Below are 93,583 nucleotides of genomic sequence, written 5' to 3' on the forward strand. Positions count from 1 at the left end.
AGGGAGCATGCACCACCAGCGGATGCACGCCCCGGGCAGACACCCGCGCGTTCCGGGACGCTGCCCAGTTACACCACTCCACGGGACGCGATCGGCATGAATGGCCGTAATCACGAGAAAGCGTCCCGGAATTGACGTGAGTAATTGTCAAATCCTGTGGGTGGCGTGATCAGCACAGGATGTCGTTGGTGTGTTCCCAGGCGTGCTCTGACAACAATGGCCGCCAGCGCGTGAACAGATCCAGCAGATATGGCCCGTATTCTTCGCGCATCTGCGGGCTGATCGCGGCGATGTCCAGCTCATTGGCTGCGGTCAACTCGGCGAAGTCCTGGCGTTGCTCGATGGTCGGCCGGGTTTGTTCGCCGGTGAACCGGTCGACGAACTTGCCGTCGGGCTCGGCCAGCGACCTATAGGAGGCCTTACGGTCGCAGGAGGCGTAGAGGTAGACGAGGTCCTCGGCCTCCTCGCCGATGGCGTTTGCCAGCACGGCGCGCTGGTCGAGGTCCAGCAAGGTGAGGGCGAATCCGTCGGTGCCGTAGAACGCGTGGCACAATCCGGCTGATACCAGTACTGGGCGGGCTCTCCAGGAGGTGAGCAGTGTACTGACCCGCTGAAGGTGAGCCAGCAGAGTGCCGCCGGGATGGTCGATAGCCTCTGCTCCGGCGGACTGAAGCAGTGTTAGTGCCTGCTTGGTGATGGAGTCACCCCACCTGCTGTCGTTGGCTGCCTGTTTGGACGCCTGTAGCGATGATACGCGCGAACCGTGGGAGGCTGATCTACGCGACCTCGCAGCGGCGGCCGTGCAGATCTACTTGCCGTGCTCCGTACGGTTCTGGTGAGCAGGATCTGTGTACGGGGCGACGCCGAGCCAGGCGGTGGCGTGTGTCGACACGATCCGCGCGAGTTCCGTGGGGGCATCACGGGCGACGAGGTGGCCGGAGTCCGGGACGGCGGTGACGGTGACGCGGCGGTTCGCCGTCCCGAGCCGGTCGACGTCGGCATCGCTGAGCGGGGATTGCCGTGCTGCGCGCACGACGTGGATGGGTATGTCCAACGCAGCGGCCGTCGCGAGCAGCTCGTGGCCGGAGGCCAGGATGTCCTCGGTGAGCTCGCGGTGCCGGTCGCGGAGTCCGCGACGGGCAAGCCAGGAGCGGGCCCGACAGGGGTCGAGGTTCGGAACGGCTTCCACGAGCACCAAGCCCGCTACGCGGCACGCGATGGAGGGTTCGGCCAGGGCAGCCAGGGCGGCATACCCGCCGAGCGAGGCACCCGTCACGACGATCGGCGCCGGCTCCCGATCGACCATCTCGATCACGTCAGCGGCGACCGTGCGAAGCGTGGTCGCCCGCCCGGAACTCTCCCCATGTCCGCGCAGATCGTAGGCGACGCTCCGCAAGCCGCTCTCGGTCAGCCGCTCCGCTACGGGAGCCCAGACGCCGCGGTGTTCCCCGCCGGCGTGGAGCAGCAGGACCGTCGGGCCAGCGCCGGTGACGGTGGCTTGCAGTGTGACATCGCCCAGCACAAGGGTGATGTCAGTGCTCGACATGTCCATACTCCTCAGCCTCCCTGATCCCGCGAACCTTTTGGGTGATCAGGCAACGGTGACCTGTTCGCGTTCGACGAGCACGCCTCGCTCGAACCGGGCTCCGGCTCGCACAAGCGCGACGAGGTGGGGCGCGTTGACCGCTCTCCAGCGGGATTGGGCGGACTCGACCAGCTTGAACACCATGGCCAGGGCCGCGGCGCGGGAGCCGGCGCCCTTGGTGACCTTCGTCCGCAGCCTCACGGTGGCGAAGGTCGACTCGATGGGATTCGTGGTGCGCAAGTGGATCCAGTGCTCGGCCGGGAAGTCGTAGAACGCCAGCAACTCCGCCTCATCGTCGGTGATCTTCTTGACGGCCTTGGGGAACTTCGCCCCGTACTGCCTTGCGAAGGACTGGACCGCCTGCTCGGCGTGTTCGCGGTCCTCGGCGTTGTAGATGTCGGCCAGGGCCCGCTTCGCCGCCGGCTGCGCGGACTTCGGCATGCTGTCCAGGACATTGGCCGTTTTGTGCACCCAACACCTCTGCGGACGGGTTTCGGGAAAGACCTCCGCCAGGGCTTTCCAAAAGCCCAGGGCTCCGTCGCCGACCGCGAGGACGGGGGCGCGCATGCCGCGGCGGGCGCAGTCGCGCAGCAGCGACGCCCAGGCTTCGGCCGACTCGCGGTAGCCGTCCGTCATGGCGATGAGCTCCTTGGTGCCGTCGGTGCGCACGCCCATCAGCACCAGCACCGAGGCTTTCGCCTCCTGCAGGCGGATCTTGAGATGGATGCCGTCCGCCCAGACGTAGACGTAGTCGGTGCCGGACAGGTCGCGGTCGCAAAACGCCTGGTGGTCGGCCTGCCACTGGGCGGTGAGCCGGGTGACGGTGGCCGGTGAGAGCCCGGCCGCGGAGCCGAGGAACTGCTCCAGCGCCGGCACGAAGTCCCCCGACGACAGGCCGTGCAGATACAGCAGCGGCAGCACCTCGGAGATCTTCGGGGACTTGCGGCACCACGGCGGCAGGATCGCCGAGGCAAACCGCTTCCGCTCACCGGACTCCGGATCGACCCGCTTGTCGTTCACCCGCGGTGCGGTGACCTCCACCGGCCCGGCGGCGGTGACGACGGTCCGCGGCCGGCGGCGGCCGTTGCGGACCACGAGCCGACGCCCGGCCCCGTCCCGCTGGTCGGCCAACTCGGCTATGTACTGGTCGACCTCCGCCGCCAGCGCGGCGGCCAGCATCCGCCGGGCACCCTCACGGACGATCTCGTCGATCAGGGAACCGGACTCCGTCGAACCATCCTCGGTGACTACGCTGAGCACAGGCGTACCTTCCCGACCCGCGCTGCAACGCGGGCCTACTCGTTGACCATTACGGGATCACTCGGGAAGGTACGCCCTTCGCGTCCAGCCTGAGGCCGATCCACAGGTCTTGAGCATTGCTCAATTGACGTCCTCATGGTCCTGTCCTGCCCCTCTTCCTGCCCTGCGGGTCAAGCCTTGCGGGTCAGCGCCACGCTCCCGACAGGTCCCGGGCGACTACCGCGGTCAGGACCCGTACGCCGTGTGTCGAACCCGGGTCGAGGTCGGTGAGTTCGCGTACGCGGCGCAGGCGGTAGTCAAGGGTACGGGGGTGGATGTTGAGGGCCGCCGCGGCGGGGCCGCGGTTCATGTCGTGGCGGTAGTAGGCGTCGAGGGTGACGAAGAGGTCCGGGCCCGTCTCCAGGAGCCGGGCCGTGGAGCGGAGCCAGCTGTCGACGAACGGCACCTCCGCCACGGCCAGTTCGACGAACACGTCGGCCAGGGTGTGCGGTCTCAGCCGGGCCGACGTCCGCAGCGGGGCCGCCCTGCTGATCCGCCGGGCCCGGTCGAGCGCCGAGGCCAGGCCGGTCACCGGCGAGGTGGCGGCACCGGCGGCACAGGGGCGGCCGAGGGCGTCGGCGAAGTCCTGCAGGAGGTCCGGGACGAGGGTGGCTACGGCGGGTTCGGGGGCGGAATCCGGCAGTGCGGCAGGGGCGGAGTCCGGGATCAGGGCGATCAGTTCGCCGCTCTCCGCTCCCGTGCCTGGGGCGTCGGCGGGCTCCCGTTCCGTGTGCCACGTCATCGGTACCTGGTGGGTCTTCAGCAGGGCCTCGATGTCGTTCTCCAGGTCGCGGTCGCCCGGTGGGCGGCCCGGGACCCGGACCACCAACACCGTGTAGGCGTCGGCCAGTTCCATGTCGGCGAGCTGGGCCAGCTCCGCCGCCGCGCCGTTCTCCGACAGCAACGCCCTTGCCAGCATGGCGACTTGTTCGGCGTACGGCATACGGCGGCGCAGCACCGACTCGTAGCCGCCGCGGTAGGCGTGGATGCCGCGCTCGCCCTGCGGGGCGAACCAGCGCACGAGGCGCATGAGTTCGTCGAGGTCACCCTCACGCAGGGTGTCCGTCGCCTCGTTGATCTCGCGCAGCATCAGCTCGGTGTGGATGCCCAGGACGAGTTGGCGCGAGTCCAGCGACATGCCCGCCTCGGCCCGTACCTCGCCCATCGACGCGATGAAAGCGAGGTCGTCGTCGGTCAGCATGCCGTTGTCCGGGGCCAGTTCGACCGTACGACGGCGTAACCAGAGCGCGTACTCCAGGGTCTCGTCCCTGGCCCGGCGGTTCGTGTCCAGGGACCCGAACTCCGGTATCTCGCGTGTGTATGTCTCTACCTCCCGACGGGCGTTGGTCGACGCCTGGCGGGCCAGTTCGGCGAAGAGGCTCCCCATGGTCGCGAGCATGTCACCCAGGGCGAGGGTGCCGACAGACGAAAACCGGACGCCCGTTTATCACTCCGGGTGAAACCGTGAAGGGTGTGCGGGCACGGTGTTTGTCACAGTGCGCAAAGTTCGTTTATCGGGGCGTACTTGTGGCTCTATTCCCTTGTGAGCGGGCTGTGGCCTCGGCTTAATAAGAGCCGTGCCCGCCGCCCGAGGGGGACCGATTCGGAAAAGGGACCACTCCGAATTCGCGGGGCGCGGGCCACCCACTGACCTGTGTTCAAACGGGAGGCCAACAATGCTGAAAGCCATGAAATCCGGGACCCGGAAGAGAATCGCGACCGCCGTCGCCGTCGTGACCGCGGCCACCGCGCTCATCGTGACCTCGCCGGGCTCCGGCTCCGCCGCCGTCACCGCCACCCCCAAGCTGCAGGCGTTCGGGATCACCGGTGACGGCCTGACCATGGCCAGCTTCTCCACCGACACCCCGGGGGTCCTCAACTGGGTCCGGGATGTCACCGGACTCAGCGGCGACACCAGGCTGGTCGGTATCGACCACCGGGTGCAGAACGGTCTCATGTACGGCCTCGGTGAGAAGGGCGGCATCTACACGATCACCACCCCGCCGCCCGGCACCAGCAACAACGTGGTCGTCACCAAGGTCTCCCAGCTCCAGGTCGCGCTCTACGGCACCACCTTCGACATCGACTTCAACCCGGCGGCCGACCGGCTGCGGGTGATCAGCAACAACGGCCAGAACCTGCGCCACAACCTGAACGACGGCACCACGGCCACCGACAGCAGCCTGAACATCCCGCCGGCGACCACGGCCGCCACCGGCGTGACCGGCGCCGCGTACACGAACAACGACCTGGTCGGCTCCACCGGCACCACGCTCACCAACGTGGACACCCTCAACGACCAGATCACCATCCAGTCGCCTCCGAACGCCGGCAGCCTCGTCCCGACCGGCCTGCTCGGCTTCGACGCGAACCTCGACGCCGGCTACGACATCTTCAGCACCCTCACCAACGGCAAGACGACCGCCAACACCGCCTTCGCCACCATCACGCCGTACAACGGCAGGGCGTCCCTCTACAGCATCGACATCCTCACCGGCGCACCGACGCTCATCGGTACGTTCCCGAACTCGGTCCAGATCACGGACTTCACCATCACGATCAGCGGCAGCTGACCCGCCGGGTCATCGCCTCACGTTCTCGCCGCGGCCCGCTACCTGGGCCGCGGCGAGTCCGTCTGCCTGCCCCGGCGCAGGGCGCGGGCGCACCAGCCGATGACCGTGGCGTTGACCAGGGCGCCGACGACGACGGAGAGGACGGCTTCCGTCCGCCGGACCGTGTCAAGGTGTCGTCGGACAACCAGCTCAGTTCGAGTCCTCACTGCAGCGGCCCGGTCGTTACCGTGGTGACGTTCGACGACGCAGGAGGCAAGGACAACCACTGGACCATGTGCCGCTGGTGACTCACCAACCATCCCGACGCGTTCGCCTTGCCAGGCAAGTGACCGGCTAACAGTTCGCCACTGAGCTTGCTGTGCAGGTAGGCGCTTGGCTCTTTAAGGCCGTTGATCTCCAATGGAAAAGTGCCGGCCGACCGCCGTGCCTCGGTCTTCACCCTCACCGCCGCCGGGCGCGAACAGTTCGCCACTTGGACATCCGCCCACGAACGTCCGGTGGACGCGGCGCTCACCGCCCTCGACCAGGATTCCCTCACCGCCATCGCGAACGCCCCAGAAGGTCCGCGGGCCGCCGCGGTTAGGCATGGCACGAAGGGCAAGGTCACCTATGCGGCCCGGGCATCGCCCAGCCGGTGACAGCACAGGCAGCCTGGTCTGTCCCGGACCTCGTCTCCCCGCCGTACGGCGTCGGCGGCCAAGCCCTGAAGCACCAGGAGAGCGTGGCGACGGAGCACCGAAACAGCATCGCCAGCCGACTCTCGTCGTCCCGCAGCGCCAGCACGACCGGGTGCGCCGCACGTAGCTGCGCGGGGACCGTGACACGCGGCGTCTCGTCCGGCGCCTGACCTCGCGAACAGACGCCCTCAAGGCGTTGGACTTTGCGGGAGCGAAAGATACGTGGCGGTTGGTCGCGAAGAGTTCCCGGGGCACATGGCGCGCGTCGGCCGTAAGAGTCGTGTCGTCGCCGCGTCCTTACTGCGGGTGCTCGAGAGAGGAGAACCCGAGTGCAACGGTGCCCACGGCGGACACTGAAACCCGCCCACTCAGAAGCCCCGCCGGGCCGCACCTGCGGGGCTTCTCGTCACAGACGCCCCTATAACGGAGGGACGCTCGATACCGTCCTGACCAGGTTAAATACCTATCGGGCAGCATATCGCCCGAGGCATCGGATGATCTCACGTCGGGTCTTGCCCTCCCGAGTGCGGCGTTCGTGGTACGCCTGGGTGCGGGGATCGACGCGCAGCCGGGTGAACACGATACGGTGCAGGGCGGCGTTGGCCTGGCAGTCGCCGCCACGGTTGAGTCGACGCGAGGCCCGACGACCGGAGGAGTACTCGACGGGGCTGACTCCGCACAGAGCGGCGAAGGACGCCTCGGTGTTCAGCCGCTCCTCGAACCCGCACCGCCTCGGGCTGAAGAACATCGCCGAGATCGGGCACAACGGCCGCGCCAACCACAACTACGACCTGACCGACTTCGACGCCGCGCTCAAGGCCGGCCATCTCCCCGCCCTGAGCTTCCTGAAGGCCGCCGAGTACCAGGACGGCCACGCCGCCTACTCCGACCCGACGGACGAGCAGCACTTCCTGGTCAAGGAGATCAACGCGTTGCAGCAGTCGCCGGAGTGGAAGTCGACCGCGGTCGTGGTCGCCTACGACGACTCCGACGGCTGGTACGACCACGTCACCTCGAAGGTGCTCAACGGCTCCAAGGACTCCACCGTCGGCTCCAACGGCAAGGCCCTGGACAGCCCCGCCTGCCAGGCCGGCCCGGCCGCCGCGGGTGGCTACGCGGACCGCTGCGGCCCCGGCACCCGGCAGCCGCTGCTGGTCATCTCCCCCTACAGCAAGGTGAACGCGGTCGACCACGCCGCGACCGAGCAGGCGTCGATCACGAAGTTCATCGAGAACAACTGGCACACCGGCCGCATCGGTGACGCCTCCTTCGACCAGCGGGCGGGCAGCCTGAGCGGCCTGTTCGACTTCAAGCACCCCAACAACAAGCAGGTGCTGCTGAACGCGGACGGCTCGGTCAAGTCCGTGAAGCCGATCCCGCACCGCTACGCAGCCACGGCGTCGCCGGTCTCCTCGCACGCCCCGTGCCCGGCGTACGTGCAGGACCTCAAGGCGCAGAACGTCGCCGCCGCGAGCTCCACCTCGCCGACCCTGCCGATCACCGTCGGCGCCGGTCTGCTGACCGCCGGCACGATGACCACCGTGTTCGCGCTGCGCCGCCGCAGGGCGCGTGCGGGGACGCCGACGGCGGCCGTGTAGGCGCCGGCCTCTCTCCGACGAGCCCCGACGGTCCCGGCCAGGTACACGCCGGGACCGTCTTCTGTTGCTCGCCCTACTCGTCGGCGATCCACTGCTCGAATGCCGCCAGGTGCCGCTCGGAGGCGGCGAGCAGGTTGGTGTACACCTGGTGCGCGTCCAGGGCGGTGAGTCCGGACAGCGCCTTGGTCAGCGCGGCGATGTCGTCGGTCTCGACCGTTTGCCCGGCCTTCAGGGCCCCGGACAGACTGTCCTCGCCCTGCTTCAGCAGCCGGTCGTAGGTGGCCTGGACGGCTGGGTCGGTGAACTCACCTGCCAGTGTGCCGGAGGTCGGGTCGGTGACGTCGTAGCGGTCCAGCAGGGTGCGCACGGCGGTCAGGTGCTGGGTCTCGGCCGCCGCGATCCGCTCGAAGACCCGCACGTCGTGGCGTTCGGCGAACGCCGTGTAGAGGTCGTGCGCGAGCTTCTCCTCCTCGGCCATGCTCGCCAGCGTGGCCCTCTGAGCGGCCGTCAGGGTGCCCTGCTCGGCCAGTGCGGCTCCGTTGCAGGTTCCGTCGTGCTGCCGGATGCCGTCCGTGGGGCCGTCGTGGTGGCGTCCCTGGTGATGAGCATTCGTCAGCACGCTCTGGGACGTGGTCTGCGCGGCCACCGGCGCGGCACCGCCCGGGTCCGCGGTCACCGGGCCGACGGCCAGCACTCCGCCGATGGCGAGCACGCCCGCGGTGACCGCCGTGGCGATCTTGATGTTGCGCTTCATGGCAAACCTCCTTCGGGTCCGCAGGAGTGTCCTTGCGTTCCTGCACCGTCACCGTCGCGCCGGACCTTGCAGTCGCCGTGCGCTGCGTGTGGAGACGGGATGGAGACGACCGCCGGGCGGGTTGGGGCTGTTCGGCCCCTCCCGGGGGCGGGCACGCGGCGCGTAGACGTGGGACATGACCGCCACCGTGCTCGTCGTCGAGGACGAGAAGGAGATCCGCGAGTTGCTCCGCCGCTACCTGGAGCGCGCCGGGTACGGGGTGCTGACGACCGCGTCGGGTGCCGAGGCCGTACGGCTGCTCGGTGAGCCGGGGATCGATCTGGCTCTGCTGGATCTCGGGCTGCCGGACGTGGACGGGGAGGAGGTGCTGCGCGAGGCTCGTGAGCGCGGGCGGGTGCCGGTGGTGGTGCTGACCGCGCGTACGACCGTCGAGGAGCGTATCCACGGGCTGCGGCTGGGGGCCGACGACTACGTGACCAAGCCGTTCAGCCCCACCGAGGTGGTGCTGCGGGTGGGTGCGGTGCTGCAGCGGGCACGGGGGACGGCGACGGGGGCGGCGCCGGTTCTGTCGTACGGCGAGGGGCGACTGCGGATCGACGAGGCCCGGCACGAGGTGGCGCTGGACGGGGTGCCGGTGGAGCTGACGCCCACCCAGTGGGGTCTGCTGACCACGCTCGCGTCGGTGCCGGGCCGGGTGTACTCGCGCTATGAGCTGGTCAACCGGGTCCGTGGCTACGAGTTCGCCGGATACGAGCGGACGATCGACTCGCATGTGAAGAACCTGCGGCACAAGCTCGGGGGCGTCGGCCCGGACGTCGTGGAGACGGTACTGGGCGTGGGCTATCGGCTTGGGTGGCCTCGTGACCCCTGAGCCGCGTTCGCCACGCGTCGGCGTGTGGCCGTCCGGCGGGCTCGGCCCACTCGGCAGGCGCCTGTTCGCCGCGTTCGCCGTGGTCGCGCTGGCGTCCGTGGCCCTGCTGACGGTCGCGGCGCTCATCGGCACCGACCGCGGGCTCAGCAGCGCCCACCAGGCGGAGCGGCAGCGTGCCGCCGACCGGGTGGCCGCGGCCGCCGCCGACGCCTACCGGGCGGCGGGCGGCTGGACGTCGGCCGACCTGTCCGCGGTCCGGTCGCTCGCTTCCGGTGCCGGGGCGGAGCTCACGGTACGGGACGCGGACGACAAGACGGTCTCCGGTGGCTCCGGGTCCGGCTCCGGGACTGTGGACGAGCACGGCATGCCCGGTTCGGGTCGCGGCCGTCACGGGCAGGGTTCCGGCTCGGGGCCCGGTGCGAGCGCGCCCGTGGTGGTCGACGGTGGCACGGTCGGCTCCGTGTCGCTGGTCTTCTCCGCCGGGTCCGGATCGGCGGGCCTGTCCGTCGCCTGGGGGTGGGTGGCCGCGGCCGCCGCCAGTGCGCTGGCTCTGGCGCTGGGCGTGAGCTGGTTCGTCACCCGGCGCCTGACGGCCCCGGTCGTCCGGGTCGCCGCGACCGCGCGTGCGCTGGCCGCGGGGGACCGCGCCGCGCGGGCCCGGATCGACGCGCCCGGTGAACTGGGCGACCTCGCCCGCGCCTTCGACGCCATGGCCGACGACGTGGGCCACGCGGAGCAGGCTCGCCACCGCCTCGCCGCGGACGTCGCCCATGAACTGCGCACACCCCTGGCCTCCCTGCAGGCGGGGCTGGAGGAACTGCGCGACGGCTACACCGAGCCGGCCCCGGACCGCCTCGCGTCCCTGCACGACCAGGCGCTGCGGCTGGGCCGCATCGTCGACGACCTCGGGGAGCTGGCCGAGGCGGAGTCGGCCCGGGTGTCCCTGCACCTGGCCGAGGTGGATCTGACCGCCCTGGCCGAGGCCGCCGTAGCCGAGCGGGAGCCCGAACTGCGCACCGCCGGACTGACCGTGCGCACCGTCCCGGGCCCCGTACCGCTGGTGGTCCGCGCGGACGCGGACCGGCTGCATCAGGCCCTGGGCAACCTGCTGAGCAACACCGCGCGCCACTGCCGTCCTGGCGACAGCGTCACTGTCACCACGTCGGCCACGCCCGCCGAAGCGCTGGTCGAGGTGGCCGACACCGGCCCCGGGATTCCCGCTGCCGAGCTGCCGCATGTCTTCGACCGCCTGTGGCGCGGCGCCCGCGCTCGCACCACGGGCGGCAGCGGTATCGGTCTGGCCGTCGTCAGGGAGCTGGCCACCGCCCACGGCGGCACGGTCGCGGCGGACTCCGGTCCAGGTGGCGGGACGCGGATGACGCTCCGGCTGCCCAGGCCCGCACCGCGGGGATCGCGACTCGGTCCGGGCTCCGGCACCGAGCCGCGAGTTGCCTCCCGGGCAAATACCCCCGGGGGTATTTGACGCTCACCTCTGGACCGCCGTACTCTCGCCAGAGAGATACCCCCGGGGGTAATTCAGGAGGCAACGAAGTGGCTCGTGAAGTGACACAGGAAGCGTTCGCGGCGGCCTGGGCCGACGGCGCACTCGTCGTCGACGTACGGAAGGCGGACGAGTACGCGGCCGGGCACGTCCCCGGCGCTCGGCTGATGCCGCTGCGCACCGTGCCCGCCCGGTGCGGCGAACTGCCCGCCGACCGGCCGGTGTACGTGATCTGCGCCAGCGGCAACCGCAGCCGGACCGCCGCCGACTCGATGACCTCCCGCGGCATCGACGCCTACTCCGTGGCGGGCGGCACCGGCGCCTGGGCCCGCGGCGGGCGTCCCGTCGCGGCCGGTTCCCACGAGCACGCCGCCTGACCCCCGTCCGACATACGCACATCGGCAGCCGGAAAGGAGCACCGCCTTGGCCGCCACCCCCTCCCCCACCGACGCCCCGATCTCCGGCCGCCACCGCGTCGCCGTCATCGGCGGCGGCAGCGCCGGCGTCAGCGTCGCCGCCCGCCTTCGCCGCGCCGGCGTCACCGACATCACCCTGATCGAACCGTCCGACACCCACTGGTACCAGCCGCTGTGGACCCTGGTCGGCGGCGGCCAGGCACCCCTGCGAAGCACCCGCCGCCCCGAAGCGTCCGTGATACCCGACGGGGTGCGCTGGATCCGCCGCCGCGCCCTGGCCGTCGACCCCGAGACCCGCACGGTGACCCTGTCCGGCGGCGCCGACCTCACCTACGAGCACCTGGTCATGGCCCCTGGCCTGCAACTCGACTGGGACGGGGTGCCGGGCCTGGCCGAGGCCGTCGGACACGACAGGGTGAGCAGCAACTACGCGCCCGAGTACGCCCCGCGCACCTGGGAGCTGATTCGCCAGATGCGCTCGGGCACGGCCGTCTTCACCCACCCGGCCACCCCGCTGAAGTGCGGCGGCGCCCCGCAGAAGATCGCCTACCTGGCCGCCGACCACTGGCGCAAGCGGAAGGTCCTGGACCGGATCCGCATCATCCTCGTCATCCCCGATCCGGCGATGTTCAAGGTGCCCGCCTGGTCACAGGTCTTGGAGAAGGTGGCCGCCCGGTACGGCATCGAGGTGCGGCTGCGCTCCGAGATGACCGCCGTCGACGGCGACGCCCGCGAGGTCACCGTCACCGACCACGCGAACGGCACCAAGGAGACCATCGGCTACGACCTCCTGCACGTCGTCCCGCCGCAGAGCGCGCCCGACTGGATCAAGGCCGGGCCGCTCGCCGACCCCGCCAGTCCGCAGGGCTTCGTCGCCGCCGACAAACACACCCTCCAGCACCCGTCGTATGAGAACGTCTTCGCGCTCGGCGACGTGGCGAACCTGCCCACATCGAAGACCGGTGCCGCAGTGCGCAAGCAGGCCCCGGTGGTCGCGGCGAATCTGCTCGACGTCATGAACGGCCGTTCCCCGTCGCACCGGTACGACGGCTACACGTCCTGCCCGCTGGTGACCGCCCGCGACCGGATGCTGCTCGCCGAGTTCGACTACGACCTCAAGCCCACGCCCACGTTCCCGCTGCTCGATCCCTTCAAGGAGCGGCGCACGATGTGGCTGTTCAAGCGGTACGGGCTGCCGCCGGTGTACTGGCACGGCATGCTCACCGGCCGCCTCTGACCGGTCGGCCCGGGCATCCCCCGACCCGGGCCGACCACCCCTCCCACCCTTCGACAAGGGCGGACCAGACCCACCTACATACCCCCGGGGGTAATACAACCCTTCCGACACGGAGGTCACCCAACATGTTCTTCGCCCAGTACTACCTCGACTGCCTCTCCCAGGCGTCCTACATGATCGCCGACGAGTCCACCGGCAGGGCCGTCGTCGTCGACCCGCGCCGCGACGTCTCCGAATACCTCACCGACGCCCAGGGCCACGGCTTCACCATCGAGGCCGTCGTCAACACCCACTTCCATGCCGACTTCCTCGCCGGCCACCTCGAACTCGCCGACCGCACCGGAGCCTGGATCGGCTACGGGCAGCGCGCCGAGGCCGAATACCCCATCCGCAAGCTCACCGACGGCGAGCGCATCAGCCTCGGCGACGTCCAGCTGCAGATCCTCGAGACCCCGGGCCACACCCCGGAGTCGATCAGCGTCCTGGTGTACGAGCACGCCGACGACGCCGTCCCCTACGGCGTCCTCACCGGCGACGCGCTGTTCATCGGCGACGTCGGCCGCCCCGACCTGCTCGCCTCCATCGGCGTAACCGCCGACGAACTCGGCAAGATGCTGTACAACACCGTCCAGCACAAGCTGATGGACCTCCCGGACGCGGTCCGCGTCTTCCCCGCCCACGGCGCCGGCTCCGCCTGCGGCAAGAACCTCTCCACCCAGCGCCAGTCCACCATCGGTGAACAGCGCGCCACCAACTACGCCTGCCGGCCCATGAGCGAGGAGAAGTTCGTGTCGCTGGTCACGGAGGGGCAGCCTTCCGCACCCGCGTACTTCGTCTACGACGCCATCCTCAACCGCAAGGAGCACGGCCTGTTCGACGCGGCCTCCGCACCCCGCCCGCTGTCGGTGGAGGAGTTCCTGGAGCGGCGCGCGGCGGGGGCGGTCGTGGTCGACGCCCGTTCCCCGCAGGACTTCGCGCCCGGGTATCTGCGCGGCTCGGTCAACGTGCCCGCCGACGGCCGCTTCGCCGAGCAGGCCGGCATGGTCGTCGCCCCCGAACAGGATGTCGTCGTCATCGCGCCCCAGGACCGGGAGGAAGAGGTCGTCACCCGCCTCGCCCGGATCGGCTTCGACAAGGTCGGCGGCTACCTGCGCGAACCCGAGGGCGCCTTCCCCGCCCTGGCCGACGAGATGGAACAGGCCAGCCGCCTGACCGCCGACGAACTGCGCCGACTCCTCGACGGCGACGCACCCCCGCTGGTGCTCGACGTGCGCAACACCGCCGAACGCGAAGAGGGCTTCATCGAAGGCTCGCTGCACATCCCGCTCGCCGAACTCGCCCGCCGCATCGACGAGATCCCCGCCGACCGCCCCCTGGTCGTGCACTGCGCGGGCGGCCACCGCTCCTCCATCGCCGCCAGCCTGCTGCGCCACAAGGGCCGCACCGACGTCTCCGACCTCCTCGGCGGCTACGGCGCCTGGCTCGCCCTGCCCGCATCCGCCGACGTCTGATCCACCGCACTCCACACTCCGCACTCCGGGCGGCGGTCACGGGAATCGGCCGCCGCCCGCCCCCCAACCGCTTCGAACACACCAAGGAACCGATCGATGACCATCCATGCCGACAAACCACGCCTCGATCCCGCCGCGTTGCGCGACCTCACCCAGCACGGAGAGGGCCCTCGCCTGCTGGACGTACGCACTACCGGCGAGTTCCGCACCGCCCACATCCCCGGCTCCTACAACGTCCCCCTCGACACGCTCCGCGAGCACCGCGCCGAACTGCGCCACCACCTCGACGAGGACGTCATCCTCATCTGCCGCTCCGGCGCCCGCGCCACCCAGGCCGAACAGGCCCTCGCCGAGGCCGGACTGCCCAACCTGCGCGTCCTCGACGGCGGCGTCATGGCCTGGGAGACCGCCGGCGGCCCGCTCACCCGCGGCCCCGAACGCTGGGACCTGGAGCGCCAGGTCCGCCTCGTCGCCGGAACCCTGGTTATGGTGACCGGCGTCGCGGGACTGTTCGTGCCCGGACTGCACCTGATCGGCACCGCCGTCGGTGCCGGGCTGGCCGTCGCCGCCCTCACCAACACCTGCGCGATGGGCATGCTGCTGTCGAAGCTGCCCTACAACCGCGGCCCGCGCACCGACCTCGACACGATCGTCGCCGCCCTGCGGGACGCGCCGTGATCGCCGTCGTCATCGCCGCGTCCCTGCTCATCGGCGTCAGCCTCGGCGTCCTGGGCGGAGGCGGATCCATCCTGACCGTGCCCATCCTGATCTACCTGGCCGGCATGGGGACCAAGGAGGCCATCGCCACCTCCCTGTTCGTCGTCGGCGTCACCAGCGCCGCCGGCGTCGTCTCCCACGCCCGCGCCGGACGCGTCCGCTGGCGCACCGGACTGCTGTTCGGCCTCGCCGGCATGACCGGCGCCTACGCGGGCGGACGACTGGCCGAGTTCATCCCCGGCACGGTCCTGCTCATCGCGTTCGCCCTCATGATGATCGCCACCGCCGCCGCCATGATCCGCGGCCGCCGCCAGGCGCCGAAGAAGGTCCACCACGAACTCCCCGTCCTCCACGTCCTGCTCGACGGCATCGTCGTGGGCCTGGTCACCGGACTGGTCGGCGCCGGCGGAGGCTTCCTCGTCGTCCCCGCGCTCGCCCTGCTCGGCGGACTGCCGATGACCGTCGCCGTCGGCACCTCACTGCTGGTCATCTCCATGAAGTCCTTCGCCGGCCTGGCCGGCTACCTCGCCGCCGTGCACATCGACTGGGGCCTCGCCGCCCTCGTCACGGCGAGTGCCGTCGTCGGCAGCCTCCTCGGCGGCCTGCTCGCCGGGCGCATCCCGCAGGACGCGCTGCGCAAGTCCTTCGGCTGGTTCGTCGCCGTCATGGGCGTCTTCGTCCTCGGCCGGCAGACCGCCACGGGTCTGCGCCACACCCTGCTCACCAGCCCCTGGACCTGGGCCTCCGTGGCCGCGGCGGCGGGAGTCGGGGTCAGCTGGTACATGCTGAGGCGCTCCGGACAAACGCCGGAGCAGACGAACGACGCCCCGGCCGTGCCGGGCGACGGAAGCCCGGACCGCCTCGCCACCCGCCCGTGAGGCGAGGAGGTGAAAGCCATGGGCGAGGAAACGGACTCGTGGGCCGAAGTGCTCGTTCGGCTGCGGCGGGCCAAGGGACAGCTGGCCGCGGTCATCGCCATGATCGAGGCGGACCGCGACCGCAAGGACGTCGTCACCCAGCTGGCCGCGGTCACCCACGCACTGGACCGGGCCGGCTTCAAGATCGTCGCGGACGGCATTCGCCAGTGCCTCACCGAACAGCAGCGAGGGCACGTCCCGCCGCTGAGCGAGGCCGAACTGGAGAAACTGTTCCTGACGCTCGCCTGACCCGGACCCCGTAATCCCATCTCAGGGGGTACAAGGTGATCTCCCGCGCCATCGTCACCGACCGGTCCGTCCAGCCGGGCAGCCACTGCCCCGACACCCGACCGGCCGGCCCGCGGACACCAGCAGCGGAGCAACGCGCCCGCGAGGACGTCCGGGCTCGGCTCATGCGCCGGTTCCCGGACATCCCGTCCGAGACACTGGCGACGGCGACGGCGGAGGCGTTCGCGCTCTTCGCCGACGCCCGCGTACAGCACTACGTACCGGTTCTGGCCTTCAAACGCGCCGCGGAGCAGTTGTCCCGCCGCGTCGTCACGCGGGGCGAGGCAGGCGGTGAGCCATGAGACCGACCCCGAAGTGCGTTCTCGACCGGTCCCGCCCCTGCAACGCCTGCATTGCCCCGGACCCCAGCACCTGCCCCTACCCGTATCTGCTCGCCGGGGACAATCCAGAGGACCAGGACGACGGCGACAGCACGGGCGAGGATTCAACCCACGCACAGGAATGAGGTGCACACGATGGACGCAGCGGGCTGGGACGAGCGGTACCGCGGCAGCGAACTGGTCTGGAAGGCCGAGCCCAACCGCTTCGTCGCCGAGGAACTGGCCGGTCTGGAGCCGTCCGGGCGAGCGGTCGACCTCGCCGCCGGGGAAGGACGCAACGCCGTCTGGCTCGCAGAGCGAGGCTGGGAGGTGGACGCCGTCGACTTCTCCGCCGTAGCGCTGGAGAAGGCCGAGCGGCTGGCCGCAAAACGGAGTGTGCGGCTGCGTACCGTCCACGCCGATCTCACTCTCTGGGCGCCCCCGGAGGCGACGTACGACCTGGCCCTGATCGCATATCTGCATCTGCCGTGGCCGGAGATGACCGAGGTACTGACCCGGACCGGCACCGCCGTGCGCGAGGGCGGGACACTGCTGCTCGTCGGCCATCACGCGGCGAACCCCGAGCATGGCCACGGCGGGCCGCAGGATCCGCGCGTGCTGTACACGCCTGAGCAGGTGGCCGACCTGTGGCGGTCATACGCCGGCATCCTGCGAGCCGAGACCGTCACCCGGCCGGTGACCGACGCCGAGGGCAACAGCCGCACGGCCCTCGACGCCCTCGTCCACGCCGTACGGAGATGACCCCGGCCGGTGCGGGTCAGGCCGACGTGCCGGGCTTCGTCGCCAGATACCAGTCGGTGAGCTTGACGCTGCCGTCGGCCAACCGGGCCTCCAGTTCCGCCTGGGTGCGCGGGGCGCCCAGGACGACATCCTCGCCCTGGTGCCAGTTGGCCGGGCAGGAGACGCCGTCGCGGTCGGAGGTCTGCAGGGCGTCGAGGAGTCGCAGGATCTCGGGGATCATGCGTCCGGCGTTCATCGGGTAGTAGAGCACCGCCCGGACGGTCTGCTCCGGGTCGATGACGAAGACGGCCCGTACGGCGGCGGTCCCCGAGGTGTTCGGGTGGAGCATGCCGTAGGCACGTGAGACGCGCATGTCCAGGTCGGCGATGATCGGGAACGGGATACGCACGCCCAGCCTCTCCTCGATCGCGCGGGTCCACGCGAGGTGGCTGTGGACGGAGTCCACGGAGTTGCCCAGCAGGGCGGCGTCGCGGGCGGCGAACTCGTCGGCGAGTTCGGTGAAGGCGACGAACTCGGTGGTGCAGACCGGGGTGAAGTCCGCAGGGTGACTGAAGAGCACCAGCCACCGGCCCGCGTAGTCGGACAACCGGACGGGCCCGTAGGTGGATTCGGCCTGGAAGTCCGGTGCCGGGTCGCCGATGAGCGGCAGGCCGGCGTGGGCAGGCGGGTTCGGCTGGGACTGGTCGGAGACGGTCATCGAAGGATCCCTCCCGGACGATCACGGATTCGGATACCCCCTACGGTATTCATGCGGCCGGGGCCCACAGAGGGCCGGAGGGCACCGCCTGCTCCCCCTTCGCCTCTTGCGCGGCACTCCGCCGGGTCACCCGTATCGCCAGGGAACGGCTGCCTGTGCGCGAAGGGAACAATGCGGCCTTGCGTGACGCTGTCACTAATACCCCTCCGGGTATTCAAATCGCGGTCGACATCCGCTGGGGACTGTTACCGGTTCAGCCGAGGAGCGTGAGGACGATGGCGACGGCAGGACGTGACCGGCCCCCGACGAGCGAGGACAACGGCTTCGTGACCACCTGTGGGCGCAGGATCGCCGTGCGGTGCCTGCGGCTGGCGCCCGCCGAGCAGCCCATCAGCCGGGTCGCCCTGGACGTGGGCCGAGACCAGGGCGGCGAGCCGGGCGTGTGGGCGGCACTCACCCCTGGCGAGGCACGTGACCTGGCCCGCCTGCTCCTCCTGCACGCCGGCCTGGCCGAGCACGGCACCGAGCCCGTCGGCCCGACGTGCAAGGACGCCCCCTCGCCTTGACTCAAGCGTGCGTTCGCGTCACTACGGCACGTGCAAGTACTCCCGGTGGCCCAGGAGTTCCAGACGCCTCCGGAGCGCCGGGTTGACGAGCGACTGACTGGCGGCACTCGGACGGGTCACGTCCGAGGAAGGATGTACCGAACTCGGCGTTCAACTGTTCCGCCAGGCACCACGGCAGGGTCCACGCCACGACGGCGACACCCGCTCGGCGGGCGGCGAACAGCACGGCGCTCGTGGCGCGTTGATGGTCCCGGTGCCCGGTGATGCCACCTGTGTCGAACATGAGCAGGTGCGCGGGGCGCTGCTCGCCGATGAGGCGGGTCACCTCCGCGGCGAGCCGGGGCACGGGACGCTGTCGAGAGCTCCGTCCGGGTAACCGCCCAGTTCCACGCGCTCGACGCCCAGTTCCCTTGCGGCGCAGGCGAGTTCACCCGACCGCACGATTCGCAGGTCGCCATGCCTGCTGTGCGGCGTGGACGACTCACCATGGGTGAAGCGGAGCACGGCCGTGGGCACACCGGAGCCGGACAGCAAGGTGAGCAGGCCGCCCAGGCCGAACGACTCGGCGTCGGGATGGGCGAGCACCGCCAGCACACGTCGTATCCCGTCCGGCAGGCCGCACCCGGCACCTGTGCTGCTCATCTCAGGTGTAGATGATCTGGCCGCCGGCCGCGTGCTCGTAGAACTCGCCGACCGTGATGACGCCCTGGACCTGGTCGACCAGGTCGTCCTTGTCGAGCTCGAACAGATCGACGGACGCCTTGCAGGCGTAGATGCCGGCGCCGGTGTCGGAGATCATCTCGATGAACTCGGGGATCGGCGGGATGTCGAGCCTGTCCATCTTGCGTTCCATGTAGCGGGTGACCAGGTCCGGGACGCCGGGCATGCCGCCCAGCAGGGTGGGCAGGTGCAGGCCCGGGTTGCCGACCGTGGCCAGCTTGATGTGCTCCCAGTGCTTCTTCGTGACCGCGTCCAGTCCGAAGAAGGTGAAGAACAGGTCGGCCTCGATGCCCTCGGCGCGGGCGCCGTTGGCCATGATCAGGGCCGGGTAGATCCCCTCCAGGGATCCCTTGGAGACGATGATCGAAACCTTCTCGATGGTGGCGGTGTCAGCCATGGCGGGCCCTCTCCTTCTCAGATGCAGCCGCGAGGCTTGGGGATGCCGGCGATCTTCGCGGCCGCCTTCGCCGGACCCTTGGGGAAGAGCTGGTAGAGCTCCTTGACGCTGACGCCGGAGGTCTTGCCGAGGACGCGCACGGTGGGGCCGGTGCCCTTCTCCGCGTACTGGGCGCGCATGAAGCGGATGACCGTCCAGTGCCGGTCGGTCAAAGTGTCGATGCCGAGTTCCTTGGCGATCTGTTCGGCCATGGGCTCGGTCCACCGTCCGGGGTCGGTGAAGAAGCCTTCCTCGTCGACCGGGACGGAGGTGCCGGCGTAGGTGGCGGTGGGCATGACGGTGCTCCTTTGGTTCAGGCGTTGACGTGGTGCTTGCCGTGCTCGGGCATCGCCGAGCCGATGCCGGGAAGCTCCCTGCCGGGCAGCAGGCTGTGCCAGTACAGCCACTCGAAGGCGAGCTTGCCGAGATGGGCGGCGTGCGACTCCTTCAGCAGCGGCAGCCCGACCGGACCCGGGAAGTGACCGGGCAGCGGCTCGGTGTCGTAGTTGAAGTCGATCAGCAGCGCCTTGTGGAAGCCGGTCTCGACGAAACAGTTGGCGTGCCCGTCGAAGGAGGCGTCCAGCGACCGCCCGGCCAGGAAGCGGCCGATGTTGTGCACCAGCACCTCACCCTCGAAGTGCGCCACCGAACCCGCCTTCGACGCCGGCAGACCCGCTGCGTCGCCGATCGCGAACACCTCCGGACGGCCCGGGTGTTGCAGCGTGTGCGGATCGACGGGCACGAAGCCGAGCTCGTCACCCAGGCCCTCGGAACGGCCCACGTACTGCGCGCCGCCGTGCAGCGGGACGACGACCGCCAGGTCGAACGGCACCTCCCGTTCGTCGTACGACACCAGTCGGCCGCCGGCCCCGTCGACCTCACCGAGCGTGAACTCGGTGACCAGCTCGATACCCTTCTCCTTCAGCAGCCCGCCCAGCGCCTTCGCCGCCACCGGCTTGGTGAACGCCCCGTCCAGCGGGGTGACATAGGTGAGCTGAACCTTGTCCCTGATGCCTCGCCGCTGGAAGTACCAGTCGGCGAGGAACGCGAACTCCAGGGGTGCGACCGGGCACTTGACGGGCAGGTCGGCCACGTCGATCACCACCCGGCCGCCGTCGAAGCGCTCCAGCGCGTCGTGCAGGCCGGCCGCGCCGGGCAGGTCGTAGAAGGTGAAGACCTTCTCGCCCCAGCCGGGACCGGTCAGCCCCTCGGTCTCCTCCGGCAGCAGCGTCGCTCCGGAGGCGACCACGAGGACGTCGTACGGCAGCCGGATGCCACCGGCGAGGTGCACCGCCCGCGCGTCCAGGTCGACCCCTTCGATCCGCGCCTGCTTGTAGTCGACGGCCGCGTCCAGTTGCCGTGGACGGGAACGGACGAGGTGATGCGGCTGGGCGAGCCCGAACGGCACGAACAGCAGGCCGGGCTGGTAGAGGTGGTCGTCGTCCTGGTCGACGACCGTGACCCGCAGATCCCGCTCGGCGTACGTGCGACACAGACGGTTGGCCGTCATGGTTCCGGCGGTTCCGCCTCCGAGAATCACGATGTGTTTGCCCATGGCCCCACTGTCGTGCGGGAGATGACAGCCGGGCAGGGGCCGCTGGTCCCCAGTCGTGTACCCGCCGGGGTATGACTTCGGCCGGGCCAACCGGCCCCAGGACCGATTTGCCCACCATGAACGCCCTGATAGAATACCCGGCAGGGTATATCGCCGCGCAACCAGGCACGAGGGCCGAGCGGTCCCCGGCGCACCCCGTCGGCCCTCACCCCGCCCCCGCACTCAGTGGTCGACTGGAATCCGGAGCAGCCGACACCAGCGAGAAGGGCGCCCGGCCATGACCGGTAGCACACCGCAACCCCTCAGCACGAACCACCCGCGCCCCCTGGACGTGCACCGTCTCGAGGTCATCCACGTCGACGGGGACGCCTACACGGTGGACGTCCGCGGGCACCGCCTCCACGTCGACCAGCCCGCCGAGGCGGGCGGCACGGACACCGCACCCACCCCCACCGAGCTCTTCGCGGCCTCACTCGCCACCTGCGTGGCCTTCTACGCGGGCCGCTACCTCCACCGGCACGGCCTGCCTCGCGCCGGCCTGCGCGTTCGCACGGAGTTCACCATGGCCACCGACCGCCCCGCGCGTGTCGCCTCCCTGCGCCTCGTGGTCGTTCCACCGCCGGCACTGTCCGAGCAACAGCGGGCGGCCCTGCTGGCCGTGGCCTCGCACTGCACCGTCCACAACACCCTCCACCAGCCGCCCGAGACCGACATCGAGCTGGAACCATGAGTACGGCCTTCCTGCCGGCCGTGTCGGCACTGCTGGACCGCATCCGCGGCGGCCTGATCGGCGACGACGAGGTCCTGGACGGACCGTACGGCCCGAAGCGGATCGTCTACGCCGACTACACCGCCTCCGGCCGCTCCCTCGACTTCGTCGAGGACTTCGTCCGCGAGCAGGTGCTGCCCCGCTACGGCAACACCCACACGGAGAGCTCCAGCACCGGCCTGCAGACGACCCGGCTGCGCGAGGACGCCCGACGGATCATCCGCGACGCGGTCGGCGGCACCGAGGACGACCTGGTGATCTTCTGCGGCTCCGGCGCCACCGCGGCAGTGAACAAGCTGGTCGGCATTCTGGAACTGCGCCGCCCGGACCGGCCGCCGTCGGCCGAGCGGCCTGTGGTGTTCGTGGGCCCCTACGAACACCACTCCAACGAGTTGCCGTGGCGGGAGTCCATCGCCGACGTCGTGGTGGTCGACGAGGACGCGGACGGCCACATCGACCTCGCACGGCTGGAGGCGGGGCTGCGGCGATACGCCGACCGCCCGCTGCTGATCGGCAGCTTCTCCGCGGCCTCCAACGTCACCGGCATCCTCACCGACACCGACCGCATCGCGCGTCTGCTGCACACGTACGGCGCGCTGTCCTTCTGGGACTACGCGGCGGCGGCACCGTACATCCCGATCCGAGTGGCTCAGAGCGCTCCGGGCGCCGGGGACCACAAGGACGCGCTGTTCCTGTCCCCGCACAAGTTCGTCGGCGGGCCGCAGACCCCGGGAGTGCTCGTCGTGCGGCGCGAGCTGGTGCGCAACCCGGTGCCCACCGCCCCCGGCGGCGGCACGGTCGCCTTCGTCGATCCCCTCGGCCACCGCTACCTCGACGATCCGGTGGCCCGCGAGGAGGGCGGCACCCCGGCGATCACCGAATCCATCCGGGCCGGGCTCGTCTTCGCTCTGAAGCAGGCGGTCGGCACCGACACCATTCAGGCAGCCGAGGAACGCCACTGGCGCCAGGCCCTCGCGGCCTGGGAGCGCAACCCCGGCCTCCAGGTCCTCGGCAACCACCACGCCCGCCGACTGTCCATCGTCTCCTTCCGCATCCGCCACGGCGAACGCGCCTACCTGCACCACAACTACGTCGTCGCCCTGCTCAACGACCTGTTCGGCATCCAGGCCCGTGGCGGCTGCTCCTGCGCGGGCCCCTACGGCCACCGCCTGCTCGCCATCGACGCCCCCACCTCCCACGCCCTGCTCGACGAAGTCGTGCACGGCTGCGACGGCATCAAACCCGGCTGGACCCGCGTCAACTTCAACTACTTCATCAGCGACACCGTCCGCGACTACCTCATCGACGCCGTCGAACTGATCGCCACGCACGGGCACCGACTGCTTCCCGACTACCGCTTCGACCCGCACACCGGACAGTGGCACCACCGAGACGGCCCCGTCGACCCTCCGCTGCGGCTGACCGACGTGCGCTTCGGCGTCGACGGGCGGATCACCGCCCCCGCACCCCGCCATCGCCGGCTGGGCGAGGAGGCACTGGCCGGTCAACTCTCCCGTGCCCGTGCGGTGCTGACGGCCGGTCCCGACAACCTGGACGACGGCCCCACCGGGCTGCCGGCCGACTTCGAGCGCATGCGCTGGTTCCCGCTGCCGCCCGTCTGCCTGGAACAAACCCGGGCCGACACCGGTTGAACCGAGCAGACGAAGATACCCCACCCGGTATCTTGAGAGGAGAGGGAATCCCATGCCGACCGTCGAACTGACCAAGGACAACTTCGAGGAGACCGTCACCGGCTCCGACATCGTGCTGATCGACTTCTGGGCCGCGTGGTGCGGACCGTGCCGGACGTTCGGCCCCGTCTACGAGAAGGCGGCCGAGCGCCACCCGGACATCGTCTTCGGCAAGGTCGACACCGAGGCACAGTCCGAACTCGCCGGCGCCTTCCAGATCTCCTCCATCCCCACCCTGATGGCCGTCCGTGACCGGACCGTGCTGTACGCCCAGCCGGGCGCGCTGCCGCCGCAGGCTCTGGATGAGCTCATCGGCAGGATCCGGGCCGTCGACATGGAGGACGTGCGACGGAAGGCCGCCGCGGGCTCGGCAGAAGCGAACTGAGGGCTCAGGGCACCCGCGGCGTCGGTGCGGGTGCCCCGGACCTCGAGGGGTTCAGCGGCTGCGGAGAGCCGTGAGCGCGGCGTTCAGGTCGGTCGCGCGCGGGCGGTTGTGCGGCAGCTTGCCGAGGACGGCCGCCATGCCGCAGGTGTTGGTGAGGGCGGAGAAGACCAGACCGCCCGCGATGCCGGCCGAGATCAGCAGGAGGGCCGGATGCACGAGCAGGCCCAGGACTGTGCCGAGGAGTGCCAGGGCGCCGGCCGCGAACCGGACCTGGCGTTCCATGCTCCAGCCGGCACGCGTGTCGCGGGCCGTCGGTGTGTGCAGGTCGTGCCCCTCGGCGGCCCAGGCGCCGGACGCGCACACGACCAGGACGTCCTGTTCAGGGCACCCGGCAGGTGACCGGTGGCGTACTCGGCGGGCGTGCGGACGTCGATGACGGTGAGCTCGGTCGACGGCGTCCCGAACCGGGACGTACAGTACCCCTAGGGGTATTTTTCGAGGAGTGATCGTGGAACTGGAGCTCGAGGGTGCGGACCTGAAGGCCGTGCTGAACCGCCTGCGCCGGGCGCAGGGTCAGATCTCCGGAGTGATCCGGATGATCGAGGAGGGACGCGACTGCGAGGACGTCGTCACGCAGCTCGCCGCCGCCTCGCGCGCGCTGGACCGGGCCGGTTTCGCGATCATCGCGACGGGCCTGCAGCAGTGCGTGACCGACATGGAGGCCGGGCGCGAGAACGGCGAGGACCCGGAGGCGATGCGCGCCCGGCTGGAGAAGCTGTTCCTGTCCCTGGCGTGATCATGCACGGTGGCCGCCTCAAGCGACCGCGTCGATCAGCATGAACGCGGCCACGACCAGCAGCACCAGGGCGAAGACCCGCTGAAGCGTGTGCCCGGAGACTTTCACGGCCAGTCGCTTGCCGTCCCAGGCCCCGAGAATCGCAGCCCCGATGAAGGGGCCGACGACGGCCCAGTCGAGCCTCTCGACCGTGCCGGCCCGGGTCGCCGGCGCGGCCAGTGAGTTGACGGTGATGACCAGCAGGCTGGTGCCCACCGCGTTCCGCATCCGCGTGCCCAGCACACCGACCAGCGCCGGTACGGCCAGGAAGCCGCCGCCGACGCCGAGGACACCGGTGACCGCGCCGAGGCCGGCACCGGCCGCCGCGGCCCGCCCCGGCCGCACCGTTCCGGCATCCTCCGCGGCCGGACGGGCGCGCAGCATGCGCAGGGCGGCCGCTCCCGCGACCGCGGCGAAGCCCGCCGTCAGTACGGCCTCCGGGATGCGGGCGGCGAGCGCGCCGCCGAGCATCGCAGGGCCGATCCCGGCCGCCGCGAACAGCAGTCCCGTACGCCACCGCACGTTGCCGTCGCGGGCGTGTGCGACCAGCGCGGTGAGCGACGTGAGCGTGGACGATGACCAGACTCGCGGTCGTCGCCCCGACCTGGCTGAAGCCGAGCAGGTAGATCAGCGCGGGGACCGCCAGGACGCTGCCGCCGCCCCCGAGCGCGCCGAGCGCCAGGCCGCGGCCGCGCGCATCCACCACCGGCAGCCCCGCTCCGGCCCGGTCACGCATCCCGCCGATCACGTCCACGGCCTGCGAGCCACGGGCGACGAGCAGTTCGGCGGCCTGCCGGGAACGGTTGCCGGAACGGCAGATCACGACCAGGGGCCGCGCCTGCGCGCGAGCGGGCAGCCCCGCCCCGGCGGCCAGAGCGGACAGCGGCAGGTGCACGGCTAGCGGTGCATGGCCCGCCTGCCACTCGTAGGGCTCGCGCACGTCCAGCAGCACGGCGTCACCACCGCCTTCGGTGTTGTCGTGCCCGGTGCGTACGGCCGCCCCCTGCACGCTCACGCGCCCGGGGCCGCTCCGGGCCCGTCGGAAGATGCTCATCTCGGTTTCCGGCTCCTGTTCGTCACGTCGTCGGGGAAGACCGGCGGGCCGCTGTGGCGTGCGGCGCCGTCAGGGGGTCCGGAGGGCGAGTCCCGCCTTCTCGGCCGCGTCCACCGCACGAACCCCGCTCGGGAGGATGGGTTGGACGACATCGACGACGTGGCGTCTTCCTCGGCCTGGACGTCGGCAAGAGCGCCCACCACGGGCATGGGCCGACTCCGGCCGGCAAGAAAGTCTTCGACAAGCAGCTGCCCAACAGCGAGCCCAAGCTGCGGGCCGTCTTCGACAAGGCCGCGAAGTTCGGCACCGTGCTGGTGATCGTGGACCAGCCCGCCTCCATCGGCGCCCTGCCCCTGACCGTCGCCCGGGACGCCGACTGCAAGGTCGCCTACCTGCCCGTACTCTCGATGCGGCGGATCGCCGACCTCTACCCGGGCGAGGCGAAGACCGACGCCAAGGATGCCGCGGTGATCGCCGACGCGGCCCGGACCATGCCGCACACCCTGCGCTCGCTCCAGCTGACCGACGAGATCACCGCCGAGCTGACCGTTCTGGTGGGCTTCGACCAGGACCTGGCGGCCGAGGCCACCCGCACCTCCAACCGGATACGCGGCCTGCTCACCCAGTTCCACCCCAGCCTGGAACGCGTCCTCGGCCCGCACCTGGACCACCCCGCGGTGACCTGGCTCCTGGAACGCCACGGATCCCCGGCCAGCTTGCGAAAGGCCGGCCGCCGCAGGCTCCTCGAGGTGATCCGCCCCAAGGCCCCGCGCAGGGCCATCCGGCTGATCGACGAGGTCTTCGACGCACTCGATGAGCAGACCGTGGTGGTCCCGGGAACCGGCACCCTCGACCTCGTGATCCCGTCCCTGGCCCGCTCGCTCGCGGCCGTCCACGAACAGCGCCGGGCCCTGGAAGCACAGATCGGGCAACTGCTGGAGGCTCACCCTCTTTCCGCGGTCCTGACCTCGATTCCGGGGGTCGCGGTCAGGACCGCCGCCACCTTGCTGGTCACTGTCGGCGACGGCACCAGCTTCCCCACCGCCGCCCACCTGGCCTCCTACGCCGGCCTCGCCCCGACCACAGGTCGTCGGGAACCTCGATCCACGGCGAACACGCGCCCAGAGGCGGCAACCGGCAACTCAAACGCGCGATGTTCCTGTCCGCGTTCGCCGCCCTGCACGATCCCGCCTCCCGCACCTACTACGACAAATGCCGGGCCAGAGGAAAGGCGCCGCGACGGCACCTTCTACGAACCCAGAACCCCACACCTCGCTTGACGAAAGACATAGAGGCACCCCCCTCAGAGCGACGGGGTCGAGCCCATCTCCACACTGAAGGCCACCGGGTCGCTGTCGAACCCGCGGACCATTTCGTGGAACTCCCAGACTCCGGAACCGTCCCTGGTGAACTCCACGACGGTGCCGGCGGTTGATCCGGCGATCTGCGCGAAGTCGTCCTTCAGTAAATCCGTGTACCCCTCGACGACGAGGACTCCGGCGTTCGACAGGTCACCGAAGGTCTTGGGCCCGCTGCTCTGGTGGATCGCCACCCCTACGACCACGCGGGCGAAGGAGGGGGCGAGGCGGTCGAGTTCCAAAGTCATCGCCTCGACGTAGCCGAAGCCCTGACCGGTCTGGCTGTGCCGGCTCATGTTGATGGTGCCGTCCGGCGAGCGGCTGTCGTAGTGGACGATGTAGACCGGCCGCCCGCACGGCGCTTCCGCCGAGTAGGTCGCCGCGATGATGTCGAGGTGATGAGGCGGCTGACCCAAGGGACTCGGGTCCCACTTCAGCCGTACCTCGACCTTCCCCAGCCCCTTGCTGCCGCTGCTCACCGTGCTGCTGCCTCTCCCGCTGCCGAGCCATCACGGGCTGTCCCCGCATGTCAAGTATGGTTCTTTGTCGCTCCGTTGATGCCTCCGGGCTGCAGGTCAGCTGCCGCCGTCACTTCAACACACGCAGTGGACGGGGAGGGATCGGCTGTTCGAGCGGCGCAGGGCCCACGCGGCTCGAACCAGGGGCCCGGTTTTTGCAGTCGGTCACCTGCCCGACCTGAGCCATGAGAACCCCGGCCCGGCTTCCGTCGCTGTCAAAGAAGCCGCGAGGCGGCGAACTCACCGAGTGCCAGTGGGCGTTCAACAAGGCCATCCACGTGGGACTTGAATACGCACCTGAGCCGGCCTGAGAAGCTGTCTGAGCCCCCCGGGTTCCGGTGCCCGCTCAAAACAGTTCTAGCTCCTCGCCGCTGGTGTCCGCGATGACGGGCCGGGACTGGGCGGGGAGGCCGTCCAGGCGGTCGGGGCCGGCCGCGGCGGCCACGGCGGGGGCCGTCTCGGCCAGCCAGAAGCGAAACCGCTCGGCGGCTTCGCGGTAGGGGACTCGCGCCAGGACACGGTGCTCACCGGAGGGGCAGCAGTCGACGGCGACCGTGAGCAGACAGGAACGGGGCGCGTTCTGACTGCCCGTCCAGGACCGGACGCCCACGGACGGTCCGTCCGAGCCTCTCATCTGCCACAACAGCCCCTATCAGCAGGGTGCCGACTGTAGCTGTTTGCCAGGTGGAAGACCTCCCGGGCCGCGTAGCGTTTGAGGGCAACGCACGATTTCGCGCCGGGTCTTGCCCTCCTGGATGCGGCGCTCGTAGTAGTCCTGGGTACGCGCGTCGACGGGCAGGCGGGTGAACACGATGCGGTGGAGCGCGGCGTTGGCCTGCCGGTCGCCGCCGCGGTCGAGGCGACGGTCGTTTCGCCGTCCCGAAGGCCCAACGTCCGACACCGTGTGATCGAGACACTTCAGTCAGACATGTCATAGGCAAGCGGCGCGATCAGGGGTCGCCAGCGGCAAGAGAGGCGAGCTGAGCGCCGACCTCGTCGGCTGCCTCACCGATAGCCTCGAGCTGCCTCGGTCACTATCTCGGGGCCTTCCAAGATCACAACGAGTCCCGCGCTCTCGGCGCCGACCCGGGTGCACCAGCTCACCCAGGGCGCCGACGGGCGGGACCGCCGGCTGCGGCCCCGCCCGTGCTTGGTGCTGTGTGAGATGACGTCAGCGCAGGCCGAAGGCCCGGGTGATGGTCTGCGAGACGTCGTTGCCGGCGCTGTCCCGGGCGGTGACCCGGAGGGTGGCGAAGCCGGCGGACTTGGGCGCGTGCAGGCCCGTCCGCCATCCGGCACCGTCGCGGGTCAGGTCGGCCCGCTGCCAGGTCTTGCCGTCGTCGTAGGAGACCTCGAGGGAGGGCTTCCCGATGGCGGCCGTTGTGCCGGGCAGGTGCGAGGGGGTCACCGTCAGTGTGGTGCGCCGGTCGGCCCGGCCGGCCCTGTCGGTGTCGACCCCGTAGTCGAGCTGGATCAGCGGCAGGGCGTCGGCCGCGTCGGCTCCGCCGGCGGCGGAGGTGAAGTTCCACTCGGTCAGGGTGTGCCGGGAGTACGGGTTGGCCCAGGACCCCCGGTCGTTGTCGAGCACCAGGCGGTAGGGCAGCCGCTCGGGGGCGAGCCCGGTGACCGCAAGCCACTCGTTGTTGCCCCAGTTGAGCTGCCGGTCTCCCTGGTAGAGCGACATCCAGTCCTTGACGGCGGAGTTGCCGTGCGCCTGGCCGACGTGGCCGCTGCCGGAGTCACCCCAGCTGGGCGCGGTGATGTACATCCCGTCGAGGTAGCGCACCGGCTGATAGCCCATCGGACCCATCCGGGGCCGTTGGATCGGTCCGAACCAGCGAACCTCGGCGGTCTTCCCGGCCGGGTAGTGCAGGACGCCGATCGAGTGTTGCATGGTCTCGGAAGCGATAATCGCGTCCTCGACCCATTCCGCGTCGGCGGTGACCCAGTCGGTGCGCTCCCCCTGGGCGGGGGCCGTCACCTGGTTGGAGACCGTCCAGCCGCGCCAGACGTCGGTACGGAACTCCATCGCCTTGCCCGGCCGGTAGTTGCGGAACGAGACGTTCACCCGGCCGAGGTCGCTCCGCTCCACACGCCAGGTCGGGTCCGCGGGGACCGCGCCGGACCAGTGGTGGACCACGTCGTAGAGGTAGTCGGTGGTGGGGTGCGAGGTGACCTTCAGCTTGTCATCGCCCCGCTGAAGCGCGGCAATCAGGTCGGCGCCCTGGTCGGCGTTGAGGGTCGCCACCGTCAGCGGAGCCGGGCTCTCGGGGCTCCAGGCCGTCTCGTCCCAGGGTTGCATGCGGCCGATACCGTCGTTGACGACCAGCAGCACCTGCGCGCCCGCTGCCGCGGCGGCTTCCGCCTGCGCTTGGATCCCGGCGGAGTTGCTGCCCCGCACCACCACGGCCTTGCCCCGCACACTGTGCCGGGCGAGCTCCCCGGCGGAACCGTCACCGGAGTAGACCGCGGTCAGGGTCCGGGTGCCGGCCGGCAGCGGCGTGGCCGCGCGCTTGACGAGCGGGTCGGCGAATTCCTCCGTCCGCGTGCCCACGGTCAGCGCAGGCTGCTCGAGGCGGAAGCGGGCGCCGACCTCGAACTCACCGTCGGTGACCTTCTTGCCGGTCGGCAGCGCCCAGAGGCTGTCGTACGAGGGGTCGGGCAGCATGGAGGTCTCGAAGGAGCCGTCGGCCCACGTCCGCCGTACGTCCAGCCGCGGCGCGACAGGAGTGCCCTGCTTCGGCACGCGCGCCAGGATCTGGCGGGCCTTCCGCCCGTCCAGGGTGACGGTGCGGTCCTGATCCAGCGTCACGTCGGTGAAGCCGAGCAGCGCCATACCCCGCGAGTGGGGCCCGTTGGCACCCTGTACGTCAGAGATGAGCCATCCGCTGTAGTCGCCGGCGGGCAGCCGCGTCGTGCCGGTGCCGGAGCCGTCGAGCTCGACCGCCGTCAGAGTGTGCTCCGAGATGACGACGGCGTGGCCCGAGAGCGGCCGGCCCAGCCGGTCCTTCGCGACGATGGTCAGGTTCTGCCGCTGCTCCTCCTTGGCGACGCCGATCAGGGTGCGGGCACGGACCACGCCGCTGTCGTCCGTACCGGTGATCACGCCGCTGATCGCCTGGCCTGCCGACAGCCGGTCCAGGTCCGCGGTCAGGGAGACCACCGCGGTGTCGTGCGCGGGAACGGTCACCCGGCTGTCGGAGAGGGTGAACAGCCCCGCCGGGGCGGTGGAGTCGATCGCCAGGTCCAGAGTGACCGGAGCGTCGCCGGTGTTGGTGTAGGTCACCTTCCGGACGTCGGTCCCACCGGGATTCTGGGGCCACGGGTGGAAGCCGGAGAAGGCGCTCGCTGTCGCGAAGACCGTGCTGTGCGCCGCCGCCAGGGCGTCGACCCGGCCGCTGCCTGCCTCGTAGGGGGTGTACGACGGCGTGGCCTTGGCGCTGCTGACCAGCGCCTCCTTCAGCTGCTGGCCGGTCCAGTCGGGGTGGGCGGCGGCCAGCAGCGCGGCGGCGCCCGCGACGTGCGGCGTCGCCATGGACGTGCCGCTCATCGTCGTGTAGTACCCGGAGCCCTCCCCGTACTGGGAGCGGGCCGCCAGGATGTCGACGCCCGGTGCGGTGATCTCGGGCTTCAGCCCGGCGTCTGTGCCGCGGGGGCCCGTGCTGGAGAAGCCGGCGAGGTGGTCCGAGGAGTCCACGGCACCGACGGTCAGCGCCAAGTCCGCGGCGCCGGGGCTGCCGATGGACTGCGGGCCTTCGTTGCCCGCCGCGATGACGAACAGCGCGCCGGTCTCGCGGCTGAGCTCGTCGACCGCCTGGCTCATCGGATCGGTGGCGTCGCCACCGCCGCCCAGGCTCATGCTGACGATCTTGGCCTGCCGGTCCCGCGCGGCCCACTCCATGCCCGCGATGATCCACGACTCCTGGCCGCTGCCACGGCCGTTGAGCACCTTGCCGATCTCCAGCCGAGCGCCGGGGGCGACACCCCGCTCCTTGCCGTCGGAGGCGCTGCCGGTCCCCGCGACCGTCGACGCAGTGTGGGTGCCGTGCCCGTGGAAGTCGGTGATCTCCGGCTCTTCCGGGATGAAGCTGGCGGTGGCGTCCACCTGCCCGGCAAGGTCAGGGTGTTCGGTGTCCACACCCGTGTCGAGCACCGCGACCTTCACGTCCTTGCCGGTGTCGCCCTCCGCCCAGACCTTCTCCGCGCCGATCTGGGCGGTCGAGTCGGCCAGGGCGGCCTTCACCTTGCCGTCGAGCCAGACCTTGGCGACACCGCCCGCGAAGGCGGGGTGCGCCGACCGGGCGGCCGCGCCGGATCCACCGGTGAGTGCGGACCAGAACGCCTCGGCCTGCGCGCGGTTCTGCGTGACAGCCGCGCCCTGGATGCTGTCCAGGCGGCGGACGACGGTCGAGCCGGCCATCTTCGGCTGGGTCCGGGACCGCGCGGCGGCGTCGGTGTAACGGACGATCAGCGGCAGCCGGGTGGTGTGCGCGTCGTCGTAACCGTCGGCGATCAGCTGGGTGACGTTGAACAGCTGCTTGTCCAGCTTCCCGGCGGTGACGTACGGCAGTACGGCGTCGGGATAGACGTAGTCGGCTCCGTCGACGACGGCGCGGTGGAAACCTGTGGTGGTTCCGTTGACGCCCTTGAAGGACCGGACGGCGGTGCCGTCGGCGGCGGTGCCGATCGTCACCTTGTCGCCGGTGATCAGGGTGACGGTGTGTGTGCCGGCGCCTCCGGGTGCCTGGTGGGCGGCGGTGGGCTGCACACGGCCGGCCGGGTCCGCGGATATCGCGGCGGTGGCCGGCATGACCCCGAGCGCCAGGGCGGCGACCACGATGAGCGCGATCGGCCCGGACCGGGGGACGAGAATCTTGGGCAAGACGACTCCTCAAGCGCTGCCAAGAGTGGACCCCGATACTCTTGCCGGGCTTCTCCTCGCTAAAGAGGCCGACGCCGTCGCTCTTGCGCCATGGCGCCTTTGCGCCACCGGGGAACTCCCCGACCGATGGCCCCTCCGTGTCATCGGCCCCGACCCTCGCGCAGGAGAACCCGTCCCCCTGGTACTCCAGTTGCGGTTCTCCAATTCCACTGATCACGGCGCCTGTCTCGAGCGTAGCGGCCTGACGGGTAGTCAGAATGGCCTCCGGTTCGCGACGCCTTCGATCGGGGAGTCGTTGCTGCCGAGGGCCGGCTTCCAGTACACGCCGGTGGCCTCCATGCCGACCACGGTGATCTGCTCGGCGAGCAGCCAGCCCCGCATCGCCAGCAGGCCCGAGGTCACCGGTACGGAACCGCCCGGGTGCCGCCTCCGGTGATGTGGTCCTCACCGCGGGAGATGAGCCTTTCGTAATCGCGCACGTTTCTGCGCGCTCTCGTGATCCACGAGAGCGCCCGCCCCCAGCCAACGACTGCACCTGCTCGATGAGCGCGTCCTCACTGCACGTGTCCAAAAACGCAGCAAGAGCCGCACGTCGCTGCATCCCGGCGGCGCTCAGGGGACGATGTGGGTTCTTGGCCGGCACCGAGACGGTGTTCGTTCCGATGTGCCGCAGGTATCACCCTGGAGAAGGACTCCGGCGGGTGCGCAGGTCCCTCGTGCGGCTCCGCCAGCAACTGCTCAAGCACGCCCGCGACCCAACGGTGCCGCGTCGAACCGTCATGCTCCCGCTCCATGTCGGCCGGGACCGTCCTGTTCCGCATCGACGATCACTCGGTCGACGATCCTCGAGTGACCATCAGTGCGGTTCGCGAACGCAGCCGGAGGCCCGATCTTGTGTCACCGTTCGCAGTGGATTTCTTCGCGTACCGCTCAGATCGGTCAACGGCGCACCCGATAGCGCAGGTGAAGCACCCGGTTGCCCTGAATCACCACGTCAGGATCCTCCAACAGGTGCTGCGCGTCGACCGACCCGAAGTAGCGCTTGCCGGACCCGAACACCACGGGTACGACGTCCATGCGCACCTCGTCGACCAGGCCTGCTGCAAGCACCTGGCCACCGACGTCGCCGGCGGCGACCTCGACCAGGCGGTCACCCGCAAGCTCCTGCGCCTTGGCCACGGCTGCCTCGACGCCGTCGACGAAGTGAAACGGCGCCTCGGGGTCCCAGCCCTCGGGCGCCGGCCGGTGCGTCACGACGACCACGTGGTCGATCCCGCTCGGAGGCTTCCCGTCCCAGCCGTCCGTCATGTCGAAGACGTGGCGGCCGGCGATCGTCGCCCCGATCTGGTCCCAGTACGGCCGGGTGTAGTCGTAGGACGTCTGCGACACCTTTAGCGCGCCGCTCTCGTCCAGCGGGACGTCACCGCTGGTCAACCAGTCGAACAGCGGTCCGGGCTGGTCGTTCTCGTCCGCGATGAAGCCGTCCACCGACACCGTGCTGTACATGACCACCTTGCCCACGGGGCTCTCCTCTGCTGTGGGGTGCCTCAAACTAACGTGTCGTGAGCTGTCGCTCCTGTGGGAAATCAATCGGCCGGCAGCGGCCAGCCGTCCAGCACGTGGCCGGGATGTTCGCGCAGGAACCGCCGCCGGACTTCCACGTACCGGGTCGGCGTGAGCTCGGTGAACGCGCCCAGGTCAGCGTTGCGTGCTGGACGAGGACGAGCTCGTTGGGACCTGACACCGGTCGGGGACGAGCTGGATCAGCTGTCGGGCCGGCGGAAACTCAAACGGGTGTACCTGTACCTGGTTGCACGAGTCTTGCCGACACCCGCGTCGAGCAGGGCCATGGGCCCACCGGAGTGGAGCGAACCGATGACGTTCGTCAGCGCCTGCGGCGTCTCCGTCGCGACCTCGGCCGCACCGCCGACAGCCAGGAGCACCTCGATACCGGCCGTACGATGCGCCGGTATCGGCTCCAGCAGTGTGCGGGCCAAGGCCGTCATGTCCATCGCCGCAGCGTCTCACGGCCTGCTGACGACCGCGTGACCAGCGCCTTGCTGTCCTCGGATCCGGGGGTCATCAGCCGAATCGGCCCGAGATGTAGTCCTCGGTGCGCTGGTCGGAGGGGGTGGAGAAGATCCGCTCGGTCTCGTCGTACTCGACGAGCCGGCCGTGGCGTTCGCCGTCGTCGTCGACGACCGCGGTGAAGAAGGCGGTGCGGTGCGAGACCCGGGCGGCCTGCTGCATGTTGTGGGTGACGACGACGATGGTGAACTCCTGGGCCAGGTGCTCCATGAGGTCCTCGATCTTCGCGGTGGCGATCGGGTCGAGGGCCGAGCAGGGTTCGTCCATGAGGATCACCTCGGGCTTGACCGCGATGGTGCGGGCGATGCACAGCCGCTGCTGCTGGCCGCCGGACAGGGCGAGCGCCGAGGTCTTGAGCTTGTCCTTGACCTCGTCCCACAGCGCGGCGTGGGTGAGCGTCTCCTCGACCAGGTCGTCGAGGTTTCCCTTGAAGGCGCCCACTCTGGGCCCGTACGCGATGTTGTCGTAGATCGACTTGGGGAACGGGTTGGGCTTCTGGAAGACCATGCCGATACGGCGGCGCACCTCGATCGGGTCGACGTCCCTGCCGTACAGGTTTTCGTTGTGGTAGCGGATCTTCCCGGTGACGCGGGCGGTGGGGATGAGGTCGTTCATCCGGTTGAAGCAGCGGATCATGGTGGACTTTCCGCAGCCGGAGGGGCCGATCATCGCGGTGATCTGGCGGTCGCCGATGGTCATGTTGACGTCGCGGAGCGCCTCGTGGTCGCCGTAGAACACCGACAGGCTGCCGACCTCGAAGACCGGGCTGGTCAACGGCGGCGCGTCGCGGAAGGAGACCTGCGGGGAGGTCGTGCCACTGGTGGCCTCGGCGGCGTCGGCGGCTTCAGCGGCTTCAGCGGCTTCGGGGATCTCCGAGGGCGGGATCTCGGCGGCCGTTCGCGAGGACTGGAAGACCCGTCGGCGAAGACGCTGAAGGCGTCGGGAGGGTTGCGAGGGTGGAGAGGGCTGTGCGGTCATGGCGCGGTCACCAGCGGTGGGAGTAGTGGTTGCGGAGCCAGATGGCCAGGGAGTTCATGGCCAGCAGGATCACCATGAGGATCACGATCGCGGCGGCGGCGAGTGAGACGAACTCGGCGCGGGACTGGCTGATCCAGTTGAAGATCTGGATCGGCAGCACGGTGAAGGCACTGTCCGGGCCGGTCGGGTTGAAGGTGATGAAGGTCAGCCCGCCGAGCAGCAGCAGCGGGGCTGCCTCGCCGATGGCCCGGGACAGGGCGAGGATCGAGCCGGTGGCCATGCCGGGCACGGCCGCGGGCAGGACCTGGCGCCAGATGGTCTGCCACTGGGTGGCGCCCAGCGCCAGCGACGCCTCGCGGATCGACGGCGGTACGGCCCGGATCGCCTCCCGCGAGGCGATGATCACCGTGGGCAGTACCAGGAGCGACAGCGTGAGCGAGGCGGTGAGCACGGTCTGTCCGAAGCCGAGGCCGCGGGAGATGATGCCGAGCCCGAGGATGCCGTAGACGATCGACGGGACCGCCGCCAGGTTCTGGATGTTGATCTCGATCGCGCGGTTCCACCAGCGCTTCGGATCGGCGTACTCCTCCAGGTGGATGGCGGTGAGGATGCCGACCGGCAGGCAGTACAGCGCGGTGAAGCCGATCACCCAGATGGTGCCCATGATCGCCGACTGGGCGCCGGCGTTGGACGGGTCGATGATGTCGGGGAAGTGGGTCACGATCCGGGTGTCCAGCCGGGGCCACGCCTTCACCACGATGTACACGAGCAGGCAGCCGAGGAAGACGACGGCGACGGAGAGCGAGGCCCACAGACCGAGCTGGAACAGCCGCTCCCGCCAGGGAGTGCCGTCACCCCGGAGCCGTCGCTCCTCCGGGACACCGGCCTGCGGTGCCTTGTCGGCCATGGGGGTGCCCATCACTCGTACACCTGCCGGTACCTGCGGACCAGGCGAATGCTGACCAGGTTCATCACCAGCGTCATGACGAAGAGCAGCGCGCCCACGGCGAAGATCGTCTGGTAGCCGATGGAGCCGGTCGGCAGGTCGCCGATGCCGGCGGCGGCGATGAACGCGGTCATCGTCTGCATGCCTTCGAGGGGGTTGAAGGACAGGTTGGGGCGGCCGCCGGCGGCGATCGCGACGATCAGCGTCTCGCCGATCGCGCGGGAGACGCCGAGCACGATGGCGGCGACGATGCCGGAGAGCGCGGCCGGGAAGACCACCCGGGTGGAGACCTGCATACGGGACGATCCGAGGGCATAGGCGCCGTCACGCAGGTCGTTGGGTACGGCGTTCATGGCGTCCTCGGAGAGCGAGGCGATGGTCGGGACGATCATGATGCCCATGACGAAGCCCGCCGAGAGCGCGTTGAACACCTCCGGACCTTCGCCGCCGGGCCAGATGTCCTGCAGCAGCGGGGTGACGGCCTGCAGCGCGAAGAAGCCGTACACGACGGTGGGGATGCCGGCGAGGACCTCCAGGATCGGCTTGAAGAACGCACGGACCCCGGGCCTGGCGTACTCGCTCAGGTACACCGCCGCGCCCAGCCCCAGCGGTACGGCGACCAGCAGCGCGATCAGGGTGACCATCAGCGTGCCGGTGACCAGGGGCAGGACGCCGAAGTGCGGCGGCTTGAACAGCGGCGACCAGTCGGTGCCGGTGATGAAGTCGCCGAAGCTCACCTTGCCGAAGAACTCGGCGGCGGGCGGGATGAGCGCGATGACGATGCCGACGGTGGTCAGCACGGAGACCAGCGACGCGGCGACCAGCACCACCCTGACGGCCTTCTCCCCGTAGCGCGGCTGGGACCGCCCGAGGAAGCCGGGGCTTCCCCGGGCGGCCGTGGGCCCGCTACGCCTGGAGATCATGACTGGTGCTGCTCCTTCAGTTTGTTCCAGTCCTCGTTCAGCGCGCTCTCCTGCTGACTGTTCAGGGGCACGAACTGGGCCTTCTCGGCGATGTCGGCGTTGTTCTCGACGTAGAAGTCGACGAACGCCTCGACCTGTGCCTTGTCCAGCGAGGACCCCTTCGGGTAGATGAACAGCGGCCTCGACAGCGGCTTGTAGCTGCCGTTCTGCACGGTCTTGGTGGTCGGCTCTACGCAGCCGTCACCGCCGTTGATCTTCACGACCTTCAGCTTGTCCTTGTTCTCCTCGTAGTACGACAGGCCGAAGTAGCCCATGCCGCCCTTGGAGCCGGACACGCCCTGCACGGTGACGTTGTCGTCCTCACTCGGCGAGTAGTCCGTACGGGAGGCGCCCTCCTCACCGTTGATCGTCTCGGTGAAGTAGTCGAAGGTGCCCGAGTCGGTGCCCGGGCCGAAGAGCTCCAGCTCCTGGTCCGGGAACCTGGAATCGACCTGGTTCCAGTTGTCGACCTTGGAGCCGGGTTCCCAGATCTTCTTCAACTGTGCGACGGTCAGGCACTGCGCCCAGTCGTTGTCCTTGTTCACGACGACCGACAGCCCGTCGTTGGCGATCTGGAGCTGCGCGTACGAGATGTCGTTCTTCTGGCAGGCCGCCTTCTCGTCGTCCTCGATCGGACGCGAGGCATCGTTGATGTCGGTCTCGCCCGCGCAGAACTTCTCGAATCCACCGCCCGTACCGGAGGTGCCCACCGTCACCTTGACTCCGGGGTTCTCCCCCTGGAACAGCTGGGCCGCCGCCGTGGTGAGCGGGGCCACCGTGCTGGAGCCGTCCACCCGGACGGTGCCGGACAGGTCTCCCTCCACACCGCCCTCGCCGGAGTCGGAGCCGCTGGCGGAACCAGCGCACGCGCTCGCGGTCAGCAGCACGGCAGCCGCCAAGGCCGCAGGGGCCGCCGGTCTACGCAACGAAGCGTGAATACGCATATGACTCTCGATCCTCGCGTTGGACATCTCTCCGTTCAATATGATCTACGCGGACAAATTCCTCCACTCGGGCACATGCATAGAAAATCAGCGCAGCCAGGTCCCCGTACCGCGCCCTCGGCATCGCTCACGCCGCCGAGGATCCGGTAGACGATCGACAACAGCAGGGGGGCCGCAACTCCGCGAACTCCTCCACCCGGGTCACGCCGGCTCCTCCGGCCCAGCTTGCCCGCGCTCAACGAATGGCTATGACCCCATCTCACGCGTCATCACGTATGTGTTCCCGATGCCGGGATCGCCGTAGAAGAAGAACAGCTTCAACTCGTCGTGCTGATCGCGATCCACATAGAAGGACCACGCGTATGTCGATGGGGGTTCAGGAGCCGAGGTCTCAGTGGCCGTCGCGGGGGAACGGCTCTCCACTCGGGTCCGGGCTGTCAGCGCGAGTCGGACGACCTGTCCACCGTCGTCGTCAGTCAGTTGCCAGGTTCCCGTGCCGGAGAGGCGCCAGCCGTCCTCGAAGTCGAAGTCCCGCCCGTCGAGCTTTTCGACAAGAGCCGTTCCGTCTTTGCGGAGCACCACACGGGTCCCCTCGACGTTTTCCCAGCCCATGTCAGACTCGTTGAACGTGTTCAACTCTGCGACAGGAGAGGTGGCGCGTACCACCCCCGGCTCGTGCATCCAGCGCGGGTCGGCCCGTCCCCGTACCGCAGCGCGTCGGAAGTTCGAAGAACGCATCAGCTCGCGCGGTCGGACGGTGGTCGACTGCGCGGAGTCGACGCCGCACCCGGCCGTGCCCGGCTCCGGCGGCCATCCGCGGGCGGGGAGCCGTGCGTCGGCCGATGGGGAGGCGGCCTCCGTGGTCGTGCTCTTCGGACGGGGCAGAGGGGCGTCAGTCCGTCGGGGTCGTCATGTGGTCCGTCAGGCAGGCGAGGTAGAGGGCAAGCGTGGTGTGGTGGTCGCGCAGGGGGCGGCCGGTGAGCTGTTCGATCTTGTTCATGCGGTAGACGACCGTGTTGCGGTGGATGTGCAGGGCATCCGCGGTGCGGACCAGGTTGAAGCCGCTCTCGCACCAGGCGGTGATCGTGTCGCGCAAGGTCGGCCAGTCCGGCTGGGCACGCAGCTGGGCTGTGGTGGAGTCGAGGAGACGGGTGCGGGCAGGCTGGCCGACCGCCGCGAGGAGCTGGTGGACCCGTAGTTCACCGATGGGGTGGACGAGCGGGCCGTCAGGGCGGCGCGCGCCGAGGCGGAGCGCCTCGCAGGCGTCCTGGTAGGAGCCGTGCAGACCGCCGACGGTCGTGGCCGGCTCGCCGATGCCCGCGCGGGCGGCGAGACCGTCCTGGGCAGCGAGGGCGTCGATGATCCTGCGGCAGTCGAGGGTGACGGAGTCCACGGGGCGGCGGGGGGTGAGCCGGTGCAGGACGCCGATCCGGCCGGGGGCGGTGGCGGCGACGATGTCCTGCGGGTCGGCGAACACCTCGCGGACCGTGCGCAGGATTTCGGAGCGGACCAGTGCGATGTCCCGGCGCGGGGCGCGGGGCGGCGCGGTCACCTCGAAGGCCACCGCGATCCGGAGCAGGCGCAGGTCGAAGCCGAGGTCCGCGGCTCGGAAGACGAGGCTGTCGGCCTCGATGACCTGGGGGTCGTAGGAGGCGAGGTCGGCCAGGAGCTTCTCGGCGGCCCGTTCGGCGAGCAGTCGGGAGCGGAGCATGACCGATTCCCTCAGGAGGATCTCGGTCTGGCGTTTGACGAGCAGTCCGAAGCGTCGCACCTGCGCGGGGGTGCCGGTGATGCCGACGGTCCCGACCGCCTGACCGCCCGCGACCAGCGGCAGGGTGACGCCGGGCCGCACTCCGCGGAGCAGCTGGGCCTGGGAGGCGTTGTGTGTGGCGGCTTCCTTGGTGCGCATGACCTCGACGGACGCCTCGTGGAAGCTGCCGACGCGGCTGCGGTCGCCGCTGCCGATGACCACGCCGTCGGCGTCGGTGATGAGCACGTTGTAACCGATGACGGCGGAGGTGTCCCCGGCGATCTCCTGGGCGAGCGAGGGGCTCAGCACGGTCGGTCCTCCCGTCGGGGGAGCGTGACTGGGTTGGACGGACCGTACAGGGTGGCGCGCGATTTCGGCCAGACATTCATACGAAGTGAACAGTGACGCGGGGCGGGGTGATCCCTAACGTATGGGCCCAATCCCACCCCGCCCTGCGACGGAAGGGCTCAGCCCATGTTCCGTGTTCGCTCACTCTGCGTCGCCCTGGCTGCGACGGTCCTGATGTCCCTGACGGCTGCCTGTGGTTCCGGTGACGACGACGCTCCCACGAATGTGTCCGCGAAGACCGCCGCGCTGGGCACGCTCACGCCCGGTGTCCTGAAGGTGGCCGTCCAGCCGTACGCGCCGTACACCTCACTCCAGGGCGGCAAGATCGTCGGTCTGGACGGAGACATCCTCACGTATATCGCCAAGAAGCTGGGCCTGGAGATCAAGCCGCAGGTCACGGACTTCGCCGGCATGCTTGCGGGTGTGCAGTCGCACCGTGTCGACATCACCGTCGGCGGTGTCGCCTGGTCCGCCGACCGGCAGAAGCAGGGGCTGTTCACCGACCCGCCGTACTACTCGCCGCCCGCGATGGCCGTCCGCGACGGCAAGACGTACAGGACGGTCGGCGACCTCGGTGGCCTGAACCTGGGCACGGTCGAGGGCTATGTGTGGGTCAAGTCGATCCAGGCGGTGCCCAAGGCGAAGCTGCACGCCTACCCGGACGCCAACGGCGTGTTCGACGACCTCGGCGCGGGCCGTATCGACGTCGGTTTCCTCGACCCGCTGATCATCATCGCGGCGCAGAAGCAGCGCCCCGATCTGAAGATCACCACCGAGTACCTGACCCCGCCGACCGCGAGCGAGGTCAGGCAGCAGCCCGCCTTCGCGTACTTCCAGCCCTACCAGACCGGCTTCTACCTGCCCAAGAAGGCCACCAAGCTGGAGCAGGCGATCTCCAAGGAGATCGACGCCATGTATCGCAGCGGTGAGATGACCAAGCTCGTGAAGAAGTACGGCGGCGACCCCGAGCAGTTCCTGAAGCCGGCCGCGGACGTCGCCACCGCGCGACGTGGAGTGGACCGGCCGGGCAGCTGGAACCCGCCGGCCATCGGACAGTGAGGGTCTGACATGTCCGGTCTTCTCCAAGTGCCCTGGTCCGACTACCGCGGCGATCTCGTCGACGCGCTCGGCCGTACGGTGTCGTACACCGCGGTCAGTTTCGTCGGCGCGGTGCTCCTCGGCCTGGCCGTGGCGCTGCTGAGGCTGAGCAGGGCCTGGCCCCTGCGGGCAGTGGCCGCGGTCTACACCGAGGTGTTCAAGAACGTCCCGCTGCTGGCCATCATCTTCCTGACCTACTTCGGCCTGGCCTCCGCCGGCATCCGGCTGGACGTGTTCAGCGCGGGGTGTCTGTCGCTGATCGTGTTCTACGCGGCCTACCTGTCCGAGATCTTCCGTGCCGCGATCAGCGGGGTGCACGGCGGACAGACGGAGGCCGGGGAGGCGCTGGGCATCGGCAGGGCGGGCATCTTCGTCCACGTCGTCCTGCCGCAAGCAGTTCGCCAGGCACTGCCCGGCACCAACACCATGCTGGTCGACCTGCTGAAGTCGACGTCCCTGCTGGTGACCGTGTCGGCTGCGGAGCTGATGTCGGAGGGGCGGCTGATCACCTCGGCGACGTTCCGGGCGCTGGAGGTGTACCTGGTCGTCTCCGCCCTCTACTTCGTGCTGTGCTACCCGCTCTCCCAGCTTCTGCTGCTGCTGGAGCGCAAGGTGCGGGCCGGTGTCCCGCTGTCCCCGTGGCGGCGGCGCCGGGTGCGGGCGGCACGCGCGTTGCTCGCGGCCGACCTGGGCGCCCCTGCCCCACGAAAGGAGGCGGCCGTATGACCGAGCCCGTCACCACCGAGAAGGCCGTCGGACGCGCCGCCGCCGAGGCGGTCGTACGGATCGAAGGGCTGAGCAAGTCCTTCGACGGCAGGCTCGTCCTCGACGACGTGCACCTGGAGGTCGGCCGTGGCCGGATCGTCAGCGTCATCGGGCAGAGCGGCGGCGGCAAGACGACCCTGATGCGCTGCGTCAACCTGCTCGAGAAGCCCGATGGCGGCACGGTCGAGGTGGCCGGCGAGGTGGTCCACAGTCGGGGCCGGACCGTCTGCCGCGATCTGCCGCGGCTGCGGCGCACGGTCGGCATGGTCTTCCAGAAGTTCAACCTCTTCCCCCATCTGACGGCCGTGGAGAACGTCGTCCTCGCGCAGCGCAAGGCGGGCGTACCGGAGCAGGAGGCGCTGGAGCGGGCCGTGACGCTGCTGCGCCGGGTCGGTGTGGCCCATCGGGGCCTGGCGCAGCCCGAGCAGCTCTCCGGCGGTGAGCAGCAGCGGGTCGCCATCGCCCGCGCGCTGGCGCTGAAGCCGGAGGTTCTGCTGTTCGACGAACCGACCTCCTCCCTGGACCCGGAGTCCACCCGCGAAGTGCTGGGCGTGATGCGGGAGTTGGCCGCGGAGGGCATGACGATGCTGCTGGTCACGCATGAACTGCCGTTCGCCCGCGAGGTGTCCGACCGTGTCGTCTTCGTCGACGGCGGCCGGATCGTGGAGGAGGGTGCGCCCCGGGACGTTCTGGACCACCCGTCCCACGCCCGGACCCGGGCGTTCCTCGCCGCGTACGGGACCGGGTCATGAGCGGGCCGGTCGGTGACGGGCCCGTCGTGGTGGTCGGCGGCGGTGTGGTCGGACTGTGCACGGCGTACTATCTGGCGGCGGCCGGGCTGTCGGTCGAGGTGGTGGAACGCCGGGACCTGGGCTCCGGCGTGTCGCGGGGCAACGCGGGCTGGGTCTGTCTCAGTCACTCCACACCCGTCCCGGCGCCGGGTATGGTGCGCTACGCGCTGCGCTCGCTGGGCCGTCCCGACTCGCCACTGTATCTGCGGCCCTTGCCGGACCCCGCGTTCGTACGGTGGTTGTGGCGGTTCTGGCGCAGCAGTACGCCGGCCGCGTTCCGGCGCGGGTACGCGGCGATCGCCGAGCTGAACCGTGACACCTTCCACCTCTTCGACGGGTTGCGCGAGGCGGGCGTGGAGACGACTCTGACCCGACCCGGCATGGTGCACGCCTTCCTGTCGGCGGCCCAGGCCCGCCGTCACCTCGCCGTCCAGCGGGAAATGGCGGACGGCCGCTACCAACTTCCGGACGACGTGACCACGGGCGACGAGGCCCGGCTGCTGGACGACGCACTGTCGCCCGAGGTACGGGCGGCGTATCTCGTCGAAGGCGAGGGCGTGGTCGATCCGGAGGCGTTCGCCCGCGGGCTCGGCGAGGCGCTGGCCGCCTCCGGGGTGAAGGTCCACGAGCACGCGGAGGTCACCGGGTTCCGCACGGCCGCAGGACGGGTGACGGCGCTGCGCACCAGCCAGGGCGAGATCCCCTGCAAAGCCGTCGTCATCGCCGCCGGTATGCGTTCCCCCGCCCTGCTCGGCCTCCTCGGGCAGCCGCTGCCCCTCCAGGCGGGCAAGGGCTACAGTTTCTCGGTCGACCTCGACCCCGCGCCCCGGCACACGCTGTACTTCGGTGAGCGCCGGGCCGTGGCCTCCCCCATCGGCGCCACCACGCGCATCGGCGGCACGATGGAGCTGAGCGGCAACAACAACCGGCTCGACTGGCGCCGGATCGTCGCAGTCGCCCTCGCCAGCCGGCACTACCTGGGCAACTGGTTCGACGACCCCGACGACCTGGTTGCCCTGATCCGCGACCCGTGGGTGGGCGGGCGCCCCTTCCTGCCCGACGGGCTCCCGGTGGTCGACCGCGTCCCCGGCCACGACAACGCTTACGCGGCGACCGGCCACGGCATGCTCGGCATTACCCTCGGCCCGGTCACCGGCCACAAGCTGGCCGAGTACGTCCGCACCGGGCAGCGACCGGAAGTACTGCGTCCGTTCCGGTTCGACCGGTTGGCTTCAGCAACTCGGCCTCCCGGAGCCCTACGACGACTCGACCACTGACGGGGATTCCTGACCGCCTCGCTCGAGGCGGTCCATGGGCCAGTGGCCTGCGCCGCGCTCGCCGGTTCGTGTGCGCGCACAACGCCGGTTCTCGCAGATCCCCACCGCCTTTCTCAGGACCCGGCCGGTGAGCGGGCTCATACGCAGCAGTGCCTCCAGTGGCAGGAGGAGCGGTTCCTCCAGCGAAGGCACGCGGCCGGGCGCCGTGCCCGGGTGACCGCAGTGCCGGACATCTGCCTGACTCCGGAATCCCCTGTTTGCATGGGCCTCGTACGCCTCTGGGCATGACGCACGGCCATCCCTCGGGCAACCGGTCACAGTGAAGTCGGCCTGCGACCGTGTGAAGTTGGCGACCGCGAGGAGAGCTGTCATGCCGATGCTGCTGATCAAAGGCACGTACAAGATTGTCGGAGCAAGTCCCGACGGGGACTCCGTCCGCTTCTACCCCGACAATCCCGACGAGTGGGACCTGCTGCGCGGGCGACGGGTACGGCGCAACCGCAGCGGCGGCGCTCAGCTCCGGCTCGACGGCATCGATACCCTGGAGACCCACTACCGCCCGCCCCGCGGCCCCGAACTGCACCAGCCCGGCCCGCCCCGATCGCCGGCCAGGCCGCAGACGAACTGCTGTCCTGGCTGGGCTTCAAGGACGTCCAGCACAACAGCAACGGCATCGTCACCGACGCAAGCCCCGCCTCCCGGCCCGGCTACATCCTCACCCGCAGCGCGGACGTCCACGGCCGCTGTGTCGCCCTCGCCGGCCGCGGCAGTGACGCTCCCAGCCGCAGCGGCACATTCCTCACCGTCACCCCGCAGCATCTGCGCGCCACGGCCAATGACCACCAGCTCGCCGAGGGCCTGGCCTATCCCACCTTCTACCGCAAGCTGTTCGTCGACCTGCGCCAGGAGCTGACCTCGGCCGCGCAGCAGGCCCGCCAGGCCGACAAGGGACTGTGGCCCAAGGACCACACCACAAGCGGAGCGAAGATCGAGGGGACGTCCACCCTCACCAACACCGCCGTGCTGCTGCCCAAGCGCCACCTGCTCCGTGACGTCGCCCTGCTCGACGGCCTTTGGCTCCACGTCACCCAAGGATTTCCCGGAAGCCCTGGCGCCACGAGGGGTAGCGCAGCTCCCAGCCGAGTTCCCGCTTGGCCTTGGCGTTGGAGAAGCCGCGGCCCTCGGTCATCAGGGTCACCGCGAATTCCCCGGCCAGCAACTTCGCCAGCCACTTGGGGACCCGCCTCGGGCGCTTCGCCCCCGCGCACGCAGCCAGATACGGCAGCCACTCGCGGACCTGAGCGGGCTCGTCGTCGACGATGTTGAACACGCCCGTCGCCTGCTGCTCCACGGCCAGGACGGTGGCACTCGCCGCGTCGTCGAGGTGCACCCACGAGTTGTAGCCGGTGCCGTCCCCGACGAGCGGGAACTTCCGCTTGCGCACGAACGCGACCACGTCGTCACTGGCGCCGGGCCCGTAGAACCCGCCGTAGCGCAGGACCGTGCCGCCGGCCTTGCCCACCACGTCCTCGATGTGCATGACGCCCACCGAGATTCTGCGCGCCATCGTCGCAGTGCCCGGGTCGATCGGGTCCTCCTCGGTCAGCAGCCCGGTGCCGGGCCGGTAGCTCTGCGCGAAACCCTGCACGACGACGTGGGATACGCCGGTCGCCTCGGCGGCGGCCAGCAGATGGTCCGTGCCCTCGACGCGCAGCCGGTTGGTGGTGGCGAAGAACCGGTCGGGGTGCCGCATGTCGGGCTTGCCGGAGATCGCGGTCATCTCATGCACGATCGCCTCCGGCCGGGTCCGGGCCACCGCCTCACCGACCGACTTCGCATCCAGGCCGTCCATCACGACGCCCTTCGCGCCGAGCTGCTGCAGCAGGCCCAGCTTGGCCGCGCTCGTCGTCGTAGCCGTCACCTGATGCCCCCTGGCCACGAGCTGCGGCACCAGCCGCCGCCCCATGGCCCCGCTCCCGCCGGCCACGAACACCCGCATGACCATCACCTTCCCCATCCCAGGGTCTCCTGGGACCTGAGACGAGACAACCCGACCGTCTGTGGCATGGGGCGCGAGCTCCACTGCCCAGCCGGTGTGGAGCAAGGAGCACTGCCACTAGGCTTCGCTCATGAAGGCAGCGGCGCACAGCCGGTACGGGCCGCCGGACGTGGTCCGCATCGCCGAGGTGGACAAGCCCTCGATCGGGGACCATGACGTTCTCGTCAAGGTGCACGCGGCGACGGTCAACCGGACGGACTGTGCCTACCGGGCCGCCAGGCCGTTCTTCATGCGCATCCTGACCGGCCTTGCCCGACCGCGGCGTACCGTGCTCGGCACCGAGTACGCGGGAGTGGTGGAAGCGGTCGGCGGCGGCGTCACCTCCTTCACGGTCGGCGACCGGGTGTTCGGGTACAACGAGGGCTCGTTCGGCACGCATGCCGAGTACCTGTCGGTTCCGCAGGGCGGCGCCATCGCAACCATGCCGCGGGACGCGACCTTCGAGGAGGCCGCTCCCGGTACCGAGGGCTCGCACTACGCGCTGGCGTTCATCAGGACAGCGGGCGTCCAAGCCGGCCAGGACGTCCTCGTCCACGGCGCGACCGGCGCCATCGGCTCGGCGGCGGTACAGCTGCTGAAGCACCGCGGGGCCACCGTGACCGCAGTGTGCGACACGGCGCACCTGGAGCTGGTCAAGGGCCTGGGCGCGGACCGGGTCGTCGACTACACGGCGCAGGACTTCACCAGGGACGAGCAGAGCTACGACGCGGTGTTCGACGCGGTCGGCAAGAGCACGTTCGGCCGCTGCAGACGACTGTTGAAACCCGGCGGCGTGTATCTGTCCTCGGAGCTGGGCCCCGGGTGGCAGAACCTGCTCCTGCCGCTCGTCACGCCCCTGTTCCGCGGCAGGAAGGTGAAGTTCCCTTTCCCGCGGCAGGATCAGGAGATGGTGCGGTACTTCCGGGACCTGATCGAGGCGGGCGAGTTCAGGCCGGTCATCGACCGACGGTACCCGTTGGAGCAGATCGTCGACGCCTACCGGTATGTCGAGACCGGACGGAAGATCGGCAACGTCGTCATCAGCGTCGTACCGCCGAACTGACCGCAGATCGAACGGTCACCACCTCACCTGCCACCGCTCACCCGCTGGTTCCCCGCCGGCCCCGCGTCCATACCGGCTGAATCCGGCGCCCGCGTAAGGATCCCGTCAGGATTCGCCCGTACGGCGTCAGGACCCCGTAAGCGACACTCACCCGGCCCCGCACAGCCGCCTAGCGTCAGCGACATGACTCGGACGGACCCACGGGCCCCGGCCGGCGACCGCCACTGGCGCGGCAGCGCCCGGCTGGCTGCGACCTGCACCCTGGTGTTCTGCACCCTTTCCCTGCTCGTGGACTGGGACGCGGGCAGCCTGACGCTCCCGCGGGCCCTGCTGTGGCTGACCCTGTCCGCCACCCTCTTCGCCGTCCTGCTGCCGCACCGGGTGAGCGCGGGCCCCGGCTGGCTGGCGGTACACACCACCTGGCGCAGGCAGATCGTGCGCACGGACGCGCTGGTGGCCGTACGGCAGTACGGCGATGTCTCCTCCCATCTGATCCTGCGCGACGCCCACGGCGGGCGCCTGGAACTCGACCCCCGCGTCCTCGCCGCCAACCCCCTGATCTGGCACGAACTCGACACCGGCGTCCACCGCTCCATCGAACGCGGCACGCTCCGCCACGGCGCGGACGTCCTGGCACAGCTCGGCCAACGGATCGACGACGAGACCGCCCGAGCGGTCCTGAGGGCATCCGGGCTCTCCTGATCGCGTTGACCGGGGCGCTCTAGATGACACAAATAACTGTCATCTCAGTCGAAGGTGATACCTTTGAAAGCGTGCCGCCGAACGACGCCCAACTGCTCTTCGCCGACCACGTCGGGCGCTTCTACGCCCGTCAGTACGGCTTCCCACCCATGGCCGGACGCCTGCTCGGCCACCTCCTCGTCTGCGATCCGCCCCAGCAGACGATCGACGAGCTGGGCGAAGCCCTGCTGGCGAGCCGCAGCGCCATCACCGGCGCGGTCAAACTGCTCGAGACCTACGGGATGGCCCGGCGCACTCGCACCGCGGGTGAGCGCATGGACCGAGTGAGCCTGAACCCGGACAGCCGGCAGCCGCAGAACTTCGACGCCTCCCTCCACCACGAACATGCCGCGCTGTTCCGGGAGGGGTTGGACCTCCTCGCCGACGCCCCGCCGGAGCGCCGCGCCCCGCTGGAGGAGATGGTCGCGCTGGCCGAGTTCCTCGCCGAGCGCCTGCCCCGGCTGGTCGGCGAGTGGGAGACACACCGCGACGAACTGCGCGCCTCGGGACACCTGGCCGGTCCCCGCGAATAGCCCCGCATACCCGCATGGAGAGGTCCCCCACGATGACCGACCACGACCCGACCGCCCAGTCCGCCCTGTCCGCTGCACGGGGCCGCGCGGAGAAGGGCACCCCCGGCGCGGTCGACGAGCTGATCGAGCTCGCCGCGGAACTTGGCGACCTGAAAGAGCTGCGGCGCTTGGCCGACGAGGGAAACGCCGACGCGACCGACGAACTCATCCAACTAGCCGCGGAGCAAGGCGACCTCGCACAACTCCGCCGCCTTTCGGACGGCGGCAACGCCACGGCCACTGACCAGCTGATCGAACTCGCCACCGAACAGGACGACCTGGACGAGCTACGGCGCCTCGCCGACCGGGGTAACGCCACCGCAGCCGAGCAGCTCGCAGAACTGACCGCCGAGTGACCCGCGCCTCCCTACAGTGATCCGGCACGCCGGAGCCTGCGGCGCGGCGCGACACGGCTGCGGTCCCTCTCCGTGGCTACGGGTGCAGCTTCTCGCCCTTCGCCAGCATCGCCACGTACTTCTCGATCCGGCGCGCCCGGGTCTCGGGCTTCTTGGCGTCCTGGATCCGGTACAGGATCGCGTAGCGGTTCTGCCGGTCCAGTGTCTCGAAGAACTCCGCCGCGGCCGGGTCGGCGGTCAGGGCCGCCGCGAGGTCGTCCGGCACCGTGGCGGTCTTCGCGCCGTCGTAGGCCGCCGCCCAGCGGCCGTCCGCCTTGGCACGGTCGACCTCGGCCTGCCCCTGGGGATGCATCCGGCCCTGCTCGATCAGGGCGGCCGCCTTGTCCCGGTTGACCTTGGACCACTTGCTGCGCGGCTTGCGCGGGGTGAACCGCTGGAGCCACCACTGGTCGTCGAACTTGGCCTTCTGGCCGTCGATCCAGCCGTAGCAGAGTGCCGCGTCGAGCGCCTGGGCGTAGTCCAGCGCGACGATTCCGGGGCCTTTCTTGCGAAGCTTGAGCCAGATGCCGGACGAGACGGCGTGGTTCTCGCCGAGCCATGCCTGGAATGCCTCGGCTGATTCGAATGCGACGATCTCCAAGTCCTGAGTCACCCCAGCAGCGAACCACACCCGGCCGATTGCCGTGACGCATTCGGGCACGGCCCCGGAAGGGGGCACGGTCGCGGGCTTCGGGCACCCGGCTGCCGTGCCCCGTATCCCGGGACGGAACCGCCGGTCCTACCCGCCTTCGCAGCGATGGGCCGCGACGGCGCGGTCCAGGGTGGTGTGGTCGGCCCAGCTGCCGTGGAAGCCGAAAGGCACCCGGCTGGGGAGCTTGATCCGGGCCAGCGGGGTGCGGCGCAGGTCGGCGGCGTCGTGGATCAGCAGTTCGCTGAGGTTGGTGGTGCGGTTCCACCACAGCGTGAGCAGGTAGCCGTCGTCCTCGGCTCGGGCGTTCTCGCGGGCGACGAAGACCGGTTCGCCGGGGCTGGTCAGGCCGTCCGGTCCCTCTACGACGACGGTGCGGTCCAGGACGTAGTCGTGGCGGGCCAGGCCGTCCGACATGGTGTCCTCGGCCAGGCCGCGCGTGGTCACGAAGTAGCCGTAGCGGTTCGGTCGGCCCGTGTACGCGTCGTTGATCTTCGGGAACTCCCCGAAGACGCCGCTGATCATCTCCTCCGTGGCCCGTCCGGTCGCCAGGTCGACGCGCCAGCGGTAGGGCTGGGCCGGGGGGAACCACTCGTGGGAGGTCAGCGGTGTGGAGAGGCGGTCGACGGGGCTGCCGAGGCGGGAGATGCGGTGCCCGTCGATGATCAGTTCGCCGTTGTGCTCGTAGGCGTTGAAGAAGTGGGTGTTGGCCCAGTGGCCGCCGAGCTCGTGCCAGGTGACCTCGTGGGTGTGGCGGTTCATGAGGACGATCTGGACGCCGTGTTCGAGGGAGTTCTCGTCCCAGACCACGCCGGGCCTGCTCTGTGCCACCAGGTCGAGGCGGAACTGGGCGGGTGTGACGAAGAAGATGGCGTATGTGTCGCTGACGGCGAAGTCGTGCATGAGGACCGGCACGCCGATGTCGAAGGAGTGCGAGTCGATGATCTCGGCCGTCTTGACGTCGGCGCGGTACCAGGTGATGGTCGCTCCGGTGGCGGCGAAGAACAGCATGTCGCCGGTGTCCGGGTCGGTCTTGTAGTGGCCGGTGCACAGGACGTCGATGCCGCCGTGGAAGTCGTACGTGCCGAGGGTGCGCAGGGTCTCGGGGTCCAGCGCGTGCGGCAGTCCGCCCTCGAAGTAGACGATGAGGTGGTCGTCGAAGATGCCGGCGTTGATGTTGGCCACGTTCTTGGCGGGCGGGGCGCCCTCGGGCAGCCGGCCCGGGGTGCCGCCGTTGACGAAGCCGCTGTAGATCGCTTCCCCGGCCTCCACCTCTACCTTCATCGAGTCGGTCTCGACCCAGCGGGTGCGGTAGGCGGCCCGGCCCTCGCGCAGGTAGATGCCGCACACCATGCCGTCGCCCTCCCACCAGTGGTAGCGGTCGGTGTTGCGGGGCTGGAAGCGGGGGTTGGAGGAGACGCGGAACAGCGCGCCCGCGAGGTCGGACGGTATCTCTCCGTCGACCTCCAGGTCGTAGGCCTCGTTCTCCTCCGTCCAGGGGGCGAAGGGGCCGCCCAGGAACTTGTTGTCGGTGGGCCAGTCGGGACTGGCGCCGACGGGGGCGGGGCTCTGTCCGGTCCCACGGGGGACGACGGTCATGGGGTTCGGGGGCATGGGGTTCGGGGGCATGGGACTCTCCAGCCGGGTCTGTGTGGCGGGCGGTCAGAAGGGGTAGTGCGGGAGTTCGCCGCGTACGGTGACCCACTGCTGTTCGGTGAACGCTTCGAGGTTGGCGGCGCTGCCGCCGTGGCGGGAGCCGGTGCCGGAGTCGCCGACCCCGCCGAACGGGATGAGCGGCTCGTCGTTGACGGTCTGGTCGTTGATGTGGACGAGGCCGCTGGGCACGCGCTCCGCCAGGGCCAGGCCCTTCATGACATCCCGGGTCAGGACGCCCAGGGACAGCCCGTACTCGGTGCCGGCGGCGAGCCCGGCGGCCTCGTCCAGGTCCTGGAAGGAGACGACGGGTGCGACCGGCCCGAAGATCTCCTCGGCGTAGGCGGGCGCGGTGAGCGGTACGTCGGCGAGCACGGTGGGCCGGTAGAACAGGCCCTCGTAACCGCCGCCCGCGGCCAGCCGGGCACCGGCCGCGACCGTCTCCGTGACGATGCGGTGCACGTTGTCGCGCTGTCCGCCGTCGATGAGCGGTCCGACGGCGACGTCCTCGGTGGCCGGGTCGCCGACCGGGAGCGCGTCGGCGTGCTGGGCGAGCAGGGCCGCGTAGTCCTCGGCGATCGAGGCGTGGACCAGATGGCGGCTGCTGGCCATGCAGATCTGGCCCGCGTGGACGAAGGAGCCCCAGGCGCCCACCGAGACGGCCTTCTCCAGGTCGACGTCGTCCATCACCACCAGTGCGGAGTTCCCGCCCAGCTCCAGGTGGACCCGCTTGAGATGCCGGGCGGCGGCCACGCCGATGGCGCGGCCGGCCCGGGTGGAGCCGGTGAACGCGATGACGGGGACCCGCGGATGCTCGACGACGGCGGCTCCGACGTCCGCGCCGCCGGGCAGGACTTGCAGCAGACCGGGCGGCAGGCCCGCCTCCTCGAAGACGCGGGCGAAGACGACACCGCCGCTGATCGCGGTGCGGGGGTCCGGCTTGAGGACGACCGCGTTGCCGAGGGCGAGCGCCGGGGCTACGGCCCGCATGGCCAGGATGATCGGCACGTTGAACGGGGCGATCACGCCCACCACCCCGACGGGGACGCGGCGGGAGAAGGACAGCCGCTGCTGCCCGGAACGCAGCAGCTCACCATACGGCGCCCCGGCGAGGGCGGCGGCCTCGTGGCACTCCTCCGCACCGCCGCTGCCGACCTGCAGGGCGGCGAACGGCCGGATCGCGCCGGACTCCCGCATCAGCCAGGTCTCGATCTCCCGCTGGTGCTCCTCGAACAGGCGCGCGGCGCGGCGCAGTACGGCGGCGCGGTCGGCGTACGGCCGCGCGGCCCACTCCCGCTGGGCCCGTACCGCCCGCTCCACCGCCTTGTCCACGTCGACCGGTGTGGCCGAGCCGACACGGCCCAGCGTCTTGCCGGTGGCGGGCTCGATGGCGTCGTACACCTCGCCGGAGCCTGTGATCCACTCACCCGAGCCGGAGAAGATGCGGCCTTCCCAGGTACTGCTGTCCAAAAACGTCATGGTTGTCCCGATCCGGTAATGCGTAGTGACGCGAAGGTTATGTGTGATGTCGCGAAAGTGGTGCTGTGGCGTGTTTCAGGTAACAACCGCGATCTCATCCCGTGGAAGCCTTGGCGAGAGCCCTGTCCTGGCCCTGGTCACGAGGCGTCCGCTCCAGGCCGAGCAAGGAGTGCGGCGCCACGCAGCCCGGCTGTCCGCGAGGTGATGCCGCGGTACAGATGGATCACGGGAGATGTCCTTGGGGGAAGTCGGGGTGGGTGGCCTGAAGGCGGGTCAGTGACTGGGCAGCGCCTTGGCCTTCGGGGCGGCGGTGTCCATGTCCTGGTGGACCACGGAGGTGTCGGCCGCTTCCTCGCCGCCCAGGGCGGCAGGTACGTCCGCCGCACCGCGGTGCTGCAGGGCGAGTACGGCGATGAGCGCGGCCAGCAGGCTGGCGCCGGCGCAGAGGTACAGGCCGAGATCGAGGCCCGCTTCGAGGGTTTCGCGGGCCAGTGGGATCAGGGTGTTCGACAGCTCGCCGAGGTCGGCGTTGGCGACCGCGATCGCGCCGCCCTCGGCGTTGACGGCGCTGGCGACACCCATGGCCTCGGCGGGAAGCTTGGCGGCGCCGAGCTTCGCGGCGAGGGCGCTGCTCGCGGTGCCGAGGGCGACGGCGCTGACGATCGCGGGGCCCAGAGCCTGCCCGGTCTCGCGGACGAGGCTGGTGACCGCGCTCGCCATGCCGACGTGCCGTATGTCGACGGTGCCGACCGCGACGGCCGTCAGCGCGGAGAACATCGTGATGAAGCCGACCCCCAGCAGCAGGATCGGTCCGGCCATCGACGCCAGATCCGTGGCGTCACCCGGCAGCAGCGCCATCCAGATCTCGCCCGCCGCGAGTGACAGCAGGCCGCCGACGAGCAGGGCGCGGGGGTGCACACGCTCCAGCAGCCTCGGCAGGACGGGCGTGAGAAGCAGCGGGATCGCCTGGATGAGGGCGAAGGGCAGGGCGGCCTGGAGCGGTGAGAGGTGGTAGACCGCCTCCAGCTTGATGCTCAGCGCATAGGCGGTGCCGATGAAGCCGAACATGGCGAGCAGTCCGACGACGGCGGCCGCGGCGAAGGAGGGAATCCGGAAGAGCTCCAGCCGCAGCATCGGCGCCCGCGACGTGCGCTCCGCGACGAGGAAGCCCACGAACGCGGCGACGGCGATCGCGAAGGCGAGCACGATGTGCGCTGCGGTGTAGCCGTCGTTGGCGCCCTCGATGACGGCGTAGAGCAGCGCCAGCAGGGACACGGCGACGGTGATCTGGCCCGGCCAGTCGAGTCCGCGCCCGGCCGGCTCCCGGGAGTCGGTGATCCGGCGGGCGCTGACGGCCGCGGTGACCAGGCCGAGCACCGCGAGCGGTACGTAGGCCCAGTGCCAGTCGGTGTGCTCGGCGGTGAATCCGCTGATCAGCGGGGCGATCATGGCGCCGAACGCGAGGCTGACGGCCCAGTACGACAGGGCACGCGCGCGGGCGGCGGGCTCCGGGGTACCGGCGACGATCACCGCCAGCGACGAGGGGAAGATCGCCGCGGCGCCGAGTCCGGCGACCGCCTGTCCGGCGATGAGCTGGGTCAGCGAGCCCGAGGTCGCGACGACCAGGCAGCCGGTCGTGATCAGCAGTCCGCCGAGGACGAGCAGGCGCTTGCGTCCGAAGAGGTCGCCGAGGACGCCGAAGTTCAGCTCCAGGATGGCCGTCGGCAGGATGAACGCCGCCGGGATCCAGGCGAGCGCGGCGGCCGACGCCCCGAAGTCCCGCTGGATCTCTCCGATGATCGGGGACGCGAGAGGAATGCCGATCTGGGCCACACAGATGGCCAGGCAGGCGGCGATCAGGGTGGCGCGGCCCAGCGACGGTGGGCCCTCCGCAGCGGCCGGGGCAGCGGCTCTCCCGGCATCGGAACGGGTCATGGGGTGCCTCCAGTAGCGGCTTGAGCGGTCCCGGGCAGGCTCACCAGAAGCCAAGACCGGAGTCCCGCATACTCGGACGCTTGTAGCGTGAGACAGGACGCTGCACCCCAAGTCCTTGCATCGTCAAGAGGTGCGACCGGTGGAATTTACGCCGTTGACGTCGACATGCCCGGCGATTAGTGTCCCGCTAACCGAAACAAGCATCCTGAATTAGGGGACACCCGTTATGGCGATCACTGGACTCGGTCACACCGGCTTCTGGGTGGACGACCTGGAGACGATGCGCGACTTCTACTCCCGCGTCCTGGGGCTGACCGTCACCGACGAGGACGAGGAGCGGGGCATCGTGTTCTTCTCCTCGCGCCCCGAGGAGGAGCACCACGAGTTCGTCCTGCAGCGGGGCCGCACCGCCCCTCCGGGGGCCAAGCTCACGCACCAGGTGTCGTGGCGCGTGGACTCCCTGGAGTCGATCATCGACTTCCATCACCGGTTCCGCGCCGAAGGCATCGAGGTCCAGCAGGAAGTCACCCACGGCAACGCGATCGGGATCTACTTCTTCGACCCCGAGGGCAACCGCAACGAGGTCTACCTGCGGATCGAGCGCGACGTGCGCCAGCCGTTCCGCAAGACCATCGACCTCGACCAGGACCCGGCGGACGTGCTCGCCGAGGCAGAGCGGCTGCTGACCGAGGGCGGCCCCGCCTACCAGCCGGTCCAGTAACCAGCGGCCCTAACGACGGAAGGCCCTCCATGACGCACCCCCTTCCGGCGGCACGGCCCGACGTGCTCATCGTCGGCGCCGGCCCGACCGGGCTGACGGCCGCCCATCTGCTCGGGTCGCGGGGCGTACGGGTGCTGCTGGTGGAACGCAACGCCACCACCAGCAACGACGCCAAGGCGATCAGCCTCGACGACGAGTCGCTGCGCACGCTCCAGTCGGCCGACGGCCTCGACGAGGCGGTCTACCCGATCCTCGTACCCGGCACCGGCACGAAGTACTTCGGCATCGGCGGCCGGACGCTCCTGCACGCCCGAGGCACCGGCGACCAGCGCTTGGGACATCCGTTCAAGAACCCCTTCGCCCAGCCCGACCTGGAGCGCGTGCTGCGCGAGCAGCTGCGCCGCCTCCCCAGCGTCGACGTCCGCTTCGACACCCGGCTGACATCCCTCGTCACCCAGCACCCCGACCGGGTGCGCGTCTCGCTGCGAACAGGTGGGGAGGACGGGCCGGTCGAGGAACTGGACGTCCGTTACGTCCTCGGCTGCGACGGCGGCCGCAGCACCGTACGCGACCTGCTGTCCATCCCCATGCAAGGGCGCAGCTTCCCCGACGTGTGGCTGGTCGTCGACACCCTCCAGGACCCGCACGACCAGCGTTACGGCATGCACCACGGCGACCCCGAGCGGCCCGTCGTCATCGTCCCCGGGCGGGACGGACGCTGCCGCTACGAGTTCCGTCTGAAGCCGGGCGAGTGCGAAGCGGGCACTCCTCCCCCGATCGCGCTGGTGCGCCAGCTCCTGGAGCCCTACCGGGAGATCACCGCCGAGCAGGTCGAGCGCGCGGTCGCCTACAGCTTCCACGCGCTGCTCGCCGACCGGCTGCGCGACGGCCGCTGCTTCCTGCTCGGCGACGCCGCGCACATGATGCCGCCGTTCGCCGGCCAGGGCCTCAACTCCGGTGTCCGGGACGCGGCCAACCTGTGCTGGAAGATCGAGGAGGTCCTCGCAGGCCGGGCCGGCGACGCGCTCCTCGACACATACGACACCGAGCGGCGCCCGCACGCCCGTGCCGTGATCGACCTCTCCGTACGGCTCGGCCGGATCGTCATGACCACCAGCCGCCCCCGCGCCCTGCTGCGCGACCTACTGGTGCGCACGGCCATGCACACCCCGCCGGGACGCCGCTACCTCACCGAGATGCGCTACCGCCCCGACACCCGAGTACGGACGGGAGCCATCGTCCCGCTCGACGGCCCGGGCCGTGAACTCGTCGGCACGCCGCTGCCGCAGCCGCGGGTCCTGCACGGGCCGCACCATCGCCTCACCCGGCTCGACGACGTCCTCGGACAGGGCTGGAGCCTGCTCGGGATCGGCGCGAGCGACGCCGACTGGGCGACCGTCACGAGGGCCGGCCTCCCGGACGCCACCGCTGTGGACGTCTTCCTGGACGACCGCGCACCGCGTGACCATGCCGGACGGACGGGGATCGCCGACGCCGACGGCCGACTCGACGCCCTCTTCACCGAACTGACCGGATGCTTCGTGCTCGTACGCCCCGACCGTCTGGTGGCCGCCGTGTTCACCCCCGACCGGGCCGGGCTCGCCGGCGCGGAGCTACGGCGCTTCGCCGCCCGCCCCCTCACGGCCACCGTCCCTCCCACCCCGGATCCCGCCCCCGAAATCCGGCACGACCCCACAGGAGTACCCCGATGAGGCTCAGCACCGTCCGTGTCGCCGACCACCAGACCGCGGCCGCCCGGCAGGAAGTCGGGGAACTCGTCCTGCTGCCCTACTCCGACATCGGCGCCCTGCTCGCCACCGGTGACGACTGGCAGGACCGGGCGGCCTCCACCGGCGGCGAGCGCCTGCCCCTGGCCGGGGCATCCTTCGCCCCCCTCGTCCCCCACCCGAACAAGATCATCTGCCTGGGTCTCAACTACACCACCCACATCAAGGAGATGGGCCGCCCCACCCCTGCCCATCCCACCCTGTTCGCCAAGTACGACGGTTCCCTGATCGGCGCGCACGACGACATCCACATGCCTCCGGTCAGCGACGACCTCGACTGGGAGGCCGAACTGGGCGTCGTCATCGGCCGCCCGGGCCGCCATGTGCCGCGTCGCAAGGCCCTTGAGTACGTCGCCGGCTACACGGTCGCCAACGACGTGACCGTACGCGACTGGCAGCACCGCACCCGCGAGTTCCTCTCCGGCAAGACCTTCGAAGCCACCACCCCCATCGGCCCTGTGCTCGTCACCCCCGACGAACTCCCGCCAGGCGCCTCTGGGTTGACCATCGAGTGCAGCGTCGACGGCCACACCGTGCAGAAGTCCAACACCGCCGACCTGCTCTTCGACGTCGCCGACGTCATCGCCTACGTCAGCACGATCATCACGCTGCTGCCCGGCGACCTGATCCTCACCGGCACCCCGGGAGGCGTGGGCGCCGGCCGCGATCCGAAGGTGTTCCTACGCCCCGGGCAGGAACTCGTCACCGCTGTGGAGAGCATCGGGGAACTGCGCAACACCGTCGTCAAGGACCGGCTGTAAACCGGGCCGCCGAACGAGCAGGGGCCGGGCGGCCGGGCTCGGGCGCCACCGGACCGCGCCCGGCCGCTACAGTGTCTCGCATGTCAGGAAAAGCATCTCCCAGCTACCGCGACCGCAACTCCACGGCCGACCGGGCTCTGGACATCCTGACCATGTTCGACGACACCCAGCTCGTCGTCTCCGGAACAGCCGTGGCCGAGCGGCTCGGCGTGGCGCGCTCCACCGCCTACCGCTATCTGCAGAGCCTCGTGGCCGGGCGCTTCCTCGAAGAAGCCCCGGGCGGCGGCTTCCGGCTCGGCCTGCGGGTACTGGAGATCGCCCGGCTGGCCCGCCGCAGCTACGGCCTGTCCGAAGTCGCACTGCCGTCGATGGAGGCCCTCGCCGGGGACGTGCGCGAGACGGTCCTGCTGACCCGGCGTGTCGGGGACCTGGTGGTGTGCGTGGACCGCGCGGAGAGCACCCGCGCGGTCCGCATCTCCTACGAGCGCGGCAGCGCCCTGCCGATCAACGCCGGCGCCTCCGCCCTCGTCCTACTCGCCTGGAGCCCGGACGACGAGGCCCGCAGTCTGCTTCAGGCCGCCGAGCTGCGCCGCTTCACCCCGGCCACCCTCACCGACGTCGACGCCCTGATGGAACGCCTCGGCCGGATCCGCCGCCTCGGCTACTCCGTCACCCGCGGCGAACTGGACCCCGACGTGGTCGGCATCGCCGCGCCGATCCGGGACGGGAACAAGCAGGTGGTCGCCGCCGTGAGCGTCACCGCCCTCGCCTCCCGGATCTACCCGGAGGCCGAGACGGAGATCGCCCAGAAAGTCATCGCCACCGCACACGAGATCAGCGACCGAATGGCCGTCGTCGCGGGGTGACCGGTGGTCGGTCACCTGCCCCAACCGGCGTGAGCGAAGCAGTCGCACCGCCGAAATGGCAGGACGCCCGGCTGCGACGGAGCCCCACACCAGCGCCGCCGACCGCACGGGCATCACCGCAGCGGCGCTGTGGAGACGGACCGGTGCCGCCACAGCGCGCTGCCACCCCTGACCGGGCGCGTCCGCTGTGGATGGTCAGTCCGTGGAGTCGGCGGTGTCGTTCGCCGCGGCGGGAAAAAGGCGTTGGACAGCCGCGACGACGGCGGCACGCCGGGCTGCCGGAGAGGGGTCGCGGACCTGGTCGGCGGTCGCGTCCACCAGATCGAGCTGGCCGGCCCAGGCCATGGCGATCTGGTTGAGGAAGACAAGGATGTCGATGGGCTCCCAGGAGGGATCCAGGTGCCCGGTTTCCTGGGCCTTGCGGAGCTGCTCGACCTTGCGGCGGACGGTTTCCCGCGTGGCGCTGTCGGTGTCGTCGCCCGCGAACTCCAGCCGGCCCCAGCTCATGAGCCGGTAGCGGTCGGGGTGGCTCACGAAGTAGTCGTGCACCCGCCCGGCGTATTCGGGCAGATCGGTGGGGTCCAGGCGGGTCGCCTCGGCCACCGCGGCGATCTCCTGGTCGGCGATGAACCGATAGAGCTCCTCCTTGCTGCGGAAGTACGCGTAGAGGCGTTCCGAGCTGGTCTTCGCGGCCTTGGCGATGCGCGTGATCCGCGCGCCTGCGATCCCGTACCGGGCGAACTCGGCCCGTGCCGCGGTGACGATGCGGTCGCGGGTGGAGTCCGCGCTGGTCGAAGAGGTCATGTCTTAAGGCTACCTAACCAAAATCTTCTGTTTGGCAAATGCTACCCGCAGGGCGTACGGTCAAAGCAAAGATTTTGGTTTGACTTGAGGAGCACCTCATGCAGCACCGGACACTCGGCAGCCAGGGCCTGACCGTCTCGGCGATCGGCTACGGCTCGATGGGCCTGACCATGGCCTACGGCCCCGGCGACGAGCAGGAGGGCATCGCCGCCGTCCGGCGCGCCCACGACCTGGGCGTCACCTTCTTCGACACCGCCGAGCTCTACAACTGGGGCACCGGCTCCAACGAGGCCCTGGTCGGCGACGCGGTCAGGGACTTCCGCGACGACGTGGTCCTGGCCACCAAGTTCGGCTTCGAGCAGACCGAGCAGGGCCTGGGCCTCAACAGCCGCCCCGACAACATCCGCAAGGTCGCCGACAACAGCCTGCGCAACCTCGGCACCGACCGCCTCGACGTCCTCTACCAGCACCGTGTCGACCCGGACGTGCCGATCGAGGAGGTCGCGGGCACCGTCAAGGAGCTGATCGAGGCGGGCAAGGTCAAGTACTTCGGCCTGAGCGAGGCGGGCCCGGAGACCATCCGCCGCGCCCACGCCGTACAGCCGGTCTCCGTCCTCCAGACCGAGTACAGCCTCTTCGAGCGGGACGTGGAACAGCTCTTCCCGGTCCTCGACGAACTCGGCATCGGCTTCGTCGCCTACTCCCCGCTGGGCCGCGGCTTCATCACCGGCACCGCCAAGCCGGCCGCCGAGTACGACGCCACGGACATGCGCCACTTCGACCCGCGCTGGGAACCGGGCAACTTCGAGAAGAACGTCGAGGCCGTGGGCAGGCTCGGTGACCTGGCCGCCGCCAAGGGCGCCACGGTGGCCCAGCTGGCCCTGGCCTGGCTGCTCACCCGCGGCGAGCACATCGTGCCCATCCCCGGCACCCGCAGCGTCAAGCGCATCGAGGAGAACACCGGCGCCGCCGACGTCACCCTCACCGAGGCCGATCTCGCCACCATCGCCGAGATCCTGCCCCACGGCGGCTTCGGTGCCCGCTACGCCGAGGGCCACGTGCCCACCTGGATCTGACCCCATCCCCGGGCCGGAACCGCCCTTCGGCTCCGTCGGGGCCCTCCCTCCGACGGCCCCGACGGAGCCCCACGCACCTACCGTCCGGAGCCAACCGGCGAGTCCGCCGCCGCACACCCCCGAACAGGACATCGATCATGAAGCAGACCATCGTCATCACCGGCGCCAGCGACGGCATCGGCGCCTCCGCGGCCCGGCAACTGGCCGCCAGGGGCGAGGAAGTCGTCCTCGTGGGCCGGTCCCAGGCCAAGACCGCGGCCGTCGCACAGGACCTGGGAGCCCGCCACTACGTGGCGGACTTCGCCGACCTCGCGCAGGTTCGCGACCTCGCGGGCAAGCTCAACGCGGCCTACCCGCGTATCGACGTGCTCGCCAACAACGCCGGCGGCATCATGGGCGACCGCGAGCTGACCGTCGACGGCTTCGAGAAGACCTTCCAGGTCAACCACCTGGCCCCGTTCCTGCTCACCAGCCTGCTGATGCCCGCCCTGACCGCCGGCAACGCCAAGGTCGTCCAGACCGCCAGCGCCGCGGCGAAGCAATGGGGCCACATCGACATGGACGACCTGCAGAACGAGAAGGACTACGCCCCGAACAAGGCGTACGGCAACGGGAAACTGGCCAACATCCTGTTCACCCGGGAGCTGCACCGCCGCTACCACGCGCAGGGAATCGCGGCGGTGGCCTTCCACCCCGGTGTCGTGGCCACGAACTTCGCCAGCGACACGACCCACTTCATGCGATACGTCTACCACACGCCCGTGATCAAGAACCTGTTCACGATCAGCCCGGACAAGAGCGCCAAGGAACTGGTCTGGCTCGCCGAGGGCACCCCCGGGACCACCTGGCAGCCCGGCGAGTACTACGAGAAGCGCAAGCCGGCGCCCTCCACCGAACAGGCCCGCGACCGCGAACTGGCCCGCCTGCTGTGGGACCGCAGCGCCGACCTGCTGTCGCTCACCACGCACTGACGTACCACGCGTCATCAGGGGGGCGGTCCGGGCCGGAACCCGGAGCTGCGACGCCGTAGAAAGCGGGCCGACTCGGATCGGCCCGCACTACGGAGGGGAGATCCCGCCGCACGGCGACTGACTGCCGAGGGCACCCAGGCCGACCCGGGCCCCCGTATCGTCCATGCCGGTGAGGGCGTCCGTGACCGGCTCGGTCACGTGGGCCCGGTGCTCGTACGAGCGTGCGACGACGTCGTCCTGCGGTCCCCGTCCGGCGCCGGGTCGGCCGGTCCGGGCAGCCCGTTGAGACCGGCTTCTGGGACCGGGCCTCCCAGGGCCGACTCGGTGCTCTCGCCGAGGAAGCCGCCCGACTGGTGCTGCCACAGCTTGGCGTAGGCACCGTTCGCCGCGAGCAGTTCGCAGTGGGAGCCCTGCTCGACGACGTTTCCCCGGTCGAGGACGACGAGACGGTCCATGCCGGCGACGGTGCTCAGACGGTGGGCGACGACGAGGGCCGTACGTCCGTCCATCAACCGCCACAGGGCGTCCTGGACGAGGAGTTCGCTCTCCGAGTCCAGGGCGCTGGTCGCCTCGTCGAGCAGCAGGATCGGGGCGTCGCGCAGGATGGCCCTGGCGAGGGCCACGCGCTGGCGCTGGCCGCCCGAGAGTTTCACTCCCCGCTCCCCCACCAGAGTGCCGAAGCCGTCGGGGAGTTGGTCGGCGAACTCCGTGACGTGCGCGGCCGCGGCCGCGGCGTGGATCTCCTCGTCGGTGGCACCGGGCCGGGCGAAGGCGATGTTGTCCCGCAGGCTGCGGTGGAACATGGCGGGTTCCTGCGGGACGTAGGCGATCAGTGAGCGCAGGTCGGCCTGGCGCAGCCGGCTGATGTCCTGACCACCGATCAGGACGCGTCCGTCGTCGATGTCCGACATCCGCAGCAGGAGCCGGGTAAGGGTGGTCTTGCCGCCGCCGGACCTGCCGACCAGACCGACCCGTGCGCCTGCGGGCACGTCCAGGTCTAGTCCCCGGAAAATCGGTTTCGCGCCCGTGTGGGCGAAGCTCACCGTCTCGAAGCGGATGCCGGTGTCCCGCGGTGCGAGGGGTTCGGGCTCCGCCGGGTCGAGCACGGTGGGCGGATCCAGCAGCAGCTCGGTGAACTGCGCGGCCTCGGTCATCGAGCTTTCCAGCCGCCGGTAGATCTGGTTGAACTCGAACATGATCTGGGTCGCGTTGGAGTAGTAGGTGAAGGCGACGACGACCTCCTCCACTCCCTGGCCCGAGCCACCGAAGGCGATGGCGACCACCAGGCCCAGCACGTTGGTCAGCACGGACATGGGGGCGATCAGGGTGTCGACGCGCAGATTGCCGTAGTCCCACGACCTCAGCGTCAGGCGTCGGGAGTCCGCGACACGGCTGCGGTGTTCGTCGGCCTCCCGCCGCTCCGCCGCGAACGCCCGGATGGTCTCCATGTTCATGAGGCTGTCGGCGACGTGGCCGGAGACCCGGGCGATCGCCGCCTCACGGTCGTTGACGAGCCGCTGCCGGCGACGGACCAGAGGTGTCGCGGCCACCACGGTCAGCACGATCATCACGAGGAGGCCGGCGACGAGCATCGGTTCGTAGCTCCACAGCACCACGGCACCGAACACCAGGGGGACGAGACTGCCCACGATCCGGTACGTCACCGTGTCGACGAAGTCCTCGAAGCGCTTGCCGTAGCTCAGCACCCGTTTGGTCAGGGAGCCGGCGAAGTTGTCGTGGAAGAACGCCGCGTCCTTGGCGAGGAGTTCGTCCATGCCGCTCACGTACAGGTGCTCCATGCCGAGCGCGTCCACGCGGTTCAGGCAGTGCTGCCCGACCCGCCACACGGCCTCGGCGAGCAGCAGCGTCACGCCGAAGCCCAGCACGTACGGCAGCGCCGAGCCGAGGGTGAGACCGCCGCCGTCGGCGGCCCGTCCCGCCAGTTTGGCGATCAGCAGGGGGGCGATGTAGCGGGTGCCGATGTTGCCCAGGGCCGGCAGCAGCAGCGCGGGCAGGGCAAGCCGTCGCAGTCGCAGCATTTCCCGGCCGTAGCGGCGCAGTGCCAGAACGACCGCGCTCCTGCCCGGCATCGGCCCTCGCATGTCTGTTGTCCCCATCACACTCCCTTTGGTTCGGAAGTCGGAAGTGTCCCGTCCGGGGAGACCCTCGGTCCAGGCATTTACCGCGGACCGGAGAGAACCGGAGAGAACCGGACATCGTTGCGTTCGGCGTACGGCGTTGCGTTCGGCGTTCGGCGGGATCGGGGCCGGGCCCTACGCCCGCAGGCGGGCCAGTACTTGTTCGGCCCGCGCGGTGCGGTTCTGGGCCCGGTACAGCGTCAGGGACTGCTGCCAGGCGTCGCGGGCGAGAGCGGGGCGGCCCATGGCATGGTGGGTCTCGGCCAGGTTCGCGAGGGTGTCCGCCTCGTTCGAGGAGTCCGCGTGCTCGCGGAAGAGGGCCAGGGCCTGCTGGTAGTGCTCCAGGGCCTGCGCGTGCCGGCCGGTGTGGTGGGCGATGTAACCGAGGCTGTCGAGGGTGGAGGCGGCGTCGGCGGGACGGCCGTGTTCGCGGTAGAGACGCAGCGCCTGCTCGCAGTGGCTGCGTGCCTGCGGATGGCGGCCGAGCTGGGCGTGCATCCAGCCGACGGCGTTGAGCTGGTTGGCCTGCCACAAGGGGTTGTCCAGCTGCTGGTAGAGGGCGAGGGCGCGTTGTGCGTACTCCAGCGCGCGCTCGTCGTCGCCGTGCTGCTCCCAGACCCGGCCGAGGGTACGGCAGATGTGTGCCTGGCCTGCGGTGTCGTTGGTGCGTTCGGCCAGGGTGAAGGCGAGGGCGAGCTGGTCCAGGGCCTCGCCGTGGTCGCCTGTCAGCGAGCAGGCGTGGCCGTAGCGCCAGTGGGCCAGGGCTCTGGGGGCGGGGAGGTCTCCGCCGCGTTCGGCCGCGGTCAGGGCGATCCGCCAGACGGTGAGGTACTCCGTCAGGTGGTGGCCGCCCTGGTGGTACGAGATGAGGGACCAGGCCAGTTGCCACACCTGGGTGTGGCGGCCGGTGGCCGAGGCGAGGGACTGGACGGCGAGGAGGCACGCGTGTTCCTCGTCGAACCACCGGAGCGCGGGCATGGTGTCCGCCGGGCTCAGCGGGCCGCATCCGGGCGCCGGTGGCTCCAGCCGGAACGCGAACGGTGTGTTCGGGCCGTCCAGGAGCCGGTTGGCCGCGTAGGCGGTGTGCACATGGAAGTCGACGAGCCGGGTCAGGGCGGCCTCTTGGTCCTGGCCGGGCTGCCGGCGGGCGAGTTCGGCGGCGTACAGACGGACCAGGTCGTGCATCCGGTAGCGGCCCGGTCGGTGCTGTCGCACCAGGTGGGCGGACTCCAGCTCCATCAGCAGAGCCCGGGTTCGGGCCGGGGCGAGCCCGGCGAGGCTCGCCGCCGCGGCCAGGCCGATGTCCGGGCCGGGGGCCAGGCCGAGGAGGACGAACAGGGTGCCGGCCGGCGGGGTGAGCGCGCGGTGGGAGGCGGCGAAGGCCGCGCGGAGGCCGGCGGTGAGATCGCCGATGTCCAGCGCGTCGAGGCGGTCGGCGGCCTGGTTCAGTTCCGCGGCCAGGACAGCGAGCGGGAAGTCCGGGTGGGTGGCGGCGCGGGCGGCCACGATCCCCAGGGCCAGCGGCAGCCCCGCGCAGTGGTCCACCAGTGCGGCCGCCGCCTCGGGTTCGGCCGCGACCCGGGGTGCGCCGAGATGGCCGACCAGCAGTTCGCGCGCCTCGTCCCGGCCCAGAACGTCAAGGGGCAGCGACCGGGCGCCGTGCGTCGCCACAAGGCCGGTCAGACGGTTGCGGCTGGTGATCAGAACGGTGCACGAGGGGGTGCCCGGCAGCAGGGGGCGGACCTGGTCGGCGTCGCGGGCGTTGTCCAGGAGGATCAGCATGCGCCTGCCGGCGACCAGACTCCGGTACCGCGCGGTCTGTGCGTCCGGGTCCGTCGGGATGCCGGCCGGGTCGGCGTGCAGCGCGTCGAGGAAGGCGCGCACCGCGAGGGCGGTGGGCATCGGCGGCTCGGCCGGGTCGAACCCGCGCAGGTTCACGTACAACTGGCCGTCCGGAAACCGGTCCGCGTTCTCATGCGCCCAGCGCACGGCCAGCCAGGTCTTGCCGATGCCTCCGATACCGCCGATCGCCGAGATCACCACGGTCCCGCCCGAGCCGCCGGCGGTACCCACGGAGGCGTCGAGGGCATCCGTGAGCTGGTCCAGTTCCTTGCCGCGGCCGGTGAACACCCCTGGTGGCGCGGGAAGTTGGCGGGGCACGGGCAGCCGGGAGACGACCGCCGGCGAGGCGGGCGGCGCAGCCAGTGAGGGGTCGGCCGTGAGGATCCGCTGGTGCAGCTCCCGCAAAGGCGCCCCGGGATCGACGCCGAGCTCCTCGGCCAGCCGTTCCCGGGTGCGCCGGTAGTGTCCGAGGGCGTCGGCCGCCCGCCCGGATCGGTACAGGGCGAGTATCAGCTGACCGGCCAGCCGCTCGTCCATCGGGCACGCCTCGGCCCTCGCGGTCAGCTCGGCCAGCAGCTCGCCGTGGCGGCCATGGCGCAGCGCGAGGTCGTTGCGGTCCAGCTCGACCGCGAGCCGTTCGCGGGCGAGGGTTTCGCGCAGCGCTCCGAACCAGGGGGTGTCCAGGGTGGCGAACGGCTCGGCCCTCCACAGGCCGAGGGCCTCCTCCAACAGGGCCGCGGCGCGCTCGCCGTCCTCCGCGGTCCTGGCCCGCGCCACCAGGTGCCTGAACCGGTGCAGGTCCACCGCCGAGGCGTCGACGGTGAGCTGGTAGCCGCCCGGCTCCTCCCCGATCCGCGCCCCCGCGCCGTGGACCCGGCCGAGGGCCTGTCGCAGGCGGGACACGTAACTGTAGAGAGTGGGACGGAACCGCTGCGGGGGCCGGTCCGCCCAGACGCGGTCGGCCAGTTGGTCCACCGAGACGGTGCGGTTGGCGTCGACCAGGAGCGCCGCCAGCACGGACCGCTGTCTCATGTGCCCGATGTCGAGCGGCCGGTCGTCCACCCGGACCTCGATGTCACCGAGCACCGTGAACCGCACCGTCACAGCACCGACCCCCTGTTCCCACGGGCGGTCCCCAGCCCTTCGCCGAGGCGCACCGGACGGCGCCCGGCATGTCCCGCCCACCACCCTGACCTGGCCGTTCAAGGTCTGTCCAAGGTTTGGCCACGATCGGCCGGAAATGGTGGGCCGTGCGGCGTCCGTACGGGGGGGGCGGACGCCGCCTCGACGACCGTTCCGGTCAGGGGCGGGTGGTCGCGTGCGGGAGCCGTGGGTCAGGGCTCGGCGGTGCCGCCCAGGCCCGTGAGGGCTCCCACCGGGTCCGGGTCGGGGGTGCCGCGGGGCCACCAGTCGTCGTGGCCGGGCTCGGACTCGTACGGGTACCACAGGCCGTCGCGGCCGAAGCGGAGCTGGACATGGCCTCCGGGGTGGGTGAGGTGGTTGCGCCAGGGGCGGAAGGCGGGGAGGTCGGCGGCGAGGAGGAGCGGGCGGGCCCTGTCGAAGCGGCCCGCCGGCGGATCCCAGGGCTCCTCCAGGACGGTGAGGCCGTCCGGCCCGCCCTGCCGCCAGGCGGCGACCGCACGCGCCAGCTCGGAGGGGGTGCGGCCGGCGGCGGCCGCGAGCGCGGCGTACAGGGCGCGGGTGGCGGCGGTGAGCCCGGAGCCGGGGCGGGCGGCGGCGAGCCGTACGGCGTCCTGCCACAGGGTCAGTTCGCCGATCTCGTCGTGGCCGGTGACGAGCAGGGCGTGGGCGCGGGCGGCGGCGTCGGTGGCGAGCTGGTCCAGGGCGAAGGAGTCGGGGCCGTTCGGCGCGGAGGGGTAGGCCGGGGGCTGCTCGGGGTGCGGCAGGACGGGCAAGGGGGCGGGCAGCGGCGGAAGTTGACGCATCGGGCGTGGGGTGACGGCCTCCGAGGCGCGGACGCCCGGCAGGGGGGCGGGTTCCTGGTCCTGGGCGGCTCGGGCCGCGCGCGTGGCGTTACGGCGGGACAGCGCGTCCAGCAGCTCGCGTTCGCCCCGGCCGCGCAGCAGGAGCAGCACGAACGGATCGGCGTCCAGCAGCCGCGCGGTCTGGTAGCAGAGGGCTGCGGCGTGTTTGCAGGGGTGCGCCCGGTCGGGGCAGCTGCAGTGCGGGTCGAGGTCACCGGGACCGGGAAGCAGCGGCACGCCGCAGTCGGCGAGGGACTCCGGCATCTCCTTGTCGAGCAGCGCCGCGATGTGCGCGGGGCTGTCCACCGCGGCGTCCAGGAACCGCTCCCAGTCCTCCTCGCCGAGCGTCCGCAGCCGGACCTGCACACGGTAGGGGCGGGGACGGCTGCCCTGCACGTACGCGAGGACGAGTCCCGGGGTGACGGTGATGGCGTCCACGTTCCCCTGCTGGGCGTATCCCCGGCCGCGCGCCAGCCGCTTGACGTCCAGCGCCCCTTCCTCCAGCGCGGCCACCCAGGCATGTCCCCACCAGGTCTCGGCGAAGCGGGCTTCCTCGCCCTCGCCGGGCACGGGGAGCGGCGCGAAGGCCGGGAAGGTGCGCCGGTGGTCGCCGTCACGGGAGGGGGCTGCCATGGAGCGGGGGGAGTGCGGTGCGGGGGCGGTGGAGGCGGGGTGCCGGTGGTCGGTGGGGGCGGGGTGCCGGTGGGCGGTGGGGGCGGGCGGGGTGGGAGTCGCCGGGGGCGGCTCGTGCGTGGGGGCGGGCGTGGGAGGCGTGGCGGGAGCCGGGCGGGACTCGTCGGCGGAGAGCGGGGGCAGGTCGTCGTCCGACGGCATCCGGAAGGCGTCGGCGAGCGACTCCCGTACGAGGCGTGCGCGTTCGCGGGCCTTACGGTCACCGGTGCCGATGCCCGTCGTACGGCTCCGGCCTCGCGCAATCGAGTCGGCGGCGGAGACCCGGGCGGCGTCAGGGACGACAGGGCCGGCGGCACCCGCACCTCCGGGCGCCGGGTGAGCACGGCCGGCGTGCCGCTCCCCCGCCTCCGCGTCCGCCTCCGCCGCGTCCCGCCGCGCCTGGGCACGGGCCGCCCGCAACGCCTCCCGGGCGATGTCCCCGGGGCGAGCGCCCGGCCGTGGGGACTTGCCTGCGGAGGTGTCCGCGACGGGAGTGCGGGACTGCGATGCGGCGAGGGCAGGGGTGTCGGCCCGTGACGGTTCGGATGGGCGCGTGGCAGGGGTCGGCGTGCCGGGAACGGCGGGGCCGGACACGGCTGCGGGGGAGGCTGACGCTCCCTCACCGGTGGCGGGTGTGCCGGGCCCCACGGTGGCCGGTGTGCCGGGCCCCACGGTGTCGGGCCCGGACGGGCGGGACGCGGAAGCACTGGCGCTCCGCGCGTGCCGCAGTGCCGCGCGAGCGGCGTCGCCGGGGCTGAGGGCGAGAGGACCCGGCTCGGTCCCAGCGGCAGCGCCGGTCCCCGGTACGGCGTCGTCCCGCGCCCCTGACCCGCGGTCACCTCGTCCGGCCACGGCACGCCCCGCCTGCTCCACGTCCCCGGCAGCGCCCATCGGCGCTTCCCCCCGGCTCCCCCGCTCCCGCGCCGCCCGCAGGGCACGACGGGCGGCGTCGGCAGGCCGCTCCCCGGCCCCTTCCGCCGCAGGCACCCCGGCCTCTCGCTCCCGTTCCTCGCTCATCACGCCTCCCTCCGCAGTCGCACCAGGTCGGTCAGTTCGCGGTCGGTGAGTTCGGTGAGGGCGGACTCGCCGGAGCCCAGGACGGCGTCGGCGAGGGCCCGCTTGGAGACGAGCATCTCGGCGATGCGGTCCTCGACCGTGCCCTCGGTGATGAGGCGGTGGACCTGGACGGGCTGGGTCTGGCCGATGCGGTAGGCGCGGTCGGTGGCCTGTTCCTCGACCGCCGGGTTCCACCAGCGGTCGAAGTGGACGACGTGGCCCGCGCGGGTGAGGTTCAGGCCGGTGCCGGCGGCCTTGAGGGAGAGGACGAGGACCGGGGTGGCGCCGCTCTGGAAGCGGTCCACCATGTGCTCGCGCTCCGGGACCGGTGTGCCTCCGTGCAACAACTCCACCGGGATCGCCCGGTCGGCGAGGTGGGCGGTGATCAGGCGGGCCATGCCGACGTACTGCGTGAAGACGAGGACCGAGCCGTCCTCGGCGAGGACGGTGTCCAGCAGTTCGTCGAGGAGGGCGAGTTTGCCGGAGCGGGCGGCCAGCCGGTCGCCGACGGAGGTGGTCTCCTCCTTGAGGTAGAGCGCGGGGTGGTCGCAGATCTGTTTCAGCGCGCCCAGCAGCTTCAGCACCAGGCCCCGGCGCGCGATCCCCTGCGCCGTCTCGATGGCGAGCAGCGACTCGCGCACCACCGCCTCGTAGAGGGCGGCCTGTTCGCGGGTGAGCGGCACCGGGTGGTCGGTCTCGGTCTTGGGCGGCAGTTCGGGGACGATCCCGGGGTCGGACTTCTTGCGGCGCAGGAGGAAGGGGCGGACCAGCCGGGCGAGGCGCTCCACCGCGTCCCCGTTCTCGCCGTACTCGCCGTTCTCCACGGCGCGCGCGTGCCGGGCGCGGAAGGACTTCAGGGGGCCGAGGAGGCCGGGGGTCGTCCAGTCCAGCAGGGCCCACAGTTCGGAGAGGTTGTTCTCGACGGGCGTGCCGGTCAGGGCCACGCGCGCGGGGGACGGGATGGTGCGCAGCGCCTTCGCCGTCGCCGAGTAGGGGTTCTTCACGTGCTGTGCCTCGTCCGCGACGACCATGCCCCACGGCTGGCCGGCCAGGGTCGTCGCGGTGGAGCGCATGGTGCCGTACGTGGTGAGGACGAAGCCGCCGGTGAGGTCGGCCAGGCTGCGGCCCTGGCCGTGGAAGCGGCGGACGGGGACGCCGGGTGCGAAGCGGGTGATCTCGCGCTGCCAGTTGCCCAGCAGGGAGGCCGGGCAGACCACGAGGGTGGGTTCGGTGCGGGCGCGCCGCAGGTGGAGGGCGATGACGGTGATCGTCTTGCCGAGGCCCATGTCGTCGGCGAGGCAGCCGCCGAGGCCGAGGGAGGTCATGAGGTCCAGCCAGGCCAGGCCGCGGAGTTGGTAGTCGCGCAGGGTCGCGTGCAGGCCGGGGGGCGGGGCCGCCGGGCGTACACCGGCCGTCAGGCGGTCGCGCAGGGCGGCGAGCGCGCCCACGGGCACCGCCTCCACGGTCTCGCCGTCGACCTCGGCCGTGCCCGTGAGGGCGGCGGACAGGGCGTCCACCGGGTCCAGCAGGCCCAGTTCGCGTTTGCGGGCCTTGCGGACGAGGGCCGGGTCGACCAGGACCCACTGGTCGCGCAGCCGCACCATGGGACGGTGGGCCTCGGCCAACACGTCCATCTCGGCCTCGCTGAGCGGGTCGCCGCCGAGCGCCAGCTGCCAGCGGAACTGCAGCAGTTCCTCGCTGTCGAAGAAGCCGGTGCCGTCGGTCGCCGAGCCCGGCGCGGGCCGTACGACCGCGGTCGCGCTGAGGTCCTGTGCCAGGTCCCGGGGCCAGTGGACGGCCACCCCGGCCGCCGCGAGCCGGGTCGCCGCCACGCCGAGCAGGTCGCTCAACTCGTCCTCGGACAGGGCCAGTACGTCCGGTGCGTCCTGCTCCGCGAGCCGGGCCAGCGGCGGCCACACACGCGCCGCGCGCCGCACCGCGAGGGCGGCGTCCACGCGCGCGCGTGGCCCGAAGGCCGCGTCCGCATCGCCCGCCCACAGGGCCGCCGCGTCGGCGACCAGGGTGGGATCGGCGAGACTGTGCACCTGGACGATCGCCGCTCCCGCGCCGCGCGCCCGCCCGCCGTCGTCGGACGCGTCGAACATGTCGTACGCGGACAGGTCGAGGCGGAGCGAGATCCGCACGCCCGCGTCCATGCCGGCGGCGACCTCCGCCGCCCAGTCGTGGGCGCCGGGCAGCCGCTGGGGCCGGCGGTCGGCGTAGGGCTTCCCGGCGGCGTACGGCGCGGCCGGGGTGCGGGGCAGGCTGTCCGCTACGGCGTCCAGGAAGGCGCGCATCAGGGCCTCCGGCTGCGGCAGCCGGAGCGGTCCGGTGCCGGGCAGGGGGACGGCGTGCCCCTCGTGGGGCAGGGCGGCGGCGACCGCGCGCAGGTGCGCGATGTCCTCCGGGTCGAGAGGGCCGGCCCGCCAGGCGTCATGGCCGGAGGGCGTCAGACCGGGCAGCAGGCGACCACGGGCGGTGAGCCTGAGCGCGTGCAGCGCGGCCGCGCCCCAGCAGGCGGTGGCGGGGTGGGCGGCGGGGTCGCGGCGGGCGCGCACGAGCAGCGGGAGCGCCCGGTCCAGGGGCAGCGTCAGGGCGGGCGTCTGCCTGCGGCGGACGGAGGTGCCGTACGGGCGGACGACGGTCAGCTCCGTCCGCTCGATGCCGTCCCCGTCGCCCGGGTCGTCACCGACGGCCGTGGGGTCCCAGAAGGCCATCCGGCCCTCGCGCGGGAGCGGGGCGGGCAGGAAGACCGCGGCGAGACGCACCGACACACCCGCCTGTTCCGCCGGAGACCTGTCGCCCGTACGCACTGTCCACCTCCCGCCCGCATGTCGGATCACTCGTCTTCGACTCTACGGGCGGGGTCTGACAATCGGCCCCGGCCCTAGGGAACCGTGCGGGAGACGACGTACACGAACGGGTAGGTGGGGTTGCCGTAGTTCACGACGACGTCCAGCGTGGGCGTCGGGTTCTTCTTCTCGCGGACGATGCCGTAGAACTCGCCCTTGCGGGCCCCGGGCCCCTCGAACCGCCAGCCCGTGATGCCCTGGTCGCGGGCGCTGATGGTGATGTCGCCCCGTCTCAGGTCGGCCCGGTCGACGCCGATCTGCGCGAGGAACTGGTCGAGGCCGGCGTGCGTGGTCTGGAACTGCACGTAGAGACGGCTGGTCTTCCAGTTGTTCGTCTCGTAGTAGGCGACCTGGTTGGACGGGTGCGGGACCGGCACCTGGTAGAGGCGGCGCTGGACCTTCGAGGGCCAGCCCGTGGTCAGGCCGGTCGCCGAGTACTTCGCCTCCTTGTCCTTGCCGCTGTCGCGGCTCTGGTTGGCGGAGATCACCAGATAGCCGGCCGGGACGCCGATGAGCAGCACGATGATCAGCAGGGTGAGCGCCCTGCGCCGGATCACATGGCGGCGGTCCTCCGGTGGCCGGGGTGGCTCGTCGGGGGGCGCCGCCTGGCGGGGCAGCGAGGCGGTCATGCGGTGTCCCTGGTGGTGCGGGTGGTGCGGGCGGTGCGGGCCCCACGGCTGGTGCCGACCGTATCTGTGCCGACCGTATCGGTGCAGGTCGTACCGGTACGAGTCGTACGAGTCGTGGGGGTCGTGCGGGGTGATGCCGGGATCATGCCGTGTCCCGGGTGCGGCGGGCCGCGTCCGTGAACCGTTCGAAGCGCTCGTAGCGCTCGACGCGGCGCCGCTTGGCGCGCCGGAAGCGGCGGGCGACCAGACGGGCGAGGTCGGCGGCGCCGACCATACCGGCCTCGGGGCCGAGCTGGGCGCGGACGATCCGGGCCTCCGGGCGGTAGCCGCGTCCGGTGAGCTGGCGCTTGAACGCGTCGCGCGCGGGGGCGATCAGCAGGTCGTCGGCGGCCGACACACCGCCGCCGATCACGAAGCAGGAGGGGTCGAGCGCCGCGGCCAGGTTGGCGATGCCGACGCCGAGCCACTGGCCGATGTCCTGGAGCAGCTCGATGCACATCGCGTCGCCCTCGCGGGCCAGCTCGGTGATCATCGGGCCGGTGATGTCACCGATCTGCCCCTTGACGTGCTCGATGATCCCGTACGCCACCGGGGAGTCCGCCGCGGCCAGCTCCTTGGCCTCCCTGACCAGGGCGTTCCCGGAGCTGTACTGCTCCCAGCAGCCGCGGTTGCCGCACGGGCAGCGGTGGCCGCCGGGCACGACCTGCATATGCCCGAACTCGCCCGCGACGCCGTACTTGCCCCGCTTGACCTGGCCGTCCTCCAGGATCGCGCCGCCGATGCCGGTGCCCAGCGTGATCATGACCAGGTGGTCCTCGCCGCGGCCCGCGCCGAAGCGCCACTCCGCCCAGGCGGCGGTGTTGGCGTCGTTGTCCACGAGGACGGGGACCGAGAGACGCCCGGAGAGGCGGTCGCGCAGCGGCTCGTTGCGCCAGGACAGGTGGGGGGCGAACAGGACGCGGTTGCGGTCCGCGTCGACCCAGCCGGCGGCGCCGATGCCGACGGCGTGCACGTCGTGGCGGTCGGACAGGTCCAGGACCAGCTCGACGATCGTGTCCTCGACGACCCTGGGGCTCTTCGACTTGTCCGGGGTCTCCGTGCGGACCTTCTCCAGGATGTTGCCGTCGGCGTCGACGACGCCCGCCATCACCTTGGTGCCGCCGATGTCGATGCCGACCGTGGGCACACGGGGTGCGGTGAGGTGCGAGCGGCGCTCTCTGGTGCCCACTGTCCGCAGTGCGGGGGCACGCCTGGAGCCGATGGGGGCGCTGAAGTTGCCGTAGGTGCTCATCGTCGCCGATTCTGCCTCACCCTCCGGGGGAGTGCCGAGCGGGGCGGAAACGGGGCGGTTTCGGACCGATGCCGTCTGCGGGACGATTCGTGGCCGGTCGCGCAGTTCCCCGCGCCCCTTGGTTGGCCTCGTTGCCCGGCATTGTCAGGACAATCGGACCACAGCCCCCCTCTCGTGCTGCCCTCAGGGCCGTACGAGCAGCTGGAACTCGAAGGAATAGCGGGTCGGGCGGTAGATGTGGTCGCCGAACTCGACCGCGCGGCCGGTGTCGTCGAAGGTCGTGCGCTGCATGGTGAGGAGGGGGGCACCGGGCTCCTCGGCGAGGCGTTCCGCCTCGGCGGGGGTGGCGGCGCGGGCGCCGATGGACTGGCGGGCGCTGTGGAGGGTGATCCCGGCGGCCCGCATCAGGCGGTACAGGCCGGTGGCCTCCAGCTGGCCGGTGTCCAGGTCGAGCAGGCCGCCCGGGAGGTGGTTGCAGAGGTACGCCATCGGCTCCCCGTGCGCGAGCCGCAGCCGTTCCACCCGGTGCACCTCGCTGCCCTCGGCGACCGCGAGCGCGGCGGCGACCTCGGCGGAGGCGGGGACGACCGTGTTGACCAGGACGGTCGTCGCGGGGCGCTGACCTGCCGCCTCCAGGTCGTCGTAGAGGCTGCTGAGCTCCAGCGGGCGCTTGACCTGGCTGTGCACGACCTGGGTGCCGACGCCCCGGCGGCGCACCAGCAGGCCCTTGTCGACGAGCGACTGGATGGCCTGGCGCACGGTCGGGCGGGACAGGCCGAGCCGGGCGGCGAGTTCGATCTCGTTGCCCAGCAGGCTGCCGGGCGTGAGCGATCCGTGCTCGATCGCGGCCTCCAACTGCTGGGACAGCTGGAAGTACAACGGCACCGGAGAGCTCCGGTCCACTCGGAGTTCGAGCTGCACGGTCGGATCCACTTCTGGTTTCGGCACCCGCCGAGCGTAGCTCCGAGCGCTGTTGACGGGAAGTTGCGCAGTCCGGTTGTCCGGACATACGGATTGACATCGTGCGGCCTGCGACGCCACTTTGTTTCCATGCGCATCGGGGTCATCGGGACGGGCCGCATCGGCACGATTCATGCGAACACACTCAGCCGTCACCGCGAGGTCGGATCCCTGATCCTGACGGACGCGGACCCCGCGCGGGCGCAGGAGCTCGCGCTGCGGCTGGGCGAGACCGCCGCCCCCGGGGTGGACGAGATCTTCCGCTGGGGCGTGGACGCGGTCGTGATCACCACGGCCACCTCGGCGCACGCCGAACTGATCGGTCGGGCAGCGCGCTCGGGGCTTCCGGTGTTCTGCGAGAAGCCCATCGCCCTGGACCTGGCGGGGACCTTAGGGGCGATCGCCGAGGTCGAGGCCGCGGGAACGGTCCTGCAGATGGGGTTCCAGCGCCGCTTCGACGCGGGCTACACGGGGGCGAGGGAGGCCGTACGGTCCGGTCGGCTCGGGCGGCTGCACACCGTGCGGGCGCTGACCTCCGACCAGTCGCCGCCGCCCGCCGAGTGGCTGCCGGTGTCCGGCGGGATCTACCGGGACGCCCTGATCCACGACTTCGACTGTCTGCGCTGGGTGACCGGGCGCGAGGTGCGCGAGGTGTACGCCGCCGGGTCCGACGCCGGTCCCGCGATGTTCCGGGCCGCCGGGGACCTCGACACGGCGGCGGCGGTCCTCACCCTCGACGACGGCACCCTCGCCACCGCCACCGCGACCCGGCTGAACGGCGCCGGCTACGACGTGCGGATGGAGCTGGCCGGGGAGCTCGACCAGATCGTGGTCGGTCTGGACGACCGTACGCCGATCGCCTCCACCGAACCCACCGGTCCCCCGGCCGCGGACAAGCCCTGGGGCGGCTTCCTGGAGCGCTTCGGGCCCGCGTACGAGGCGGAGCTCATCGCCTTCGTGGAAGTCCTCCACGGCGGGCGCGCCAACCCCTGCGACGGCCGGGAGGCTCTGCAGGCCTTCCGGATCGCGGAGGCCTGCGACGTCTCACGCCGGGAGCGGAGGCCGGTGTCGCTGGCGGAGATCCCGGGATCGTGAAACGGACCTGCGACTGCCCACCGGAGCGTACGCCTGCCGCCGGGCGGGCATGCCTCGCCCCGCGGCCGAGGTGCGTGGGGGGTCCGCGGGGCGAGGAAGGTGCGCGTACTGCGGAAGCGGCTGCGCCGTTCCTGGGGCCGGTCCGTGGGGGGACTCAGCAGTCGTAGTCGATCAGGTCGAACGACGCGTAGTGGTCGGCCGTGTAGTAGTCCTCCTCGTACTCCTCACCGGTGACGATGCGGCGCGCGCCGCGGGTGGAGGAGCCCGGGGTCTTCACGGTGTACTCGTGGTAGTAGCCGGTGGGCTGGCTCGGCAGGATGCCTTCCCTGTTCTGGAAGACACCGCCGTCCTGCGAGTACGGGAAGGGGCCACCCTGCTCGATCAGTTCGAGCGTGTCGTACGCCTGGGACGGCAGGTCGCTGTAGCAGATGCTGCCGACCGCGGCGGCCGCGGGAGTGGCGGTGACGGTGCCGCCCACCAGGAGGGCGGACAGCACGGCGGCCGCGGCACCGATGCGGGTGATTCGTGGGGGGAATCTCATGCCTTCATGATGACGCGCGTAGACCATGGCATGTCAATGACAACTCCGGAGAATTTCCCGCCAAGTCCCATGAGTTTTCCGGGAATTAACTTCGCGCCGGCTCCTCTAGGAGGTCTGGTCCGGGAGCTCGTAGGAGCCGTAGCGCGGGCGGCCCTCGAAGTCGTACGTCTGGATGGAGACGCCGGCGGCGGTGACGCGGCCGGCGGTGTGGCGGAACGCCGTCGGGACGGCGCCGTCGGCGAAGAAGCGGCGGCCGGTGCCGAGGACCACCGGGAAGCTCAGCAGATGGAGCGTGTCGACGAGGTCCCGGGCCAGCAGGGACTGGACGAGGGCGCCGCTGCCGTGCACCTGGAGCTCGCCGTCGGTGGTCTCCTTCAGGGCCGTGACCTCCTGGGCGAGGTCGCCGCCGAGGACCGTGGTGCCGGCCCACTGCGGGTCGGTGAGGGTCGAGGAGGGCACGTACTTCGGCAGCGCGTTCAGCTTGCCGGCCACCGGGTCGGCGGGGTCGGTCACCTTCGGCCAGTACGAGGCGAAGATGTCGTACGTCCGGCGGCCGAGCAGGAACGCTCCGACATGGCCGAAGACCTCGTTGACGAAAGCGCCGAAGTCGTCGTCGCCGTACGGAAAGCTCCAGCCGCCGTGCTCGAAGCCGTCCCGGGTGTCCTCCTGGGGCCCGCCCGGGGCCTGGTAGACGCCGTCGAGGGTGACGAAGATGGTGGAGACGAGCTTGCCCATCGCGGGTGCCTGCTTTCTTGCGCGGGGTCCCTTGTCATCACCTCAGACCCCGCCCGCGCCCGCAACTCATCGGTGCGCCCGCCTCGGCCCACGTGACGGTCAGCCGAGCGCCCCTCGGACCCGGTGCAGGTAGCTGAAGTCGTGGTCCTCGCGGGCGCGCGCCAGCGGGCGGATCTCGCGGGTGGCCACGTTCAGCGCATAGCCGCCGACCGCCCCCAGGACCCAGCTGAGTCCGGGTTGCGCCACGCTCGCGGCGGCGGCCGCAAGGGCCACGGTCACCGTCACCGACCGCTCCACCCAGGCCATACGGCTGCTCTTCGCAGCCTTGTGGTAGTCCTCGACGGACTGCTCGACCTCGCGGCGCAGCTGGGCCAGGACGTCGGCGGGGTGCTCGTAGTCGCGGCGGAGGTCTCCGAGGAGACGGTGCAGGGCACGCATCAGGCGCTCGCGTTCGTCGGAGTGGCGCTCGCGGAAGGCGAGGACCTCCGCGACGGTGGTCCCGGGCGCCGGTACCGGCAGCAGGCTGCTCAGGTCCGCCTGGAACGCCGCCAGCGGCCTCTGCGTGGGGGCGGCGCGCAGAGAGGCCTCGTAGGCCTCGGGACGGTCCGTGTACGGGATGTAGGGGACGTCTCCCCGAGCGGCCAGCTCGCGCGCGAGGACGCCGACGACCAGGTGCCGCACCTCCCGGGGCACGGCGAGGCTCCAGTACCCGCTGCGGTCGCGCTCGGCCAGGCCGAGCCTCAGCAGTTCCTCCTCCAGCCACCAACTCAGTTTCGAGCTGTAGAGGAAAGCCTCGGGCGGCGACGGCAGCCTGGGCCGGTTCGGGCCCGACGCCAGTGCGAGCAGTTCCTCGCGCAGCACCTCGGACGCCTGGGTGCCGTCGAACGCGGCACCCCAGTCCGGGTCGGCCAGCAGGTCCATGGAGCCGCGGCCGAAGCGGAGTGGTGTGTAGAGCGAGCGGTCCCTGAGATCCCTCAGCTCCGGGGGGACGGCGACCTCGTAGACCTCGGGATCCGTCGGCACGACCGAGCCGATCCCGTCCCAGTACAGCAGTGCCTGATGGAGGACCTCGGCGGGCGGCCTCACCAACGGGTAGTAGAGCAGTACCGCCATCCCGTCTCCCCCTGAACTCCGCTTCCCCACCGCTGAGTTCAGGGTAGCGGAGGTCAGCCGCCCAGCTCCTGGTGCCGTGCCGCGAGACCGGTCGCCCCCGCGTCGGTCAGGGAGCCGTGCAGGCGGAGGCGGGTGATGCCGCCGTCGGGGTGGATGTCCACGCGCGCGTGGGTGGCGACGGCCGGGGCCGAAAGGACGAAGCGGTGGTTGGTGTCGGGCTGAAGGCGGGTGCGCGGGACGATCTCCGTCCACTCGCCGTCCTCGCCGTCCCGTACGGAGACCGAGGCCCAGCCTGCGCTGTTGCCCTTGAGGTACGCCGTGTCGATCTCCAGGGCGCGGATCTCGGACTGGGCGACCAGGCGGTAGCGGATCCAGTCGTTGCCCTGGTCGCGGCGGCGGCGGGTCTCCCAGGCGTCGTCCATCCGGCGGGAGCGGCCGGGGCGGATCGTGTTCGACGGGGGTGAGTAGAAGCGGTCGGAGGCGTCCTCGGCCCGGCCGCCGTTCTCCAGGGCGACGACGTCGAAGGTGCCGAGCGTCGCCAGCCAGGCGGGGTCGGGTACGACCTCGCCGTACACGCGGAGACGGGCTATACCGCCGTCGGGGTGCTGGTTGACGCGCAGGTGGGTGAAGCGCTGTTCGACGGAGACGGAGAAGCCGTTCGCCGCGTGGCCGCCGACCGGGGTGCGCGGGACCAGCGTCGTCCACTTGACGTCGTCGCCGAGGAGTTCCTCGGGGGACGGGGTGCCGGGGACGGACGTGCCCTCGACCGAGACCGCCTGCGGGTAGTTGCCGCGGAAGTGGGCGGTGTCGACGACGATCCCGCGGATCACCCCGGGGGCGCCGAGGCGGACCAGGGCCCAGTCGTGGTCGTCGGCCGTGGGCCAGGGATGGCCGGCGGAGGCGCCTCGGCGGCGGCGGGTCTCCCAGCCGTCCATGATCTTGCCCTTGTGGCCGAAGTGCTCGGGATGGAACTCGGCGCGATGGGGCAGCAGCAGGTTCTCACGCTCGGCGAAGAACTCGTCGTTGGCGGCGATGACTGCGGCGCCGAGCTGCCGGTCGGCGAGGTCGGCGAGGTGGGTGAAGGGGAAGTCGGCGGTGCGGTAGTCGGCGTACGGGTCGCCGCCGCCGTAGGGGTTCGCGTCGCCGGTGAACGTCGGTATCGCTGCCACGGGATGTGCCTTTCGGGAGTCGGCCGGTGCGGGTGCGTTCAGAGCCTGTGGGTGCGGGTGAGCAGCGCGCCCCTCGGTGCGGTGAACTCGCCGTCCACGACGATGCGTTCGCCGCGCAGCCAGGTGGACCTCACGACGCCGTACAGGGTCCGGCCGGCGTACGCGGTGACGCGGTTGCGGTGCTGGAGGGCGGCCGGGTCGACGGTGAAGGTCGCGTCGGGGGCGAGGACGGCGAAGTCGGCGTCGCGGCCCGCCTCGATGGCGCCCTTGCGGGCCTCCAGGCCCACGAGCCGCGCGGTGTTCGCCGACATCCAGCGGACGACGTCCTCCAGGCCGTGGCCGCGCCGACGGGCTTCGGTCCACACCGCCGGGAGGCTCAGCTGGAGTCCGGAGATGCCGCCCCAGGCCGTCGCGAAGTCGGCGGTCTTCAGGTCGGCCGTCGACGGGGAGTGGTCCGTGACCACGCAGTCGATGGTGCCCTCGGCGAGTGCCCGCCAGAGCAGGTCCTGGTTGGCGGCCTCGCGGATGGGCGGGCAGCACTTGAACTCGCTGGCGCCGTCCGGGACCTCCTCGGCGGTGAGGGTGAGGTAGTGGGGGCAGGTCTCGGCCGTGATGCGGACACCCTCCGCCTTGGCGGCCGCGATCAGTGGCAGCGCGTCGCTGGAGGACAGGTGCAGGACGTGCACGCGCGCGTGGAGGCGTTTCGCCCGGTCGATCAGCGCGGCGACGGCACTGTCCTCGGCGGCGCGGGGGCGGCTGGCGAGGAAGTCGGCGTAGCGGGGGCCGCTCTGCTGCGGGGCGGTGTCGAGGTGGTGCGGGTCCTCGGCGTGGACGATGAGCAGGGCGCCGAAGCCGGCGATCTCGGTCAGGGAGCGGGTCAGACCGTCCTGGTCGAGGTGGGGGAACTCGTCCACGCCGGACGGGGACAGGAACGCCTTGAAGCCGAAGACCCCGGCGTCGTGCAACGGGCGCAGGTCCTTGACGTTGCCGGGCAGGGCGCCGCCCCAGAAGCCGACGTCGATGTGCGCCTTGTCGGCGGCGACCTCCCGCTTGGTGCGCAGGTGTTCGACGGTCGTGGTGGGCGGGAGGGAGTTCAGGGGCATGTCGACGAGGGTGGTGATGCCGCCGGCCGCCGCCGCGCGCGTGGCGGTCCAGAAGCCCTCCCAGTGGGTGCGGCCCGGGTCGTTCACGTGCACATGGGTGTCGACCAGGCCGGGCAGCAGGACGTCGTCGCCGAGGTCCTCCAGGACGGCCCCCGAGGGGAGGGGTGCGTCGTACGGCAGTACGGCGGTGATCGTCCCGCCGGAGACCGCGACCGAGGCGGCGCGCATCCCTTCGGGAGTGATGACGCGCGTCGAGCGCAGCACCAGTTCAGCGTCGGACACCCTGACCCCTCTCTGCCGCCGTTTACTTCCGCGTAACGGAATTCAACGTTCTGTTGAAGGAGTCTTCCCTCCCGCCTCGCGAGCCGTCAAGGGCGCCCTGTCGGCGCCCCTCCGACCCTCCTCTCCAGGGTGCCCCCACCGCCGCCATTCTGGATGTTTCCATGAAGTGGAAATAGAATTTCAGCACGCAGAACGTAGCCACACACCACCAGGGAGTCAACCGACCGCCGGGTAGGCTTCAGCTCCTCCCGCCTGTGTCGAAAGGAACGCGCCGTGCCGACGTCGAGCGCCAGCACCTCCGACTCCGCCCGGTCCGCCGGCGGAGGGGTCCAGTCCCTCGAGCGCGCCTTCGACCTGCTGGAGCGGATGGCGGACGCGGGCGGCGAGGTCGGACTGAGCGAGCTGTCCGCGAGCAGCGGGCTGCCGCTGCCCACCATCCACCGACTGATGCGCACCCTGGTCGTCTGCGGGTACGTCCGCCAGCAGCCCAACCGCCGGTACGCGCTCGGCCCGCGGCTGATCCGGCTCGGCGAGTCGGCGTCCCGGCTGCTCGGCACCTGGGCGCGGCCGTATCTGGCCCGCCTGGTCGAGGAGACCGGTGAGACGGCGAACATGGCGCTGCTCGACGGGGACGAGATCGTGTACGTGGCGCAGGTGCCGTCGAAGCACTCGATGCGGATGTTCACCGAGGTGGGGCGACGGGTGCTGCCGCACTCCACGGGGGTGGGCAAGGCGCTGCTCGCGGGGTTCTCGGACGCCGAGGTGCGCGCCCTCCTCGCCCGTACGGGCATGCCGGCCGCCACCGAGAAGACGATCACCACCGCGGAGGGCTTCCTCGCGGCGCTGGCGGACGTGCGGCGCAGCGGCTACGCGGTCGACGACAACGAGCAGGAGATCGGCGTGCGCTGCCTCGCGGTGTCCGTCCCCGACTCCCCCACCGCGGCGGCCATCTCCATCTCCGGCCCGGCGGGCCGCGTCACGGAGTCGGCGACGGAACGGATCGTGCCGGTCCTGCAGCAGGTGGCGGGTGAACTGTCACAGGCGCTGGCCAGCACCGGTGCTACCGCGCCGTAGGTCCTAGCCTGGGAGCAGGGGACCGCGGTCGAGCGAGGTGGTCGCCATGCTGCAGGAGAACAAGCACTGGTCCTCGGGGAACTGGCAGGTCAAGGAGGGCAGGGCGGACGAGTTCGTCGAGCTCTGGCGGGAGTTCCTCACCTGGACCAAGGAGGCCAACGACGGGTTCCTCGGAGCCCGGCTGATCCGGGACCTCAGGAGCCCGGACCACTTCGTCTCCTTCGCCGCCTGGCGGGATCTCGACTCGATGCGCGCCTGGCAGGGCTCGCCCGACTTCGGCGAACGCTTCAAGGCCGTGCACGCCCTGTGCGACGACATGCAGAGCGGCGGCTACGAACTGGTCTGCGACATCTGAGGCCCCGCCGGCATCTGAGGTCCCGCCGGCATCTGAGGTCCATCGACATCCGAGGAAGCCCCCGGTCCCCGGCCCCCGGGGCCCCCGGGGTCTCCGGCCCCCTCAGCGGCGCGGTGGCTCGCCGAACAGGTCCACCGCCTCGCGTACCTGGGTGAGGCCGCGGGTCAGGGCGCTGACCGAGCCGATGGCTCCGGCGATCAGCAGCAGGGAGCGGCGCAGGTGCGGTATCTCGGGGGCGCCGTCGGCGGCCATGGCGTCCAGGGCGGCGAGTTCCTCCTCCGCGATGTCCCGGTCCGGGAACTCCGCGGGGTGTGCGGCGAGTTCCCGGCGCAGCCGGGACACGGCGGAGCGCAGCTCCACCACCCGCGGGTCCTTGTCGCTGCCGGTCACAGGCCTCTGCTCCACGCTGCGCAACACAGTCCTCCCCCTCGCACCCCGCCTCGCGCGTGCATGTTCCCGCGCCGGGTGCCGGTCGGGCCCCGGACGGTGCGGGCGCCCAGTAAACGCCACCTCGGGCCATGGGCGCCAGTCCACTGCGTCACCGAGTTGCTGCGCAGCGTGATCCGCGCGTTGTCACCGGTGTGCGGTATGCAGGAGCCATGACGTACGACGTGGACGAGGTCGCCGGACTGCTGCTCGCGGCCGGTGGCGGGCGGCGGCTCGGCGGGCGCCCGAAGGCGCTGCTGACGCACCGGGGACGGCCGCTGGTGGAGCATGCGGTGGGGGTGCTGCGGGCAGCCGGGTGCGCGCGCGTGCACGTGGTCCTGGGGGCCGCGGCCGAGGCCGTACGGCAGCGGGCGCGGCTCGACGGGTGCGTGGTGGTGGAGAACCCGGAGTGGGAGGAGGGCATGGGCTCCTCGCTGCGGGCCGGGCTGGGCTCGCTCGCCGGGACGGGGGCGCGGGCGGCGCTGGTGTCGCTGGTCGACCAGCCGGGCATCGGACCGGAGGCGACGGCCCGGGTGCTCGCCGCGTACGAGGGGGAGAAGTCGCTGGCCGCGGCGGCCTACGACGGGGTGCGCGGCCATCCCGTCCTGTTCGGCGCGGCTCACTGGGCGGGCGTGGCGGAGGGCGCGCGAGGCGACCAGGGGGCGCGCGCGTATCTGAAGGCGCACGCAACCGAGGTCGTCCTCGTCGAGTGCGGGGACGCGGCCCGGCCGTACGACATCGACACCCCGGAGGATCTGGCCCTGCTCACGCCCGGTCCGGATGCACCCTGAGATCAACAAACCATTGAACTTCCACGATGAGGAAACTAGAATCCATTTTCACCAGGGCACCCGGTGCCACGCTCGCTGAAGGAAGTGACCGTTCATGTCCGCACCAGCGCCGTCCCGGCTGGCCATCGTCGACGCCGAGCCCCTGCAGCGCCAGGAGGAGGTACTCACCGAGGCCGCGCTCGCCTTCGTCGCCGAGCTGCACCGGCGGTTCACCCCGCGCCGCGACGAGCTCCTCGCCCGCCGCGCGGAGCGCCGCGCCGAGATCGCCCGCACCTCCACGCTCGGCTTCCTGCCGGAGACGGCCTCGATCCGCGCCGACGACTCCTGGCGGGTGGCCCCCTGCCCCGCCGCTCTGGAGGACCGCCGGGTCGAGATCACCGGCCCCACGGACCGCAAGATGACCGTCAACGCCCTCAACTCGGGGGCGCGGATCTGGCTCGCGGACTTCGAGGACGCCTCGGCCCCCACCTGGGAGAACGTGATCCTGGGCCAGGTCAACATGGCCGACGCCTACACCCGGAGCATCGACTTCACGGACGCGTCGAGCGGCAAGTCGTACGCCCTGCGACCCAACGAGGAGCTCGCGACGGTCGTCATGCGCCCGCGCGGCTGGCACCTCGACGAGCGGCACCTGGTCGACGGGGACGGCACCCCGGTCCCCGGCGCTCTCGTCGACTTCGGCCTGTACTTCTTCCACAACGCGCGGCGGCTGCTCGACCTCGGCAAGGGCCCGTACTTCTACCTCCCGAAGACGGAGTCGCACCTGGAAGCCCGTCTGTGGAACGACGTGTTCGTCTTCGCGCAGGACCACGTCGGCATCCCGCAGGGCACGATCCGCGCCACCGTCCTCATCGAGACGATCACGGCCGCGTACGAGATGGAGGAGATCCTCTACGAACTCCGCGACCATGCCTCGGGGTTGAACGCGGGCCGCTGGGACTATCTGTTCTCCATCGTGAAGAACTTCCGGGACGGCGGGCCGAAGTTCGTCCTCCCGGACCGCAACGCCGTGACGATGACGGCCCCGTTCATGCGCGCGTACACCGAACTCCTCGTGCGCACCTGCCACAAGCGCGGCGCGCACGCCATCGGCGGCATGGCCGCCTTCATCCCGTCCCGCCGGGACCCGGAGGTCAACAAGGTGGCCTTCGAGAAGGTCCGCGCCGACAAGGACCGGGAGGCGGACGACGGCTTCGACGGCTCCTGGGTCGCCCACCCCGACCTGGTCCCGATCGCCATGGAGTCCTTCGACAGGGTCCTGGGCGACCGGCCGAACCAGAAGGACCGCCTCCGCGAGGACGTCCATGTCGAGGCCGCCGAGCTGATCGCGGTCGACTCGCTGGAGGCGCGGCCCAGCTACCCGGGTCTGGTCAACGCCGTGCAGGTGGGCATCCGCTACATCGAGGCCTGGCTGCGCGGCCTGGGCGCGGTCGCCATCTTCAACCTCATGGAGGACGCGGCCACCGCCGAGATCTCCCGCTCGCAGGTCTGGCAGTGGATCAACGCGGGCGTGGAGTTCGAGAACGGCGAGAAGGCGACCCCGGACCTGGCCCGGAAGGTCGCCGCCGAGGAACTCGGCAACCTCCGCGCCGAGCTGAGCGAGGAGGCCTTCGCCGCCGGTCACTGGCAGCAGGCCCACGACCTGTTCCTGGAGGTCGCCCTCGACGAGGACTACGTCGACTTCCTCACCCTGCCCGCGTACCGGCAGCTGCGGGGCTGAGGCCCGGCGGGCAGCCGGGTCAGGCAGGCCCGTCCGAGTGGCCCAGGGACCTCCCCGGGGCCACTCGGTCGCGTACGAGCCGCTTGACCGCCGTCGGCTCCGGGAAGCCCTGCTCACGGCGGTCCCACACCACCTCGTCGTTCACCCGCACGACGAACACCCCGCCCTTGCCCGGCCTCAGTGTCAGCTCCGTCAGCTCGGTCTCGAAGGTCGTGAGCAGTTCCTGCGCCAGCCAGGCGGCACGCGGCAGCCAACGGCACTGGGTGCAGTACTCGATCTCGACGCGCTGCTGTTCATTCATCCGGTCATTCATCCGGTCATTCATCCGGTCGCCCATCCGGTCATTCATCCGGTCGTTCCTCCGAGGTGCACCGACCCGTCCTGTTCCACCGCCGGCTTGCCGTGCAGGTCGGGTACCCACTTGAGCCAGTCCGGACGGCCCTGCTGTGTACGTGCCGCCCGGAGCGCCTCCTCGGCGGCGAGTTCCTCCCGCGTGGGGAACTCGGTGGGGAGCCAGTCCGCGGAGGCGCGCACGCGCGCGTGGAGGTAGTCGACGTACGCCGTCCTGATGTCGTCCGGCGTCGCGAAGCCCTCCTCGCCGTACAGCCAGGAGTCCGGTACCTCGGCCACGATGTCCCGCAGCAGCTCCCGGGTCACCTTCGGCGCGAGTTCCGCGTCGGCGGCGCGCACGTCGGGGCCGTAGTGGCCGAGGGCGTGATGGCGGAAGTCGTAGGCCTTGGCGGGGTCGGAGGCGTCCCAGCGGTGGTGGAAGACGAGGGCGGCGCCGTGGTCGATCAGCCACAGGCGCGGCGGCACGGTGCCGAGGGTGGGCCAGATCATCAGGTTGGAGCTGTGGACCGTACGGTCGACGTTCACCGTGAGGGCGTCCAGCCAGACGATCTTCCCGGCCTCCAGCGGATCCACCCGGAATGCCTTCGCCACCTCCGGTGTGAAGTCCTTCGCGCCCGGCAGATAGTCCATCCCGAGGTTGAGGCCCGCGCTCGCGCCGTACAGGTCGCGCACCTCCTGGTGGGGCTCGTCGGCGGCGATCGCCGGGTCGAAGTGCACCAGGACCAGCTCGGGGAAGCGCAGCCCGAGCGCCCGCGCCAGCTCGCCCACGATCACCTCGGCGACCAGCGCCTTGCGGCCCTGCGCGGAGCCGGTGAACTTCACGACGTACGTACCGAGGTTGTCGGCCTCGACGAGCCCCGGCAGCGAGCCGCCCTCACGCAACGCCGTGACATAGCGGGTCGCGGTGACCTCGGTCAGACCCGAGCGCACTCACCCTCTCCTTTCAGCCGAACTGACGGACAGCCAGAACTGACGGATCCTCATGAACAACCCTCGTCGCACAGAAATCACAACGGAACCGCACATGGAATGACGCCCTCTGGACACTCACGCCGACACGTCTCACCATGGATGAGTACATACGTCCGCCGCAACGTGACCGCACCGCGTCCTCAGCGGTGGGGGAGGTGCTGAGGGTTCAGCCATGGCTCAGGGCCGGTTTCACACCATCCTCACACCCGGGCGGCTACGACCGCGCACCGCTGACACCGATAGGTGGGCCGGCCGTGCCGCGCGTCGACGATCGCCGCGATCCCTCCGCCGCCCTTTCCCGGAGAACTGTGTTCTGAAGATGTCCTGAGATGTCCTGAAGATTTCTTCCCACGGGGGTGAAGTATCTTGAACCAGTCATCTACCAGTCTACTTGACCCAACGGACAGCAGAAAGGCAATCGATCGGGCTGGGGCGCACGGTGCATCGCGGGGAGCGAGGACCGAGAGAGTTCTCATTTCCTCCCTCATACCCGGTGATTCTCCGCGCTCGGAAGGGCAGGACCAGGGGCACATAGCCCGGCTTGCCGAGATCGACGAGCCACTGCCACCGATTCTTGTCGAACGCCGCAGCATGAGGGTGATAGACGGAATTCATCGCCTTCTCGCCATGGTGTTGAAAGGGCAGGAGACGATCGAGGTCGAGTTCTTCGACGGCAGTGCGGAGGACGCGTTCCTCCGCGGGGTCACGGCCAATGTGACGCATGGACTCCCGCTGTCGCACGCCGACCGGAAATCAGCGGCCGCCCGGATCGTCGCATCGCACCCGCACATGTCCGACCGAGCCATCGCGCGGGCGTCGGGCCTGGGAGCCAAGACCGTCGCAACCATCCGGCGCAGCTCGAGTGACGCGCTGACGTGCGTGAACGCGCGGGTCGGCAGCGACGGCAAGGTGCGCCCGCTCAACAGCGCGGAGGGCCGCCTCAAGGCCGCCGAAGTGCTGGCCGAACGCCCGGAAGCCTCGTTACGAGAGGTGGCGCGGATCGCCGGAATCTCCCCGGCGACAGTGAGCGACGTACGCAGGCGCATCGCGGTCGGCGAACTGCCGGTGACCGTACGGACCGGCGCGGCCGACCCCCATGAGGACGCGGCCGTACCCGCCCAGGATCTCGGCGTCAGAAACAGCCGGAGTCCGAAGCGGCTCGAGCAGGTGGATCCCACCCCGGTCATCAAGAAACTCCTGCGGGATCCCTCGCTGCGGCACAACGAAGAGGGACGGAACCTGCTGCGGCTGCTCCAGCAGAACGCGATCGCCATGTCGTCCGAACTGACCGTCGCCGTACCGCCCCATTGCAGAGAACTCGTGGTGAAGCTGGCGCGGCAATACGCCGAAACCTGGTACGAGTTCGCGCGGGAGCTGGAGGTCCTGACCAAGGCGCTGGACGTGTCGGCGGATGATCAGGCAGGCGGCGAGGACGACTCACCCTTCGGCGGGCAGCGGTAGAGCCGGTCGCCTTCGACCCCACCGGCGGAGCTTCAGCGTCCCCACCCTCACCAGCCATGGTCACAGACGGTGACACCCACGGGCAGAGCCTCGGTTGACTCCTCTGACGGATAACCGCTATTCATGAGCTAGCCGTTAGGGGGTCGCATGCAAGACGTGGTGCTGGCGATGCTCGCGAAGGAGCCATCGCATGGCTACCACCTGCGCACATGGCTGCGGCGGGCGCTTGGTCCGCTCGGGGAGTCGATGAACGCGGGCCAGATCTATGTGACGTTGGCCCGACTCGAACGAGCGGGACTGGTCGTCCGCGAACGAACGGATGGGCCGCAGGACCGGAAGGTGTACGCGCTGACGCCGGCCGGGCAGCAGCGGGTGGCCACCTGGCTGACCGAGGTGAACTGGCCGAAGCAGGACCTGGCCGAGCTCCACCTCAAGCTCGCGGCGGTGAGAGCGGCGCGGCTCGCCGATCCGGCGGAGCTGGTGGCCGCGCACCGACGCGAGTTGCTGGGACGTCTGCAGCAGGCGCAGCGCGCGCTGATGGCCGAGCCGGACGGCTCGGTCGCCGGCCTGCTTCTGGAGGGTGTCGCTCTGCGGTTGCAGGCGGACCTGCGCTGGTTGCGGGCCTGCGAGCAATTTTGGTCGAAGGCCGAGAACAAAGCTGAGGATGAATGAACCAGTTCGACGCGGTGCTGCAGGCCCGCGACCTGTTAAGGACACATGGCCGCGGGGAGAGCGTGGTTCACGCGGTGGACGGCGTCGACCTGGATGTGCGAGCCGGACAGATGCTGGCCGTCATGGGGCCGAGCGGCTGCGGGAAGTCCACCCTGCTGCACCTGTTGGGCGGCCTGGAGCGGCCCACCGACGGAGAGGTGTGGCTGGCCGGCCGACGCATCGACACCCTCAGTGAACGGGCCCTGGCCCAACTGCGACGCCGGTCGGTGGGCTTCGTCTTCCAGGCGTTCCACCTGGTCGAGGAACTGTCGGCGGCGGAGAACGTGGAACTGCCGGTACTGCTGGCCGGACGCTCTCTGCGCACGGCCCGGCGTCGCGCGGACCAGTTGCTGGAAGAGGTCGGGCTGGCCGACCGTGCCCGGCATCTGCCCTGGCAGCTGTCGGGCGGACAGCGCCAGCGGGTGGCCATCGCCCGCGCCCTGGCCAACGAGCCGCTGGTGCTGCTGGCCGACGAGCCGACCGGGAACCTGGACACCGCGGCCACCCTCGACGTGCTGCGCCTTTTCGAGGACCTGCGTGGCGCGGGGCAGACCCTCGTGATCGTCACGCACGACGAGCGGGTCGCGGCCACGGCGGACCGGCTCGTGTCGATGCGCGACGGCAGACTTGTCGAAGACACCTCGATGGCGGCCCCCAGGAAGCCGGTGGACGGCATCTACGGGTGGGAGAACTGACCGTCATGGGCCGCATCCTCCTTGTGTTCCGCCTCGTCTGGTCCGACATACGCCGCCATCCCGGCCAGGCCGCGATGCTCCTCCTCTCCCTCACGGTCGCCACCGGCATGCTGGCCCTGGGCGCGTCGCTGGGCGGGGCGACCGAGACGCTCTACCGCCACACGCGCGCCATGACGGCCGGGCCGGACGTGGTGGCGATCTCCCCCGACACCTCCGCCGACACGACCGAGACCCAGGCCCAGTTGACGAGCGACCCCGCGGTCGCCGCCCACAGCGGTCCGTACCTCCAGTACTACACAGAGCTCAAGGCGAAGGGTGCCGCCTCGAACGTGGTGGTGACGGCCGCCGACGCGAAACCGGGCCCGGTGGACCGCCCTCTGGTGACCTCAGGCACCTGGGTACGGTCCGGAGGGGTCGTGGTCGAACGCGGCTTCGCCGGCGCGCTGGGCGTCGATGTCGGCGACCACGTCACCGTCGCCGGCCGCTCGCTGCCGGTCATCGGGACGGCCGTGAGCGCTGCCAGCACCGTCTATCCGTTCGCGCAGATGGCCGGTCCCGGCGGCGGGCCGAGTGACTACAGCGGTCTGGTCTGGATGAGCGAACAGGACACCGAGGCGCTGGCCGCCAAGGATCTTCCGGTGTCCTCCCTCCTCTACCTGAAACTGCGCGACCCGGACGCGACCCAGGCGTTCGTGGCCTCGCACCGCGGCCCATCGGTCTATGCGAGCTTCCAGACCTGGCAGTTCATGATCACCGGGGACGCCTCGATCATCGAGGGCAGCCAGCCGATCCTCGTCATCGGCAGCTGGCTGCTGAGCTTCCTCGCCATCGCCGGCGTGGCCACCCTCGCCGCGGGACGCGCCGCCAAGCAGACCCGCCGCGTGGGACTGCTCAAGGCCGTCGGCGCCACGCCCGGCCTCATCGCCGCCGTCCTGCTCACCGAATACGTGACCCTGGCACTGGTCGCCGACGCACTCGGCCTGCTGGCCGCGCGGTTCACCCAACCCGCCATCGTCAACCCCACCGCCAGCCTGCTGACCACCACCGCCGGACCGAGCGGCGGCGTCATCGCCCTCACCACCGTCGTCGCCCTGGCCGTGGCCATCCTCACCACCCTCGGCCCAACCCTGCGCGCCATGCGCACCGAAACCGTCGCCGCGCTGGCCGACACCGTACGCCAACCCGACCACCGGGCCCGTCTGACACGGCTGTCCGCGATGCTGCCGGTCCCGGTCCTGCTCGGGCTGCGCCTGGTCGCCCGTCGGCCCGGCCGCGCGTTCCTGCAGGCGTGCAGCATCACAGCCACCGGCATCGTGATCACGGCACTGCTGGTCATCTTCGCCCAGCGCCAGGTGAGTTACGGGATCGACTCGCCCCAGCTGGGCAGTCTGAAGGACGCTCAGAGCCAGCACACGATAGTCGCCGTCGCCGCCGCGCTGGTCGTCCTCGCCGCCGTGAACACGCTCACGAGCACATGGACCACGGCACTGGAGGCCCGGCACACCTTGGCCGTCGCACGCACGCTCGGCGCCACCCCCGGGCAGGTCACGGCCGGGCTGTCCGCCGCGCAACTCCTGCCCACCGTGCCCGGCGCCGTCGTCGGCGTCCCCATGGGCCTCGCGTTCTGCTGGTTCTTCAGCAACGCGGGAACGGTCTACCCCTCGGTGTGGTGGCTGTTCGCCGCCGCACTGGCGACGGTACTGGTCACCGCCGCGCTCACCGCCCTGCCCGCCCGCCTGGCGGCCCGCCGATCCGTCGCACAGACCCTCAGCGCCGAGACGACGTGAGCGTCCGTCGGGTCCGTCCGGTCCTGGCACCGGACGGACCCGTTCAGAGCGCTGTCCGGCGGATGGTGGCCAGCCAGGCGTGAGCCTTCCTGCCGAACTGGGGGGCGACCGCGAAAGTCGCCGGGGCGATGTCGACCATCTCCCACCCCTCGTCGAACGCCTGGCGCAGCTCGGCCTGCGCTATCCGCCGAGGGCCGAGTGCGCCGGGCTGGCGGTCGCTGAAGCACATCAGATGGCACGTGCCGCCCGGCTCCGTCACCGACGTGAGGCTGCTGACGTACTGCCGGCGCTCCTCGTCGTCGAGGACATGGAACATCCCCACGTCGACCACCGTGTCGAAGGTCGTTCCGAGGAGGGCGAGATCGAGCACGTCACCGGTTTCGAGGCGGACCTTCAGTCCACGCTCGTCGGCTTTTCGGCGGGCCCTGCCGATGGCGGTCGCCGAGCAGTCGATTCCCGTGGCGTCGGCGCCGTGGAGGGCCGCCAGCAGTGTGTGTTCCCCGGTACCGCAGCCCGCGTCGAGCACGCGTCCGGAGAGCAGACCGCTCTCGGCGAGGCGGACGATCGCCTCCTGCGGGCGCCCTGTCTCCCAGGGCGCCTGTTCCGTCGCCCGGTATATGGAGTCCCAGTCCGCCGACCGTGTCGCCATGTGCCATGACCTCCCTCACCAGCGGCCCGGTTCCTCTGAACCAGCGGCGTTCTCCGGACCGAGCCAGTCCGAGACGCAGGCCCAGACCTGCGCCAGCACTTCTGGACGAGCCATCTCCGTGTGCTTGCAGGAGATGTAGAACTCCGCCACCTCACCGGAGACATGGGGCTTCCAGGCAGCCGCACTCGAAGCGTCTCCCGACTTGTCCTCGGTAGCGGTCACGAGCAGCATGTCTCCGTCGAAGACGCCGATCTCGTGCTCCGTACTCAACGTCGCGGCATTGCGGAGCATGCGCAGGGCGCCGGGCCTGCGCCCGATTTCCTCCCCATCGAACTCCGCCTCAGCCGGCACAGGTTCCTGTGCCTCCTCCCGTGTCTCTTCCTGTGCCTCCTCCCGTGCCCCGTCACCGGGTTCCGGGTCTCGCTTCTTGAAGGGCACCGCGTCCATGGAGATCAGCGCGCCGACCTCGTGGCCTGCCGCCCGCAACTGTACGGCGATCTCGTGGGCGACAATTCCGCCGAGCGACCATCCCAGCAGGTGGTAGGGGCCGGATTCCTGGACCGACCGCATCTGCCTGATGTAGTCGGCCGCCATTTCCTCCACAGAGCGCGCCAATTCGCCCGTGTCGTTCACGCCGCGGGCCTGGAGCCCGTAAAGCGGATACTCCTCCGGCACATAGTGGGTCAGCGGTATGTAGCACCAACTGAGCCCGCCGGCGGGGTGAACACAGAAGAACGGGGGCTTGCTTCCCGAAGGCCGGATCGGGAAGAGGACGTCGAATTCGTTGCCCTCGTACGGCAGATCCAGCCGGGTGACGAGCCCGGCGGGGGTCGGGGCCTCGAACACCGCGCGTACCGAGAGGTCGAACCCGTGGAGGCGCAGTCGCTGCGTCAGCGACACCGCCAGGAGTGAGTGCCCACCCAGGTCGAAGAAGCTGTCGTCGGCGTTGACATGGTCGATACCGAGGACGTCGGCGAAAACCTCGCACAGGACCTCTTCGGCCGCTGTCTCCGGCGCACGTCCGCTGTCGACGTTCCCGTACTCCGGGGCCGGGAGGGCGGCCCGGTCCACCTTGCGGTTCACGGTCAGCGGCAGTTCGTCCAGGACGACCACCGCCGCCGGCACCATGTACTCCGGCAACCGCTCAGCCGCCAACGCCCGCAGCACCACGGGCAGAT

86 protein-coding genes and 6 pseudogenes are annotated in these 93,583 nt (G+C 70.8%); 43 read left to right on the top strand and 49 right to left on the bottom strand.

Annotation, left to right across the window (positions count from 1 at the left end; genetic code table 11):
* Positions 1-169: 169 nt before the first annotated feature.
* From ACLZN2_RS46875 to ACLZN2_RS46890, 4 genes are all read right to left on the bottom strand, one after another.
* Positions 170-808, bottom strand: coding sequence for a DUF6817 domain-containing protein (locus ACLZN2_RS46875; protein WP_416986254.1), 639 nt, complete (start codon positions 806-808; stop codon positions 170-172).
* Entirely contained in the window at positions 809-1,546 is a 738-nt protein-coding gene (locus tag ACLZN2_RS46880) for an alpha/beta fold hydrolase (RefSeq protein ID WP_416986172.1), read from the bottom strand.
* Positions 1,547-1,591: 45 nt separating this feature from the next.
* On the bottom strand, positions 1,592-2,845 hold the full coding sequence (locus tag ACLZN2_RS46885) for an IS256 family transposase (protein ID WP_416986173.1): 1,254 nt from the start codon (positions 2,843-2,845) through the stop codon (positions 1,592-1,594).
* Positions 2,846-3,029: 184 nt separating this feature from the next.
* Positions 3,030-4,271, bottom strand: a complete 1,242-nt coding sequence (locus tag ACLZN2_RS46890) for a PucR family transcriptional regulator (protein ID WP_416986174.1) — start codon at positions 4,269-4,271, stop codon at positions 3,030-3,032.
* A 301-nt stretch (positions 4,272-4,572) separates the two neighbouring features.
* Between ACLZN2_RS46890 and ACLZN2_RS46895 the strand changes: the two genes are divergently transcribed.
* Both ACLZN2_RS46895 and ACLZN2_RS46900 read left to right on the top strand, forming a co-directional pair.
* The gene (locus tag ACLZN2_RS46895; protein ID WP_416986175.1) at positions 4,573-5,457 is read left to right on the top strand and encodes a DUF4394 domain-containing protein; all 885 of its coding nucleotides are present in this window, start codon (positions 4,573-4,575) and stop codon (positions 5,455-5,457) included.
* Positions 5,458-5,864: 407 nt separating this feature from the next.
* A complete protein-coding gene (locus ACLZN2_RS46900; RefSeq protein WP_416986176.1) occupies positions 5,865-6,095 on the top strand; it encodes a hypothetical protein in 231 nt (76 codons plus the stop codon).
* 502 nt (positions 6,096-6,597) lie between these two features.
* On the opposite strand, the pseudogene ACLZN2_RS46905 reads toward ACLZN2_RS46900, so the two are convergent.
* A pseudogene (locus ACLZN2_RS46905) lies at positions 6,598-6,849 on the bottom strand (transposase); the annotation flags it as partial.
* Between ACLZN2_RS46905 and ACLZN2_RS46910 the strand changes: the two are divergent.
* Positions 6,839-7,732, top strand: a pseudogene (locus tag ACLZN2_RS46910) (alkaline phosphatase family protein); the annotation flags it as partial. The pseudogenes ACLZN2_RS46905 and ACLZN2_RS46910 overlap by 11 nt on opposite strands.
* Before the next feature lie 73 nt (positions 7,733-7,805).
* Here ACLZN2_RS46910 and ACLZN2_RS46915 read toward each other — a convergent pair.
* Positions 7,806-8,486: a DUF2202 domain-containing protein gene (locus ACLZN2_RS46915; RefSeq protein ID WP_416986177.1), complete on the bottom strand. Its 681-nt coding sequence runs from the start codon at positions 8,484-8,486 to the stop codon at positions 7,806-7,808.
* 175 nt (positions 8,487-8,661) lie between these two features.
* Between ACLZN2_RS46915 and ACLZN2_RS46920 the strand changes: the two genes are divergently transcribed.
* The 11 genes from ACLZN2_RS46920 to ACLZN2_RS46970 all read left to right on the top strand — a co-directional run bounded on the left by ACLZN2_RS46920 (position 8,662) and on the right by ACLZN2_RS46970 (position 17,026).
* The gene (locus ACLZN2_RS46920) at positions 8,662-9,357 is read left to right on the top strand and encodes a response regulator transcription factor (RefSeq protein WP_416986178.1); all 696 of its coding nucleotides are present in this window, start codon (positions 8,662-8,664) and stop codon (positions 9,355-9,357) included.
* Entirely contained in the window at positions 9,347-10,840 is a 1,494-nt protein-coding gene (locus ACLZN2_RS46925; protein WP_416986179.1) for a sensor histidine kinase, read from the top strand. Before ACLZN2_RS46920 ends, ACLZN2_RS46925 begins: the two co-directional genes overlap by 11 nt.
* Before the next feature lie 68 nt (positions 10,841-10,908).
* Positions 10,909-11,235, top strand: a complete 327-nt coding sequence (locus ACLZN2_RS46930; RefSeq protein WP_416986180.1) for a rhodanese-like domain-containing protein — start codon at positions 10,909-10,911, stop codon at positions 11,233-11,235.
* 46 nt (positions 11,236-11,281) lie between these two features.
* Positions 11,282-12,511 carry an FAD-dependent oxidoreductase gene (locus ACLZN2_RS46935; protein ID WP_416986181.1) on the top strand — a complete coding sequence of 410 codons (1,230 nt, stop codon included), beginning with the start codon at positions 11,282-11,284 and terminating at the stop codon, positions 12,509-12,511.
* Positions 12,512-12,636: 125 nt separating this feature from the next.
* Positions 12,637-14,022, top strand: coding sequence for a rhodanese-like domain-containing protein (locus ACLZN2_RS46940; RefSeq protein WP_416986182.1), 1,386 nt, complete (start codon positions 12,637-12,639; stop codon positions 14,020-14,022).
* Positions 14,023-14,118: 96 nt separating this feature from the next.
* The gene (locus ACLZN2_RS46945) at positions 14,119-14,700 is read left to right on the top strand and encodes a rhodanese-like domain-containing protein (protein ID WP_416986183.1); all 582 of its coding nucleotides are present in this window, start codon (positions 14,119-14,121) and stop codon (positions 14,698-14,700) included.
* Entirely contained in the window at positions 14,697-15,617 is a 921-nt protein-coding gene (locus ACLZN2_RS46950; protein ID WP_416986184.1) for a sulfite exporter TauE/SafE family protein, read from the top strand. The genes ACLZN2_RS46945 and ACLZN2_RS46950 overlap by 4 nt, the downstream gene beginning before the upstream one ends.
* A gap of 18 nt (positions 15,618-15,635) precedes the next feature.
* The gene (locus ACLZN2_RS46955) at positions 15,636-15,905 is read left to right on the top strand and encodes a metal-sensitive transcriptional regulator (RefSeq protein ID WP_416986185.1); all 270 of its coding nucleotides are present in this window, start codon (positions 15,636-15,638) and stop codon (positions 15,903-15,905) included.
* 35 nt (positions 15,906-15,940) lie between these two features.
* Positions 15,941-16,246 (top strand): three-helix bundle dimerization domain-containing protein, encoded by a 306-nt coding sequence (locus ACLZN2_RS46960; RefSeq protein ID WP_416986186.1) that lies wholly within the window; start codon positions 15,941-15,943, stop codon positions 16,244-16,246.
* Positions 16,243-16,410, top strand: a complete 168-nt coding sequence (locus ACLZN2_RS46965) for a hypothetical protein (protein ID WP_416986187.1) — start codon at positions 16,243-16,245, stop codon at positions 16,408-16,410. The genes ACLZN2_RS46960 and ACLZN2_RS46965 overlap by 4 nt, the downstream gene beginning before the upstream one ends.
* A 10-nt stretch (positions 16,411-16,420) precedes the next feature.
* Positions 16,421-17,026, top strand: a complete 606-nt coding sequence (locus tag ACLZN2_RS46970; protein ID WP_416986188.1) for a class I SAM-dependent methyltransferase — start codon at positions 16,421-16,423, stop codon at positions 17,024-17,026.
* Positions 17,027-17,042: 16 nt separating this feature from the next.
* On the opposite strand, the gene ACLZN2_RS46975 is transcribed toward ACLZN2_RS46970, so the two are convergent.
* On the bottom strand, positions 17,043-17,723 hold the full coding sequence (locus ACLZN2_RS46975) for a peroxiredoxin (RefSeq protein WP_416986189.1): 681 nt from the start codon (positions 17,721-17,723) through the stop codon (positions 17,043-17,045).
* Between the two features lie 275 nt (positions 17,724-17,998).
* Between ACLZN2_RS46975 and ACLZN2_RS46980 the strand changes: the two genes are divergently transcribed.
* The gene (locus ACLZN2_RS46980) at positions 17,999-18,289 is read left to right on the top strand and encodes a hypothetical protein (RefSeq protein ID WP_416986190.1); all 291 of its coding nucleotides are present in this window, start codon (positions 17,999-18,001) and stop codon (positions 18,287-18,289) included.
* A gap of 321 nt (positions 18,290-18,610) precedes the next feature.
* Here ACLZN2_RS46980 and ACLZN2_RS46985 read toward each other — a convergent pair whose 3' ends face one another.
* Genes ACLZN2_RS46985 through ACLZN2_RS47000 form a run of 4 tightly spaced genes read right to left on the bottom strand, consistent with a single transcriptional unit; the run spans position 18,611 to position 21,000 of the window.
* Entirely contained in the window at positions 18,611-18,931 is a 321-nt protein-coding gene (locus tag ACLZN2_RS46985) for a PIG-L deacetylase family protein (protein WP_416986191.1), read from the bottom strand.
* 1 nt (position 18,932) lies between these two features.
* Positions 18,933-19,406, bottom strand: coding sequence for a DsrE/DsrF/DrsH-like family protein (locus tag ACLZN2_RS46990; protein WP_416986192.1), 474 nt, complete (start codon positions 19,404-19,406; stop codon positions 18,933-18,935).
* Between the two features lie 17 nt (positions 19,407-19,423).
* Positions 19,424-19,741, bottom strand: coding sequence for a TusE/DsrC/DsvC family sulfur relay protein (locus ACLZN2_RS46995; RefSeq protein WP_416986193.1), 318 nt, complete (start codon positions 19,739-19,741; stop codon positions 19,424-19,426).
* A gap of 17 nt (positions 19,742-19,758) precedes the next feature.
* Positions 19,759-21,000 (bottom strand): NAD(P)/FAD-dependent oxidoreductase, encoded by a 1,242-nt coding sequence (locus tag ACLZN2_RS47000; RefSeq protein WP_416986194.1) that lies wholly within the window; start codon positions 20,998-21,000, stop codon positions 19,759-19,761.
* Between the two features lie 277 nt (positions 21,001-21,277).
* Here ACLZN2_RS47000 and ACLZN2_RS47005 point away from each other — a divergent pair, with 277 nt between their 5' ends.
* From ACLZN2_RS47005 to ACLZN2_RS47015, 3 genes are read left to right on the top strand one after another with little or no spacing between them, the layout of a single operon-like run.
* On the top strand, positions 21,278-21,730 hold the full coding sequence (locus ACLZN2_RS47005) for an OsmC family protein (RefSeq protein ID WP_416986195.1): 453 nt from the start codon (positions 21,278-21,280) through the stop codon (positions 21,728-21,730).
* Positions 21,727-23,421, top strand: a complete 1,695-nt coding sequence (locus ACLZN2_RS47010; RefSeq protein ID WP_416986196.1) for an aminotransferase class V-fold PLP-dependent enzyme — start codon at positions 21,727-21,729, stop codon at positions 23,419-23,421. Before ACLZN2_RS47005 ends, ACLZN2_RS47010 begins: the two co-directional genes overlap by 4 nt.
* A gap of 52 nt (positions 23,422-23,473) precedes the next feature.
* On the top strand, positions 23,474-23,845 hold the full coding sequence (locus ACLZN2_RS47015; RefSeq protein WP_416986197.1) for a thioredoxin family protein: 372 nt from the start codon (positions 23,474-23,476) through the stop codon (positions 23,843-23,845).
* 51 nt (positions 23,846-23,896) lie between these two features.
* Here ACLZN2_RS47015 and ACLZN2_RS47020 read toward each other — a convergent pair.
* A pseudogene (locus ACLZN2_RS47020) lies at positions 23,897-24,291 on the bottom strand (rhodanese-like domain-containing protein); the annotation flags it as partial.
* 62 nt (positions 24,292-24,353) lie between these two features.
* On the opposite strand from ACLZN2_RS47020, the gene ACLZN2_RS47025 reads away from it, so the two are divergent.
* Positions 24,354-24,641, top strand: coding sequence for a metal-sensitive transcriptional regulator (locus tag ACLZN2_RS47025; RefSeq protein ID WP_416986198.1), 288 nt, complete (start codon positions 24,354-24,356; stop codon positions 24,639-24,641).
* Between the two features lie 18 nt (positions 24,642-24,659).
* Here ACLZN2_RS47025 and ACLZN2_RS47030 read toward each other — a convergent pair.
* Both ACLZN2_RS47030 and ACLZN2_RS47035 read right to left on the bottom strand, forming a co-directional pair.
* Positions 24,660-25,386, bottom strand: a pseudogene (locus tag ACLZN2_RS47030) (sulfite exporter TauE/SafE family protein).
* Positions 25,369-25,734: pseudogene (locus ACLZN2_RS47035) on the bottom strand (rhodanese-like domain-containing protein); the annotation flags it as partial. The pseudogenes ACLZN2_RS47035 and ACLZN2_RS47030, both read right to left, overlap by 18 nt.
* A gap of 176 nt (positions 25,735-25,910) precedes the next feature.
* Here ACLZN2_RS47035 and ACLZN2_RS47040 point away from each other — a divergent pair.
* Positions 25,911-27,014: pseudogene (locus tag ACLZN2_RS47040) on the top strand (IS110 family transposase).
* A gap of 23 nt (positions 27,015-27,037) precedes the next feature.
* Here ACLZN2_RS47040 and ACLZN2_RS47045 read toward each other — a convergent pair.
* From ACLZN2_RS47045 to ACLZN2_RS47100, 12 genes are all read right to left on the bottom strand, one after another.
* Complete coding sequence (locus ACLZN2_RS47045) at positions 27,038-27,571, bottom strand: TerD family protein (protein WP_416986199.1); 534 nt, start codon at positions 27,569-27,571, stop codon at positions 27,038-27,040.
* Positions 27,572-27,956: 385 nt separating this feature from the next.
* Positions 27,957-28,244 (bottom strand): hypothetical protein, encoded by a 288-nt coding sequence (locus tag ACLZN2_RS47050; protein ID WP_416986200.1) that lies wholly within the window; start codon positions 28,242-28,244, stop codon positions 27,957-27,959.
* 537 nt (positions 28,245-28,781) lie between these two features.
* On the bottom strand, positions 28,782-32,492 hold the full coding sequence (locus tag ACLZN2_RS47055; RefSeq protein WP_416986201.1) for a S8 family serine peptidase: 3,711 nt from the start codon (positions 32,490-32,492) through the stop codon (positions 28,782-28,784).
* Between the two features lie 252 nt (positions 32,493-32,744).
* A complete protein-coding gene (locus ACLZN2_RS47060; protein WP_416986202.1) occupies positions 32,745-32,894 on the bottom strand; it encodes a hypothetical protein in 150 nt (49 codons plus the stop codon).
* A gap of 537 nt (positions 32,895-33,431) precedes the next feature.
* Entirely contained in the window at positions 33,432-34,013 is a 582-nt protein-coding gene (locus ACLZN2_RS47065) for a dihydrofolate reductase family protein (RefSeq protein WP_416986203.1), read from the bottom strand.
* 242 nt (positions 34,014-34,255) lie between these two features.
* Positions 34,256-34,504: a hypothetical protein gene (locus ACLZN2_RS47070; protein ID WP_416986204.1), complete on the bottom strand. Its 249-nt coding sequence runs from the start codon at positions 34,502-34,504 to the stop codon at positions 34,256-34,258.
* A gap of 70 nt (positions 34,505-34,574) precedes the next feature.
* Positions 34,575-35,558, bottom strand: a complete 984-nt coding sequence (gene pstB, locus ACLZN2_RS47075) for a phosphate ABC transporter ATP-binding protein PstB (RefSeq protein ID WP_416986205.1) — start codon at positions 35,556-35,558, stop codon at positions 34,575-34,577.
* Between the two features lie 7 nt (positions 35,559-35,565).
* Positions 35,566-36,477, bottom strand: a complete 912-nt coding sequence (gene pstA, locus ACLZN2_RS47080) for a phosphate ABC transporter permease PstA (protein ID WP_416986206.1) — start codon at positions 36,475-36,477, stop codon at positions 35,566-35,568.
* Entirely contained in the window at positions 36,477-37,427 is a 951-nt protein-coding gene (pstC, locus tag ACLZN2_RS47085) for a phosphate ABC transporter permease subunit PstC (RefSeq protein ID WP_416986207.1), read from the bottom strand. The genes pstA and pstC overlap by 1 nt, the downstream gene beginning before the upstream one ends.
* Entirely contained in the window at positions 37,424-38,365 is a 942-nt protein-coding gene (locus ACLZN2_RS47090; protein WP_416986208.1) for a PstS family phosphate ABC transporter substrate-binding protein, read from the bottom strand. The genes pstC and ACLZN2_RS47090 overlap by 4 nt, the downstream gene beginning before the upstream one ends.
* Before the next feature lie 291 nt (positions 38,366-38,656).
* Entirely contained in the window at positions 38,657-39,046 is a 390-nt protein-coding gene (locus tag ACLZN2_RS47095) for a hypothetical protein (RefSeq protein ID WP_416986209.1), read from the bottom strand.
* Positions 39,047-39,302: 256 nt separating this feature from the next.
* Entirely contained in the window at positions 39,303-40,469 is a 1,167-nt protein-coding gene (locus ACLZN2_RS47100; protein WP_416986210.1) for a CdaR family transcriptional regulator, read from the bottom strand.
* A gap of 264 nt (positions 40,470-40,733) precedes the next feature.
* Here ACLZN2_RS47100 and ACLZN2_RS47105 point away from each other — a divergent pair, with 264 nt between their 5' ends.
* Genes ACLZN2_RS47105 through ACLZN2_RS47120 form a run of 4 tightly spaced genes read left to right on the top strand, consistent with a single transcriptional unit; the run spans position 40,734 to position 44,439 of the window.
* On the top strand, positions 40,734-41,567 hold the full coding sequence (locus ACLZN2_RS47105) for a substrate-binding periplasmic protein (protein WP_416986211.1): 834 nt from the start codon (positions 40,734-40,736) through the stop codon (positions 41,565-41,567).
* A 9-nt stretch (positions 41,568-41,576) separates the two neighbouring features.
* A complete protein-coding gene (locus ACLZN2_RS47110; RefSeq protein WP_416986212.1) occupies positions 41,577-42,332 on the top strand; it encodes an amino acid ABC transporter permease in 756 nt (251 codons plus the stop codon).
* Complete coding sequence (locus ACLZN2_RS47115) at positions 42,329-43,123, top strand: amino acid ABC transporter ATP-binding protein (RefSeq protein WP_416986213.1); 795 nt, start codon at positions 42,329-42,331, stop codon at positions 43,121-43,123. Before ACLZN2_RS47110 ends, ACLZN2_RS47115 begins: the two co-directional genes overlap by 4 nt.
* Entirely contained in the window at positions 43,120-44,439 is a 1,320-nt protein-coding gene (locus ACLZN2_RS47120; protein WP_416986214.1) for an NAD(P)/FAD-dependent oxidoreductase, read from the top strand. The genes ACLZN2_RS47115 and ACLZN2_RS47120 overlap by 4 nt, the downstream gene beginning before the upstream one ends.
* Positions 44,440-45,523: 1,084 nt before the next feature.
* Here ACLZN2_RS47120 and ACLZN2_RS47125 read toward each other — a convergent pair.
* A complete protein-coding gene (locus tag ACLZN2_RS47125) occupies positions 45,524-46,456 on the bottom strand; it encodes an NAD-dependent epimerase/dehydratase family protein (protein WP_416986215.1) in 933 nt (310 codons plus the stop codon).
* Positions 46,457-46,568: 112 nt separating this feature from the next.
* On the opposite strand from ACLZN2_RS47125, the gene ACLZN2_RS47130 reads away from it, so the two are divergent.
* The 4 genes from ACLZN2_RS47130 to ACLZN2_RS47145 all read left to right on the top strand — a co-directional run bounded on the left by ACLZN2_RS47130 (position 46,569) and on the right by ACLZN2_RS47145 (position 49,209).
* The gene (locus tag ACLZN2_RS47130) at positions 46,569-47,540 is read left to right on the top strand and encodes an NAD(P)-dependent alcohol dehydrogenase (protein WP_416986216.1); all 972 of its coding nucleotides are present in this window, start codon (positions 46,569-46,571) and stop codon (positions 47,538-47,540) included.
* Between the two features lie 183 nt (positions 47,541-47,723).
* Positions 47,724-48,242 (top strand): hypothetical protein, encoded by a 519-nt coding sequence (locus ACLZN2_RS47135; RefSeq protein WP_416986217.1) that lies wholly within the window; start codon positions 47,724-47,726, stop codon positions 48,240-48,242.
* Positions 48,243-48,313: 71 nt separating this feature from the next.
* A complete protein-coding gene (locus ACLZN2_RS47140) occupies positions 48,314-48,814 on the top strand; it encodes a GbsR/MarR family transcriptional regulator (RefSeq protein WP_416986218.1) in 501 nt (166 codons plus the stop codon).
* Between the two features lie 14 nt (positions 48,815-48,828).
* Positions 48,829-49,209 carry a hypothetical protein gene (locus ACLZN2_RS47145; protein ID WP_416986219.1) on the top strand — a complete coding sequence of 127 codons (381 nt, stop codon included), beginning with the start codon at positions 48,829-48,831 and terminating at the stop codon, positions 49,207-49,209.
* Between the two features lie 76 nt (positions 49,210-49,285).
* Here ACLZN2_RS47145 and ACLZN2_RS47150 read toward each other — a convergent pair whose 3' ends face one another.
* From ACLZN2_RS47150 to ACLZN2_RS47165, 4 genes are all read right to left on the bottom strand, one after another.
* The gene (locus ACLZN2_RS47150; protein ID WP_416986255.1) at positions 49,286-49,879 is read right to left on the bottom strand and encodes a YdeI/OmpD-associated family protein; all 594 of its coding nucleotides are present in this window, start codon (positions 49,877-49,879) and stop codon (positions 49,286-49,288) included.
* Between the two features lie 108 nt (positions 49,880-49,987).
* Positions 49,988-51,526: a carotenoid oxygenase family protein gene (locus tag ACLZN2_RS47155; RefSeq protein WP_416986220.1), complete on the bottom strand. Its 1,539-nt coding sequence runs from the start codon at positions 51,524-51,526 to the stop codon at positions 49,988-49,990.
* A 33-nt stretch (positions 51,527-51,559) separates the two neighbouring features.
* Positions 51,560-53,029, bottom strand: a complete 1,470-nt coding sequence (locus ACLZN2_RS47160) for an aldehyde dehydrogenase family protein (RefSeq protein WP_416986221.1) — start codon at positions 53,027-53,029, stop codon at positions 51,560-51,562.
* 273 nt (positions 53,030-53,302) lie between these two features.
* On the bottom strand, positions 53,303-54,964 hold the full coding sequence (locus tag ACLZN2_RS47165) for an MFS transporter (RefSeq protein WP_416986222.1): 1,662 nt from the start codon (positions 54,962-54,964) through the stop codon (positions 53,303-53,305).
* A 226-nt stretch (positions 54,965-55,190) separates the two neighbouring features.
* Here ACLZN2_RS47165 and ACLZN2_RS47170 point away from each other — a divergent pair, with 226 nt between their 5' ends.
* The 4 genes from ACLZN2_RS47170 to ACLZN2_RS47185 all read left to right on the top strand — a co-directional run bounded on the left by ACLZN2_RS47170 (position 55,191) and on the right by ACLZN2_RS47185 (position 59,099).
* Complete coding sequence (locus ACLZN2_RS47170) at positions 55,191-55,685, top strand: VOC family protein (protein ID WP_416986223.1); 495 nt, start codon at positions 55,191-55,193, stop codon at positions 55,683-55,685.
* 29 nt (positions 55,686-55,714) lie between these two features.
* Positions 55,715-57,397: a bifunctional 3-(3-hydroxy-phenyl)propionate/3-hydroxycinnamic acid hydroxylase gene (locus tag ACLZN2_RS47175; RefSeq protein WP_416986224.1), complete on the top strand. Its 1,683-nt coding sequence runs from the start codon at positions 55,715-55,717 to the stop codon at positions 57,395-57,397.
* On the top strand, positions 57,394-58,233 hold the full coding sequence (locus tag ACLZN2_RS47180; protein ID WP_416986225.1) for a fumarylacetoacetate hydrolase family protein: 840 nt from the start codon (positions 57,394-57,396) through the stop codon (positions 58,231-58,233). The genes ACLZN2_RS47175 and ACLZN2_RS47180 overlap by 4 nt, the downstream gene beginning before the upstream one ends.
* An 80-nt stretch (positions 58,234-58,313) precedes the next feature.
* Positions 58,314-59,099 carry an IclR family transcriptional regulator gene (locus tag ACLZN2_RS47185; protein ID WP_416986226.1) on the top strand — a complete coding sequence of 262 codons (786 nt, stop codon included), beginning with the start codon at positions 58,314-58,316 and terminating at the stop codon, positions 59,097-59,099.
* Between the two features lie 195 nt (positions 59,100-59,294).
* On the opposite strand, the gene ACLZN2_RS47190 is transcribed toward ACLZN2_RS47185, so the two are convergent.
* Positions 59,295-59,903, bottom strand: coding sequence for a TetR family transcriptional regulator (locus ACLZN2_RS47190; RefSeq protein WP_416986227.1), 609 nt, complete (start codon positions 59,901-59,903; stop codon positions 59,295-59,297).
* Positions 59,904-60,001: 98 nt separating this feature from the next.
* Between ACLZN2_RS47190 and ACLZN2_RS47195 the strand changes: the two genes are divergently transcribed.
* Positions 60,002-60,979 (top strand): aldo/keto reductase, encoded by a 978-nt coding sequence (locus ACLZN2_RS47195; protein ID WP_416986228.1) that lies wholly within the window; start codon positions 60,002-60,004, stop codon positions 60,977-60,979.
* Between the two features lie 137 nt (positions 60,980-61,116).
* On the top strand, positions 61,117-61,950 hold the full coding sequence (locus ACLZN2_RS47200; RefSeq protein ID WP_416986229.1) for an SDR family NAD(P)-dependent oxidoreductase: 834 nt from the start codon (positions 61,117-61,119) through the stop codon (positions 61,948-61,950).
* A 194-nt stretch (positions 61,951-62,144) separates the two neighbouring features.
* Here ACLZN2_RS47200 and ACLZN2_RS47205 read toward each other — a convergent pair whose 3' ends face one another.
* The 7 genes from ACLZN2_RS47205 to ACLZN2_RS47235 all read right to left on the bottom strand — a co-directional run bounded on the left by ACLZN2_RS47205 (position 62,145) and on the right by ACLZN2_RS47235 (position 75,336).
* A complete protein-coding gene (locus ACLZN2_RS47205) occupies positions 62,145-64,067 on the bottom strand; it encodes an ABC transporter ATP-binding protein (protein ID WP_416986230.1) in 1,923 nt (640 codons plus the stop codon).
* Between the two features lie 156 nt (positions 64,068-64,223).
* Positions 64,224-67,034, bottom strand: a complete 2,811-nt coding sequence (locus tag ACLZN2_RS47210; RefSeq protein ID WP_416986231.1) for a BTAD domain-containing putative transcriptional regulator — start codon at positions 67,032-67,034, stop codon at positions 64,224-64,226.
* Between the two features lie 230 nt (positions 67,035-67,264).
* The gene (locus ACLZN2_RS47215; RefSeq protein WP_416986232.1) at positions 67,265-69,604 is read right to left on the bottom strand and encodes an SWIM zinc finger family protein; all 2,340 of its coding nucleotides are present in this window, start codon (positions 69,602-69,604) and stop codon (positions 67,265-67,267) included.
* Complete coding sequence (locus ACLZN2_RS47220) at positions 69,604-72,360, bottom strand: DEAD/DEAH box helicase (protein ID WP_416986256.1); 2,757 nt, start codon at positions 72,358-72,360, stop codon at positions 69,604-69,606. Before ACLZN2_RS47220 ends, ACLZN2_RS47215 begins: the two co-directional genes overlap by 1 nt.
* 170 nt (positions 72,361-72,530) lie before the next feature.
* A complete protein-coding gene (locus ACLZN2_RS47225; protein WP_416986233.1) occupies positions 72,531-73,124 on the bottom strand; it encodes a sugar kinase in 594 nt (197 codons plus the stop codon).
* Positions 73,125-73,266: 142 nt separating this feature from the next.
* Positions 73,267-74,415 (bottom strand): ROK family glucokinase, encoded by a 1,149-nt coding sequence (locus ACLZN2_RS47230; protein ID WP_416986234.1) that lies wholly within the window; start codon positions 74,413-74,415, stop codon positions 73,267-73,269.
* Between the two features lie 183 nt (positions 74,416-74,598).
* Positions 74,599-75,336, bottom strand: coding sequence for a GntR family transcriptional regulator (locus tag ACLZN2_RS47235; RefSeq protein ID WP_416986257.1), 738 nt, complete (start codon positions 75,334-75,336; stop codon positions 74,599-74,601).
* Positions 75,337-75,465: 129 nt separating this feature from the next.
* Between ACLZN2_RS47235 and ACLZN2_RS47240 the strand changes: the two genes are divergently transcribed.
* Positions 75,466-76,470, top strand: coding sequence for a Gfo/Idh/MocA family oxidoreductase (locus tag ACLZN2_RS47240; RefSeq protein ID WP_416986235.1), 1,005 nt, complete (start codon positions 75,466-75,468; stop codon positions 76,468-76,470).
* A 154-nt stretch (positions 76,471-76,624) separates the two neighbouring features.
* On the opposite strand, the gene ACLZN2_RS47245 is transcribed toward ACLZN2_RS47240, so the two are convergent.
* The 5 genes from ACLZN2_RS47245 to allB form a co-directional block, all read right to left on the bottom strand.
* Positions 76,625-77,011 (bottom strand): ribonuclease domain-containing protein, encoded by a 387-nt coding sequence (locus ACLZN2_RS47245; RefSeq protein WP_416986236.1) that lies wholly within the window; start codon positions 77,009-77,011, stop codon positions 76,625-76,627.
* Between the two features lie 105 nt (positions 77,012-77,116).
* On the bottom strand, positions 77,117-77,746 hold the full coding sequence (locus ACLZN2_RS47250) for a dihydrofolate reductase family protein (RefSeq protein ID WP_416986237.1): 630 nt from the start codon (positions 77,744-77,746) through the stop codon (positions 77,117-77,119).
* Positions 77,747-77,845: 99 nt separating this feature from the next.
* Positions 77,846-78,859 (bottom strand): hypothetical protein, encoded by a 1,014-nt coding sequence (locus tag ACLZN2_RS47255; protein WP_416986238.1) that lies wholly within the window; start codon positions 78,857-78,859, stop codon positions 77,846-77,848.
* Positions 78,860-78,912: 53 nt separating this feature from the next.
* A complete protein-coding gene (alc, locus tag ACLZN2_RS47260; RefSeq protein ID WP_416986239.1) occupies positions 78,913-80,028 on the bottom strand; it encodes an allantoicase in 1,116 nt (371 codons plus the stop codon).
* 38 nt (positions 80,029-80,066) lie between these two features.
* Positions 80,067-81,413 (bottom strand): allantoinase AllB, encoded by a 1,347-nt coding sequence (gene allB, locus ACLZN2_RS47265; RefSeq protein ID WP_416986240.1) that lies wholly within the window; start codon positions 81,411-81,413, stop codon positions 80,067-80,069.
* A gap of 273 nt (positions 81,414-81,686) precedes the next feature.
* On the opposite strand from allB, the gene ACLZN2_RS47270 reads away from it, so the two are divergent.
* Positions 81,687-82,487 carry an IclR family transcriptional regulator gene (locus ACLZN2_RS47270; RefSeq protein ID WP_416986241.1) on the top strand — a complete coding sequence of 267 codons (801 nt, stop codon included), beginning with the start codon at positions 81,687-81,689 and terminating at the stop codon, positions 82,485-82,487.
* A gap of 46 nt (positions 82,488-82,533) precedes the next feature.
* Positions 82,534-82,842: an antibiotic biosynthesis monooxygenase family protein gene (locus ACLZN2_RS47275; protein ID WP_416986242.1), complete on the top strand. Its 309-nt coding sequence runs from the start codon at positions 82,534-82,536 to the stop codon at positions 82,840-82,842.
* A 102-nt stretch (positions 82,843-82,944) separates the two neighbouring features.
* Here ACLZN2_RS47275 and ACLZN2_RS47280 read toward each other — a convergent pair whose 3' ends face one another.
* Positions 82,945-83,259 (bottom strand): DUF5955 family protein, encoded by a 315-nt coding sequence (locus ACLZN2_RS47280; RefSeq protein WP_416986243.1) that lies wholly within the window; start codon positions 83,257-83,259, stop codon positions 82,945-82,947.
* A gap of 182 nt (positions 83,260-83,441) precedes the next feature.
* Here ACLZN2_RS47280 and ACLZN2_RS47285 point away from each other — a divergent pair, with 182 nt between their 5' ends.
* A complete protein-coding gene (locus tag ACLZN2_RS47285; protein WP_416986244.1) occupies positions 83,442-84,059 on the top strand; it encodes a nucleotidyltransferase family protein in 618 nt (205 codons plus the stop codon).
* Between the two features lie 94 nt (positions 84,060-84,153).
* Positions 84,154-85,779: a malate synthase A gene (aceB, locus tag ACLZN2_RS47290; protein WP_416986245.1), complete on the top strand. Its 1,626-nt coding sequence runs from the start codon at positions 84,154-84,156 to the stop codon at positions 85,777-85,779.
* A 19-nt stretch (positions 85,780-85,798) separates the two neighbouring features.
* On the opposite strand, the gene ACLZN2_RS47295 is transcribed toward aceB, so the two are convergent.
* A complete protein-coding gene (locus ACLZN2_RS47295) occupies positions 85,799-86,080 on the bottom strand; it encodes a SelT/SelW/SelH family protein (RefSeq protein ID WP_416986246.1) in 282 nt (93 codons plus the stop codon).
* A 44-nt stretch (positions 86,081-86,124) separates the two neighbouring features.
* Entirely contained in the window at positions 86,125-87,060 is a 936-nt protein-coding gene (locus tag ACLZN2_RS47300; RefSeq protein ID WP_416986247.1) for a HipA family kinase, read from the bottom strand.
* 669 nt (positions 87,061-87,729) lie between these two features.
* Here ACLZN2_RS47300 and ACLZN2_RS47305 point away from each other — a divergent pair.
* The 4 genes from ACLZN2_RS47305 (at position 87,730) to ACLZN2_RS47320 (ending at position 91,756) form a co-directional block, all read left to right on the top strand.
* Positions 87,730-88,563, top strand: coding sequence for a transcriptional regulator (locus ACLZN2_RS47305; protein WP_416986248.1), 834 nt, complete (start codon positions 87,730-87,732; stop codon positions 88,561-88,563).
* 147 nt (positions 88,564-88,710) lie between these two features.
* Entirely contained in the window at positions 88,711-89,235 is a 525-nt protein-coding gene (locus ACLZN2_RS47310) for a PadR family transcriptional regulator (RefSeq protein ID WP_416986249.1), read from the top strand.
* A complete protein-coding gene (locus ACLZN2_RS47315) occupies positions 89,232-89,969 on the top strand; it encodes an ABC transporter ATP-binding protein (protein WP_416986250.1) in 738 nt (245 codons plus the stop codon). The genes ACLZN2_RS47310 and ACLZN2_RS47315 overlap by 4 nt, the downstream gene beginning before the upstream one ends.
* Positions 89,957-91,756, top strand: coding sequence for an FtsX-like permease family protein (locus ACLZN2_RS47320; RefSeq protein ID WP_416986251.1), 1,800 nt, complete (start codon positions 89,957-89,959; stop codon positions 91,754-91,756). The genes ACLZN2_RS47315 and ACLZN2_RS47320 overlap by 13 nt, the downstream gene beginning before the upstream one ends.
* A 43-nt stretch (positions 91,757-91,799) precedes the next feature.
* On the opposite strand, the gene ACLZN2_RS47325 is transcribed toward ACLZN2_RS47320, so the two are convergent.
* Positions 91,800-92,405 carry a class I SAM-dependent methyltransferase gene (locus ACLZN2_RS47325; RefSeq protein WP_416986252.1) on the bottom strand — a complete coding sequence of 202 codons (606 nt, stop codon included), beginning with the start codon at positions 92,403-92,405 and terminating at the stop codon, positions 91,800-91,802.
* Between the two features lie 15 nt (positions 92,406-92,420).
* The coding region (locus ACLZN2_RS47330) for an alpha/beta fold hydrolase (RefSeq protein WP_416986253.1) at positions 92,421-93,583 on the bottom strand (1,163 nt) is incomplete at its 5' end.

The sequence above is a fragment of the Streptomyces sp. T028 genome, from assembly GCF_048159505.1.
Lineage (GTDB): Bacteria > Actinomycetota > Actinomycetes > Streptomycetales > Streptomycetaceae > Streptomyces.

What these genes read in the sequence shown, in the direction of transcription:
- ACLZN2_RS47010 (WP_416986196.1), top strand. Translation starts at nt 21,727, where the DNA reads ATGAGTACGGCCTTCCTGCCGGCCGTGTCGGCACTGCTGGACCGCATC.
- ACLZN2_RS46985 (WP_416986191.1), bottom strand. Translation starts at nt 18,931, where the DNA reads ATGAGCAGCACAGGTGCCGGGTGCGGCCTGCCGGACGGGATACGACGT.
- ACLZN2_RS47000 (WP_416986194.1), bottom strand. Translation starts at nt 21,000, where the DNA reads ATGGGCAAACACATCGTGATTCTCGGAGGCGGAACCGCCGGAACCATG.
- ACLZN2_RS47285 (WP_416986244.1), top strand. Translation starts at nt 83,442, where the DNA reads ATGACGTACGACGTGGACGAGGTCGCCGGACTGCTGCTCGCGGCCGGT.
- ACLZN2_RS47205 (WP_416986230.1), bottom strand. Translation starts at nt 64,067, where the DNA reads ATGGGGACAACAGACATGCGAGGGCCGATGCCGGGCAGGAGCGCGGTC.
- ACLZN2_RS47295 (WP_416986246.1), bottom strand. Translation starts at nt 86,080, where the DNA reads ATGAATGAACAGCAGCGCGTCGAGATCGAGTACTGCACCCAGTGCCGT.
- ACLZN2_RS46955 (WP_416986185.1), top strand. Translation starts at nt 15,636, where the DNA reads ATGGGCGAGGAAACGGACTCGTGGGCCGAAGTGCTCGTTCGGCTGCGG.
- ACLZN2_RS47215 (WP_416986232.1), bottom strand. Translation starts at nt 69,604, where the DNA reads ATGAGCGAGGAACGGGAGCGAGAGGCCGGGGTGCCTGCGGCGGAAGGG.
- ACLZN2_RS46965 (WP_416986187.1), top strand. Translation starts at nt 16,243, where the DNA reads ATGAGACCGACCCCGAAGTGCGTTCTCGACCGGTCCCGCCCCTGCAAC.
- ACLZN2_RS47225 (WP_416986233.1), bottom strand. Translation starts at nt 73,124, where the DNA reads ATGACCGCCTCGCTGCCCCGCCAGGCGGCGCCCCCCGACGAGCCACCC.
- ACLZN2_RS46995 (WP_416986193.1), bottom strand. Translation starts at nt 19,741, where the DNA reads ATGCCCACCGCCACCTACGCCGGCACCTCCGTCCCGGTCGACGAGGAA.
- pstB (WP_416986205.1), bottom strand. Translation starts at nt 35,558, where the DNA reads ATGACCGCACAGCCCTCTCCACCCTCGCAACCCTCCCGACGCCTTCAG.
- ACLZN2_RS46940 (WP_416986182.1), top strand. Translation starts at nt 12,637, where the DNA reads ATGTTCTTCGCCCAGTACTACCTCGACTGCCTCTCCCAGGCGTCCTAC.
- ACLZN2_RS47230 (WP_416986234.1), bottom strand. Translation starts at nt 74,415, where the DNA reads ATGAGCACCTACGGCAACTTCAGCGCCCCCATCGGCTCCAGGCGTGCC.
- ACLZN2_RS47135 (WP_416986217.1), top strand. Translation starts at nt 47,724, where the DNA reads ATGACTCGGACGGACCCACGGGCCCCGGCCGGCGACCGCCACTGGCGC.
- ACLZN2_RS47175 (WP_416986224.1), top strand. Translation starts at nt 55,715, where the DNA reads ATGACGCACCCCCTTCCGGCGGCACGGCCCGACGTGCTCATCGTCGGC.
- ACLZN2_RS46975 (WP_416986189.1), bottom strand. Translation starts at nt 17,723, where the DNA reads ATGACCGTCTCCGACCAGTCCCAGCCGAACCCGCCTGCCCACGCCGGC.
- pstA (WP_416986206.1), bottom strand. Translation starts at nt 36,477, where the DNA reads ATGGGCACCCCCATGGCCGACAAGGCACCGCAGGCCGGTGTCCCGGAG.
- ACLZN2_RS46920 (WP_416986178.1), top strand. Translation starts at nt 8,662, where the DNA reads ATGACCGCCACCGTGCTCGTCGTCGAGGACGAGAAGGAGATCCGCGAG.
- ACLZN2_RS47305 (WP_416986248.1), top strand. Translation starts at nt 87,730, where the DNA reads ATGGTGTTGAAAGGGCAGGAGACGATCGAGGTCGAGTTCTTCGACGGC.
- ACLZN2_RS47195 (WP_416986228.1), top strand. Translation starts at nt 60,002, where the DNA reads ATGCAGCACCGGACACTCGGCAGCCAGGGCCTGACCGTCTCGGCGATC.
- ACLZN2_RS46970 (WP_416986188.1), top strand. Translation starts at nt 16,421, where the DNA reads ATGGACGCAGCGGGCTGGGACGAGCGGTACCGCGGCAGCGAACTGGTC.
- ACLZN2_RS47245 (WP_416986236.1), bottom strand. Translation starts at nt 77,011, where the DNA reads ATGAGATTCCCCCCACGAATCACCCGCATCGGTGCCGCGGCCGCCGTG.
- ACLZN2_RS46945 (WP_416986183.1), top strand. Translation starts at nt 14,119, where the DNA reads ATGACCATCCATGCCGACAAACCACGCCTCGATCCCGCCGCGTTGCGC.
- ACLZN2_RS47180 (WP_416986225.1), top strand. Translation starts at nt 57,394, where the DNA reads ATGAGGCTCAGCACCGTCCGTGTCGCCGACCACCAGACCGCGGCCGCC.
- ACLZN2_RS47200 (WP_416986229.1), top strand. Translation starts at nt 61,117, where the DNA reads ATGAAGCAGACCATCGTCATCACCGGCGCCAGCGACGGCATCGGCGCC.
- ACLZN2_RS47275 (WP_416986242.1), top strand. Translation starts at nt 82,534, where the DNA reads ATGCTGCAGGAGAACAAGCACTGGTCCTCGGGGAACTGGCAGGTCAAG.
- ACLZN2_RS47070 (WP_416986204.1), bottom strand. Translation starts at nt 34,504, where the DNA reads ATGGACATGACGGCCTTGGCCCGCACACTGCTGGAGCCGATACCGGCG.
- ACLZN2_RS46880 (WP_416986172.1), bottom strand. Translation starts at nt 1,546, where the DNA reads ATGTCGAGCACTGACATCACCCTTGTGCTGGGCGATGTCACACTGCAA.
- ACLZN2_RS47325 (WP_416986252.1), bottom strand. Translation starts at nt 92,405, where the DNA reads ATGGCGACACGGTCGGCGGACTGGGACTCCATATACCGGGCGACGGAA.
- ACLZN2_RS46915 (WP_416986177.1), bottom strand. Translation starts at nt 8,486, where the DNA reads ATGAAGCGCAACATCAAGATCGCCACGGCGGTCACCGCGGGCGTGCTC.
- ACLZN2_RS47185 (WP_416986226.1), top strand. Translation starts at nt 58,314, where the DNA reads ATGTCAGGAAAAGCATCTCCCAGCTACCGCGACCGCAACTCCACGGCC.
- ACLZN2_RS47005 (WP_416986195.1), top strand. Translation starts at nt 21,278, where the DNA reads ATGACCGGTAGCACACCGCAACCCCTCAGCACGAACCACCCGCGCCCC.
- ACLZN2_RS46895 (WP_416986175.1), top strand. Translation starts at nt 4,573, where the DNA reads ATGAAATCCGGGACCCGGAAGAGAATCGCGACCGCCGTCGCCGTCGTG.
- aceB (WP_416986245.1), top strand. Translation starts at nt 84,154, where the DNA reads ATGTCCGCACCAGCGCCGTCCCGGCTGGCCATCGTCGACGCCGAGCCC.
- ACLZN2_RS47050 (WP_416986200.1), bottom strand. Translation starts at nt 28,244, where the DNA reads ATGAGAGGCTCGGACGGACCGTCCGTGGGCGTCCGGTCCTGGACGGGC.
- ACLZN2_RS46990 (WP_416986192.1), bottom strand. Translation starts at nt 19,406, where the DNA reads ATGGCTGACACCGCCACCATCGAGAAGGTTTCGATCATCGTCTCCAAG.
- ACLZN2_RS47015 (WP_416986197.1), top strand. Translation starts at nt 23,474, where the DNA reads ATGCCGACCGTCGAACTGACCAAGGACAACTTCGAGGAGACCGTCACC.
- ACLZN2_RS47240 (WP_416986235.1), top strand. Translation starts at nt 75,466, where the DNA reads ATGCGCATCGGGGTCATCGGGACGGGCCGCATCGGCACGATTCATGCG.
- ACLZN2_RS47170 (WP_416986223.1), top strand. Translation starts at nt 55,191, where the DNA reads ATGGCGATCACTGGACTCGGTCACACCGGCTTCTGGGTGGACGACCTG.
- ACLZN2_RS47120 (WP_416986214.1), top strand. Translation starts at nt 43,120, where the DNA reads ATGAGCGGGCCGGTCGGTGACGGGCCCGTCGTGGTGGTCGGCGGCGGT.
- ACLZN2_RS47115 (WP_416986213.1), top strand. Translation starts at nt 42,329, where the DNA reads ATGACCGAGCCCGTCACCACCGAGAAGGCCGTCGGACGCGCCGCCGCC.
- ACLZN2_RS47255 (WP_416986238.1), bottom strand. Translation starts at nt 78,859, where the DNA reads ATGGCGGTACTGCTCTACTACCCGTTGGTGAGGCCGCCCGCCGAGGTC.
- ACLZN2_RS46980 (WP_416986190.1), top strand. Translation starts at nt 17,999, where the DNA reads ATGGCGACGGCAGGACGTGACCGGCCCCCGACGAGCGAGGACAACGGC.
- ACLZN2_RS47250 (WP_416986237.1), bottom strand. Translation starts at nt 77,746, where the DNA reads ATGGGCAAGCTCGTCTCCACCATCTTCGTCACCCTCGACGGCGTCTAC.
- ACLZN2_RS46890 (WP_416986174.1), bottom strand. Translation starts at nt 4,271, where the DNA reads ATGGGGAGCCTCTTCGCCGAACTGGCCCGCCAGGCGTCGACCAACGCC.
- ACLZN2_RS47315 (WP_416986250.1), top strand. Translation starts at nt 89,232, where the DNA reads ATGAACCAGTTCGACGCGGTGCTGCAGGCCCGCGACCTGTTAAGGACA.
- ACLZN2_RS47110 (WP_416986212.1), top strand. Translation starts at nt 41,577, where the DNA reads ATGTCCGGTCTTCTCCAAGTGCCCTGGTCCGACTACCGCGGCGATCTC.
- ACLZN2_RS47125 (WP_416986215.1), bottom strand. Translation starts at nt 46,456, where the DNA reads ATGGGGAAGGTGATGGTCATGCGGGTGTTCGTGGCCGGCGGGAGCGGG.
- ACLZN2_RS47145 (WP_416986219.1), top strand. Translation starts at nt 48,829, where the DNA reads ATGGAGAGGTCCCCCACGATGACCGACCACGACCCGACCGCCCAGTCC.
- ACLZN2_RS47165 (WP_416986222.1), bottom strand. Translation starts at nt 54,964, where the DNA reads ATGACCCGTTCCGATGCCGGGAGAGCCGCTGCCCCGGCCGCTGCGGAG.
- ACLZN2_RS47130 (WP_416986216.1), top strand. Translation starts at nt 46,569, where the DNA reads ATGAAGGCAGCGGCGCACAGCCGGTACGGGCCGCCGGACGTGGTCCGC.
- ACLZN2_RS47220 (WP_416986256.1), bottom strand. Translation starts at nt 72,360, where the DNA reads ATGGCCTTCTGGGACCCCACGGCCGTCGGTGACGACCCGGGCGACGGG.
- ACLZN2_RS47190 (WP_416986227.1), bottom strand. Translation starts at nt 59,903, where the DNA reads ATGACCTCTTCGACCAGCGCGGACTCCACCCGCGACCGCATCGTCACC.
- pstC (WP_416986207.1), bottom strand. Translation starts at nt 37,427, where the DNA reads ATGATCTCCAGGCGTAGCGGGCCCACGGCCGCCCGGGGAAGCCCCGGC.
- ACLZN2_RS47155 (WP_416986220.1), bottom strand. Translation starts at nt 51,526, where the DNA reads ATGCCCCCGAACCCCATGCCCCCGAACCCCATGACCGTCGTCCCCCGT.
- ACLZN2_RS47310 (WP_416986249.1), top strand. Translation starts at nt 88,711, where the DNA reads ATGCAAGACGTGGTGCTGGCGATGCTCGCGAAGGAGCCATCGCATGGC.
- ACLZN2_RS47160 (WP_416986221.1), bottom strand. Translation starts at nt 53,029, where the DNA reads ATGACGTTTTTGGACAGCAGTACCTGGGAAGGCCGCATCTTCTCCGGC.